Origin of the sequence: Niveibacterium sp. COAC-50 (assembly GCF_013184235.1) — a bacterium.
In the GTDB taxonomy this organism is placed as follows: Bacteria; Pseudomonadota; Gammaproteobacteria; order Burkholderiales; family Rhodocyclaceae; genus Niveibacterium; species Niveibacterium microcysteis.
Map to the genome: position 1 here is coordinate 1,077,077 of NZ_JABCJM010000002.1, position 111,882 is coordinate 1,188,958.

The window sequence follows — 111,882 nt, forward strand, 5'->3', positions numbered from 1 at the left end:
CTGCGTTTCTCGGTGCCGGGCGTCGGCCTGATCTCGCCGCCGCCGCACCACGACATCTACTCGATCGAGGATCTGGCACAGCTGATCCACGACCTGAAGAACGTCAATCCGAAGGCCAGCATCTCGGTGAAGTTGGTGTCGGAAGTCGGTGTCGGCACGGTTGCCGCGGGCGTCTCGAAGTGCAAGGCCGATCACATCGTGATCGCCGGCCACGACGGTGGCACCGGCGCGTCGCCGCTGTCCTCGATCAAGCACGCGGGTTCGCCGTGGGAACTCGGCCTTGCCGAAACCCAGCAGACCCTGGTGCTCAACGGCCTGCGTGGCCGCGTGATCGTGCAGGCCGATGGTCAGATGAAGACCGGCCGTGACGTCGCAATCGCCGCGCTGCTGGGCGCCGACGAGTTCGGTTTCGCGACCGCGCCGCTGGTCGTCGAAGGCTGCATCATGATGCGCAAGTGCCACCTGAACACCTGCCCGGTGGGCGTGGCGACGCAGGATCCGGAGCTGCGCAAGAAGTTCTCGGGTCGCCCGGAGCACGTGGTCAACTTCTTCTTCTTCATCGCGGAAGAAGTGCGCGAGATCATGGCCCAGTTGGGCATCCGCAAGTTTGAAGACCTGATCGGCCGCGCCGACCTGCTCGACAAGAAGAAGGCGATTGACCATTGGAAGGCGAAGGGGCTGGACTTCAGCCGCATCTTCCATCTGCCGGAAGTGCCGGAGAGCGTGGCTCGCCGTGCCACCGACACGCAGGATCACCTGCTTGAGCGTGCCCTCGATCACAAGCTGATCGAACAGGCCAAGCCGGCGCTGGAAAAGGGCGAACGCGTTTCGTTCATCACCCCGATCCGCAACGTCAACCGCTCTGCCGGCGCGATGCTGTCGGGCGAGGTGGCGAAGCGCTACGGCCACGCCGGCCTGCCGGACGATACCATCCATATTCAGCTCGCCGGTACCGCCGGCCAGAGCTTCGGTGCCTTCCTCGCGCACGGCGTGACGCTGGATCTCGTTGGCGAAGGCAACGACTACGTTGGCAAGGGCCTCGCCGGTGGTCGTGTGATCGTGCGCAGCCCGAACGACTTCCGCGGTTTTGGCCCGGAACACATCATCGTCGGCAACACCGTGCTGTTCGGTGCCACCGGTGGTGAGGCCTTCTTCAACGGCGTCGGTGGCGAGCGCTTCGCGGTGCGTAACTCGGGTGCTGCTGCGGTCGTCGAAGGCGTGGGTGACCACGGCTGCGAGTACATGACCGGCGGCACCGTGATCGTGCTGGGCGACACCGGCCGCAACTTTGCGGCGGGCATGTCAGGCGGCGTTGCGTACATCTATGACCCGGATCGCACCTTTGCGCAGAAGTGCAACCTTGCGATGGTCGACGTCGAGCCGCTGCTCTCCACTGCCGAGCAAGAGGCGAAGGGCGAGCGCGCACTGTGGCATGCCGTCACCCGTGGCGGCCAGGGCGAGACCGACGAAGCGATCCTGAAGCGCCTGATCGAGCGTCACTTCCGTTACACCGGCAGCTTCCGTGCGAAGACGCTGATCGAGAAGTGGAACGAGTCGCGCGCTGCCTTCGTCAAGGTGATGCCGAAGGAATACCGCCGTGCGTTGAAGGAAATGGCTGCCGCGCGCGAAGCTGCCGCCACCACCACCGCCTGATCGAGAACCGGAGAAAACGAAAATGGGTAAGGTCACCGGATTCATGGAATTTGCGCGCGTTGAAGAAGGCTACGAAGCCGCCGACAAGCGCAAGCAGCATTACAAGGAGTTCGTGCTCACGCTGAGCGACGAACAGGCCAAGGTGCAGGGCGCACGCTGCATGGACTGCGGTATCCCGTTCTGCAACAACGGGTGCCCGGTCAACAACGTCATCCCGGACTTCAATGACCTGGTTTATCACCAGGACTGGAAGCAGGCGATCGATGTGCTGCACTCGACCAACAACTTCCCGGAGTTCACCGGGCGCATCTGCCCGGCGCCGTGCGAAGCCGCCTGTACGCTGGGTATCCACGAGCTGCCGGTCGGCATCAAGTCGATCGAACACGCGATCATCGACAAGGCCTGGGCGAACGGTTGGGTCGTGCCGCAGCCGCCGATCGCGAAGACCGGCAAGAAGGTCGCGGTCGTTGGTTCGGGCCCTGCCGGCCTCGCCGCTGCGCAACAGCTGGCGCGTGCCGGCCATGATGTGACGGTGTTCGAGAAGAGCTCGCGTGTCGGTGGCCTGCTGCGCTACGGCATTCCTGACTTCAAGCTCGACAAGGGTCACATTGACCGCCGCCTGGAGCAGATGAAGGCCGAAGGTGTCGTGTTCAAAACGGGCGTGTATGTCGGCAAGGGCGGCCTGCCCAAGGGCGTGGGTTCGGATGCCAAGCAGACGATCGACCCCGAGCAGCTCAAGGCCGAGTTTGACGCCGTGGTGCTGGCCGCGGGTTCGGAGATCCCGCGCGATCTGCCGGTGCCGGGCCGTGAGCTCGAAGGCGTGCATTTCGCGATGGAGTTCCTGCCGCAGCAAAACAAGGTGAACGCGGGCGACAAGCTCAAGGACCAGATCAAGGCGACCGGCAAGCATGTCGTCGTGATCGGCGGTGGCGATACCGGCTCCGACTGCGTCGGTACCTCGAATCGCCATGGTGCTAAGAGCGTCACGCAGTTCGAGCTGATGCCGATGCCGCCGGAGAAGGAGAACAAGATGCTGGTGTGGCCGTACTGGCCGACCAAGCTGCGTACTTCTTCATCGCACGACGAAGGCTGTGAGCGCGACTGGTCGATCACCACCAAGTCCTTCAAGGGTGAGAACGGCAAGCTGAAGGCCGTGGTCACGGCGCGCGTCGAGTGGACCAAGGACGAGAAGACCGGCCAGATGAAGATGACGGAAGTCGCGGGCTCCGAGAAGGAGATCCCGGCGGACCTCGTCTTCCTCGCGATGGGCTTCGTCAATCCGCTCGGCTCCATGCTCGAAGCCTTTGGCGTCGACAAGGATGGCCGTGGCAACGCCAAGGCCAGCACCGAGGGCGCTGGCGCCTACGCCACCAACGTGCCGAAGGTGTTTGCGGCGGGTGACGTACGCCGCGGGCAGTCGCTCGTGGTGTGGGCGATCCGCGAAGGCCGTCAGGCTGCGCGTGCGGTGGATGAGTTCCTGATGGGTACGTCGGTGCTGCCGCGCTGAGCGCTACGGACCTCAGGACATAAACAGGGCGACCTTCGGGTCGCCCTTTTCTTTTGCACTGCGATGGCGCGCGTGTCGTTTGCTCAGGCGGGGTCGGCGTTCGGCACCGCTTGCTTCGCCCATGCGCGCGGCGAGCAGCCCAGCGATTGCGCGAAGCGACGGGACAACGCGCTCGCGTTCGCGTAGCCAAGCTCGTTCGCGATGACCTTCAGCGGGCGACCGCGTCGTAGCTCCGCCTGCGCAATCGCAAGTCGCCACTGCGCCAGGTACTCCGCCGGCGTCTCGCCGACCACACTCCGGAAACACAGCGCAAACGCGGTGCGTGACATGCCGGCACACGCCGCCATCGACTCAAGGCTCCAGGCTGCGCCCGGCTGCTCGTGAATCGCAGTCAGCACCCGTGCGAGGCGCGGGTCGCCCAGGGCGGCCACCAACCCCAGCGATATGCCGCCCTCGCCGGGGTGATCCATCAGCCAACGCAGCACTTGTAGCAGCAGCACTTCGAACAAGCGGTCTGCCAGCAGGCGGTGCCCGCAGCGTACCCGCTCAGTTTCGCCAAACAGCAGCGCCAGCGTGTGCTCCAGCCCGGAAACCCGCGCGAGCGGCAAGACGATCACGGCGGGCAGCGCACGCGCGAGCGGGTGGGCATCACCGCCATCGAACGAAAGCGTGGCGCAGGTGAAGTCCGAACCCTCTGCGGGCGCGTTGTGAAACTCGTGCGCCATCGCACGCGGATAGAACAGCAGGCTCGGCTCGCTGACTTCGATGCGGCGCGCGGCGCCAGACCGTGGCCGATGCGTCACCACCATCGACCCGCTTCGCATCACATGCAGGAAGCCCCGCCCCGGTTCGGCGGCAAAGCGACTGACGCCACACAGCGGCCCGTTGTGGAAGAGATGCGCATGCACCCTGAATCGCTCCAGCAGCGCAGAAAGACGATCAAGGCCTTGCTCCATGGCGATCTCGGTGAACGGAATGGTTGATATCAAGAACGCAAGGATACCAATCGTACGCCGCGCTCGGTGAGACTGCAGCTGTGCTGATTGGCGCGGTATCTGTGGCGCCGGCCAGCTTCACGTCATCCACCGCAAGGAGTGCTTATGAAACACACCACACTGGCCTGCCTGGCCGCCACGTTGTTGCTGCAGTCACCGGCCTGGTCGGCGCCCGAGCCGACGATTCCGGGTTACAGCCTTGGCCAGCCGCAAGTCGCCCGGGCGCCGTATTCCGAGGCGGACCTGGCGGCCTTGAAGAAGGTGATGCTGTTTTCGGACGACGACGCGCTGGCGCTTCGCCAGAGCAAGCCGATCCTGGCAGATCAGGTCGACGCGATTCTTGATGTCTGGTACGGCTTCGTCGCCAGCACACCGGAGCTGCTTCGCTACTTCAGCGACGCCGCCGGCAAGCCGGACGCTGCCTATCTGGCCGCGGTGCGGAAGCGCTTCGGCCAGTGGATTCTCGACACCGCGGACGCGAACTATGACCAGCGCTGGCTCGATTACCAGTACGAAATCGGCCTGCGTCATTCGCGGCTGAAGAAGAACCGCACGGATAGCGCCAGGAGCGTTGCGCAAATCGACTTCCGCTACCTCTCCGCGCTGACGATTCCGGTCACCACCACCTTGAAACCGTTCCTGGCCAGCAAGGGCGCTTCGCCGAGCGAGGTCGAGCGGATGCACGCCGCCTGGGTCAAGGCGGTGCTGCTGCAAACCATTCTCTGGAGCCACCCCTATGTGCGCGATGGGCAGTTCTGAGCGCCAACGTTGCGCTGCGTTTTCCGACCCGACCTCACCTCGCAAGGAGCAAGACATGTCCCGCATTCCCCTCGTAGATCCGGCCGCCGCCGCACCCGCCAGCAAGGGGCTGCTCGATTCCATCACTCAGGCCTTCGGCAGCACGCCCAACATGTTCCGTGCCGTGGCCAACGCGCCAGCGGCCTTGCAGAGCATGTGGGGTGCCTTCGCTGCGCTGGGAGGTGGCGTGGTCGGTGCGCGCCTGGGTGAGCAGATCGCCGTCGCGGTGGCCGACCGCAATGGCTGCGACTACTGCCTCGCGGCCCACACGGCACTTGGGCGCAGCGCCGGCCTGAGCGCGGACGCCATGCGTGCGGCGCAGTCCGGCGAGTCGGACGATCCAGGCACCGCTGCGGCTTTGCGCTTTGCATTGAAGCTGGTCGATGCGCGTGGCCGCGCCGATGCGGCCGACCTCGCGGCGTTGCGCGAGGCGGGCTTCGATGACGAACACATCGTCGAGATCCTGGCCCATGTCGCGCTGAACCTCTTCACCAACTACGTGAACCTGGCGTTCGCCGTGCCGCTGGATTTTGCACCGGTGCGCCTGCGTCACGCCGCCTGATCGGTGGGCGGGCGGCGCAGATGCATGCCGCCGTCCGCCTGCATGGAGCACACCATGAACGCACCCCTTACCCTGGCAGCACCCCTGCACGTCAGCCGCTGGTTCAACGTGGCGTCGCCGCTTACGCTCGAATCGTTGCGCGGCCGGGTTGTCGTACTGCACGCCTTTCAAATGCTGTGCCCGGGCTGTGTCGCACACGGCTTGCCGCAAGCCCAGCGTATTGCCCAGAGCTTCCGTACGCGAGCCGTCAGCGTGATCGGCCTGCATAGCGTGTTCGAGCACCATGCGGTGATGACCGAGGCCGCGCTGGCGGCCTTCATTCATGAATACCGGTTGGATTTTCCGATCGCAGTGGATCAGCCCGCCGCCGATTCGCCGATCCCGCTCACGATGCAGGCCTACGGGCTGCGCGGCACACCGAGCCTGATCATCATCGATCGCGCCGGGCGGCTTCGTTCGATCCTGTTTGGCCATGCCGACGATCTGCAGGTTGGCGCGCTGATCGGTGCCTTGCTGGAAGCGCCGCACACGCTCGGCGTCACTGCGTCCGCCGGGGTGGCCGACGGCTGCCCGTCAGGTGTGTGCGCACACGATGCCGTGTCGGGCCAAGCTGGATGAGTGGGTCAGTTGGCGATCGGTGTGTCGGGCTCCCGGTACGCCTGATCGTGTCATCGGCCGTGGCGCTCGTTAAACTCACGCCTTCGAGTGAGCTCGCAAGTCCGCGTGCCATGCGGCACATCGGATCGCGGCCAGAGTGACTACGCGCACGGAAGGCGCCATGCAAAAGAAACTGTTCGCTGCAATGTGTTCGGCGGTCGTGCTGACCGCCTGTGTCGGAATGCCCAGCACCGAGGTTGATCGGCAGATGGGGCAGCAGGCGGCCCAGTCGGTCGCGAACGACATGGGGCTGGTCGACGACCCCGCGCTGACCGCTTACGTGGATAGCGTGGGCCAGCGTGTTGCTGCGGCGCTGCCGAATCGCCAGTTCAACTACCGATTCGCAGTGGTGGACCAGGTGGAGCCGAACGCGTTTGCGGTGCCCGGCGGCTACATCTATGTGTCGCGCGGTTTGCTGTCGCTGCTGCGTTCGGAGGATGAACTCGCTGGCGTGCTCGGGCATGAGATCCAGCACGTCGAGCGTCGCCATTCGGTGCGGCAGATGAAGAAGGAGCGGCGGCTCGGTCTGCTCGCGCTGCCGGGCGAGCTGGTCGGCGGCATCATCAGCGATGACCTCGCCACGCTGGCCGGCAAGCCCTTCGAAGCGGTTGCCGCCGGATACAGCCGCGACCAGGAGCGCGAAGCCGATGCGCTCGGCCAGCCGCTCGCCGCTGCTGCCGGCTACGACCCGCAGGCCATCGCATCCATTCTCGACCGCATGGAGCACTTCATCGAAACGATGACGGAAGAGAAGCGCGCGCCGACCTTCTTCGACAGTCATCCCTCGACACCGGAGCGCGTGGCCACGCTGAGCCGCAATGCGGCGAAACTGACGCCCACCGCGGCGCCTCATGTGGCGGCCGATGAAGCGGCTTTCATGAAGAAGCTCGATGGTCTGCTGATCGGCCCGGACCCGACCGAAGGGCTTGTGCATGACCAAACCTTCGTGCATCCGGCGCTGGGCTTCCGGCTGGTGTTTCCGAAGGGCTGGCTGGTCGAGAACACGCGCAAGACGGTGAACGCGATGGCGCCGACGAAGGATGGCATCGCCGCGTTCGGCCTCGCCGGCGACGGCACGGCCGAAGATCTGCCGAAGATCGCGAAGGCGTTTTCCGAGAAGCTGGCACGCAAGTACCGCAGCACGCCGCAGCAGATCGAGGGCAAAACAGCGGGCGGCTTGCCGGCGCAGGCGCTCTACCTCACCGACAAGAGCGGCAAGGAGCCGGTGCACCTGTACTTCCTGTGGCTGGTGATGGATCACAAGATCTATCAGATGATCGGCCTCGCGCCCGATAGCCAGCGTGCCCTGGTGCGCAGCATTGCAGACAGCCTGCGGCCGCTGAGCGACAACGAGCGCGCGTCGATCTCGGAGCTGCGCCTGCGCGTGCTGGGCGCACGCAGCGGCGAAACCCTGCCCGCGGTGTCGAAGCGGGCGGGAGGCTCGGTGGCGGCCGCCGTGCTCGCCGCCATGAACGGCGTGACCGAGAGCGTTCAGTTCAAGGGTGGCGAATGGGTCAAGGTGCCGGTGCGCTCCGCATATCGCGCGCCGCGCTGAGCTTGCCCGCTACGGCAGCGGCACGACCCCGCGCGTGAGCAGCGCGTCGAGTGCCGCGGCGGGCTCGGGGCGGCCGAACAGGTAGCCCTGCGCCTGATCGCAGCCGGCCGCGCGCAGGAAGCCAAGCTGTGCGCTGGTCTCGACGCCCTCGGCAATCACTTCGAGATCGAGCGCGTGGCCGAGCTGGATCATGGCCTTCACGATCGACTCGCCGTCGGCGCCGCTGAGCATGTCGCGCACGAAGGACTGATCGATCTTCAGCTTGTCCACCGCCAGCTGCTTCAGATAGGCAAGGCTCGAGTAGCCGGTGCCGAAGTCGTCGATCGAGAGCTTCACGCCAAGCCCCTTGAGCACATGCAGGGTCGTCATCGTGGCTTCCATATCCTGCAGCAACAGGGACTCGGTGAGTTCCACCTCAAGGAACTCCGCCGGCAGGCCGGACTCCGCCAGCGCGCCGGTCACGCAGTCGACCACGCTGCCGCGGCTGAACTGCAGCGCCGAGAAATTCACCGCGACGATCGGCGCATGTTCATGCCGGGCCCGCCACGCATTGGCCTGCCGGCACGCTTCGCGCAGGATCCATTCGCCAAGCTGCACGATGTAGCCGCTGCGTTCGGCGAGCGGGATGAAGCGGCCCGGCGCGATCAAGCCCTCGACCGGGTGCTGCCAGCGCACCAGCGCCTCGACGCCGACAATGCGCCCGCTGTGGAGATCGACCTGCGGCTGGTAGTGCAGCAGGAATTCGCGGTTCTTCAAGGCGCCCGGGAGTGCGCCGGTGATGCGCATCTGTGCCAGCAGATCCGGGTTCATGTCGCGCTTGAAGAAGCGGTAGGTGTTGCGCCCGGCTTCCTTCGCGCAGTCGACCGCGGTGTCGGCGCGCTTGAGCAGCGTGTCGAAGTCCTGCCCGTCATTCGGGTACAGGCTCACGCCGATCGAGAAGCTGACGGTCAGCGGGTTGCCGTCGATCGTTACCGGCTCGGCGAACATGTCGTGGATCGCATTCGCGAGGGTGCCGACATCGGTGGCGTCATGCAGCGTCGGCAAGAGAATCACGAATTCGTCGCCGCCCAACCGGCTGATCGTTGCCGCAGCGGGCACGCAATGCCGCAGACGCTCGACGGCCACACCGAGCACCTTGTCGCCGGCCTCATGGCCGAGGCTGTCGTTGATCTGCTGGAAGTGATCGAGATCGAGGTACAGCATCGCGAGCGCCGTGCCGTCCCGCTCGGCGAGCTGCGCGGCCTGCTCGAAGCGATCGCGCAGCAGCATGCGATTGGGCAGCTGGGTCAGCGGATCGAAGTTCGCGAGGAATTCGACCTGCTCTTTGGCTGCGGCGTGATCTGCGCGGGTGCGCAGTGTCACGATGCCGTACGCAAGATCGGTGGCGAGCTCTTCCAGCAGCGATACCTCTTCCTTGTCGAAGGCGTCTCGCTCGCGGGAGTAGATCGTCAGCGCGCCAAGCAGGTGCGTGTTGCCGATCAGTGGCAGGGCGATGCTGGAGCGGTAGCCGCGCTGGATCGCGGCTTCGCGCCAGGGCGCAAGACCGGGATTTGTGAGCACGTCCTGATTGACGCAGGTCTTGCCGGAGCGGATCGCGGTGCCGGTCGGCCCGCGGCCGCGCTCGTTGTCCGCCCAGCTGATGTTCACGCCGTCGAGGTAGCCGTCTTCGTAGCCGGACTGTGCGATCGGTCGCACGCTCTTCGCGTCGTCATGCTCGGCATAGCCGACCCAGGCCATCAGATAGCCGCCGCGATCGACACACAGGCGGCAGACCTCGGCCAGCAGCTTGTACTCGTCGTCGGCGTGCACCAGCGTCGTGTTGCAATCGCTCAGCAGGCGCAGCGCACGGTTGAGCCGGATCTGTGCAAGGTTGCTCGCGCGCAGTTCGTCGGTCATGTTGCCGGCAAGGGTCAGTGCGCGCACGCGCCCGCTTGCCAGCAACCACACGACGAGGGCCAGCAGTGTGCTGCCGCAAGTGCCCGCAATCGCAAGGATGTTGGCGGCCTCGCTCGCCAGCCGGGCCTCAAAGGCGGGCAGCGAACTGACCTGTATTGTCCAGGGCTGACCGAATAGCGGGATCGTCTTCGTCGAGCGAAAGAGTGGTGCAGCCACCGAAGCGGCGTGATGGTCCGAGTCGTACATCAGCGCGGGGGCGTCGACGCGATCGCCGTCATAGATTTCGAGATCCAGCAGCTTGCTGACTTCGCCCTGTTCGGTGCCGAGAATGCCAGCCATCAGGTCGTACATGCGGAACGGCGCGTAGACCCAGCCAAGGTGATTTGCGCGGCGCTCGTCGAGCGTCTGGTGCGGGGCATTCGGGCGATAGACCGGCAGGTACATCAGGAAGCCTGGCTGCACCTGATCCTTGGTTTCCTGTACCAGCGTGACGCGGCCGGAGATCCGCGTGCGTTCCTCGTCTCGTGCGGCGGCCATGGCGGCCCGGCGCACCGGCTCTGCGTACATGTCGTAGCCGATCGCGCGCTGGTTGCGCCAGTTCGCGGGCTCCAGATAGACGATGGCGGTGTAGAGTTCGCGCTCGCCGGCGGGTCGGATGTCGTAGTCCGCAATGCCCGAGGCGCGCACCGCCGCGACATGCCGCGCTTTGTCCTGCGGCGCAATCAGTTGCGCAAAGCCGACGCCCTGGATGCCCGGATATTTGCCTTCGGGCTTCAGCGCGCGGACGTAGGTGATGAACTGCTCGCGCTCGACCTGCGGTGATACGGCAAACAAACCGCTGGCGCCTTCCAGCACCTGCTCGTAGGTGCGCATGCGTCGCTGGATATCGTCGACGATGCCTGCGGCGCGCAATTCGAACTCATCGTGCAGCTCATGCCGGCTCGCTTCCCTGGCGTTGTGCTGCAGCGCATAAGTCAGCGCCAGCCCGAGGACAAGAATGATCCACGGCACGAAGAGCAGGCTGCGGGGCGATCGGTGTTGATCCGACATGTCTCCAATCTAGCAAACCCGGTTTTGCGCAATGCGTCGTGCATCAAGAAAGGCGCCGGGGCTGCGCGGCGTGAGGTGCCGGCGCCCGCGGCTCAACCGTCAGGCGCTTCCGCCAGCAGCGCCCCCTTTTCGGCCAGTAGTTCGCGCAGCACCGAGCGATGGCAGTGGGCTTCGTCCTCGCAATAACAGCCGACCGAGAAGTCGCTCTGGCGCGAGAGCGCGGCGAGCAGGGCGAGCGCGTGGCTCGCTTCGGGCGTATTCATTTCGGCGCGATACTTCTTGATGAAGGCCGCCCATTCGGCCGGCGTCGAGGCTTGCTGGCCGAGCTTCATGGTTTCGACGCTGGGTGCCAGATTGGGGAACCACACGTCGTACCAGTTCTGCGACGCGAATTCAGTCTTCGGCACGCCGCGTGGCGGGCGACGCACGGTGCCGATGCGGATGCCTTCGTTGGCGCCGCGCGGGCTGCCGAGTCTGACGATGCGTACGGCCATGATGCGGCGCTCCCTGGGTTGGCGATAAGCGATCGACGGCATTCTGCGCTGCACTCGCCAGCAAAGTGAAGGTGGCCCGCGCGGGCTTTTGATCCGACAATCCAGCTTCAACGCGAAGACGCGTCGGCTACGCTTGCGATGGCGCGCAACGCAAAACCGATGGCCCCGAAGGGGCTGGTTCGCCAGCCGCATCGTGACAGCATGCAGCGCTCGTTAACAAAATCAGAGCGGGCGACGGTGCCCGCCTTGCGAAAGGAGTCAACGATGTCTTCGACACACGGAAAGGTTCATCTCGGCGCATGTCTGGCGCTGCTGGGTCTCGTTGCAGCGGGCAACGCTACGGCGGCGCAGGGGCCGTCGTTCCCGTGCACGAACGTCAAGGCGGGCAGTATCGAAGCCATGGTGTGCGCAGACACGGGCTTGTCCGCGCTGGATCGAAAGCTGGCTTCGGTCTATGCCGCCGCCACGGCCAAGGCGAAGAACCAGAAGCCGAACACCCTCAAGGCTGAGCAACGCGGCTGGGTGAAGGGGCGCGACGACTGCTGGAAGAGCGACAACGCGCATGCCTGTGTGGAGAACGAGTATCAGCGGCGCATCGCCGAACTGCAGGCGCGCTACCGCCTGGTCGACAGCATCGGGCCGCTGCGCTTCGCCTGTGACGGGAACCCCGCCAACGAGCTGGTCGTGACCTACTTCAAGACCGAACCGTCGACGCTGATCGCAGAGCGCGGTGACAGCAGCTCACTGATGTTCCAGCAAGTCAGCGGCAGCGGCCCCCGCTACCAGGGACGCAATGAAACGCTCGCCGAGCATCAGGGCGAGGTGCGCGTGGTCTGGGGCTACGAGGCGCCGGAGATGGTCTGCAAGAAAGCGAACTGATCCTCGGCGGCAGAACCCGCGGCCGCGCTGCAATCACTGACGGTGGCGGCGCCTAGACGAAGCGTTGCTCGATCTCCGCGGCGCCCTCGGCGTAGCGCACTTCGGCCAGCGCGCCGTTCACCAGCAGCCACTGCGGCGGCATGTGGCCGATGTCGCAGCCGATGATCACCGGGCAAGGCAGATCCGCCAGCCCGGCAACCAGTGCTTCGCGCTGGTTCAGCCATTCCGCGGTGCGTACGTCGCCGGCGCTGCTGCGGCCGACCAGCACGCCCGCAAGCCCGTCGAACCAGCCGGCGAGCTTGAGCCCTTGCAGCACGCACAGAAACTCGCTCGGGCGCAGGTTGCAGTTCTCGAAATACAGGATTGCGCCGGCATCGCCAGCATCCCGCACGAAACGCGGTACATCGCCGCAGGGGCTGCCGGCAAGGTTGCGGACGGTGTCCAGGCAACCGCCGATCAGGCGCCCGGAAAAACGCACCGCACGGCCGGGGTTTACATCCAGCAGCGCGAGCCGGGTGGGGATCTGCGGTGCGAATACACGCTCCGGGTGGATCGTGTAGTCACCCCAGTCGGCTTGCCACGCAGTGGAGCTGCGTTGCGTGAAGCGCCCGCCCGGCGCGGTGGCCAGCGCCGGCAGCAAGCCGCCGATCAGCGGATCATGCTGGCCCGGCACCAGATCCATCAGGCAGGCACCGTGTGCGGTAGCCCAACGCAGCCTGAGGGTCAGGGCCATTAGCAGGGTCGATGTATCGGAGTAGCCAAGCAGCCAGGTTGGCGCTGCGGCATCGAGCGCAGTCCAATCGAGGCGGGGCAGCACTTCGATCGCGAGCTCGCCGCCCCAGGGCGGCATCACGGCGGCAATCTCCGTCGCGAGCAGGCAATGCATCAGCTCGGCGGCGCGATGTGGTGCAGGCGCACTTGCCTGCTTGTGCTGGGTGCGCAGGCAGTGGCCTTCGACCGGCACGAGGCCCTGCTGTCGCAACCAGGCGAGCGCGAGATCAAGCCGGCGATGGCAGTCAGCGCCAACGCCGGACGAGGGAGCGGTCACCGCGACACGCGCGCCGGCGCGCAAGGGGGAGGGATAGCGAATCATGGGCGCCACTCTGCCATGCGAGCGGCGCGGCCGACATGTGCCAAGTCAGGTGAACAGTGCCACCCGTCCTTGCCGCAATCCGCTATAAACGAAGAAGAGGCGGAGCGCATCGGTCGGCCAAACAAAGGGGGAAGGATGTTCTCAACGGGCAAGCTGCTGGAGATCATCGCGATCCAGACCGAAATCGCCCGCCTTGGCGCCGACTTGGGCAGCGTCATGCAACATGCGGTCGAGCGCACGTTGAGTCTGATCGGCGCTGATGGCGCGGCCATCGAACTCGCCGAGGGTGACGACATGGTCTATCGGGCGAGTGCGGGGATTGCTCAGCGCTTTCTCGGGCTGCACCTGGCGCGTGGGCAGAGCCTGTCGGGTGCGTGTGTGGCGCTCGGGCAAGCGGTGCGCTGTGACGACACCGAGCTCGATTCGCGGGCCGACCAGGCCGCCTGCCAGCGCATTGGCCTGCGCTCGATGATCGTGTTGCCGCTGCGATACGGCGACAGCACGGTGGGCGTTCTCAAGGCGATGTCAGCCCGCGTAGCGGGGTTCACGGAATCCGATCAGCGCTTGCTCGACCTGCTTGCCGAACATGTGGCGGCGGCGATGTTTCATGCCGCGAAGTACGACACCGACGCGCTGTTCTACCGCGCCACCCACGATGCGATGACCGACCTCGCCAATCGGTCGCTGTTCATGGACCGCCTGCGAGGGATCGGCGTGCTCGCAGGTCGCGAGGGCATGCGCGCCGGCGTACTGGTGGCAGACCTCAACGGCCTCAAGCAGATCAATGATGGCTTGGGCCACCGCGCGGGCGATGCGCTGATCGTCGAGTTCGCGCGTCGCCTGAAAGCCTGCGCACGCCAGTCGGATCTGGCGGCGCGGCTGGGGGGGGACGAATTTGCGTTGATCCTCGATCCGGTCGATTCGCCCGAGGGCGCAAAGGCCGCCGTCGCGCGGCTCGAGTCCGCGCTCGGCTCGCCGCTGATGTTCGAAGGGCGCGTCATCGAAGTGGGCGCGAGCATCGGCCATGCACTGATGCCGGACGATGGTTGCGACGTCGATGCATTGGTCGACCTTGCCGATCGCCGGATGTATGTCGCGAAGCGCCAGCAGCGTGGTGCGGCGCATTCGGGCCGGACCAACTGACGCCGACGCGCTCAGTCGCCGCGCGTGGCGACTTCCAGGCGGGTCAGATACTGCAGCGCGTGGGCGCGGTCGTCGCCACACATTTCGCCAGAAGGCTGTAGTCCGCCACAGACGGCCGGGCGGCGCGGGTCACCGAAGAGTTTGCACCGCAGCTGCGCATCGAGCTGCACGCAGGGTACGCCGGCCGGCTTGCCCGAAGGCATGCCGGGGATTGCCGACGAGATCGACGGCGCGATGCAACACGCGGCGCAGCCTGCGCGGCAGTCCATCAGTCGGCCTCCGGCTGGTGGCTGACCCAGCCCACCAGATGGTGCTGGCCAGGGCGCAAGACCCAGCCAACACAGCGGAAGGAGTCGCCGCCTGCCAGCGTGAGGCTGCCGTGGTCGCTGACCGTCAGCGTGCCACCGCGCCAGAATCGGCCGAGCAGGGCGTCGAACCCGGTATGCGCGGGAACGAGTTGTTCGTCGGGCGCGTCGATCGCCCGCGCTGACGACGCGATGTCGTGCCAGCTGGCCCATGCGAGTGGTGCCAGCGTGGCGCGCAGCTCGGCGCACCAGGCCGCGCTTTCTTCGTCCGGAGCGAGCTGGCCGAGCACGTTGCAGAACAGGATCGCATGGTCGGCGTAGCGCTCACGCAGCGCGGCAAGCCCGCCCGGCGCAAACGCATCCAGCGTGTCGAAGTGCGGCCTGCTCGCTGCGAGGCGCCGCGCCAGCAGCAGGCGTGCAAGCGGGTCGGGTTCGAGTACGCGGACTTCACGAAAGCGCTGCACGAACGCTTCGGGCAGTGTCCAGCCGGCGCTGGGGCCGACCAGCAACAGCTTGTCCCGCGCCGGCTGCCAGCCGGCCAGCCAACGCGACACACACTCACAGAACGGCTGCCAGGCGCGGCGTCGATGGCGCAGCGCTGTCAGGTGCCAGCGCAGGCCGCCGCTGGCGTGCAGCAGCTGGTTGGCCAGGCGTGGCGCGGCTACGCCGGCCGGCAACTCGTCCGAGGGGCAGATCACGCCGCGTCGTCGGGCGATTCGCCCAGCTTCTCGTACAGGCGTGCGAGCTGCTTGCGCAGCGTTGCCACTTCGTCTTCAAGGCGGGCGACGCGGTCGGCCAGCAAGGGGTCGCGTGCGGCGCCACCGCTCGCGGGGGTCGCGCTTGTCGTGGGCATTGCTGGCGTGCCGGAGAGCAGGTGCGCCCAGCGGTTCTCGCGAGCGCCGGGTGCGCGTGGCAACTCCACGACCAAGGCGCCAGCCGGGCGTTCAGCGAGTTCGGCGAGGAAGGCCTCGACCGACGACACATCGGCGAAGCGGTGCAGGCGTTCGCAGTTGGCACGCAGCTCGGCGGCCGTCTGTGGCCCGCGCAGCATCAGCGCGGTGAGCAGCGCCACCGCTTGCGACGGCACTTGCAGCACGCGGGCGATGTTGTGGCTGTAGCGGCTGACGCGGCCGCCGGAGTTTTCCATGATCAGCGTGTGGCTGCGCAGGCTGTCGAGCGCTTCGAGCACATCGGCGTCGCTGGCGTCGATCACCGGGTCACGGCTGGTCTTCTGGTTACAGCCTGCGACCAGCGCGTTGAGCGAAAGCGGGTAGGTGTCGGGAACCGTATGTTCCTTTTCGACCAGCACGCCGAGGATGCGCGTTTCGAGCAGGGACAAGGGGGGTAGCGGGTGCGACATGCGAACCATCCTGACGGTTAGGGATTCGGATTGTGCCATCGCGCGCAGCGGTGTTCGTTTCTGCCGCTAAAGTTGTTGCAGCATCTGCCGTGAAAGGGCGTAAGCGGTCTGGGAAGGGGGTGGGTGCGCCCGGGCTGTTCGCGTGTCGCCACAGGCGGCGCGCCTTGAGGGCTTTGTCGCGCGGGTGGGGGCCCGGGCGGCAAGCACATGCCTGCCCTGCATCGCTTGATTCCACGACGGACCAAAACATGTCGATTACAAAACGGCTGATGCTGATGCTCGCCATCGCGGTGGCGTCGCTGCTGACGATCGGGGGGATTTCCTTTGCATCGTTCGCGAAGATCCGCGGCGAGGTCAACCTGCTGACGACCAATGCGGCGCCGAGTCTGATGCTGATCGGCGACATCGGAAACAACTACCGCGACCTGCGCTCGCAACTGCTCTCGCTGCTGATGGAGCAGGACGCAGACCTGAAAAAGGCCTTCGCCGAAAAGGCAAAGCTGACCGAAGACGAAGGCGCGAAGCTGATCGCCAAATACGAGCCGCTGGTCAGCGATGAGCAGGATCGAAAGCTCTACGACAAGCTCAAGGCAGACTTCAAGGCGTACATCGATGCCTACCACGCAACCGCAGAGGCGTCGGTGGGCGGCAAGGCAGACGAAGCCACCACGCTGATGTTCAGCAAGGTGATGCCGACGGCGGCGGAGCTGGAGGCGACGCTGGCGAAGATCACAAAGTACAACGGCGACAGCTTCCGCGAATCTGAAGCACGGGTGAACAGCACGCAGCAGACCGCGCAGATGGTGAGCATCGGCGTGAACCTGGCGGCAATCGTGGTGCTGCTGGCCTTCGGCGTGTTCGTGATCCGCGCGGTGAAGATTCCGCTGGCCTCGATGGAGCGAACCGTGGAGGCCATCGAGCGCGAACTCGATTTCACCCGCCGCGTGCCGGTGCGCAGCCACGACGAGATCGGGCTGACCGTGCAGGCCTTCAACCGCCTGCTGGACAAGCTTCAGGCGAGCTTCCGCGAGATTCTTTCCGCCTCGGAGGGCGTGACGCGGCAGGCTGGCGACGTCGCCCACGCGGCGCAGGAAATGCTGGATGGTGCGCGGGTTGCGAGCGATGCGTCGAGCGCGATGGCGGCGACGGTCGAGCAGGTGACGGTGAGCATCAACCATGTGGCGGATCGCGCCAACGATGCGGCGGTCGAATCGCGCCAATCCGGCGAGCGTGCGCAGCAAGGCGAAGGCGTGATCAACGGCACCGTCGGCGAGATCAACGGCATCGCGGATCGGGTGCACGAAGCTGCGCAGAAGATCGAGGTGCTCGCGTCCGAGGCACTGAGCATCAATGCGGTCGTCACGGTGATCAAGGAAGTGGCCGATCAGACCAACCTGCTGGCCTTGAACGCGGCCATCGAGGCTGCCCGCGCCGGCGAGCAGGGCCGGGGGTTTGCCGTGGTGGCAGACGAAGTGCGCAAGCTCGCCGAACGCACCGCGCATTCGACGCAGGAGATCAGCACCTTGATCGGGCGGATCCAGAGCAGCGCCGAGGGCGCGGTGGATCAGATGCGTGGTGTCGTGGATCGCGTCGAGGTCGGAGTCAAGCAAGCGACTGAAGCCGGCACTGCGATTCAGGAGATCCGCAGCAGTTCGGCGCAGGTGGTGAATATGGTGGGCGACATTTCCCACGCCATCCGCGAGCAGAGCGCGGCGTCGACCAACATCGCGCAGCAGGTGGAGCGGATTGCCCAGGTGTCCGAAGAAACCAACGCGTCGGCAGCGCAGACATCGGAAGCAGCCCATGCGTTGAAGTCGCTCGCCAACCAGATGCAGGAGGCGGTCGCGAAGTACCGCATCTGAAACGGTGTCGTCCGAGGGGCCCAGTGCCGGCCCCCGAAAAAGGGAAGGCCCGCAATCTGCGGGCCTTCTTCTTTGTGCTTCGCGACGCTGCTTACGGGAACACAGCCTTCAGCGAACCGTCCATCTGACCCTTCTCAAGGTAGATCAGCACCGAGGGGTCGTCCGCCGCCATCTTCTTGGCTTCCGCCAGCGAGCCGACTTCCTTCGGGGCGCCACCGAGGCCGGTGAACTGGAGCTTGGCGTAGTGGGCCTTGAGCTGGTCCGGTGTCTTGCCAATGATGCCGTTGGCGAACTCATCCTTTGGCGAACCGTTGTAGTCGATGGGCTTGGCGGGGTTGCCGCCAACGCTTTTCGCCTTGCCCATGAAGACATCCGCTACCTGTGCCTTGCTCAGGCCAGCAAGCGGCGACTTCGCGCCAGCGGCGACAACCACCTCGGCATTGGCGACCCACGGCAGACCGGCCAGCAAGGCGGCGATACAGAGCTTTCGCATGCTTGTCATGGTCGGCCTCCTAGAACACGAAATCGAGCGTGGCGGTGTAGAGGTTCACCTTGCCGTCGTAGGTTGTCCCTGCGACACGCGGCCATGAACCACCCATTGCCTTGTTCTCGTACTCGTGCTGCACGAATTCGGCCTGCAGCTTCAATGCCACGTTGCGATAGAAGTCCCAGCGGGTACCGATGGTGATCACCGAGCGATCGGTCGCGAAGCTATCGTAGATGCCGTTCACCGCCGCCGCGAGGCCTTTGACTGACACGGGCGATGCGCTCGCCACGGTGAGCTGTTGGCCCTCGGGCGCCGAGGTGGTGTAGTACGAATAGCCGATGTAGGGCGTCAGCGTCTTCCAGCGGTAAGCGCCGAGCAGCATCAGGCCGGAGGTGTCCGGGATCACCGCGCTGCCGTTGCGGATGCCGTACTCGGCCTGCGCGAACCAGTCGCCCTCGTCGTAGGTCGCGGCCAGGCCAAAGAAGCTGCCGCCCGAGCCCTCGACGATGTCCTTGAACTTCTGCGATTCCTCGGCGCAATTCGCGCAGAGTGCTGACGGTACCGCCGCGAGGCCGTTGGCCACCGCGGTGAGGTTGTCGGCACCTTGCCCGGTGACCTTCAGATTGACGCCGGTGCCGCTGGCACGGAAAGTCCATGGGCCGATGCTGTAGGTGGCGGCTGCGCCGTAGATCGCGTCGGCCTTGAAGTCGAACGCGGCGGTGCTGTACTTCGTGACCCCGCCAAAGGCCTGGACTTGCAGGCGCCCAGCACCGACTTCGCGGCCGTAGATGACCTCGGCACCGTCATGGCGGCTCAGCGGGTAGTTGCCCAGCATCTCTTGCGTATAGCGGGCGGGGATCATCGAGTAGCCGACGTTCTGCGAATCGGACTGCAGGAACACCGGTGTCACCATACGACCAGCGCGTACGCGCCAGTTCTCGTTGATGGTCCACATCACGTTGGCCCATTCAACTTCTGCCTCGTACTTGCCCTCGTTGCGTTGCGCGCCGATCACCTGCAGCACGCCGCTGATGGTGCCGCCGCGGTTGAAATCAAGCTGCACACCGAGTTTGGAATCGATGTCGGTGGCCCATTCATCGGCTTCGACGTTCTTCTGGGTCGGCAGCCGGAATCCGACAGCCTTGTCGTCGGTCATCGAGGCGCCCAAGGTGCCGAAGCCCGAGAACGATAGCCAGTCGAACTGGCCATCTGCGGCGCAGGCCGGCCCGGCGAGCGCCAGCGCGACCGCCGTTGCGATGCGTTTTTTCATGTTTCCCCCTAGATTGATACCGGGCAGCCCCCGCTACCCACTTTGTCCGGCAAGTCCCGCCGGTTAAAGATCCCGAGCTCGCGCCGCTGTGCGGCTTTGCTTGCCGTAACGATTAGCGGCAAGCGCCTGCAAGACTTGAGCGTCGTCCAGGGAGGAAATTTCAGCGGTTGTGCGCGACGCGCCGGCCACCCGCGTTCTTGGCCACGTACATCGCGCGGTCGGCAGCTCTCAGCAAGGGTTCCACGCTGGTGGCGTCATCTGGCGCGAGCGCCACGCCGATGCTGGCGGAAAGGGGAACGCTGACCTCCCCGAGGGCGAGCGGTTGCCCCAATGCGTCGAGCAAGCGTGCGCCAAGGGCGTCCAGTTCGGCGCGGTCGTCCAGATCGCAGAAGACACAGACAAACTCGTCGCCACCCAGGCGGGCCACGGTGTCACCTGCGCGCGCGCAGGCCGCCAGACGCTGCGCCACGGCTTGCAACACGCTGTCGCCCACCGCATGGCCGTAGCGGTCGTTGATCGGTTTGAAGCCGTCGAGATCGACCATGGCGACGCCGACCTTGTGTTTGGCGCGTTGCGTTTGCGCCAGGGCAATCTGCAGCCGGTCGTCCAGCATGCGCCGGTTGGGCAGGCCGGTCAGCGCATCGTGCAGCGCGAGCTGACGCAGCCGGTCTTCGGCGCTGACACGTTCGCTCATATCCAGCAGGGTGACCAGCGGAATCCGCCCCTGCTCGGTGCTCACCTCGCCGTAGCTGAGCGCGACGTGAAAGGGCGTGCCGTCCGCACGTTCGCCGCGCCAGAGGTCGGCATCCTCGTGCAGCGTGTGGTCGACCCGGCGCCCGACGATCTCGTCCGCGTGGCGGCCTAGTATGGTCGTGGCCGCTGCATTGGTTGCGGTGACGTGTTGCCGTGCGTCGAGCAGGCATACGCCTGCTGCGATCTGGTCGATCATTGCCTGCAACTGCTCGCCGCGCAGGCTGGCGGCGCGATAGCGTGCGATCAGCAGCACGATCACCAGCACGAAGTTGCACAGCGCGAGAACGAAGGCGCCGGTCTGGATGCCGCGCAAGACCCGTGTGCGCTCCAGCGATACCGTCTCGATCCGCGTCGTGAGCCGGTTCATCAGGTTGAGCAGTTCGCCCTCGTGGTCGGTCAGCGCCTGCGCGATCCGCTCCCGCGCCGGCGCTGCGCCTTCGAGGCCGAGGCTGCGGATCGTCTGCATGATCGGGCGCCACAGCGTTCGGGCCTGGGTCACCAGTTCGGTCGCAACCGGATCCTCCATGGCCTGCATGCGGATGCGGCGGCCGTCGCCGGCGGTCAGCTCGCCGCCGTCGGCAAAGGTTTGCAGGGTCTCGTCGAACAGCACGGCGGCATCGAGCAATTCGACTTCGCTTGCCGCAATGCGTGAGCCGTCAGGCGCTGAGACGTTCTTCAAGGCCGCCTTGGTCATGCGCTGCGACAGCATCCGCTGGCGCCCGGCGAGGTTGATCTCGATCGAGGTCTGGTCGAGCTCGTGGGCGATCCACAGGTTGATCGCCAGTACGCTGATATCCAGCACGACGAACAGCGCCACGGCGGCGGCGATCGCGGACATTGGATTTCGGCGCAGGGCGAGCAGCAGCATCGGCGGCCTCGCAAGGCAGGGGTAGCCCATGCTACCGCGATCGGCCGGGGCTAGACAGTATTCGCGGCTCTCGGTGTGGCTATTCGGCCCGCAGTGCGTCGAGCGGATCGAGCCGTGCCGCGTGGATCGCCGGTGCCACGCCGGCCGCCAGCCCCACGCTCACCGCCACGCCCTCGGCCAGCAGCGCATACAGCCACGGCACGCTCACCGGCAGCGCCGGCACCGCCAGTTTCAGCAACGCAGCGATGCCGCCGCCCAGCACCAGCCCGGCGACGCCGCCGATCGCCGCGAGCAGCGCCGCTTCGGCGAGGAACAGCCACAGGATGCGCCGCCGTGTGGCGCCGATCGCGCGCAAGAGGCCGATCTCCGCCGTGCGTTCGGACACCGCGATGGTCAGGATCGTGAGGATGCCGACGCCGCCCACCAGCAGCGAGATGCCGCCGATCGCGGCCACGGCGAAGGTCAGCGTGTCGAGGATGGTGCCGAACACGTCCAGCATCTGTTGCTGCGTGATGATCGTGAAGTCCTCTCCGCCGTGCCGGGTCGTCAGCAACTGCTTGATGCTCGCCACGACGTCGTCCACCGGTGCAGTCGGCTCATACACGACGTGGATCTCCATCAGCCCGTCGCGGTTGAACATGTCCAGCGCGCGGCCGACCGGGATGTAGGCGGTGTCGTCCAGATCGAAGCCGAGCATCTGGCCCTTGGGCGCCATGACGCCGACCACGATGTAGCGCTCGCTGCCAACGCGGATACGCGCGCCCAGCGGCTGCTGGCCGGGGAAAAGTTCGCGAGCCACTTTGGCGCCCAGCACCGCGAAAGCGCGTGCGTTGCGCGGATCGTCATCCGGCAGGAACTGGCCGCTCGCCACCTTCATCTGCAGTGCATCGGGGAACCGGTGGCCGACGCCGTACAAGGCCACGCGGCGCGTGCGCTTGCCGAACTCCAGTTCCGCGTTGCCCTGCACCAGCGGATCGGTGACCCGCACCCAAGCTGCGCGGCGCAGCGCGATCGCATCGTCGATCGACAGCGGGCGGGTCGTGTTGATGCCGCCGAGCGGCGCCCCGTGCGTCTGGCTCTTGCCCGGCTGCACTGTCAGCAGGTTGGTGCCGAATTGCGTGAATTCGGCGATGACGAAGTGATGCAGCCCCTCGCCGATTGCCGTGAGCAGAATCACCGCAGCAATGCCGACGGCCACCCCGAGCGCCGACAGCGCGGTGCGCATCCGGTGCGAAGTGAGCGAGCTGAGCGTGAAGCGGGTGAGATCGGCGGTACGCATGCTCAGGCCTGCCTCATCGCCTCGACAGGGCTTGCACCGGATCGAGCATCGCTGCGCGGCGCGCGGGCATCACGGTGAACACGACGGCCGTGACGACAGCTGTGACGGGCGCGGCAATCAGCGCCCACCAGGGTGCCGAGAAAGGAATGTTCGGGAAGGCGGCCACCAGCGCTTGCTGACCCAGCAGCCCCACCGCCACGCCCGCTGCCGCGCCGCCCAGCGCGAACAGCACCGCTTCGCTGAAGAAGATGTGGCGGATCTCCGCTGCGGTGGCGCCGAGCGCTTTCAGCAGCCCGATCTCGCTGCGCCGCTGCGCCACCGAAATCAGCATCACGTTCATCACCAGGATGCCCGCTACCGCGAGGCTGATCGCCGCGAGGCCGCCGATCGCCAGCGTCAGCGTGCCGAGGATGCGGTCGAAGGTCGCCAGCACCGCATCCTGCGTGATCACCGTGACATCGCGCTCGCCTTCGTGCCGCTGCATCAGGATCGCCTCGGCGTCGGCCTTGGCTTGCGGCACCTGATCGCGATGTTTGGCTTCGACCAGCACGCGGAACAGGCCCTCGGTGTTGAACAGCGCCTGCGCGGCCGCCACCGGCACGATCACCACTTCGTCGGTGTTGAACCCCAGCGAGGTGCCTTGTTTGCCGAGCACGCCAATCACGCGGAACCGCCGGTCGCCGATGCGCAGCCATAGGCCCAGCGCGCTGCGGGTGTCGAATAGCTCCTTGGCAAGATCGCGCCCGATCACGCAAACCGGCTGCGCATGGTGCGGGTCGCCCGCGGGAAGGAACACGCCCTGCGCGAGCGTCATGTTGCGCACCGCGAGGAAGTCCGAGGTCGATCCAAGCACCGGCCCTTCGCGCACGCGGGCATCGGCGCCGTCGGCCGCCCGCACCGCGCCAAGGCCGACGATCAGCGGCGCAAGGCGGCGTACCGCGAGGCTGCGCGAGAGCGCCAGCGCGTCGTCCAGCGTGATGTCGCGGGTCGTTTCGCCGCTCGCGATCGCAGGCCCGGCGCCGGCGGTTTCCGAGCGTCCCGGCAGCACGATCACCAGATTCGTGCCGAGTGCGCCGAACTGGTCGGCCACATAACGCCGCGCGCCCTCGCCGAGCGCGCTGACCAGCACCACCGCCGCCACGCCGATGCCCATCGCCAGCAGCACCAGCGTGGTCCGCACCACACCACCGCGCACCACGCGCGCGGCGTACTGCAGCAGATCGCCGTTGCGCATCTCAGCGCCGCCCGGCCGCCCGAAGGCGCTGAGGCGCCCCCTTGGGGGGGTGGAGCGAGGACTTCGCGAAGCACTGCTTCGCGCTCGCGGAACGGGTCGGCTGTGCAAAGCCGGCGCTGGTGCGGTGAAGTGAGCGTGGGGGCTGTTTCATCTCAGTTCCCGTCCTGAACGATCTCGCCATCGACCATGTGTAGCTGCCGATGCGCGCGGCGGCCGAGTTCCGGGTCGTGGGTGACAACGATCAGCGTGGCGCCCGCAGCCTGCAGGCCTTCGAGCAGGGCGATGACATCCTGCCCTGTGTGCCGGTCGAGGTTGCCGGTGGGTTCATCGGCGAGGATCAGCGAGGGCCGCATCGCCATCGCGCGCGCAATCGCCACCCGCTGGCACTGCCCGCCAGAGAGCTGGTTCGGCCGGTGGTCGGCGCGCGGCGTAAGGCCGTAGTCGCGCAGCAGCACCTCGACGCGCCCGGCCCGCTCCGCCGGATCGATGCCGGCCAGCACCATTGGCAATTCGATGTTCTCGCGCGCCGACAGCCTCGGCACGAGGTGGAAGGACTGGAACACGAAGCCGATCTTCTCGCGCCGCGCCAGCGCCAGCGCGTCGTCATCCAACCCTGTCACGTCACGGCCATCGAGCAGGTAGTGTCCGCTGTCGGGTCGGTCGAGCAGGCCCAGCACGTTCAGCAGCGTCGACTTGCCCGAGCCCGACGGGCCCATGATCGCGATGTACTCGCCCTGCGCGATGCTCAGGTCCAGCCCCCGCAGCGCTTGCACCGTCTCGTCACCGACGGTGAAGCGGCGGGTGATGGCAGAGAGGCTGATCAGCGGGGTGCGTGGCGACTGCATGGTGTGGGCTTTCGGGCCTAGAGATCGTCGACGGGCGTGAAGCCGTGGCGCCAGTTCAACTCGCTGTCCTGCATGAACTGCATCGGCCACGGTTGCGCCGCTTGCGGCCAGTCGCGGAAGGCTTTGATCGTTGTGTAGAACGTATCGACAGCGGCAGCGCCGGGCGAAGTGAACAGCGCATCGAAGTACTCGATCAGGCGATCCGGCTTGTCCTCGCAAATTTCGAGTTCGCGACGGAGCCACTTGTGGAACGGAAACAGGCGCTGCTGTTCATTGAGGATCAGGCGTGCGCCAAACAATGCGAGCTTGCTGCCAGCAAGCGCGCAGAGGTAAGGGTTTTGCTGCGCCAGCGCCTCGTGCGCGTACCAATGCCACGCCTCGAACTGGGCCAGAAAGCGGTCGCGGCGTGCGCCGGCGAGCTCGACCGGGAAGCGCGCTGCTGCCGCCAGCAGCGCAGGAAGACCCTCGACGCGGCTGTGGAGGATCTGCGCGTCCTTGAACGCATAGCGTGCGGCGTCGCTGCCGCGCGCCGCAACGTCGCGGATGAAAGCTACGTCGACAAATTTGCCGTCGACATAGCCGCCCTCGTAGGTGCTGAGTGCCGGTTCGTACAGCGTGAGCTCGCTCCGTGCCACACGCTCGGCATAGTGGGCCGAGTCGACGACCAGCAGGATGTCGACGTCAGACTGCGGGCGGGCGAAACCGTGGGCAATCGAACCAGCGAGCAGGATGGCCTCGACTTCAGGGAGAGGCGCGAAGTGAGCGATGACCTTATCGATTGTGGCAGCGTGGTGAGGTAGATATTCCATGGCAGGCATTCGGGGATGAAGATGCCGAGGATTATCGATTCGCCGGATGTTGCGTCTGCGCGTGTGGCGCAACTGCGCAATCGGAGCATGGCTTCGCACGGCAGTTCCTGTCGCGTGGGACGGGCAGCGGGAGGCTCGATGTCGGTCCGTCACGTCGTGAGGACGCCGCATCATTTCTTCCCCACCTCAACTTCCGCCTTCGCGCCCGCCTTCACGCCGGCCCGATCCAGCGAGGTCACGATGCGATCCCCCTTCGCGAGTCCGCTCGCGACTTCGGTGAACTCCCAGTTCGATAGACCGGGGCTGAAGCTCACTTCCTTCAGCACGCCGTCTGCGCCGAGCGCCAGCACCCGGTTGCCGGGCATCACCGCGACGGTCGGTACGCGCAGAACGGGGTCGTGGGTGGTGACAATGATGTCGACATCGGCGCTGTAGCCGATGAGCAGCGCCTGCGCGTCGGCGGTGTCGGTGAAATGCACTTCGACTTCCGCAGTGCGGGCCTGTTTTTCAAGTGCGAGCACATAAGGTGCGATGCGCTTCACGGTGCCATTGAAGTGGCGCTCGCGGAAGGCGTCCAGCGTGATGCGCGCGCTCATGCCGAGCTTGAGACGCGCGGCATCCACTTCATCGATCGGCGCGCTGACGTAAAGGCAGCTGTCGTCGATCAGGTCGACTGCTGGCAGTGTCGGGATGCCGGGCGGCGAGGGCGTGAGGTACTCGCCGACTTCGCCGTTGAGTTCAGCGACGATGCCGTCGAAGGGTGCGCGCAGCACGGTCCGTTCGGTATCGGCGCGTGAGGCACTGATGCGCGCTTCGGCCTCGGCAATCTGTGCGGTGGCGGCGCCGCAGGCGGCGGCGGTGGATTGCGCTTCGGACTGGCTGCGCTGGATGCCCTCGGGTGACAGGAAGCCCTGGTCCCGCAGCTGTTGGGCGCGATGTGCATTGGCGGCGGCGGTATTGGCGACAGTGCAAGCCTCGCGCGCATGGGCGCGGGCGCTCTGCAGCTGCTCGCGCGCGACCCGTTCGCGGGCGACGAAGTCGTCGTTCCACAGTTCCAGCAGCAACTGGCCGGCCTTCACCCGCTGCCCCTTCTTCACCGCCAGCGTGCCGATGCGCCCGCCCGCGGGCGGCGCGAGTTTGGCGCGGCGGCAGGCGGTGACCGACCCGGCGCGCGTGTTGGAGACAGTCGCCTCGACGCGACCGGCTTGCACCTCGGCAACGGTGACCGCGATCGGCTTGGGCCGGTTAAGCAGCACGGTCATAACCGCCCCAGCGACGATGATCGCAAGCACAATTGCAGCGGTGCGTCGGCGTGTGCCGTTCGGTTTCCGGCCAGCGGATTGGGGCGAGTCCATCAGGGCCTCGTAGGCAGGGTTGGCGTGTTAGTGACACTACACCCCTCGCGGGCGCCTCAGGTGTTGCGGAAGGTCAGCGCTTGTCCGGAATCTTGCCCGATTGGCATGCGCCGGTTCGCGGTGGCGGGGCGGGACGAAGCTGCAACGCGACGAAGCGCGCGTCGCAGTCGGCGAACGATCTGATCAGAGCGTTCGACCTATGGGCTGGTGGGTGCGAGACGGAGCCATCAGCCCTCAAGGCTTGCTGCGAACCTGGCTCAGCGTTCAATCCGAACCAGTTGCCCGCCGTCGGTCAGCAGGTAGAGCCAGCCGTCCGGGCCTTGTTTGACACAACGGATGCGCTGGCCGAGCGTTTCGAAGAGCTTCTCCCGTGAGGTTTCCTGGCCGCCGGTCAGGGCGACGCGCCACAGTGCGGTGCCGGCCAGTGCGCCGAAGAAGGCGTTGCCGCGCCATTCCGGGAAGCGGTTGCCGGTGTAGAACATCAGGCCGGCGGGGGCGATCGACGTGGGCACCCAGTAGCTGACCGGTTCGGTGTAATCCGGCGCATGGGTGCCCCCGCCGATGCGGCAGGTGTCGCCGATCGGGTCGCCGTAGTTGCAGCCGTAGCTGCGGATTGGCCAGCCGTAGTTGTTACCCGCGCGGATGATGTTCAGCTCGTCGCCGCCTTGGGGGCCGTGCTCGGTTTCCCACAGTTCGCCGGTGTCCGGGTGGATCGCCGCGCCCTGCGGATTGCGGTGGCCGTAGCTCCAGATCTCGGGGCGTGCGCCGGCGACGCCAAGGTTCGGGTTGTTGCCGGGAATGCTGCCGTCCCGGTTGATGCGGATGACTTTGCCGAGGCTGGTGGTCAGATCCTGCGCCGGGCTGCCCTTCTGGCGTTCGCCGAGCGTGACAAACAACGTCTTGTCGCTGCGGAACGCCAGGCGTGAGCCGAAGTGGCCGCTGCCACTGACCTTGGGCACCTGACGGTAGATCACCGTGATGTCCTGCAGGACATCGCCGACCAGGCGGCCGCGCGCCACGGCGGTGCCGGCAAGGCCGGCTTCGGTGCCGCTGCCGGGCTCCGAGTACGTCCAGTAGATCCAGGGGGTGCTGGCGAAATCCGGGTCGAGTGCAACGTCGAGCAAGCCACCCTGGCCTGCGTTCGCCACGGCGGGCAGGTTGTTGAGCGTGGCCTGCACGGTGGCGCCGTCTGCGCTGAGAATCACCATCGACCCCGCCTTCTGCGTGACCAGCATGCGGCCATCGGGCAGAAAGGCGAGTCCCCACGGCGCACTCAGTGCGTCGTTCAATACGACGGCCTTGGGCGCCGTCGTTGGCGGTGGTTCCGGTGGTGTTGGGGGCGTAGGGGCGGGCGCATCGCTGCCGCCGCCCCCGCAGGCGAGCAGCAGGATGCTGACGGCGAACGCAGCGACGTAGCCGCGGCGTGCGGACGACACGGCAGACGAGTCGATCAATGTGTTCATGGCAGCCCCCCGGCAGCCCCGGCCCCGAGCGGAGCGGGTACACCATGATGCGGCGCCGGGCCGGCAGCCGCAATATGCCGGTTACATCTGCTTGAACAGATGGCCGAAGCTGCGGCTGACTTCGAGCTTCTCCGGATTACCGCGTACCGACACCATCAGATGACCACGCTCGTCGCGCGTTACCGCTGCGATGGCATCCACCTTCACCAGTGTCGCGCGATGGATCTGCCAGAACTCGTCCGGGTCCAGTTCGGCCACCAGTTCGCGGATCGGCTTGCGGATCAGCGCCTCGAACTCGCAGGTCTGCACCCGGGTGTACTTTTCGTCAGCGGTGAAGAACAGGATTTCGCGCGTGGCGATCATGCGGATCGCGTTGCCGACGCTGGCCTGAATCCACTTCAGGTAGCTCTTCTGCGTGCCGCCGTTCATGCTGCCGGCGAGCTTCATCAGCATCTGGTTCAGATCCGGCGGAGGCTCGACCAGGCGAGCTTTCAGGCGCTCGACGGTGCGCGCCAGCCGATCCTGCTCGACCGGCTTCATCAAGTAATCGACGGCGCCGCGCTCGAAGGCCTCTACCGCGTACTGGTCGTAGGCGGTGACGAACACCACATGGGCGTGCTGGCACACCTCGCGTGCCGCCTCCAGGCCGGTACGGCCGGGCATGCGGATGTCGAGAAACGCAATGTCCGGCTTCAGGTTCTCGGCCATCTCCACGGCTTCGTCGCCGTTCTTGGCTTCACCAACAATCTGAAGCTCCGGCCAAGCCTCGGCCAGCGCGAGGCGGATCTGGTCGCGCATCAGGCGTTCGTCGTCGGCGATCAGGGCGGTGGGCATGGTTGGACTCTCGTCGGTGAGGCAGTCGGGAATGGTCAGAATTATCGCGGAGAGCGCTCACACCTTAAAGCGGAACAGGACACAGGCTTCGCCATGGATCGTCCTGGCAGAAGATTCCAGTCGATCCACCGCACAGGCCGCCAGCACGCGTTGCCAGAAGGCGCCGGCAGCGTGGTTGGCCGCGAGGTGATAGATCTCCCAGTTGCCCCGGTGCAGGCGCAACAGTTGGCGCACGGCGGCGCTGCCGTACCCGCGGCCGCGGAAGCGCCGAGCGATGAAGAAGTAACCGAGGTTGCGGTCGCTGTCTGCATGTTCGCATTCCGCATCGACGATGGCGAAGCCGGCAAGCTCGCCGTCAACCCGCATCAGGTAAGCACTGGTGCCGGGCTGCGCAAGGTAATCGCGCTTCGGGCGGATCGCGTAGCTGCCCGCCTCGCTGAAGCGGACTTCGCAGGTTTCGCTCAGATCGTAGTTGTAGAACTGCATTAACGCTTCGATGCGTTCAACGTCGTCGGGGCCTGCGGCGACGAGTTCGAGTTGGGGCGCTGTGGGCATCGTGGCCTGATGTGTGGGGCCCACCCTTTCGGGTGGGCCGGTGGTGTCAGCAAACCTTCGTCTGCTGCGCGTCGTCGTCGCGGTAGGGCAATTCGATCGTGGCGACGGTGCCGCCGCCTTCGTTCGGTGTGAGCGTCAGCGATGCGGTGTTGCCGTAGAGCAGGCGCAGGCGCTCGCGGATGTTGGCGAGGCCGACGCCGTCCTTGGCATCCGCGGTGAAGCCGACACCGGTGTCGCTGACTTTCACGCGCAGCTTGCCGCGGGCGACTTCCGCCTTCACGTCGATACGGCCACCTTCGGGTTTCGGTTCAAGGCCGTGCTTGATGCAGTTCTCGATCAGCGTCTGCAGCATCATCGACGGAAACTCCGCGCAGCTGAGGCCTTCCGGCGCATCAAAGCTGAACGCGAGCCGCTCTTCCATGCGCACCTGCATGATCTCCAGATAGGCCTGCGACATCTTCACCTGGCGGCCGAGCGTGCTGCGTTGGGCGTCGTCGCGCATCTGCGGAATCGCCGCGCGCAGGTACTGGATCAGCGTCTTCTGCACCTGCGAGGCGCGTTGCGGATCGGTGCGGATCAGCTGATCGACCGAGGCGAGGGTGTTGAACAGGAAGTGCGGTTCGATCTGCGCCTGCATCGCGTGCAGCTTGGCGTCGGCCGCTTCGCGCTCAAGCCGCGCCATATCGGCGGCGACGCGGGCGCTGCCGGCATCGAGCTCCGCACGGCGCTTGCCGCCGGCGAGCAGTTTCATGATGGCAAGGCTTACCACCACCAGAAAGGCGATCGGCGCGAAGTCGATTGTGCGCTGCGTGTCTTGTGCGCGCTCGGAGGCCGCTTCAACCTCGTTGCGGATGCGGTCCTCGATCTCCTTCGCCTTCTCCGGCGTCAGGCCCGGAATGCTGCGCAGCTCCGGCACGCTGATGTCCACGTCGGTGTTATCCCCGCCGTCGGTGACCTTGATGCCATCGATGCCGATCTTCACGTGCTGTGACACCTTGCCGTCGGCATCGCGTTCGATCACCTCGATGCCGCGCGGCCCGATCTTCACATCCTGCGAGTCCTTGTTGCGATGGGCTTTCGGCGTGGATTGCCCGGCCACCGGGGCGCTTGCGTCGGCGGCGTCGGCAACTGCGTCTGCGGCGTCCGCAGCTGCGTCGGCGGCTTCGGCCATGGCATCGGCGCGGGCCTCCGGCGCGTTGGGAGCCATCGGCGCCTTGGGGGCAACGGGCGCTTTGGGCGGGACCGGCATGCTGGCGCTACTATCAGCGTTGTCACTGCGGATGATTTTGACGACCGAGTGCTTTTCCGGCTTGATCAGGCTGTTGGCAATGCCGGCGGCGATCAGCAGTAGCAGGCCGATCAGCATCAGGCGGCCCCAGGTCAGGCGCTGCAACCAGCTGCGCGTGCTGTCCTCCGTTTCGGCGGCGCCAATGTCTGCGCCATAGGCTGACGCGCTTGCTGGGCCGGCGCCGCGCTGCACCGAGACGCCTTCTACGCCAATCTTGACCTGCTTGGCGATGCTGCCGTCCGGATGGCGTTTGACGACGTCGATGCCGTGCGGGCCGATCTCGACCGACTTCGCCTCGTCGCCGGCGCGCAGCACGCCGGCTCCATTGCGCGGCTGGGCGCCACGCGCAATCTTGGTGGCGATCAGTACCAGGATGGCGGCGAAAACCAGCCCGATGAACTCGCCGTGGCCGGACAGTGCATCCGAAGCAATGCCCGCCGCAATGAAGCCAAACAGGCTGACAAAGATCAGCCGCCACCAGCCGACTACGGCGAGCCAGTCAGACAGCCGCTGCCAGCGCTCGCGGAACTCGGTCTTGAGGCTGTCCGGGCCAACCAGCCAGAGCTTCCATCCGAACAGGGCCATCGTGATGGCGACGGCGGTGATCACCGATACCCAGGCGCGCATGCCCAGCGTGGCACCGATCAGGCGGTGGGCAATCAACACGCCGAAGCCTGTCAGCAGCAGCGAGCTCCAGTTGGTCCGGCGGATCCAGCCCTCCACCCGTTTGTGGGCGTCAGTGCTGCGGGTGTCCTTGGCTTCTTCAGTCATGTTCTGTTCCGTACGTGTTTCAGCAGGCCTTTTGGGCCAGGCTCGGCGCGGCCGAGACCACGACGATACCGGAGAGCGTTCCGGGGAAGGGGGGCAGTTCGCCGCCGAAGGCGACTGCCGCGAACAGCAGGATCGCGCCGGCGGTAAGCAGGGCAATCAGGGTGGAGCCTTTCATTTTGTGGCCTCGCGCTTGGGGCGGCCGGGGTGTTGGCCGTTGCGGCGCACTGTAGGGTGCGGCGAGGCAGGCTGCAGCCGGGCTGCGATGAACTGCAGCCCGCTCGGCGTGGAATGCAGAAACGGGGGATGATCGGTTGGCGCCGAACGCGTTCCTCGTCGGGCTGGCATCATGGCGTGAGGGAAGCAAGATGCTGCGCCCAGCCATTCGTTTGTGGAGTTCCGATGTCTTCGTTTCGCCTGTCGTCCTCAGTTCTTCTTGTTTTGATGCTGGCCGGCGTCGCCGGCTGTGACCGCGTCGATCCCAATTCTCCTGTGGCGCAGCGGCGCAAGGTCTTCAAGGAGATGACCAAGGCGCGCGAACATCTGCTCGCCTATGTGAAAGAGAAGCAGGACTATGACGCCGATGCGGCGATACGCGATGCCGAGGCGCTGCAGCGCCTCTCACGCCAACCCTGGCCGCTGTTCCCGGAGATGAAGCAGGCGAGCGAGGTCGGGCGCGCGAAGGACGCCGTGTGGCAACAGCCCGAGGCCTTCCATCAACTGGCCAAGCAGGTTCAGGATGATGCCGATGCCTTGCTCGAGGCGTCGCGCAAGCGCTCACTCGACGCCATCAAACCGGCGGCGAGCCGGCTTGAGCAAACATGCACCCGCTGCCACGATCAGTTCCGTCAGTCCTGATCGTTGCGCGAGCGCGCTGACGGAGGCCGCACCATGACAGGCAACCCGCCGCTTGACGCCGTGACACTGCGGCCCCACGGCCCGCATGCAGCGCTATACCGCTACGGCAGCGTGCTGGCGGACTTGTCCGCCAGCGGCACGACCCAGCGTATCGAACTGGTCGAGGCCGGCGACACGCGTACTCATGCCGCTGCCGTGCTGGCCGTGTCCGAAGGTGGATCCTGGCGACTCCACTTGCCGGCCGGCGCGACACTGAGCATCGAGATCCCTGCCCATGCCCACTGGTACGGGCAAGGCAGCTTCGTCCGCCAGGTGTTTCCGCTCGACCGCATGAGCTTGGCGCCGTCGCCGTTGATGAGCTGGGACAACGGCCCGGCCGGACACGGCTGCATCCAGGAAGCGCTGTGGCTGACGTCGAGCGGCATCGCGGTGCAGTCCGAAGTGCTCAGCGAGGCGTTGCACGCCGGCATCAACCCGATGGGCGATGCTGCTGCGGGCGATGCCGGGCGCGGCTGGGTGTCCGTGTTCGAGGCCGACGGCGTGCGACCGACGCTCAGCGCCGATCCGACCGCGCGCCGGCTTGTGTTGCACGCCACGCAGCCGACAAGCCTGCGCCTGATCTGCGCGGGCGACCTGCCCGGCGCCTATCGCGAGGCGCTCGGTGTGTTCGGTCACCCCAAGGCGATCCCGGCCGAACCCTTGCTCGCTGCGCCGATCTGGACCACCTGGGCGAAGTACAAGGCCGATATCAACGCCGAGCGGGTGCTCGAATTCGCGCATGCGATCCGCGCTCACGCCTACCCCGGCGCGACGCTGGAAATCGACGACCGCTGGCAGGCCGCGTACGGCGCCACTGAGTTCGACCCGCAACGCTTTCCCGACGCCGCCGGGTTGGTCGCCACGTTGCAAGAGCTGGGCTTTGCCACGACGCTGTGGATCACGCCCTTCCTTGCCGACGGCGCCACGAACACCGCCGAAGCGCAGGCGCTGGGCCATGTGGTACGCCATGCCGACGGTTCGCCCTACCCAGCGCGCTGGTGGCAGGGCGAAGCCTGCCTGCTCGATCTGACGAGCCCTGCCGCACGAGACTGGTGGGCGGCGAAGCTCAAGGCGCTGCAGGCGGCCACCGGCATCGCCGGCTACAAGTTCGATGCCGGCGAAGCCAACTTCCTGCCCGCCGACGCGGTGACGCACACACCGATCGAGCGCAGCGAATACAGCCGGCTGTGGGCGGATTTCGCCGCCGAACATTTCCCCTACGGCGAAGCCCGCTGCGGCTGGCGCGGCCAGCGCAACGCGATCCTCTACCGCCAGTGGGACAAGTTCAGCACCTGGGGCGAGGACAACGGCCTGGCGTCCGTCGTCACGCAGGCACTTGCACTGGGTCTGGTCGGCTACCCCTTCGTATTGCCCGACATGGTCGGCGGCAATGCCTACGGCAACACCGTGTCGCCCGAGCTGATGATCCGCTGGACCCAGGCCTGCGCACCAATGCTCGCAATCCAGTTCTCGATCCCGCCGTGGGAATTGGGCGAGGCCGTCGACACAATCGGCCGGCGCTATGCCGACCTGCATGTCGCGCTCGCCCCGCGGCGGCTCGCCGCTGCACGGCAGGCGACGGTGGATGGCACGCCGCCGATCCGGCCGATGATCTGGGCCGCGCCGGATCGCGCCGAAGCCGCCGCGATTGCCGACCAGTACCTGCTCGGCGACGACCTGCTCGTCGCGCCGGTGCTGGTCGAGGGCCAGACCGCGCGCGACATCTGGCTGCCGCCGGGCCGCTGGCGCGACTACTGGAGCGAAGCCGAGTTCGCTGGCGGCTGGCTGCGCGCCCACCCCGCGCCACTCGAGGTGTTGCCGATGTTCCTGAGGCTTGCGTGAGCACGCGCGGTCGGTGCCTCGCGTTGCTGTGTGCAGCGCTGGGCCTGGCCGGCTGCCATACCTGGGCGACGTATCCGCAGCTCGACCGGCCGCGCGACGAGATCGCCAGCCTTGAAGGCTACTTCCGCGAGTACCTGATCTACAGCGGCGAGATCTTCATCTCGGCGGTGGATGGCGAGCGCATGGCCGGCTTCCCTTGGGCCGCCCGCCGTGCCGAGCTTGCGCCCGGCGATCACTGGATCGAGTTCACCGATGCACGCGCGGTGGCCTACTCGGCGCCGCAGTCGGTGTGCGTGCTGCAATACCGGTTCGAGGCCGGCCACGCGTACCGCTTCAAGGCTCACTCGCGCGCTACCGATGTGCCCTGGTTCGATCGGCGCTCCCCGTATCGCGGCACCGTCGTGCTGGTGGACGAGTCCGCCGGGGAGCCCAGTGACGTCGTCGTCACCACGCTGTGCGCCGATGGTGGCGGTTCATTCTGCTATCGCAAGGAGCATTGCAGCCCGCATCCCGATCTACGCTGCTTGCCGACAGCGGATTTCGATATCGGCATGTGCGGCTTCCCGCCCGACTGAGCTTCGCCACGGCCAAGGTCGTCCGCGCGGATTGGCTTACCATGCCGGCTTGCCGCTGCAAGGCGGAAACCCCTGGTTACCCGATGCGCCACACGCCAACCCCTTCCACGCCCCTGCCGGCTAGCAAGAGCGGCCTGCACCCGCGCAACCGCCAGCGCGGCCGTTACGACTTTGCGCAGCTGATCGGGTGCAGCCCGGATCTAGCCCGTTTCGTGGCCCGCAACGCGTATGGCGACGATTCGATCGACTTCGCCGACCCGGCCGCGGTGCGCGCGCTGAATCGTGCGCTGCTCAAGCTCAACTACGGCATCGCCGGCTGGGATCTGCCGCCGCAGTACCTGTGCCCGCCGATCCCCGGCCGTGCCGATTACCTGCACTACCTCGCAGACCTGCTCGCCGAACGACACGGTGGCGAGATTCCCACTGGCGGCGCGGTGCGGGTGCTCGATGTCGGTGTCGGTGCGAACTGTATCTACCCGCTGATCGGGCATGGCGAATACGGCTGGCACTTTGTCGGCTTCGATATCGACCGTGATGCGCTGGCTTGCGCGCAGGCCACGCTGGACGCGAACTCGGCCTTCGCCGACGCGATTGAGCTGCGCTTTCAACCGACCGCGCGCGCGATCTTCCGCGGCATGATCGGCGAGCGCGAACGCTTCCACCTGACGCTCTGCAACCCGCCTTTCCATGCCTCGCTGGCCGAAGCGCGTGCGGGCAGCGAACGCAAGTGGCGCAACCTCGGCAAGGCCGATCCGCAGGGCGCTGCGCCACGACTCAACTTCGGCGGGCACGGCGCGGAATTGCACTGCCCCGGCGGCGAAGAAGGCTTCATCCGCCGCATGATCGCGGAGAGCGCTGATTACAGCGAACAGTGCCTTTGGTTCAGCTCGCTCGTCTCGAAGGCGACGACCATCCCGGTGGCGCAACGGGCGCTGCGCGCGGTCGGTGCGCGCGAGCACCGCGTGATCGAGATGGCGCAAGGGCAGAAGCGCAGCCGCATCCTCGCCTGGACCTACTTCGACGAGGACGAGCGGCGCGCCTGAGCGGGTCGCTCAGTCCGCGGCCAGCAGGCGTTCGACAAAGGGCGCCAGGCGGTCGAGGTCGAAGTCCGTTGCCGGCGCCCAGCAGTGGATCTCGGTGCGGGCGAGGCCGGGCACCACGGTGGGCGATAGCGCGTGAAACAGGAAGATGCCGGTTTCCTTCGCCAGCGCGTGGTGTCGCTCGGTGAGTGCGGCGGCGTCGCCACGGATATAGAGCTGGAAGAAGTTCACCTGCGGCACGGTCGGGTTGATCGTGATCGCATCGAAGCGCGAGAGGATCTCCGCCGCCGCTTGCGCGCGGGCCACCCACTGGTCGATCTGCGGCAGCGTCCGCTGTAGGCCGGTGCGCGCCGCCGCCACGAATGGCCCCTGCGTGCGCAGCCGACCGCCGTGTCGTACCTGCCACACCCGCGCCTCGCGGATGAAATCCGCGCTGCCCAGCAGCATCGCGCCGCTGAGGCCGCCGAGATCCTTGTAGAAGGAGACGTACACGCTGTCGAACTGCGCCGCGATCTCGGCGTAGGTTTTGCCGTAGAACGGGCGGCAGGACCAGATCCGTGCGCCATCCAGATGCAGCGGCACCCCGCGCGCCTGCGCCCAGTCGCGGGTGGCGACGAGGTCGTCCCACGGCGGCAGCTGACCCCCGAGCGGCCGGCAGGGCAGTTCCAGCAAGGCACAACCGGGCGTTTGGCCGAGGGCTTCGAAATCCTTGGCGGTGGGCATGCGCTCGGCAGGGAACTCCGGCGCGCCGAACTGCAAGCGGTGCATGCCGTGCAGGAAGTGATAGCCACCGTGCTCGGCGAACTCCGGATGCGCGCTCGGGTGCATCGCCACGCTGAAGTTGCCGCGCCGCCCGCACCACACCCGTAGCGCGATCAATTGCGCCAGCGTGCCGGAGGGCAGGAAGACGGCCGCCTCCTTGCCGAACATCTGGGCGACTTCCGCTTCGAAAGCGGCGAGGTATTCGCCCTCGCCGTAGTTGTCGAGGTAGGCGCTGTCATCGAGTGAATCGGCGAGTTCGCGCAACACCTCGCGCATCGGCCGCCGCGGGCCTGCGCCGGAGAGGACGTCGGTGAAGTTGGGGGGCGCGGAAGACATTGGGGTCCCTCTTGTTGGGTGTTGTGCGGCGTGGCTCGCAAGGGCGTTGTCCGATTACGCGAGCCCGGTGTGCAGCAGTGCGTCGAGAAAGGCCTGCGCGGGCAAAGACAGGAGTTTGCTGCGAAGGTGGACCACCGTCCATGGTCGCTTGAGCACAAAGTCCGTAACGTCGAGTACCGCAATTCCGGCCTCGGCGGGTTGCCCGCCGAGCGCGTGGCGCGACAGGATCGCCAGGCCCATGCCACTGGCGACCAGTTCGCGGATTGCCTCGTTGCTGGCCAGCGATAGCCGCACCTTGAGCGCGATGCCGGTCTCCCGCAGATGCTGGTCCACCGCGAGTCTGGAGCCCGAGCCGGTCTCGCGCAGCAGGAAAGGCTCGTCCGCCAGATCCCGCAGCGTCACGCTTTGGCCAACGGCGCGGTGATTGAGTGGCGCGATCACGACGTATTCGTTATCGAGGAACGGGTAGCTGACGATATCGATATCGGCCGGCGGATGCGACATCACGTAAAGGTCATCCTGGTTGCCGCGCAGGCGCTCGACAATCTTGTCGCGGCTGGCGATCTCGAGCTCGATGTCGATCTCCGGGTAGCGCTTGCAGAACGCGCCGAGCATCCGTGGCAGAAAGTACTTGGCCGTGGTGACCAGGGCCACTCGCAGTTTGCCGCGCCGCAGGCCCTTGATGTCGTCGATGGCCGATTCAAACCGGTTCCACACATCGTCCAGGCTGCGCACCGTCTCCAACAGCTCTTCGCCGGCGCTGGTCAGCAGCACTTCACGCCCGTGCTGTTCGAACAGCGGCAGGCCGATCGCATCCGCGATCTGGCGGATCTGGATCGACACGGCCGGTTGCGTCAGGTGCAGCGCATCGGCTGCACGCGTGAAGCTCTGCAGGCGGGCGACGGCGGCAAACGTTTCGAGCTGGCGGAAGGTAATGCGGCGGCGCGGCATGGATTAGTCGGAGCAAATGCGAGATAACAATTAGTTTAATTGGTGCTAATGCGCTGCGCTTGGCAATCTTGCACCCAAGACGCTGCGATGGTTGGCAGCGAACCCAAGCCGATTCACGCGAACAGGAGAACACCATGCGCCACTACCCCTCTGATAGCCCCGAAGCAAAGGCCCGCGTTGTCGCCCTTGCACTGCTGGCCGACGGCGCGATCGATCTCAACGAGATCGAGGCGCTCGAGCGTCATGAAGTCGTTTCGCGCCTCGGTCTGGATCACCCTCGCTTCGATCGCGTGGTGCGCGAGTTCTGCGAGGACATGCTGGTCTCCGCAAACCGTGGCGAGTCGGGTCAGATCGAGCTGGACGAAGACACGATCGACGCGCTGCTCGCGGATATCCAGGACCCGCTGACGCGCAAGCGCATGCTGCGTGCGGTACTCGACATCGTGAATGCCGACGGGCGGCTTGCCGACGGCGAGGCGGTACTGGTGAACCAGGCGATGAAGGCCTGGAACCTCGATCTGTACGACGTGGCGAACGGCGCGCGCCTGCGGCGAAGTGAGCGCAGGCCGCTGGGTATGCCGAGCGCGGACTGCTGAACGCAGCAGAGCGGAGTACATGCCGTGTTTGCGCAAGACCGCTCGACCGGCGTTGCGGCCACCAGCCTGGCGCGTTCGCCCTGGCTGCGGGATCTGGCGGTGCGCCGCGATCGCGTGCCTGTCGATGAGCGGGCCGACATGCCCGAGGTGGAGGAGTCGGCTCGCGTCAGCTTCAGCGATGCGGTGCGCGGCGGGGCCGTCGCCGCTGGGCGTGATGCTGCGCAGAGGGGCGAGCCGGTGGATACGCGCTTGCAGCGCTATCGCGAGATCGCCCGCCTGTAAGGCTGCGGATTAGCCCGTGAGCGGCCCGAACGGCGCGGTGGCCGCGCTGCCTGTCATGCGCTCTATCGTGGCGCGCACGATGTCGACGCTGTTGTCGAAGCACCCGTGCGCAGTGGCGATCTGGCGCGCACCATTGCTGACCTGCGCAGCATCGAGCAGATGCAGGCGTCCGTCTGCCAACTTCGCAGGGTCGTCGGCGAACCCGCTTGGTGCGGTTGTGCCCCACCAGAACGCCTGCCACGCAGTGACGCTCCCGAGCGCATCGCGATGCCAGTACTCGCCGCTGTTGCAGGCAGGGTCGAAGGCGCTCGCCATGCCCAGCAGCGGCGTCTTGTGCCAGCGCTCCAGCGCGCGGCTCACCAGGTAGAGCAACGATTTGCGATACGGGCCGACGCTGTCGTCCAGTTCGCGCCGATCGGACAAAGCATGGATATCAAAACGCGCCGCCGGTAGCTGGCCGCTGTCGATCGCCGCCTTGTAGTGCGTCAGTGCGAAATCCAGATCGCAAGCGGGCGCGTAGAGCGTGCAGCTTGCTGCACTGACCGAATGCTTGGCCAGTTCGCTCAGCAATCGACCGCAGACGAAAGACCCTGCCGAGTGGCCGACCAGGTGGAGTTCGAAACCCTTGCCGGCATCCTTCGCCAGCGCGGCGATCTGAGTAGCCAGCGCGTCGAGGCCCTGGCCGTCGTACTCTGCACGGGCGACGTTTTCCTTCATCTCACTCCACATCGCGCGCACCAGCAGCTGGCGACACAACGCCTCCAGTGCCCGGTCCGTCGCGTCGACAATGCGGTCGCCAAGCCCGCGTGCGGGTTCATCCTCGCCGGGGAAGTTCTTGCGGAAGCCGTCCGCGAGCATTTGGCCGATCACCTCCGCCCAACCGCTCTTCCAGGTCACGAAAAGCGGATGCAGGCCGTTGTCATCGAAGGCGGGGCCAAGACTGCGGATGCGCTTGATCGAATCGGCTTCACTGTTGAGCCCGCCATGCGCGTACACCACCAGCCGCCGCGGGCTGCCCTTGGCCTGCGCCTTGAAGCGTGCGAGCGGTTGTTCGTAGGCGACGAAGCGTGCGTTGTCGGCACCGTCCGCAACCTGCGGCAGCCGGCGCAGCACGGTGCCATCGTTGCCGGTGACCAGGGTGTGCCAGTAAGCGGCCTCTTCACTCCACGTGTTTGCGGCAGTGGCCTGTGCATCGTTCGACGACGACAGCAAGCCGCTTCCACCGCTGCGTGAAGCCACGAAGAACTGGCGGCTTTTCGCCGGTGCGCCGCGCCCACCATTGGCGCCGCCGATCGCCAGGGGCACGCCCAGCCCGGCGACCCATGCATCGAGCCCGTTGTCGGCCCAGTCCTCGTAAGGCAGCAGTGCGAAACCGCCAGCGCCCCAATCCTCACCCCAGGAGTTCTGCACGACGAAGCCGTTCTCGTTGTAGCCGACCAATGCGAAGGCATGGCCGCCCATGCCCGGCTGGCGTGTGATCGCCGGCAGGCTGGCATGTGACACACGGGCGCTGCCCTTGCGTGGTTTGAGATGCCAGCCGGCATGGACGTTCGCCGCGACATACACTGCACCTGCCTGCGAGATCGCTGCTTGCAGGTCGACCACCGACTGCCGATCGACCCGGTAGTACACACCGAGCGGCCGCGTGACCGCATCCTCGGCCCACTTCGAATTCGGCCGTCGCCCGCGTGCGCCCCACAGCGTCTCGAGGCACACCCCGTGACGGTGCCAACCCTTCAGCGCGCCGCGTGCCGATGAGCCTTCGTAGCGCTCGCCGGGCCACTCATCGTAGAAGCGGGCGAGTTGGTAGAACATCCAGGGGCTCACGCGCTGCGAGGCGTCCAGGGTAAAGCCGCTGGCACGCCAGCGCAGGAAGTTCACCACCGCCGCCAGGCCAAAGCCGGTGCAGGCGCCATCCTTCTTCTGATCCAGTACCAGCCCGGCCTTGCGATACGCCGGCAAGAGCTTTGCCACCGCTGCGTCATCCGGCCAGCGCTGCGGCAAGCTTGTCACCGGCGGGCGGTAGGGCAGGTCGCGCAGATCGAGCCGATCAGGCCGCGCATCCAGCAGGATCAGGCGACTGCCAAGTTTGAGCGTGCGTTCGGGCATGGCGGTGGGCTCCTGAAAGTATGTCGCTAGCCTTCAGGCTAGCAGGCGAGCGTGCCTCGCGGGAGATGAACCGCGCGAGCGCGCTTGCGTCGGCGCTCTGTACGCTCGGGCGCTTTCGGCTCCGCTCCTCTTGATTGATCCATCTCAATCGTCATGCGGAGCGGAAAATCCACTACGTAGAACTACGCTCCAGCGGACAGTGCGCCGACCGTAATGCCCATCGTGAGTGCTTGCCCCCAACTCGGGCAGGCACGTACTTGACTGGGAAACAGCAATGCTCGACGCACTTAAACTCAAGACAAAGATTCTCGTCATGCTCGGCAGCGCCTGTGCTGCCGTGTTCCTGCTCTTGATCGCCTCGGCGATGGAGCAGCGCAGCACGATGATCGAGGGCCGCAAGGCGACGATTCGCGCCGTCGTGGAATCCGCCCACCATGTATTGGCGTTCTACGCGGCCAAGGAAGCGGAAGGTATGCCGCGAGAGGCTGCGCAAAAGGCGGCGCTGGAAGCGATTGCACTGATCCGCTACGGCGGCGATGACCACAAGACCGAGTACCTCTACGTCTATCAGATGGACGGGGTGAACGTCTATCACGTTCGCAAGGAGTTGATCGGTACAAACGTGGCGCAAACGCTGCGCGATGGTCGCGGGCGCTACCCTGTCCAGGACTTGATTGATGCCCTCAGTGGTCGCGCGGATGCATTCGTCGACTCGATGTTCCCCCGCAAGGCAGGGGCTGAGCCTGTTCCGAAGCTGCAGTACGTGATGCGGTTTGATGGCTGGAACTGGTTCGTCGGAACCGGCGCATGGATGGACGATGTAGAACGGCAGATGCGCGACGAGTTGATTGCCGGCGTGGCGTTGTTCGTCGCTGTCTTATGTGTGGTTGGCGGTATCGGATGGGCGGTCTCACGCAGTGTGCTGCGTCAGATTGGCGGCGAACCGGCGAGTGCCATCCAGGTCATGGCGCGAGCCGCTCAAGGTGATCTCACGGCAAGTGTCGGCAAAGCGGCGAGCGGAAGTGTCCTTGCTTCCTTTGACGTGGCGCGTACCGCGATCCGCGACGTGCTGGCGCAGATTCGCGGCGAGTCCGCACGTATGCGCGACGGCGCGTCGAACATCGCGGCGGTGTCGGGCGAGGTTGCGGAACTGGCGCAACAGCAGGTGGACGCCACGTCCAGCATGGCCGCCGCAGTCGAAGAGATGACGGTGAGCATCGGGCATATCTCGGATTCGGCTCATGACACGCAGACCTACTCGGCGGAGGCTGCGCGGCTGGCACAGGAAGGCCAGAACCAGGTGGAGCGCGCACGCGAAGGCATCCAGGCGCTATCCGGCACGGTGGCGAACGCGGCGACGCGGATCGAAGTGCTCGCACAACGTGCCGGCCAAATCGGCGGAATCGCGTCGGTGATCAAGGACATTGCAGGGCAGACCAATCTCCTCGCGCTTAACGCAGCGATCGAAGCCGCGCGTGCCGGGGAACAGGGGCGCGGTTTCGCCGTGGTTGCGGATGAGGTGCGCAAGCTCGCCGAACGTACCGCTGCGGCGACCGTTGAAATCGAGACGATGATCCAGTCGATCCAGAGCGAGACCGGTGCGGTGACCGATGTCATGCAGGCCGCGATGCCACAGGCCGACGAAGGCGTGCGGCTGGCGAGTGGTGCCGCTGAGGTGCTGCGTGCGATTCGCGACGGTGCGACCCACACGCTTGAGCGCATCCGTGACGTCGCCGACGCGACCCGTGAGCAGAGCGAGGCCTCGACCAGCATTGCTCAGCGGGTTGAAGAGATTGCGCGGATGATCGAGCAGACCAACGGCCGCATGCAGGACACCGCGGGCACCGCACGGATGCTGTCGGCCATTGCCGACGCGCTGGATGCGCAAGTGGCCTACTTCAAGACCTGACGCGAACTCGCGGTGGCTTCGGCGCTGGTGGCGCGTGGCGGCTAGTCCGTCAGCAACACCGGCCCGCCCTTGGCGAGTGCGCGTTGATAGGCGGGGCGGGCTGCGACTCGCTCCCGGAACGCCTTCAGCTTGGGATAGCGGTTGGCGTTGCCGGTTCGCGCGAGCGCGGCTTCGACCGGGAAACACATCTGAAAGTCCGCAATGCTCAGTTGTTCGCCGGCGAACCAGTGGTTCTTGGCGAGATGCGCTTCCATGAAGTCGAGCCCGGTGCGCAGGTTCGGGTCCACCAGTTTTTTCAGTACCTGATCGCAGATCGCGCGCGCGATGGGGCGTACGAAAAAGGGCATCGGCTGCGTCGGGATCTTCATGAACACCAGCTTCATGACCAGCCAGTTCATCAGCGAACCTTCTGCGTAGTGCATCCAGAAGCGGCACTGACGGTGCGCCTCCGAGCCCGGGGCAGGTTGTAGCTCGGCGAGGTCGCCGGCCTGCGCGGGCCCGTAGCACTCAGCCAGGTATTCAAGAATGGCGCCGGATTCGGCGATCGTCAGTTCGCCATCTGTGATGACCGGCGACTTGCCGAGCGGATGCACGGCCTTGAGTGCCGGCGGCGCGAGCCGGGTCTTCGGGTCGCGTTTGTACAGCACGAGTTCGTATGGCAGGCCAAGTTCTTCGAGCAGCCAGAGGATGCGCTGCGAGCGCGACATTTCAAGGTGATGTACGGTGATCATGTGCTTGGGCGCTCGCGTTTAGATGGTGTGGGTCGTGGCTACTTCTGATAGCACTGCGGGGTAACGGATCCCGTGGTGCAGGCGCTGTTGCGTGGATCGAGGTGGTAGCCGCGTTCGCTCATGCAGGCAGCGATGCGCTGTTCGCGTTCGGCGATATCCGTGGCCGAGCGGCCGGCGTTGTCTTTCTGCACGGCGAACTGGCAGTCCCACAGATCCGCGTCCGGGTTGCGCGCGCAAGCGCCGGCCGCTAGCGCGCAGAGGGCGGCGAAGATGCTGATCGGGCGTCGCATCGGTGCGCCAGTCCGTGTGCTCAGCGGCCCATGCGCCGTTCGTAGGCTTGCGAGAAACGATCCGGCAGTTGCGGGTCGTTCTTTGTTTCGCCCTTGCTGTCGAACTGCACTTTCACCGCGCCATCGGGCAGGCGCGTGACGGTCACCGTTACGTCGATCCCGTTCTTCGTGCCGCGGATCAGTCCGCTGTTTGGTTCTGCGTGCATGATCGTCACGCCGGCATCCTGCACGCCGCCCAACGCGGCATTCCAGGCGCGCTCGTACTTCGACGGCGCTGGCGGTGCCGGGTAGCTCACGCATGCGGCCGCGAGGCACAGTGTGGCGAGTATGGCGATCCAGGTGCGAAGGGCGAGGCGCATGGCGATGCTTCCTGTAGCGAAGAGGTCGCTGCATTCTAGGGCCGTGGGGCAAGGGGCGCGAGCGCTGGATTTGGGTTGGCGCAAGGCGGGCCCACTCGCGCTCGCCAGCAATGCGATTCACACGGCAGAATCCGGCTGCGGAATGGCCGCGCTGACAGGCAACATCATGAAGACCAGACTCTCCTGCATCCTGCCGCTGGCTATGCTCGCCCTGGCAGCCCCTGCTCATGCGACCGACAGTGCCATCACCGCGTATGGCGCGTTCCGAAGCGGCGGCGATTTCCAGAACGCCACCACCGGCGAGAACTTGAAAGTGGAAAGCTCCGGCACAGGTGCGATCGCGCTGGACTTGCCGTATGACGGCAGCCGGCAGCTGCAGCTCTTCCTGTCGCACCAGCGCTCCCAACTCGACTACACGCAAAGCGCAGCGCCGAAGACCACCGCGACGATGCCGCTGTCTGTCACCTACTTCCATCTTGGCGGCACCTACTTCTTCGAAGGCCCCGTTGGCAGCGGGCCCTATGTGGTCGGCGGTATCGGCGGCACGCTGCTGGCGCTGGACGGCGAGGGCTATGGCAACGAACTGCGGCCCTCGATGAACCTGGGCCTGGGCTACCAGTTCATGCTCGGCAAGCACGCCGCGCTGCGCCTTGAAGGCCGCTTCTATTCCACGCTGATCAACAGCAGTGGCGGCTTGTTTTGCTCAGGGGGCTGCATGCTGCAGATTCAGGGGGATCTCTTCTCGCAGGGCGAGGGCATGGTCGGGGTGTCGGTGCCGTTCTGATCTGTCGTGAGACACGGGAAGTGGTCGCTGCGCGGGGCGCTGTTCATCGCCTGCCTGGGTTTCGCCAACATCGCGTCACCTGAACGCTACGCCCAGCACGATGGCATCGTGACTGACCCGCGCAGCGGTTTGGCGTGGAGCCAGAGTGACAACGGCACCGAGATTTCCTGGCCCGATGCTGTGAACGAGTGTGCTGCGCGTGGCGATGGATGGCGGCTTCCGTCCATCGACGAACTCGAAGCGCTGTACGACCCTGCCGAGTCCGTCGCATGCGGCGGAAACTTCTGCCACGCCGCGTCAGTCTTCGTGCTCAGCGGTGGCTGGTTCTGGAGCCGGGAGGGTAGCGGCACGTCGCAGGCTTGGGGCTACAACCTCGACATCGGTCGGCGCGACCTGAGCGCGACGACGGGTGGCAGTTACGGCCGCGCGCTGTGCGTGAGGGGAGGGTGACGGTCGTTCGTGGCCTGCAGGTGTGCAGCGCGCAGGAAGGCGCCGATCGGTCGGGCGACGATGATTGTCGAAGCGCAAATAATGCTGAATCTGCACCCCGCAGGCGGCTGCGTGCTGCCGATTCAGGGGGATCTCTTCTCGCAGGGCGAGGGCATGCCCGGGCTGTCAGTGCCGTTCCGAGCTCACTTCAGCTCAGGCGCTCCTGACGACTGTGGACGTGAAGCGTCTAGCTGAGCCACCTGGTTGAGCCACCAGTCCAGATGTCGGTCTCGCCAGCGCGCCGAGGGCAGGCTGGCGAGTAGTGTGCGGATGTCCGAGACCGCAAGGTAGTCCTTTGGTGACATTGTCTGCGCGCGCTCCCACGCGAGCTGCCTGCAAACCTCGGCCTCCAGGTCGGCTGAGGCCCAAGGCAGCGCCTCGAATGCGGCCCGAAGCAAGCGCGCATCAAAAAGGGCGTGATGCAGTTTCAGGTCGCCCGCATTCTCCATTGCCGCGGCTGTTTGCTCGCGTTGAGCGCGGCATGCCGGGTGCGAGGCGTCGTCGGCAATATCGTCGGCTCTGAGTTTGGCGCTCACGCGTGGCCAAACGCCGGCCCACTGCAGCGCCTCTTCGAGCAGCCGCCAGTCGGTTTTGTAGTCATAGCAGAGGATCACAGGCGAAGCGGGCAGGCGATCGAGCCACTCGCCCAGGCGCGTGCCCAGATCGGCAAGGTTCGGAACCGACGCACCGGGCACCCGGCCAAACTGCGACAAGACGTGCGCGCGGACAAAAGCGTTCGATGCCGCCTCAAGCGCCGCACTGCTGATCTCGCAGTAGAACTCGCTCCCGTTCTGCGCTACGGCGCCGATCGACAGCAGTTGTCCGTCGCGCAGCTGGGTGAATTCGGTATCGAAGAAGACTCTGAATGCAGTTGCGCGGTCGTAGCCGGGGGCGCTCAGATGCAAGGGCGGGCAGTAGGGCGCCAACGCCGGCGCCAGGCTGCTGTCCGGGCCCAGAGGCGCTGGTTTTTGCCCCGAGAGCGCAGCTTCCTGCCGCCTAAGGGGGCCCAGCAGGCGGTCAAGCATCGAACGCATGATCGGGGCCTCGACTTATGCGGCCGGACCGCATGGGCATGCAAGCGGTGCGTCGTGGTGGCGGGCTGTGTTCATGGCGTGCAGTTTAACGTGGCGGCAGGGGCGCTCACGCTCCGTTACGGTGGCGTCAGCCGGTCGCGGAGTCGCAGCATGGGCCCTTGAGCTCGATGCGATTGCCGTCGGGGTCGTCCAAGTAAAGCGAGAGCCCGTCGCCCTCCGCACCGAAATTCATCTCGGCCGGGCCGTGCGGTGTGATGCCGTGGGCCGCCAGATGCGTGCGCAAGGCGGCCTCGTCGAACGGCTCCACCCGCAGGCACAGATGATCGACGTTGCGGCCTTCTGCCCCGGCTGCCGCGCCGCCAAGGCGCCCGAGTGGGCCGTCGAGGGCGACTAGATCGATCATCGACGCGCCCGCCCGCAGATGGAAGAGACCCAGGTCGTCGCGGCGCCGGACCAGGCGGCAGCCCAGAACGCCCTGGTAGAACGCCACCGCCTGCGCGGGGTCGCGGACACGCAGGACCACATGGTCGATGCGTTGCACAGTAAAGCCTGACATGTCGACGGTCTCCGGTGTGGCGCGGTTCCCGGGTCGATGCGGGTCCGGTCTGCGCCGGTGCAAGGGTAGCGCATGCCGCCACCTGCGCCGTATGGGGGCTCAGAACGGCAGCGTCGCCATCAGATATGCGTTGCCGCGATCCGGTAGTTGGCGGTAGAGCGAATCGGCGGGGCCAAGGTAGGTGCGCAGGCCGGCTTCGATGCGCAGGCGGTCGCCCTGCCAGGCGAGTGCCGCGCTCAGCACGCTGCCGCCGTCAGCAGGCGTGAGCAGCCAGTCGATCTCCGGTTGCCAGGTGTCACCGCCGTACGCGGCACGTAGCAGCAGGTTGGCGCACTGCAGGTTAACCTGGCCGAGTGCCTGGGCGTTCCACGCGAGATTGCCGGCGCGGGCGATTTCAGGCGCGTAGGTAAAGCCGCCGATCGCGGCGTTGCGTGCGCGCCAGGCGTCCCACTCGGACTCGGTGGGGGCGGTGCCGTCGTACCAGGCTTCGGCGAGCACCGAGATCTTGTTCTCACCGGTCCATTGCGCGCCGATCAGGGCTTGCCAGAAAGCCCCGCCCACCTCGTCGCGCCACGGCGACGCGGTGGCGAGCGGGATGGCCGAGGGCCAGGTTCCGACCAGGCGCGTCGCGCGCTGGCCCCAGCGGGCTGAACCGTGCACTTCGAGCGAATCGAGCGGCACCGCCGAGAAGCCGGCGCCGAGGCTCGCGCGCTCCTGCGCACCCCAACGGGCGAGCAGATGCAGGTCTGCCATCGACGTCTGTGCGAAGCCGCGCCAGGCGAGCGCCTGCTCGTCGCGCCGCAGGGCTTCGTCACTTTGGCCGGGGTTGGCGAAGACCAGGGTCGAGGCCAGGTGCGAGCTGAAGTGTTCCAGCATCACGACCGGCACGCCTTCAAGCTGCTGGTCGATCAGCGCGCGGCGATTCTCGCGCTGCACCACGTCGAGCGGGCGAAAGCCGAAGCCGACGTCCCAGCTCACCACCTTCTTTCCCAGAGTGAAGTGCAGCGGGCCGGCCTCGCCCTCCCAGAACAGCTCGTCGACGCGGCCGTCGCGGTCGACGCCACCCGGGTCGCAGCTTGCCGCCCAGGCCTGCCCGGCAAAGCCCACTTGCCCGACGCGGCCACGCAGCCGCACTTCGCCGGCGCCACAGTCCCGGCCTGCGCCGAGCATGTGCGCGGCGGGCGCGAGCGACGAATCCGGGTTGGCGCTGCGTGCCTCGGCCTGCGCCCGCAGTGTCCAGTCCAGCGTGGTCTCCGGCCAGTCGGCGGCGCTCACGCCACCGCTCAGCAAAGCAGCGGACAAGGCGAACAAGAGCTTCATGGCGTGACCGTGTTGCGCGTCAGGTACATCGGGTTGAACCACGCTTCCGGCGCTTCGTACGCGGTGCGGCTGCGGTAATGCAGCACGGTACGGCGATTGGTGAGGATCTCGTCGTCGATGGTCATGCTGGTCACCTGCGGCTTGCCGGACACCGTGCCGACTTCGAAGCTCGCGCGCTTCGCGAGTTTTTCGGACACGACGAACAGATCGGCCTTCAGCGGTTGCGCGGTCTTCGTGTCGACCCAAAGCTCGATACGCGCGTAGGTCACCGACGCCTGCTTTGCCTTCAGCGTGAGATGGGTGCAGGCGCCGCTGTCGCACTTCTCGGCTTCGGCCTGCGCCGGCGTGTAGTCCTCGGACCACGACAGCGTCGCCACGTCGCCGGCCGCCGCATCGCCGATCAGCTTCTGCGTCGGCGTGATGCGGATCGGGCGCTGGCTGCCGGGCAGGATCATCCAGAAGTCGTCGGCCTTCATCAGCACCTTCTGGCCCTTCTCGGCCGGCGATTGCATCAGCACCAGCGACTCGCGGCCGGGGCGCAGGAAGACGAGGTAGTCGCGTTCCTTCTCCAGCGCGCCGTTCTTCATCACCTCGATGCGGGTTTCCACCTTCATGTTGTCGGCCGACAAGCGCCAGGCATCGGCGCGCTTGAGCAGGGCCTCTGGCGATTCGGCGTATGCCGCGCTGGCGCAAAGGGCCACTGCGCCCAGTGCCAGACCGCGTTGGATGAGGTTCAGATCAAACATGGCCCAGTGCCTCCACAATCGGCTTCTTCACTGCGATGCGTGCGACCACCGCGGCCGAGATCATCGCCAGCACGCTGACGGCTGCGAGCGTGATCAACGCAAGCTCGGGCGAGAAGGTGATGAACAACGGATAACCGACCGAGCGCCCCGGCGGTGGTGGCATCTGCAGGCCGGCGAACATCAGCGCGATGGTGACGCCGCCCGCGACCAGCGCGCCCAGCAACCCCCCCGCTGCGCCGAGTGCTGCACCTTCGATCGCGAAGGCCCGTACGAGCTGCCACGGCGAGGTGCCCATTGCCCGCAAGGTGCCGATCTCGCGTGTGCGCTCAACGATTGCCATCGCCATCGCACCGGCCACGACCCCTACGACGATCAGCCCGATAACGAGGCCGAGCCCGCCGAAAATGCGGTCGTACAAGCCGCGCACCGCTTTGTAGAAGAAAGCCTCCTCTTCCCAGGTGCGCATTGCGAGCGGCGCGATCTGCGGCGTGAGCTTGGCGCGCAGGGTGGCGGTCTGTTCCATATCGGCGAGATACACGCCGACGCTGCTGACCTTATCGGTTGCGAGCAGGCCTTGCGCGGTCGCGAGGCTGGTCAGCACGAGACGCTTGTCGATGTCCGGCACGCCGCTGCTGACCACACCGCGTACCTTCACATCCACCGCATTGAGTGCGCCGGCGGTGGTCGAGCCGAGCAACGTCAGTGCGCTGCCGGGGCCAGCCTTGAGGCTCTTCGCGAGATCTGCGCCAATCAGCACATCCGGCCCCTTGGCGGCATCCTCGTTGAGCAGCTTGCCCGCCTTCAGCTGCAGGAAGGGGCCGCGCACCGAGAACTCGGCCTGCGGGTCGACGCCGCTGCCGATCATCACAACCGACTTGTCGCCGTTGCTGATGAGGCCAGAGAAGTGCAGCCGCGGCAGCACGTAGCGCACTTCACGATGCGCCAGCAGGGTGTCGCGCAGTTGATCGAAGTGTTCGATGCCGAACTGCATCGGCGTGTCTTCCTCGCGATCGAAGAAATCCTTCGTGGCGACGATCAGGTGGCCGGTGTCTCGCGCGGCGGCTTGCTGCAAGGATTCATAGGTGTAGAGCGCGAAGCCGCCGCCGACCAGAATCGCCGCGCTGCCGAGCGCGGTGAGGGTGACGGTGGCGAGCGAACGGCGCCGGTTGCGCAGCGTGTTGCGCAGCGCGAAGCGGATCCAGCGGATGAGCGATGTGGTCATTGCAGCACTCCGTCACGCAGCGCGAGCACACGGTCGCAATGCGCGGTGAGGCGGTCGTCATGGGTAGCGATCAGGCAGGCGGTGCCGGCTTCGTGGCACAGCGCGCGGATCACCGCGATCACCTCGTCCGCGGTGTGCGAATCGAGGTTGGCGGTCGGCTCGTCGGCGATCAACAAACGCGGCTGCTTGACCAGCGCGCGTGCAATCGCCACACGTTGGCGCTGGCCGCCGGATAGTTCGTCGGGCCGGTGCTTGGCGCGGTCGGCCAGTCCGACACGTTCGAGCATCGCGGCGACGCGCTCGCGCGCCTCGCGCCGCGCTACCCCGTCAAGGAATAGCGGGTATTCGACGTTCTCCGCCACCGTCATCACCGGCACCAGGTTGAAGCTCTGGAACACAAAGCCAATGGCGTTGCGGCGCAACTGCGTGCGGCGCGCTTCGTTGAGCTGCGTGGTGGCCGTGCCAGCGAGGGCGTAGTCGCCGGTATCGGCGGTGTCGATCAACCCGGCGATGTGCAGCAGGGTGCTCTTGCCGCTACCGGAGGGGCCGGTGAGCGCGACCATCTCGCCGCTGCTCACATCGAGGTCCGCCGCATGCAGCGCGGGGACCTGCACTTCACCGAGCCGGTAGGCCTTGCTCACACCACGCATGGCGACCACCGGGGTGCTGTCGCGCAGGGCGGTGTTCATTGCTTGGCCTGCGCGGTGAGTTTGAGCACGGCGTTGCGATAGCGCTCCGGCATCGTCGCGAAGCCCGGCTGGTTGGCCAGTTCATGCGCGAGTTTGGCGCCGGCCTCGGCGCGGTTGAAGAAGCCGGGCAGGCCGAGGAAGGTGCTCGCGGCGGTGACCTTGACCTCGTTGGCAATCGAGACGCCGCCGGCCGGTGCCTGGGCATGTTCGGGCTTGAGCAGGGCGAGTGCGCGGTCAAGGTCGGCGATGCCGGCCTCGGCGAACTTCATCTTCTTCCACGGGAAAGTCGCGTCGCGCCCCTGCATCGATTCGGCGGAGCCGAGATAGGCAAGCAGCAGCGGGTTACCCGGTTCGGCGGCGACGAGCTTGGCGAACTTCTCGGCGGCCTCGGCTGCAGCCCCCGATTCACCGGCGTTGGCGCGCTGGAAGTCTGCCTGTGCGGCCTGCCAGGCGCTGGCGTCGTACGCATGAGCCTGTGGCATGGCGAGGCAGCCGACGAACGTGAAGGCGACGAGAATCGAGCGAAGCGGGGTCTTCATGGCGCATCTCCTGGGGTGTGAGGGAATGGCGCCAGTGTCGTGAGCCGCCGCGCCGCGCGCAGCACGCGAGCGACGAATCGACAGTGAAGGGGGGCGAAATGCGGCTGTGCTGCGCGAGTCGCGGTGTCAGCGCATGCGCTGCGGTGGCACAAGCGCGACGCGACGTCGCCGTAGGAATCCGCGTGCGCCGCGACCTACGGCGAAATGCCGCGCGCGCCTGACCGTGGTGGCCAGCAGGCGGACGCGGTCGCCACCGTGTCCGCCCGGCCGCCCTAGCCGCGCCGCCGGCGCAGCGCCAGCACCCCGAGCCCGGTCAGCAGCATCAGTGCGGCGGTGGGTTCCGGTACGGCGCTGATCTGCACCTTGTCCAGCGCGGTCGTCTCGACGATGCCGTTGATGGTTTCGCCGCGCACGTAAAGCGCGGAGACCTTGCCGAGTGCAGCGGCGAAGGCGGTGTCCGACACCGCCGGGCCGCCGAGGCCGCCAATGGTCCAGCCCGCGGCACGCAGCGTGACCTGCTCGGTGCTCCAGTCCGCACCCGGGTTGGCCGGCCCACGCCAGACGTAGGACTGGCCGCCCGAGACGATCACGACGTCAGGGTCGTCCCGCCATTGCACCGAGCCCTCCGGCGCAGTGACCTTGCGTGCGAAGCCGAGCGTGCCGCCGAGGTAGGCCGAGAGGTCGCCGTTGAAGGCGCTGGATGCGGCGAAGTAGAACGACCCGCTCGACGGGTCGGCGAAATCGATGTAACCGCCGGGTGCGCCGCCGGCGGCGTGCCAGTTCGCCGCGAAAATCGTTGATGGCGTGACGTAGTCGGTGCTGCAACAACCGAAGTCGACGACGCTCCAGCCTTCCGCGCCGGAGTCGAAATGCGCGGCTGGGGCGGCGATTGACAGGATCGGGGCGGCGGCGACCAGCGCGACGAAGGCGCGGCGCATCGCTGTGGCAAGGGGCATGGCTCTCTCCGTTGGTGTTGTGGGCGACAGGACGTCGCGCAACGGAGTATGTCGCCGGCATGGTGCCGACGGCAAGGCGATTCATGTAAACGTCATGTATCCGAATCGGCTATTCGGCTCGCCGCCACGCGCGCACGTAGTCGATCGCGAACTCGGTCGGGTAGTCGGGCGCGGCGTCCGGTCGGTCGTCCGTCGGCGGCAGTTCGTAGAGGTTCAGCATCAACTGCATCGGGTACGCGGGTGACTGCGACGTGCGATGAATCAGCTGGTTGTCGAGATAGAACGCGACGCCTTCCGGAGACCAATCCACGGCGTAGAGGTGGAACTCGGTGGCGTCGATCGGGAATTCGCGCTCGAAGAACTCGTCGCGAATCGTCGGGTCCCCGAAGGGGTGCAGGCCGAAGCCGAGCGTCGCACGCTCGCTGCCCGCATTCCAGCCTTTCAGCTCGAAGGGGCAGATTTCGGCGGAGCGTTCCGGCGTGTCTTCGAAGCCGATCATCCAGAAGCCGAACACGTTGCGCAGCCCGCGCCCGCCGCGGCAGCGGATCTCGATGTAGCCGTACTGCGGGCAGAACAGCTGCTGCGGCGTTTGTTCTTCGCGCACCCGGCAATCGGCGGAGAAGCGGTGCTGGCCTTGCGCGCTGCCGAGCAGCCCGGCATGCACGCCGGTCTGCAGATTGCTGACCTTCACGCCGCCGTTGAATTCGGGGCACCACGGCTGCTGGTCTGCAGTGATTTGAAGCACCAGCTGGCTGTCTGCGATGCGGTAGTTCGGCCGCGAGCGCGCGCGCGAACTCCATTGCGGCAGGTAGAGCGGTAGCCAATGCGTGGTGTTCAGCGTGGCGGCGTCGAAGTCGTCGCTGAAGACGAGTTCGTAGCCGGGTTTGTCGAGTGGGTTGCGCGGGGTGTCGGCCATGGGGTCAGTCGATGCGTCCGGTATTTCGGGTAAGCCGCAGGCTCGCGAGGGCGAGCAAGGCGACAATCAGGAACAGCAGCACGGAGATCGCCGCAGCGAGTCCGAAGTTGCTGCCCCCGGTGAAGGCCATTCGAAACGCCGCAGAGGCGAGCAGATCGGTCATGCCGATCGGATCGCGCGTATCGAGGTACGAGGGGTCGCCGCCGGTCAGGTAGCTAATGAGTCCTGCGTTGTTGAACGTGCTCGCGAAGCTGGCAACCAGCACCGGCAGGATCGGCCGCGCAATCAGCGGCAGCGTGATGTGCGTGAAGTTCGTCAGTGGCCCGGCACCGGCGAGCGCCGAGGCTTCGTACAGCTCGGCGGGGATCGCTCGGATCAGGCCCAGGCACAGCATCATCATGTAGGGGAAGTAGAGCCATACGCTGACGATCACGACCATCGTGCGGGCGAGCATCGGCGACTGGAACCACTCGGGCCGGATGCCGAACACGGCGTCCAGCACGGCATTCACTTCGCCGGTGTTGGTGAAGAACATCATCTTCACGATCAACACCGCAATCATCATCGGCACCGCGCTGGGCAGGTAGAACAGCAGCTTGTAGGTTTCGCGCCAGCGCAGTTCCTGCCAGCTCAATACCGTCGCGATTGCGAGGCCCGCCGCGAAGGACAGCAGCACAGTCAGTGCGCTGTAGGCGAGGGTCCAGCCGAATACCTTCAGGAAAGGCTCGCTCATGCCCTCATCGGCCAACAGTTTCATGAATTGCGCCGCGCCCACGGAAACGGTGAAACCCGGTGCCACTTTCTCGCCCCTCGCGGTTTCGTAGTAGCCGCTGACGTGGTTGGGGCGCAGTACCGTGTGGTCCTGCTGGTTGATCAGCGCGCCGTCGGCACGCCGTATGTACAGCGGTTTGCTGGTGTCGAAGCTGCGCAGCGATGACATCTGCGCCACGCTGCCGTCGGGCAGTTGCAGCACCAGGGCCTTGAGCACCGCCACGCTGCGCACCAGCGTTGCGGTGTCGGCTTGCGCATCGAGCGGGGCGTCGACGACCTGCTTCATGGCCAGCGGTTTGCCGGCCTTGCCCGGCGTAAAGGCCTCGCTGAGGAAGACCTCGCCGGCTTCGCTCTCCAGGCGCGCGCGGTAGCGTTTGCCATCCGGCAGCAGCGCGAACGCGTATCGTTGCGCGCCCTCCGGCATGTACCGCGTCGTCAGCAGGTACTCGGTCGCACGGCTGAAGGTCAGCAAGTTTTGTGATGAATAGTTCGACGTACTGAGCGACACGGTGTAGCCGATCGGCAGCAGCACGAACAGCAGCGCCGCGAGCAGGCCCGGAAAGAGGAATCGCCATGCACTGCTGCGCGCCTGCAGATACACGAAGCATCCGGCGCAGACCGTCACCAGCACGATTACGCCAAACAGCCACTGGCCGCTGACGTAGAGCTTAAGCACCACGGCCAGCCCGACGAGCAGCGCTGCGATGCCGATGGCGCGTGGCCCCCAAAGCGCGGCATGCGCCCGCCAACGCGAATGCCTGACCCGTGTGCGTGGGGCCGGTGCGGCGGTGAGTACTGCCTGTGATGCGTTGTTCATCGCATCATCCCTTCACCGAGCCGGCGGTCGATTGATCCATCCAGCGTTGTGCGAAGACGAATACGACCACGCCCGGTAGCGACGCGAGCAGGGCCGCGGCCGCGAATTCATGCAGCGCGACGGCGCTGCCATTGCCGGCACTGCCCGCAGCGATCGTGAAGCGGTTGAGCCCGATCGGCAGCGTCGCGGTGTCCGATCCGGTCAGCAGCGCGGCACTCAGTATCGGCTCGTACATCAAGCTGGTGACCAGCAACAGCACCATCACCACGATCATCGGGCGCGCCAGTGGCAGCGCGATCGCGCGAAACGTTTGCCAATCCGTCGCGCCATCAATGCGCGCGGCCTCTTCGATCTCCAGCGGCAACTGTTCGAAGTAGCCCTTGAAGGCCCATACCATGCCCAAGGTGGCCTGCCCCGTCAGCGCCAATACCAGGCCACCATGCGTGTCGACACCGATGACCGGAAAGGTGTCGCCGATGCGGTCGAAGATGCTCCAGTACGCCACCGCGAGCAAAAAGCCGGGGAAGAAGTGGCTCATGTAGAGCAGCTTGTCGAGCGACGCACGACCACCGAAGCGCAAGCGTGCAAAGGCGTAGGCGGTGGTCAGCGCGAGGGATGTGGCGATCGCGGTCGTGATCACCGCGACTTTCACCGAGTTCCACATCCACAGCCAGAACTCGACCCGCGCCGCCAAGCGGCCGCCGTACTCATCCAGTTGATCACGCCATCCGAGCACCATCAGCAAATGATCGGCCGTGAACTGCGGCCACCAGTGCTGGCCGTCGGCCGCGCTGGCATGCGCCGTGACGGCCTGCCACAACATGTTCGCGAACGGGTACAGGATCAGGGCCAGCGCGAGCCAGATCCCCACATGCGCCACGCGCCTGCGCCAAACCACTTCCCGCCCGACCACCATGCCCATGTGCACCCGCCCTCAGTTCAGAACCCCGCCGCGGGCTGGCCCCGAGGCGGCGTCATTCTAGTGGCCGCCACGGGGCGCTGCATTGATGGTTTCTGCGCTCGACGGATACGAAGGCGGAATGACGCCGGCACAACCGCGGTGGATTGCGACGCGGTCGCGTTTGGCGGAGTGCGGTGATGGGCTACCGCTGGCTCAGTGCCCCAGCAGCTTGCCCATCGTCACCAGCGGCATCTCGCTGAATCCGAGCTTGGCGAAAAAACTATGCGCGGGGGCGTCGAGGCCGGTTTGCAGGTTGATCGAGCTGATGCCTTCTTCCAGCAGGTCGGCGCACATTGCGTCGATCAGGCGGCGGCCGACGCCTTCGCGCTGTCGGTTGCGGGCGACGCAGAGTTCGCGCAGCGAGAAGAACCAGCCGTCGTTCCAGCGTTCGCGTGCGCCGAGCGCGAAGCCCAGCGGCTGATCCTGCTCCCAGATTGCGAAGCCACGCGAATGCGGATTGGCGGCGAGGGCTTCCAGCCGCTCGATGGCGGTCTCGAGCGTCCAGCCGTCTTGCCACGGCGGAGCGTTGAACACCTCGACGAAGATCGCGGCGAGCCGCGGGATGTCGGCAGGCGTGATGGGGCGGGTCTGCATGGTGGCGGCCTGTACCGGCGTGGCCGGCAGTGTTGGGGGGAGCGTCGAGTATCGGCGGCTCAGGCGGATGGCTGCCTGATTCGCATCAATGCTCGGTGCCCTGGATCACCCGCAGGGCGCTGACCAGCACACCAACCGCGATACCCAAGGTGAGGTTGCCGCAGATTGCTTCGAGTGGGCCGAGGATGCGCCACGGCGCCTGCATCACGATGTCGCCATAGCCGAGCGTCGCGAAGTTCACCGCGGAGTGGTAGACCGCGGTTTCCATGTCGTCGAACTGGTGCAGGGCGCGGAAGATGCCGGCCCAGATCGCGATCTGGATGAAGAAGGTCAGCAGCAACGAGAAGCTCACCGCCGACAGCGTCTTGATCGCGCCGCTCAGACGTTTGCGAGCCAGCCAGCGGGTGCCGGGGCCATTGACCATGCGGACAATCAGCACCCCGGCAGCGATCTGGATCGCAAAGTTCGACACGAAGCCGCCGCCGGCGACAAGCAGGAGTTTGAACATGGCGCTTAGCCCAGGAACATCTTGTAGGCGGGGTTGCTGGTTTCGTCGACGTACTCGTAGCCGAGCTTGTCGAGGAAGGCCGAGAACTCCGCGTCGTCCTGTGGCGGTACCTGGATGCCGACCAGTACGCGGCCGTAATCCGCGCCGTGGTTACGGTAGTGGAACAGCGAGATGTTCCAGTCCGAACGCATGTGGTTCAGGAAGGTCATCAGCGCGCCCGGCCGCTCCGGGAAGATGAAGCGCAGCACGCGTTCGTGATCCGCGGCCGGCGCGTGGCCGCCAACCATGTGGCGCACATGCAGCTTGGCCATCTCGTCGTCGGTCAGATCAAGCGTGTCGAGATCGTGGCGGCGAAGGGTTTCGACGAGCTTCAGGGATTCGGCGCGCGAATGCACCTGCACCCCGACGAAGACGTGCGCGGTATCGCTGTCGCCGTAGCGGTAGTTGAATTCGGTGATGTTGCGGTTGCCGAGCAGGGTGCAGAACTTGCGGAAGCTGCCGGCCTTCTCGGGAATTGTCACCGCCAGCACGGCTTCACGCTGCTCGCCGATCTCGGCGCGCTCGGCGACGAAGCGCAGGCGGTCGAAATTGGTGTTGGCGCCTGATGCCACCGCCACTAGCGTCTTGTCGCGCAGCTTGTGCTGCGCGGCGTAAGCCTTGGCGCCGGCGATCGCGAGCGCGCCGGAGGGTTCCAGGATCGAGCGGGTGTCTTCGAACACATCCTTGATCGCCGCGCAGATCGCGTCGGTGTCGACCAGGATCACCTCGTCGACCAGATCCTTGCAGAGGCGGAAGGTCTCTTCGCCAACCAGCTTCACCGCGGTGCCGTCAGCGAAGAGGCCGACGTGGTCGAGCCGGACCCGCTCACCGGCAGCCAAAGAGCGCGCCATCGCGTCGGCATCATAGGTTTCGACGCCGATGATCTTCGTCTCCGGACGCAGGCGCTTGATGTAGGCCGCTACGCCGGCGATCAGCCCGCCGCCGCCGATCGCGCAGAACACCGCGTGGATCGGCTTCGGGTGCTGACGCAGGATCTCCATGCCGATCGTGCCCTGGCCGGCGATCACGTCCGGATCGTCGAACGGATGCACGAAGGTCAGCTTCTCCGCTTGCTCCAGCTCTTTCGCGTGGCCGTAGGCTTCGTCGTACGAGGTGCCGTGCAGCACCACCTCACCGCCGCGCGCGCGCACTGCATCGACCTTGATCGCCGGTGTCGTGGCCGGCATCACGATTACGGCGCGGATGCCCATCTTGGCGGCCGACAACGCAACGCCCTGCGCGTGGTTGCCCGCCGAAGCGCAGATCACGCCGCGCTCACGCGCCTTGGCCGAAAGCTTCGCAATCTTGTTGTAGGCGCCGCGAATCTTGAACGAAAACACCGGTTGCATGTCTTCGCGCTTGAGCAGCACACGGTTGTGTGCGCGGGCCGAAATGTTCGGCGCATGCTCGAGCGGCGTTTCGATGGCGACGTCGTAGACGTTGGCGTTCAGGATGCGTTCAAGATAGTCGGTCTGCATGGTGGATTCTGAGGATGTGCGCCCGTCGGGGGGTGACGGAACTGGTCAGGGTAGCAGGCGCTGCTGCAGTGCGCAAAGCCCGCGCCGTGGCCGACAGCCTTGCAAACAATGGCCAAATCAGTGGTCATCGGCCGCGGCGCGGCGCCAGGGCTCGCTATACTCGGCAAAGGGCTCGCCAACGCGCGTGGCGTCTGGGTGCGGGCCGGGAGCGTGATGAAGGTGCTGATCGGCAAGCGGTTCTGGGGACTCGTGCTCGCGGCATTGCTGTCGCAGCCGGTGCTCGCCCTCTCGTCGATCGCGTTTCACTACGGCGCCGATGCGCCACTCGATGAACTCAAGGCCTTCGACGTTGCCGTGGTCGATCCGGATCATGGCTTTGACCCGGTCGCCTACCGCGGCGCGGATGGCGCGCGCAGCGGCAGCGAGCTTTTCGCCTATGTCAGCGTCGGTGAAGTGCAGCCCTCGCGTGCGTTCGCGAAAGATATCCCCGCCAGCTGGCAGCTTGGCACCAACACGACCTGGGCTTCGATCCTGATCGATCAGCGCGCCGCGGGCTGGCCGACCTTCTTTGCCGATCGCATCGTTGCGCCGCTGTGGGCGAAGGGCTGGCGGGGCTTCTTCCTCGACACGATGGATTCCTACCAGCTCGGCGGCCCGCAGGCGGACCCGGTTGCCCAGCAGCGCGGCATCGTGAGCCTGATCCACACCCTGCGCAGCCGCTTTCCGGGTATCCGGTTGATCGCCAATCGCGGTTTCGAGCTGTTGCCGCAGATTGCAGGTGATCTGGAGGGCGTGGCGGCGGAGTCGCTGTTCCGCGGCTATGCGCACGACACGCGAAGCTACCGTGAGGTGGCGGAAGCCGACCGCGCCTGGCTGGGCGAGCAGTTGCGCGCGGTTCGCGACCGCTGGAAGCTCGCGGCGATCGCAATCGACTACGTTGCGCCAGCGGATCGCGAACTGGCGCGCGACACCGCGCGGCGAATCCGCGCCGCCGGCTTCATTCCCTGGGTGGCCGACGGTGCGTTGAGCACGCTCGGCATCAGTACGGTCGAAGTGATGCCGCGGCACATCGCGGTGATGATCGACGGGCGTGAGGCGCCCGCCTTGCACTACCGCTCGGCCCATCGTTTCGCCGAGATGCCGCTGAACTACTTTGGTTACGTCGCGGACTACTTCGATGTGAGCAAGCCGTTGCCGGTGCTGGACCGCGCGCGCTACGCCGGCATCGTCAGCTGGTTTGGCGGCCAGCTCGCGCCCGAGCTGCAGGCGCGCTATCGCAAGTGGCTGCTCGATCAGATCGCCGCAGGGTTGCGTATCGCCGTGTTTGAAGCGCCGGGGTTTGCCGCCGATGCGGCCTTTGCTCGCGCGACCGGCCTGCTCCGCTCGCCGCCGCCAGTCGGCCAGCTCACGCTGGAGCGCCGGCATGAGGCGATCGGTTTCGAGATTGAGCCGCCGATGAACCGGCGCCGGTTGGTCGGTGTTCGCATTGACGACAGCGTCGGCGAGCCCTGGGCGCGTCTGCGCGACGAGCAGGGGCACCGCTACGATGCGGTGGCGATCACGCGCTGGGGTGGGTTTGCGCTGGGTAGCTATGCGGTGGTCGAGATTTCGACCTCGCTGGAAGCTTCGCGCTGGGTCGTCGATCCCTTCCGCTTTCTCAAGGCCGCGCTCGCGCTGCCCGATCTGCCGATGCCGGAAACCAGCAGCGACGCGGGCCGGCGCATGCTGTTCGCGCATGTCGACGGCGACGGCTTTCCGTCGCGCGCAGAGTTCGCCGGCAGCCCCTACGCTGCACAGGTGATGCTCGACGAACTCGTGACCCGCTACCCGATACCGCACGCGCTGAGCGTGATCGAGGCCGAGGTTGCGCCGGACGGGCTTTACCCGAAGGAGAGCGCAGCGCTGGAGGCCATCGCGCGGCGCGGCTTCGCGCTGCCGAACGTCGAAATCGCGACCCACACCTACAGCCACCCGTTCAAGTGGCGCAAGGTGGAAGCGGGCGATGCAAGCACCGATGACGACGCGGACTATCACCTGGAGGTGCCGGGCTATACCCCTTCGCTCGCACGCGAGATCACCGCGTCGGCCGAGTACATCCGCAAGCGCCTCGCGCCGCCAGGCAAGCCCGTCGGCATCCTGCTGTGGTCGGGTGACGCGGTGCCCAGCGTTGCGGCGCTCGACGAGGCAGCGTCGGCAGGCCTGTTGAACATGAATGGCGGTAGCACGCGTGTTACTGCCGCAAACCCGACGATGACCGAGGTCTCAGCGCTCGGTGTGCGGCTCGCAGGGCGCTTTCAGGTTTACGCGCCGGTGATGAACGAGAACGTCTACACCAACCTTTGGCGTGGTCCGTTCTACGGTTTTCGCCGCGTCGTCGAAACCTTCCGCATGACCGGCGAGCCTCGCCGGATCAAGCCGATCGACATTTACTACCACACCTATGCAGCGAGCAAGCCGGCCTCGCTGCGTTCCTTGCGCGAGGCCTACGACTGGGCGATGACGCAGACGACACGGCCGGTGTTTCCATCCGAATTCATCCGAATCGCGACGGACTTCAACCGCGTTGCGCTGGCACGCGATGTCACCGATGGCAGCTACCTGTTGCGTGGGCTTGGGGTGCTGCGGTCGCTGCGCGCGCCGGCGACGCTTGGTGAGCCGAACCTGGCCGTCAGCAAAGGGCTTGCAGGTTGGGCTGAGGGCCCGGACGGGCGCTACCTGATCCTCGCCGATAGCCAGGCGCACATTACCTTCGGTGGCGGGCACAACGGCCCGCGCCTGGCCGGTGCGAATGGCGGCGTCAGCGCGCTCGAAACGACGCCCGCCAGCGTGCGCTTTGCGCTGCACGGCCATGGCCCGCTCGAGTTCGACCTCGCCGGCGCCGAGGCGTGTCGCGTCAGCACGGCGCGGCGCACCCTGACCCCGCGCCAGGTTGGCACCTACCAACGCTTCCACCTCGACGATGCTGCGGCAACGATCGACCTTAGCTGTCGCGCGCCATAAGCGCCCGCACCTGCTGCCGCGCGGCGTACTGCCGCTGTTCGTGCTGCTGGTACTGGTCGCGCTGACGCTGATGTATCCCTACTCCGCGCTGCTCGACCGCATCCTGCGCGATACCCGCGGTGACGAGCTCACGGTCAGCTACCTCAACGCGATGCTGCGCACGGACCCCGCCAATCCCGAGTTGCGCCTGCGGCTTGCGCGGCAATGGCTCAGCCGCAACGATTTTGCCGCTGCCCGCCGGGTGCTGATGCCGTTGCTGGCAGACGACGTGCCGCGGCGCATTGAGGCACGCATGCTGCTGTGGGAAGTGGCCGAGCAGGAGTGGCGCCGGCTTGCGACGGACGACACCCGGCGCGATGCGGTGCGACGCGCACTGCTGCAGGAACTGCATGAGCTCGCACGCCTGCCAGTGACCGAAATGGATCGTTTCGAGCTGGCCCGCCGTGCGCTGGAGTTGGGCGACCGCGCCCTGGCGCTGACGATCTACCGCAACAGCGCAAGCGGCGCGTTGCCGGCGGCGTGGTTCGTCGAGCTGTCGCGCAGCTACCTCGCTGCGGGCGAATACGAAGCCGCGGCCGAAGTGCTGATGGTCGCGCGCCGGCGTGAAGCGCGGCCGCTGGCGGCGCGGCAGCTCTATTTCGATGCGGTCGACGTGATGCGTCAGAGTGGCCGCACGGCCGATGCGCTGGCGCTGGCGGAGCGCGAGTTGCGCGGTCTCGCCAGCGACCCGGAAGTGCTCGAATACCTCACGCGGCTGGCGCTCGCGGCCGGGCGGCCCGATATCGCGTCGAAGTACGCGCGGCAGATGCTGCGGCTCTCGCTGTTGCAGCAGATCGAGCGCGAGGAGTGGGCTCGCCTATGGGGCGATGTGGCGTTGCGCCGCGTTGTCGACGATGGCGAAACGCCCGGGAATGACGGCGCGAAAGGCGAACCGCGTCTGCCCTTCGACGACCGTCGTTACACCCTTGGCTACGAAGTCTTCCTCGCGAATCGCGAACTCGACGAAGCGTGGCGCGTCGCGGCGTCGGCGGTGCGGCAGGCGCCGGGCAACGCGGCGTGGCGGCTGCGTTTGGCGCAAGTGTCCGAATGGTCTGGCCGCCCACAGGAGGCGCTGCGCCACTGGCGCTGGCTTGCCGAACACGGCATGCAGGGCGAAGCTACCGATGCGCTGCTGCGCCTCGCCCCCGGCCTGTTCGACGACGAGGCGTTGATCATCGGCTTGCGTCAGCGCGTTGCGGAGCGGCCGGGCGACGACCGCGTGCTGGGCGCCCTGGTGGATGCCTACGAACGCATCGGCGATCCGGAAGCCGCCATCGCCTATCTGCGCGAGATCGCGCGCCGCCGTCCTGAGCGAGCCGTGCTGCAGGCACTGGCCGACATTGCCGAGCGCGCGGCCGATCTCCCGCTCGCAATCGCAACCCTGCGCGAGATGGATGCGCGATTCGGCGCCGACGTGGCGCGCGCCTTCAAACGCTCGGGTTTTCATCTGCTGCGCGGCGAGTTGCGCTTTGCCTATGAGGCGCTCGACTTTGCACGCGATCAGGCGCTGCCGAGCGATGTGACCTACTGGCGCCGCCTTGGCAACATCGCGCAGATGCTGCAACGCGACGACACCGCCGAAGCAGCCTATGCCCGCCTGATCAACGGCGGCACCGCGTCGGCCAACGATTACGACGTGCTGATCGATCTGCTGGCGGCCGAAGAGCCGGCACGCGCGGCGGATCTTGCGGTGCAGGCGTGGCGCCACTTTCCTGCGCCCGATCGATTGCTGAGGGCGCTTGATCTCTACGCCGCGGCCGGTGCCTGGAGCAGCTTCGGGCGCCTGCTCGGCGAACTGGACGCCGCGGCGCTGGCCAGCGCGCAGGCCGATCCGCGCTTCCTGCGCCTGCGCGCGCGCTATTTGCGCGAAACAGGCAAGGGCGCTGCGGCGCTGGCCGATCTGCGCCAGTTGCTGGTGCTCACGCCGCAAGATGCCGAAGCCCGAGAGGCCTACCTGTGGCAGTTGATCGACCGGCGCGATACGACCACGCTGCGGCGCGTGCTGGCGCGGAACGAGACGGTGTGGGCGCGCGATCCGGCCTTGCACGACGTGTTGGCCGCAGCATGGATGGCCTTGTCCTTGCCGCGCGTGGCGCTCGACCGCTATCTCTCGCCGCGGGTGGCCGCGCATCGCGGCGACTTCCTGTGGATGATGAATCTCGCCGATGCCTACGAACAGGACCAGCAGACCGATCGCGCGTGGCGGCTGCGTGCGGCGGCGTGGCGCAACCGGCGGACAAGTTCGGAGAATGCAGAGGCGGTGCCCGATGCGGCGCGCCGCGTCGCCTGGGTGCGTCTCGCCAATGCGCTGCGTCCGGGCGATCCGGCTCTTGCGGCGCTGCGCAGCTTGCTGCGGCTCGACCGCGACGCGGGCGCACCGCTCGACGCAGCCAGTCGCGAACTGGTGCTGGCCTGGTACCAGGATCAGGCCCTGCCCGAAGCGGTGCGCGGCTACCTGTGGTCGGCCTATGCGCGGCACGAGCAGTTGCCGCTGTGGGCGGACATGGCCGCCGCGATCAACGAAGGCGACATGACGCGCGCAGCCGCGCTGCAGGACCGCTGGGGTGGCGCTGCGGCACGCTACGATCAGATCACTGTCGCGCGCAATCGCGGTGATGACGCACTTGCGGCGACGGTAGCCTTTGAGGTGCAGAGCCTGCAACGCGATGATGAGGCCTTGCAGCTGCAGTTGGCTGAAGTACTGCCGACACAGGCCAGCCGGGTCGACGCCGACATCAGTGCAGCGGACTATGGCCGATTCGGTGAGGGCGGCAACTGGCGCGAGCATCAGGCTACGCTTGCGGTGGCAATGCAGCTGACGCCGGCCTTGCGCATCAGCGCCTCGATCGGGGAGACGCTGCGCAGCGTGCCGGACGCCGGCTTCGCGGTGCCCGATACCCGCGTGGGCACCCTCGGGCTTGCCTGGCGTACGAATGACGGAAGCCTGCGGTTCGAGGCCGGCAGCCATGCCGCCGCCGAGCGCTGGACCGGGCTGCGAGCGGAGCAGAACGTTCGTGTCTTCGCCAATGCCGACGTAGGCTGGAAGCTCGCATGGCGCGATCCGGCAACCGAAACGCTGGCGCTGCGCGCCTTGGGCTGGCGTGACCTGGCGGCGGTCGAGGCAGGGTGGGCCATTGATGCGCGCGATCGGGTATCGGTGCAGTTCGAGTGGTCGCGCTACGCGACTCAGGCGGCGCAGACCCTGGGCTACGGCCGGCTGCTGTCGCTCAACTACAGCCATGCGTTCCGCCAGCAGTCGCGTGATCTCTACGGCGAGGCCTTCGTGAGCCGTTACCGGACGAGCAGCTCCGGCGTGCCGCCAAGCGGGCCTGCGGCCGAGGTGCCGATCGCCTCGCTGTTACCGCAGGGCTATGATCTGGTGGGCTTGCGCTTGCGCAGCGACACGAAATTCGCGACCGACTACAGTCGCAGCTGGCGGCCATACGGCAGCCTTGGCATGACCTGGAACAGTACTGCGGGGCTCGGTTTTGATGCCTCGGCCGGGCTGGCGGGCAGTGTCTTCGGTGCTGACCACGCTGCGATCGACTTCCGGCGCGAGCAGGGGCAGACCGCGAGCATCTCCTCGACCACGGTGTTCGGCATGCGTTACTGGATTGATTTCTGATGGGGGCTTACATGAGGGCTACAGGTTTGTTCGGCCACTTTGCGCGTGTCGTGGCCTTGGGCGCCGCGCTGCTCGCGTCCGGATGCGCCACCCTGGATAACGCGCCCCCGGCCAATTTCGCCCGCGATGCACGCTGGGCGGTGCTGCCCTTCGCCAACGCCACCGAAACCCCGCTCGCCGGTCAGCGCGCCGCCAGCCTGGCGGCGGCACTGATGCCCAGCCTTGGCGTGGCCGATGTGCGCAGCTATCCGGAACGCCTGGAGGACGACAGCCTGCTCGAACCGGGGCAGGGTGCATCACGCGACAAGGCGCTCGAATGGGCGCGCGGGCAGGAAGCGCGCTACGCACTGAGCGGCACGGTGCATGAGTGGCGTTACAAGGTCGGGGTGGATGGCGAGCCGGTGGTGGGCGTGTCGGTGCAGGTGATCGACGTCGCCGACGGGCGTGTCGTGTGGTCGTCGGTCGGCGCAAAGAGTGGCTGGAGCCGTGAGTCCCTTGCCGGCGTGGCGCAAAAGCTCATGCGCGATCTGATCTCGCCGGCCCTGCGCGCACGCTGAATGCCCTTGCGCCCGTTGTTCGGCAGGTTCCGCAGACTGCTCGCCCCCTACCGGGTCGGCTATTCGGCCGCCGTCGAGATTCTGCTGCTGCCCGGGGTGGCCGTAGCACTTGGGGTATGGCTGAACCCTGCCGACCCCTTCTTCGCGCGTGAAGAGTTTCCGTGGATCTGGCTCGCGCCACTGGTGCTGGCGCTGCGTTACGGCCCGATGGTCGGTCTGCTCGGTGCCGCCATGGTGTTCCTGCTGTGGTTCGGGCTGATTGGCTACGGCACGGGCTGGAGCGCGCTGCCGAAATCGTATTTCCTCGGTGGACTGATTACGGTGATGCTGGCCGCCGAGTTCTCGTCTGTTTGGCGCGGCCGGGTGCGCCGCGCGGAGTCGATGCAGGACTACCTCGACGAACGGCTCGACGGGCTCACGCGCAACCACTATCTGCTGCGCCTCTCGCACGACCGGCTGGAGCAGGAACTGCTGTCGCGCCCGGTGTCGATGCGCGATGCGCTGACCGGGCTGCGTGCGCTGGTCGGGCAGGCGCAAGCAGGGCAGGCGCTGCCGGCCGCGAGTGAATTCCTGCGCCTGACTGCCCAGTATTGTCAGGTGGACCGCGCAGCGCTGGTGCCGCTGCGAAATGGCAAGCCGAGCGCAGCGGAAGCGGTGTTTCTCGGCGAGGCATTCGAGGTCGTCGTCGACGATCCGCTGGTGCGGCACGCCGAGCGGGTGCGCGTGCTGGTGCACGTCGCGATCGAAAGCCTGCCGGAGCGGCTCGACAGCCGCTACATCGCGGTGGCGCCGGTCAGCGATGCGCGCGGCGAGGTGCATGCGCTGATGTTGGTGCACGCGATGCCCTTCTTCGCGCTGCAGGAGGAAACCCTGCAGATGCTCAACCTGATGCTGGGTTTCTACGGTGACGACCTGTCCAGCACCCAGCTGGTGAGCGAACTCACGCGCATCTGGCCGGATTGCCCGCAGCCCTTTGCGCTAGAACTGCAACGCCTGATCCGCCTGCGGGTCGAATCGGCGGTGCCGAGCATGCTGGTGGCGCTGAGCTTTGCGCCCAACCCGGATCAGAGCGATCTGCCCGAGGCGGTGGCGCGGCAGCGCCGCGCGCTCGATGTGTCGTGGCTGGTGCGCGGTGCGCTGGATCAGCCGAGTGCGCTGCTGGTGGTGATGCCGCTCGCGGGTAGCGAGGCGGTGGACGGCTACCTCGCGCGGCTGTCGCGCTGGATCGAGAACGATCGTGGTATCGGCCTCGATGCGGCGGGTATCCGCAGCCGCTCGTGGCGGATCGGCGATGCGGCTGCGAGCGAACTGCTCGCCCATGTGCTGGAGGCCTGCGATGTCGCAGATCAAGCTCGCGATCTACGCCGTTCTGCTTGAACTCGGCGCCTGGGCGCAGATGTTCGAGGCCGGGCGGCAAACGGATCTCGCGTTCATCGGCTTCATGCTGACCCATTCCGGTGCCAGCGCAGTGCTGGCAAGCCTCGCACTGCTGATGGTGCCGGCGGACTTTGCGCGACCACGCGTGGCGGTGTGGTTGTTGTTCTTCGCGCTGAGTGCCTGCATCCCGGTGCTCGGCTTCGTCGGCATCGGTGTTGGTCTGTTCGCGCTGCCGTTGATGCCCGCGCTGCGGGCCCGGCGGCGCTTCAACAAGGTTGCGTTGCCGGCGCTCGACCCGCATGAGCGGCGCGATGCCACCGCCTTCCGCCAGGCTGGCCTGCGCCAGTTTCTCAACAACGACCGTGCGCCGGTCGACCAACGCCTGAAGGCACTGGTGGCGCTGCAGAACGCGCCGGCGCAGTTCTCCAGCCCGGTGCTGCGCGACCTGCTGGGCGACTCAAGCGAGGACTTGCGTCTGCTTGCCTACGGCATGCTGGAAACCCGCGAAAAGAAGCTCAACGCACAGATCCAGACCGCACGCGCCGAATACCTCGCCGCTGCGGACGACGCCGGCGCGAGGCAACGCGCTGCACAGCAGCTGTCCACGCTTTACTGGGAACTCGTCTATCAGGGGCTGGTGCAGGGCGACCTGCGACGCCACGCTGCCGGCGAAGCCCTGCGTTACCTTGAAGAGGCGCTGAGCGAAACCGCCGACGCCGGCCTGCATCTGCGCCACGGCCATCTGCTGCATGAGCTCAAACGCGCCGATGAGGCCGAGGCCGCCTACCGGCGCGCCGCCGAGCTGGGCATTCCGCCGCCGCGCGTGGTGCCTTACCTGGCGGAGCTTGCCTTCGAGCGACATGACTACCGCGAAGTGATCCGGCTGCTCGGCGGCTTGCGCGACTTCCGCAGCGTTGCGCGCCTCGAGCCGCTACTGCGCTTCTGGGGGGCGGCATGAGCGAGCCGGTGTTCCCGAAGGCCGACTCCGCCGACGTTGCCTTGCTGCTTGAAGGCACCTTTCCGTTTGTGTCAGGCGGCGTGTCGAGCTGGGTGAACCAGATCATCCGGGCCTTCCCCGAGATCCGCTTCGCGATCGTGTTTCTCGGCAGCCGCCGCAGTGACTACGGCGCGCCGAAGTACGCGCTGCCCGACAACGTCGTGCACGTCGAGACGCACTTCATGCACGACGATCTGGTGCGTCACGGCATCGAGGTCAAGCCCAGCAAGGGTGACCCGGCCGCGTTCGCGCGGGTGATGATGCTGCATGAGACCTTCCGCCAGCATGGCGCGCGCGACCTGTCCGCGTTTGCCGCACTGGCGCCGGAGCTGGCGCCCGGCGGCTGTTTGCCGCTCGACGACTTCCTGCACTCGGAACAGGCCTGGGGCGTCATCACGTCGAGCTACCGCCGCTTCTGCACCGACCCGAGCTTCGTCGACTACTTCTGGACGGTGCGGATCATGCATCAGCCGCTGTGGATGCTGGCTCGCGTCGCCAAGGACCTGATCCCGGTGCGCGCACTGCATTCGGTGTCCACCGGCTATGCGGGCTTTCTCGGCGCCTTGCTCGCGCGCTCGCGCGGGCTGCCCTTGATCCTTTCCGAACACGGCATCTATACGAAGGAACGCAAGATCGACCTGTATCAGAGCGAGTGGATTCAGGACAACCGCAATGTGTTCCAGCGCGATCCGTCGGAGCTGTCGTACTTCCGCACGATGTGGATCCGCTTCTTCGAATGGCTCGGGCGGCTGTGCTACGACGCCGCCGACCCGATCATCGCGCTGTACGAAACGAACCGGCTACGCCAGATTACCGATGGCGCCGAACCCGCACGCACGCGCAACATCCCGAACGGTGTCGCGGTGAAGCGCATGGCGGCGCTGCGCGAGAAGCGTGCGCCCGGCGTGCCGCCAGTGCTGTGCCTGATCGGCCGCGTGGTACCGATCAAGGACATCAAGACCTTCATCCGCGCCATGCGTATCGTCGCCAACCGCCTGCCGGAAGTGCAGGGCTGGATCGCCGGCCCGGAGGACGAAGATCCGGGCTATGCGCAGGAATGCCGTGATCTGGTGGCGAGCCTCGGGCTGGAGGACAACCTCAAGTTCCTTGGCTTCCAGAAGATCGATGAGCTGATGCCCAAGATCGGCCTCGTGGTGTTGTCCTCCATCTCCGAAGCGCTGCCGCTGGTGATCCTCGAAGGCTACGCCGCCGGCGTGCCGACGCTGGCGACCGATGTCGGATCCTGCCGCCAGCTGGTGTACGGGCTGGACGAGGACGACCGTGCGCTGGGCGCGGCGGGCCGGGTGGTCGGCATTGCTGATCCGCAGGCCCTGGCCGAGGCGGCAATCGAACTGCTGCAGCCGGAGGCATGGCAGTCGGCCCAGGCGGCGGGCATCGCGCGGGTCGAGCGCTACTACACCGATGAGCTGATGTTCGGCCGCTATCGCGAGGTCTATCTCGAGGCGCTGGCGCGCAGCCCGGTCGCGCCGGGGGTGGCAAGCTGACATGGCGGGGATCGGATTCGAGCTGCGCAAGCTGCTGCGCAAGGACAATCTGCTCGGCATCCTGCAGGCCTATGCCTATGCGGGGGTGATCGGCTCCGGTCCGTGGGTGCTGTCCATCGTCGGCATCCTGATCGTCGGCATGCTGTCTCATGCCGTGGTGGTGCCGAACTTCCTCGTCACGCAGTTCCAGGTCTCGGTGACCTACCTGATCTCCGCGTCGCTGATCTTCACCGGCGCCTTGCAGCTTGCCTTCACCCGCTTCGTGTCGGATCGCCTGTTCGAGCACAAGGACACGCTGGTCTTCTCCAACCTCAACGGTATCTTGCTCTTGACGCTGATGGCCGCTGGCGCCGTCGGCATGCTGCTGGCGCTCACGCTGTTTTCGGGCCTCGCGGTGGTGTACCGCGTGCTGATGCTGGCGGGCTTCGCGCTGATGTGCGGTATCTGGATCGCGACGATTCTGCTCAGCGGGCTGAAGATGTACCGCCAGATCGTTGCGCTGTACGCCGTGGGCTACGGCATCGTGGTGGCGTCTGCACTGCTCGCGCGGCCGTGGGGGCTCAATGGCTTGCTGGCGGGTTTCGTCTTCGGCCAGTTCGTCATGCTGGTGGGCATGTGGATGCTCACCGCGTGGGACTTTCGCTCGCCGCAGCTGGTGTCGTTCGAGTTCGCACGGCGCGAGTCGCGCTACCCCTCGCTGATGTGGATCGGGCTGCTCTACAACGTTGGCGTGTGGGCGGACAAGTTCATGTTCTGGTTCTTCCCCGACACCTCCGACGTGATCATCGGCCCGCTGCGTGCGTCGGTGATCTACGACCTGCCGGTGTTCATGGCCTACCTGTTCATCATCCCCGGCATGGCGGTATTCCTGGTCCGCATCGAGACGGATTTCGTCGAGTACTACGACCGCTTCTACGAGGCGGTGCGCAGCGGCGGTTCGCTGGAGTACATCGAAACGATGCGCGACGAGATGCTCTACGCGATCCGGCAGGGGCTGCTCGAGATCGCCAAGATCCAGACGATTGCGGTGCTGGTTGCGCTGGTCGCCGGCCCTGCCGCGTTGCGCGCACTGGGCATCTCCGAGCTCTACCTGTCGCTGTTCTACATCCAGACGGTCGGCGCGAGCCTGCAGGTGGGCTTGCTGGCGCTACTCAACGTGTTCTTCTACCTCGACCAGCGTCGCATCATCCTGTGGCTGTGCGGCGTGTTCCTCGTCAGCAACCTTGCCCTCACCGCGCTCACGCTGCGCCTGGGTGCGCCTTACTACGGCTACGGTTACGCGTTGGCAACACTGATCGCGCTGGCGGCAGGCCTGGTGATGCTCGATCGCCGGCTCGATCGGCTCGAATACGAAACCTTCATGCTGCAGTGAGCGGTGTCGGCGCGCGTGGCCGGGCGCGCTGGCTGCGCCAATCCTCCGCCGTGATCGCGTAGCGCAGATGGTCGCGCCAGCGGCCGCCGATCTTAAGGTAGCGCGGCGAGAAGCCTTCGCGCCGAAAGCCGCCGCCTTCCACCAACGCGATCGATACGAGGTTGCCCGGCTGGATGTTGGCTTCGATGCGGTGCAGCTTGAGCGCGCTGAATGCGCACTTGAGCAGCAGCGGCAGCGCCGCGCGCGTCCAGCCGTGGCCGATGTAGGGCGCGAGCGCGTAGTAGCCGAGGTAGGCGTTGCAGAACGGGCCGTAGAAGATCTGGCTGAGGTTGAAGATCGCCGCTGGCGCGCCGGTTTTGCGATCGAACGCGACGAAGCTCTGAAAGTCCGCATCCGCACTGCGCGCCACCCAGCGGGTCAGCGCGGTTTCGCGGGTATCCACGCGTACCCAGGGGTGGTGCAGGCGCCGGCTGCGCTTGAGCGCAAGCAACAGCGCGGGCAGATCGTCCGGCAGCGGGGGGCGCAGGCTGATCCAGCGGTTGTGCGCCTGCGGCATGTCAGAATCGGGGCATGTCATCTCTGCCATGGATGCCTCTGCTGATGCTGTTGGCGGCGCTCGCGTGCGGGCTGGCTCGGCGCCGACGGCGCTGCGCTGGCGCTGGCGGTGTCGGCCGTTGCATTGGCCGGCAGCGCGGCGATTCCGCTCGCCATCCGGCGCCTCGTCGCGCGCGACACGCCAGCGGATCAGTAAAAGCCCGCTTCGCCTTCCGGGCGCGTCTTGAAGCGCTTGTGCACCCAGTAGTACTGCGCCGGCATGGTCAGTACATGACGCTCCAGCTCCTGGTTCATGCGCAGCGTGTCGGCGTATTCGTCGTCGCTGGGAAAATCCTGCCACGGTGCGCCGATGGTCAGCTCGTAGCCCTTGCCCCAAGGGAGCATGCGGATGATGCCGCTGAGCACTTGCGCACGCGCCATCCGGGCGATGCGCGGCAGCCCCGGCACGGTGGCCGCCTGTACGCCGAAGAAGGGCACGAAGATCGAATCGCGCGGCCCGAAGTCCTGGTCAGGCAGATAGAAGAAGCCATAGCCGCCTTCGCGCAGCTTCTTGATCACCGGCCGTACGCCCTCCTGGCGCGAGAACAGCACCTGCTGGCCGAAGCGGGTGCGGCCATGCAGCAGCCAGTGCTCCAGCACCTTGTTCTTCTGCGCCGAATAGATGCTGACCCAGTTCACTTCCGTCGCCAGCCGGGTGCCGGCGGCGTCCAGCGCGCAGAAATGAGGCACCAGCAGGATTGCGGGCGTACCGCTGTCGATCACGCCTTTGAGGTGTTCGAGGCCTTCCACGCGCACCAGTCGGCGGATGCGCTCGGCGGGCGCAAACCAAAGCACGCCACGTTCGAGAAAGCTGCGTGCGACGTACATGAAGTGTGCGCGGGCAAGCCGCGAACGCTCCACCTGCGACATCTGCGGAAAGCACAGCCGCAGGTTGGTCTGCACCACGCGTCGGCGTGGCACGACGAGCCAGTAGAGCAGCCATCCGAGTACGTTTCCGCACGCCGCCTGCAGCGGTAACGGCAGCCAATGGAACAGCCACAGGAAAGCGACGACGAGTCGGCTCATCGGTTGGTCCCCCGGTCCTTCATGTTTGGCTCGCCGGCGGGGTTACACCGGGCGGGCATTTGTAGCGGTTGTAGCCCCAAAGGTACTGCGCAGGGCATGTCAGGATCGTGCGTTCGAGGGCCGCGTTGAGCGCTGCCACGCGCACTTCGGCGGGGCCTTCCGGCAGTTCGATCGGCGCGCAGTCGAGCTCGAAGCCTCGACCCCAGGGTAGCCGGCGGGCGAAGGCAAGGAAGGCCGGCGCACCGTTGCTGCCGATGAAGCGCGCGGCCAGCGTCATGGTGTAGGCCGGCCGGCCGAAGAAGGGCGCCCAGATGCCTTCGCCTTCGCGTGGCACCTGATCGGGCAGGATGCCGATCGCCTCGCCGGCGCGCAGCGACTTGAGCAGCTGGCGCACCCCCGCCGCATCGGCAGGTACTGCGCGCATGCGGCCGCGGTTGCGCCCGGCGTCCATCAGGGGTGCGAGCACCGCCTTGCGTGGGCGGCGGAAGAGCACGGTGATCGGCGCGGCCACGGCGGCGAAGTACTGCGCCGAAATCTCGAAGCAACCCAGATGCGGGGTCACGAACACGATGCCGCGGCCGGCCGCCTGCGCGTCGAGCACCGCCTGCCAGCGCGCCGTGGTGCGCACCGCGCGGGCCAGCGTGGTCTGCGGGCGGATCCAGACCCATGCGGTCTCGAATGCGCCTTTGCCGGCCTCGATCGCGTTGGCGAGGCACTCGCCAAGGCGCGGAGGGCGACTCAGGGCCTGGGCGAGGTTGGCGGCGAGCGTGCGGCGGTAACGGCCGGATACGGCCCACACGAGCAGGCCGACGCCGGCACCGAGCCAGTGCAGCAATAAGAGCGGAAGATGGCCGAGCAGGCGGAAGAAGGTGTTCATTGCGGAAGGTGGGAACCCGGTCGGCGTTTGACCGGGCTTTCGGGCCCGATGGATAATAGCCGATCCGCCGAGTTAAACCGACAACTTGCAGGGCGGGCCGGGGCCTGTCGCAGGCTTCGAAAATTCTGCTAAAGCGTCGCCCGCTCGAAACCCCGGAGCCGGCCGCGACGGCAGCAACGGGGTTTTTTCATTTGGAGCGCGCCATGAGCCAAGACTTCCTCTTCACTTCCGAGTCCGTCTCGGAAGGCCACCCGGACAAGGTGGCCGACCAGATCTCGGACGCCATCCTCGACGCGATCTTCACGCAGGACCGCTATGCGCGCGTTGCCGCCGAGACGCTGTGCAACACCGGCCTCGTGGTGCTGGCCGGCGAGATCACGACGCACGCGAACGTCGACTACATCCAGGTCGCGCGCGACACGATCAAGCGCATCGGCTACGACAACACCGAGTACGGCATCGACTACAAGGGTTGTGCGGTGCTGGTGGCCTACGACAAGCAGAGCCCGGACATCGCACAGGGCGTGGACCATGCGTCGGACGACCACCTGAATACCGGTGCCGGCGACCAGGGCCTGATGTTCGGCTACGCCTGCGACGAAACGCCGCAACTGATGCCGGCGCCGATCTTCTACGCACACCGCCTGGTGCAGCGCCAGTCTGAGCTACGCAAGGATGGCCGCCTGCCCTGGCTGCGTCCGGATGCGAAGAGCCAGGTCACGTTCCGCTACGTGGATGGCAAGCCGCACTCGATCGACACCGTGGTGCTGTCCACCCAGCACTCGCCCGACATCACGCAGGAGATGATCCGCGAGGCAGTGATCGAGGACATCATCAAGGCGGTGATCCCGGCCGAGCTGCTGAAGGACACCAAGTACCTGGTCAACCCGACCGGCCGTTTCGTCATCGGCGGCCCGCAGGGCGATTGCGGCCTCACCGGTCGCAAGATCATCGTCGATACCTACGGCGGCGCTTGCCCGCACGGTGGTGGCGCCTTCTCGGGCAAGGATCCGACCAAGGTTGACCGCTCGGCCGCCTACGCGGCGCGTTACGTCGCGAAGAACATCGTTGCCGCCGGCCTGGCACGTCAGTGCCAGGTTCAGCTGTCGTACGCGATCGGCGTCGCCAAGCCGATCAACGTGACGGTCTACACCGAAGGCACCGGCGTGATTCCGGACGACCAGATCGCCAAGCTGGTGCAGGAGCATTTCGACCTGCGCCCGAAAGGCATCATCCAGATGCTGGATCTGCTGCGCCCGATCTACCAGAAGACCGCCGCCTACGGCCATTTCGGCCGCGACGAGCCGGAATTCACCTGGGAAGCGACCGACAAGGCCGAGGCGCTTCGCGCCGAAGCGGGCCGCTAAGCCAAACGCCCAGCTTGTACCGCACGAGGCGGGCTGTCGAGAGACAGTCCGCCTTTTTGCATTGCAGCAACACTGGTGTGCATTAGTTGACGTGGATTTGGGTGTGCACACCTAGGTCTGAAATGTTGCAGCGCATACACTGAAAGCCTGCTGGGTAGCTCGATCGTGCCCGTGCAGGAAGGAGGCGATCATGGATGTAGCGATGCCTGTCAGTGGTGTGCTGCTACCGCCTGGAAGACATCACGGGATTGCCCAGACAATCCTTGGCGGATTGGGTGGTCTGTTCGTGCAGGCAACCGATGGCGAACGGGTTACCGGGTTCAAGGAGATCGACGACCCGAAGGGGCACCTGATTCAGCTGACGCCGCAGCGCGTCGGCAAGCGCTGGCGCGTCGTCAGTGTGGGCGACCCACTGCTGCACGCTTGTGTGCTGCCTGGGGAACTGGTGCTCTTCGGCAGCCGCGAAGAGCTCACGGCGCGCATCAGTGACGAACTGCCGAATATGGATCTGGATCCGCTGACCGCAGCGGAGCTCGACGCCTTCTGCGCCAGCCCGGCCTGAGCCGGCCGGCGCGCCTTCAGCGCGCGTCGATCAATGCGATGCCGTCCAGCGTCGCGGCGCAGCGTTCGCGGATGATCGCGAGCATGTCCTGCGCAAACGGGCGCTGCATCAGCGGTGCCAGCGCGGTGGCGTGCAGCTCCGACCACAATCCGTTCGGCCCGATCGGTTTTGCGGTGACGTACTGGTAATCAACGTAGTTCTTCACGCCCCAGTTCGGTAGCGCGGCGATACCTCGCCGACTCGCCACCAACTGCATGATCGCCACCGTCAGCTCGGTGGTGCGGCGTTCCAAGTGTACGCCGGCCGGCTGCAAGACCTGGCGGATCAGATCGATGCGTTCTTCGGGCACCGGGTAGGTAATCAACGTCTCGCCGACGAAGTCCTCGGCGCTCAAACGGCGCTTGCTGCGCAGGCGATGGTCGTTCGGCAGCACCGCGAGAATCTCGAAGCGGAACAGCGGTGCGGTGACGCGGCCGCGTCGCGGTGTGGGCGCCGCGCCGATCACCAGATCCGCCTGGTCCGCATCGAGCAGGCCCATCGGGTCGGCATGGAAACCCGCCACCAGATCGACTTCCACTTCCGGCCAACGGCGCCGGAATTCATCCATCACGGGCATCAGCCAGTCGAAGCAGGTGTGGCACTCGAGCACGATGCGCAATTGTCCGCGCTGATCGTCGCGCAGGCGCATCAGATCGCGCTCCGCTTCGCCCACTGCAGCGATGGTCTCGCGCGCCAGCCGCAGCAGGCGCTCGCCAGCCGCGGTAAAGCGCAAGCCGCCCGGCGTGCGCTGGAACAAGGCCATGCCGAAGTGTGCCTCGACGTTGCGGATCTGATGCGACAGCGCGGATTGGGTCAGATGCACGCGCTCGGCGGCGCTGGCCAGCTTGCCGCTGTCGGCAATCGCAATCAGGGAACGCAGATGGCGGAGCTCCAGCATGGTGCTCTCCGTATGAATTGCATTCAAGTCTATCGGAAAAACTTGCGATTGATGAATGTGCGGCCGCGCCCGAGACTGCATGACCCAACACGACATTGATGCGCCCGACCGATTCCGGCGGGCACGCAGCCCGGAGGCTCCGCATGACAACGATTCACACCCTTGGATATCCGCGCATTGGCGCACAGCGCGAGCTCAAGTTCGCGCTTGAGGCCTGCTGGCGCGGCGAAACCGATGTTGCCGCGCTCGAAGCCTGTGGCGCCCGCCTGCGCGCGGCGAACTGGCAGCGCCAACAGAACGCGGGCCTCGCTCGCGTCACCGTCGGCGACTTCAGCTTCTATGACCCGATGCTGGACCACGCACGCATGTTCGGCGCCACGCCGGCCCGTTTCGGTGAGCTGGGCAACGGCCTCAACGCCGTGTTTGCGCTGGCCCGCGGCACGCCATCGCAGCCCGCGCTCGACATGACCAAGTGGTTCGACACCAACTACCACTACCTCGTACCCGAGATTGAGGCCGATACGCCCTTCCGGCTCGAAGCATCGGTGCTGCTGGCCGCAGTGCGCGAAGCGCAGGCCCTCGGCCATGCGCCCAAGCCGGTGCTGATCGGGCCGCTGAGTTTTCTCTACCTCTCGCGCAGCGCCACGCCGGGCCATGGGCTGCTGGCCCGCGCCGCGGAGCTGGCCGAGTGTTACGCGAGCCTCCTGGCGGAACTGGCAGGGCTCGGCGTCGAGTGGGTGCAGATCGACGAACCGATCCTCGGGCTGGAGTTGCCGGCCGACTGGCTGGCGGCCTTCGCGCCGGTGTACGCACACCTTGCCGCGCAGGGGCCCAAGCGCCTGCTCGCCACCTACTTCGACAGCGTCAGCGCGCATGCTGACGTGATCCTCAAGCTGCCGATCGACGGCTTGCACCTCGACCTCGTGCGCGCCCCTGCGCAGGTGCTGGCTTTCCTGCCGCGACTGCCGGCCCACTGGGTGCTCTCCGCCGGCATCGTCGATGGCCGCAACGTCTGGCGCTGCGATCTCGATGCCGCGCTCGCCGTCTTGCTGCCGCTGCATGCGCGCTTGGGCGATCGGTTGTGGCTGGCGCCGTCCTGCTCGCTGCTGCATGTGCCGCTCACGCTGCAGCAGGAAACGCGGTTCGATGCGGAGCTGCGCAACTGGCTTGCCTTCGCCGACGAGAAGCTTGCCGAGCTCGCCGTGCTTGCACGCGCGCTGGACCACGGCGCTGACGCGGTCGCGGCTGAACTGGCTGTAGCACGTGCGGCGTGCCAGTCGCGCCAGCATTCGCCGCGGGTTCAGGTCAACGCGGTGCGCGAGCGTGTCGCCGCAATCCGCCCGGAGATGGCCCGGCGCGCGAGCCCCTACGCCAGACGCGCGCCGGCGCAGCGCAAACGCTTCCAGCTGCCCTTGCTGCCGACCACGACGATCGGCTCATTCCCGCAGACGCCAGCGATCCGTGCGCTGCGGGCGGCCTGGAAGCGGCGCGAGCTGGGCGAACTGGCTTACCTCGGTGGCGTGCGCGAGGCGATCGCCGATGCGATTGCGCGGCAGGAGGCGCTGGGGTTCGATGTGCTCGTCCACGGCGAAGCCGAGCGCAACGACATGGTCGAGTTCTTCGCCGACAAGCTGTGCGGCTTTGCCTTCACCGAGCATGCCTGGGTGCAGAGCTACGGCTCGCGTTGCGTGAAGCCGCCGCTGATCTTCGGCGATGTGTGGCGGCCGGAAGCGATGACTGTCGACACCGCGCGCTACGCACAATCGCTGACCGCGAAGCCGGTGAAGGGCATGCTGACCGGCCCAGTGACGATGCTGCAATGGTCATTCGTACGCGACGATCTGCCGCGCGAGGCGGTGCTCAAACAACTTGCGCTGGCGATTCGCGCCGAGGTGCTGGATCTCGAGGCCGCCGGAATCGGCATCATCCAGATCGACGAGCCGGCCTTCCGCGAAGGACTGCCGCTGAAGGAAAGCGCTTGGCGTGCGGCACTGGCGGCTGCGGTGCAGGCCTTCGGCCTTGCGGCCGGCGGGGTTGCCGACGAGACGCAGATCCACACCCACATGTGCTACTCGGAATTCAACACCGTGTTGCCCGCGATTGCCGCGATGGATGCGGACGTAATCACGATCGAGACCTCGCGCTCCAACATGGCCTTGCTCGATGCCTTCGGCGAGTTCGAGTATCCGAACGAAATCGGGCCGGGTGTCTACGACATCCACTCCCCGCGCATACCGTCGGAGGCTGACATGCTGCATCTGCTCGAGCGAGCGTGTTCAGTCGTACCGATCGGGCGGCTGTGGGTCAACCCGGATTGCGGTCTGAAGACGCGCGGCTGGCCCGAAACCGAAGCCGCGCTCGCTGCAATGGTGCGCGCTGCACACGCGATGCGTGCGCGGCTCGCTGAGCACATCAGCGCGCCAGCGAGCGAGCCGGTCTCAGCCTGAGGCTTCGGCGAAATGGCAGGCCACGCGGTGGCCGCCAAGCTCGCGTAGCTGCGGTGCTTCGTCGCGGCAGCGCGCCTGCGCCAACGGGCAACGGCTGGCGTAGGCGCAGCCGCGCGGCGGCGCGAGGGGTGATGGCGGCTCGCCGCGCACGATCGCGCGTTCGCCACGTTCCGCCGGATCAAGTCGCGGCGTGGCGGCGAGCAGCGCGCGGGTGTAGGGGTGTAGCGCGGTGTCGAACACCGCTCGCGCCGGCCCTTGTTCGACGACGCGGCCGAGGTACATCACCATCACTTCATCGGCGATGTGTTCGACCACCGCGAGGTTGTGTGAGATGAACACGTAGGCGACGTTCGTCTCTGCCTGCAGATCCATCAGTAGGTTCAGCACCTGCGCCTGGATCGACACATCGAGCGCGGAAACCGGTTCGTCGGCCACCACCAGCTTGGGCTGCGTCATCAGCGCACGCGCTATCGCCACACGCTGCCGTTGGCCGCCCGAGAACATGTGCGGATAGCGCTCGTAGTGCTCAGGCCGAAGCCCGACGCGGGCCATCATTGCCCGTGCGCGGTCGGCACGTTCGGCCGCATCGAACGTGGTGTGTATCTTCAGCGGCTCTTCCAGGATGCTGCCGATGCGTTTGCGCGGATTGAGGCTCGCATAGGGGTTCTGGAACACCATCTGCACCATCGGCCGCAGTTGCCGCAGCGTGGCCTTAGAGGCAGTAGCAAGGTCGTGGCCGTCGAGCACCAGCGTGCCGGCGGTCGGCGTTTCGAGCATCGTGATCTGGCGCGCCAGCGTGCTCTTGCCACAGCCGGACTCACCGACCACCGCCAGCGTGTGGCCGGCCATGACGCCAAAACTCACGCCATCGAGCGCACGTACCACCGCCTTGGCGCGGAACAGCCCCTGCGGCACTTGGTAGTGCCGGCTCAGATCGCGCGCTTCAAACAGGATTTCGCTCATCGCGCCGCCTCGGCCGTGTGGCCTTGCGATGCGCCCTGAGCGTCGAGCGGGAAATGGCAGCGCACCGTGCCGACGCCGCTGGTGACGAGGGCAGGGCGTTCGGCGGCGCAGCGTGCTTCGGCAAATCGGCAGCGCGGCGCGAGCAGGCAGCCGGCGGGGCGGTCGAACTGCCCAGGCACCACGCCGGGCAAGCTCTGCAGGCGCTCGCCACCGCGGTTGTGTTCCGGCAGGGCTTCGAGCAGCGCGCGCGTGTAGGGATGCTGCGGCGCTGTGAAGATCGCGGGCACCGGGCCGGTCTCCATCACTTGCCCGGCGTACATCACCACCACCCGTTGTGCCACTTCCGAGACCACGGCAAGGTCGTGCGTGATCAGCAGCAATGCCATGCCGCGTTCGCGTTGCAGGCGCAGCAGCAGTTGCAGTACCTGGGCCTGCACCGTCACATCCAGCGCGGTCGTTGGCTCATCGGCGATCAGCAGGCGCGGGTTGCAGGCGATCGCCATGGCGATCATCACGCGCTGGCTCATGCCGCCGGAGAGCTGGTGCGGATACGCATCGAGGCGCTGCGCCGCATCGGGAATCTCGACTTGCTGCAGCAGTTCCAGCGCGCGGGCGCGCAGGCTGCGCCGCGAACCGCCTTCGTGGACCGCGAGCGTTTCAATGATCTGCTCGCCGACGGTGAAGCAGGGGTTCAGGCTGGTACTCGGGTCCTGGAACACCATCGCAATGTCGCGGCCCAGCAGGCGGCGGCGTTCGGCCGCACGCATCGCGAGCAGGTCGCGGCCGTCGAAGGCCAGTCGCTCGGCGCTGACACGGCCCGGCGCGTCGACCAGCCCCATCAGCGCGAGCGACGCGACGCTCTTGCCGGAGCCCGATTCGCCGACGAGGCCCACGACTTCACCGGCCTCCAGCGTCAGGTCAAGCCCGTCGACCGCGTGCAGCGGCTGACGCGTCGCGCCGAACGCCGCACGCAACTGGCGCACTTCAAGCAGTGCCATCGCTCGCCTCATCGTGCGCCGGCTGCAGCAACGGCCTCGCGAACACCAGCTGTGCCTTGGTCTCGACGAAGCCGCGCGATTTGTAGAAGGCATGGGCGCGGCCGCGCTTGATGTTCGATCGCACCCGAACTTCCGCCACCCCTTGGGTCCGCGCCCATCCCGCAATCGCCTCCACCAGCTTGCTGCCGACACCTTGCCCCCGCGCGGCCTCACCGACGACGAGCCCGCCGATCTCAACGAAGGCATCGCTCTCGACGAACTGGCACACGAAGGCGTGCCCCCAACCAAGGATCGCGTCGCCGCGGGTTGCCACGAATGCGGCATGGTCTTCGCGATCAAGAATTGCAGCGAGGCGCGCGATCATGCGGGCGGTCTCAGTCGGATAGCCCAGCTCGCCGGAGAGTGCAGAGACCGCCGGTGCATCAAGCAGCACCATGCGGCGGAGACGGATGCGCTCGGCTTGTGGCACGTCAGTCGTCGCCATGCTCATCAACGTGTTCCATGTTCAAAGGGTTGGGGCGGGACGAAGCCGCTGCGGTCTTCTCGAACGTGTAGCCCGTCTTCATGTTCTGCCACCCATTGCGTTCGTAGAAGCGATGGGCATCGACGCGGGTTGTATTGGAGCGCAACAGCATGCGCGGCTTGCCCCGCGCCGTCGCCCAGTGTTCCGCGGCGTCGAGTAAGCGCGTTCCGACGCCATGCCCGCGGGCACTATCGGAAACGATCAGCGCAGTGACCTCGATGTAGCCGTTGCTTGCCAGAAGTGCGACGTCCTGCGCATGCAGCGCACCGACCACGCGACCGCTCGCACCCAACGCGACCAGTACTTGGTTCGAATTGTCTGCGTGCAGCTTGCGGATGCGCGATGTCACGGTGCCGCTGTCGGTCGGGTAGCCAAGTTCACCAAGCAGTTCTGCAAGTGCAGCGGCATCGCTTGGCGAAGCTGGGCGAATCTGCACGCCGCTCATCGTTTCAGCTTCGGGTCGAGCGCGTCGCGCAACCCGTCTCCCATCAGGTTGAAGGCCAGCACTGCGACGAAGATCGCGATGCCGGGCAGGGTGACGACCCACCATGCGGACTGGATGAACTCCATCGCGCCGGCGAGCATCGCGCCCCATTCGGAGGCTGGCGGCTGCGCGCCGAGGCCGAGGAAGCCGAGTGCTGCGGCGTCGAGGATCGCGGTCGAGAAACCCAGCGTCGCCTGCACGATCAGCGGCGCAAGGCAGTTCGGCAGCACCGTGATGAACATCAGCCGCAGCGTGCCGGCGCCCGCGATGCGCGAGGCCTGCACGTATTCCTTGTCGCGTTCGCTCACCACCGCGGCGCGCGTGAGGCGAACGTAGTGTGGCAGCAGCACGATGGCGATGGCGTACATCGCGTTGATGAGGCCTGGCCCCAGTACCGCGACGACCGCGACGGCGAGCAGCAGTGAGGGGAGCGCCAGCAGGATGTCCATCAGCCGCATCACCGCGGTACCGACCCAGCCGCGCGAGAAGCCTGCGACGAGGCCCAGCAGGATGCCGAAACCGAGCGACAGCGACACCGACACGAGGCCGATACCGAGCGACAGGCGCGCCCCGAAGATCAGGCGTGAGAGCAGATCGCGGCCGACCGGGTCGGTGCCGAGCAGGAACTCGGCTCGCCCGCCCTCGGCCCATGCGGGCGGCGTGAGGATCGCGTCGCGGTATTGCTCAATTGGCGAGTGTGGCGTCAGCACTTCGGCGAACAGTGCGCAGAACACCAGCGCGAGCACGACGACGAGGCCGCCCACGGCGCCGGGGTTGCGCGCGAAGTCGCGCCAGAGTTCAAGAAGCGGATGCGTCGGGCGATTCATCGCGGATGCCTGATGCGCGGGTTGATCACGCCGTAGAGCAGGTCGACGACGAGGTTCACGACGATCACCAGGGTGGCCGTGAGCAGGATGCCGCCTTGCACCACCGGGTAGTCGCGGCGGTGGATGGCTTCGATCAGCCACTTGCCGATGCCCGGCCAGGCGAAGATGGTTTCGGTCAGCACGGCGCCGCCCATCAGCACGCCGACCTGCAGACCCAGCACCGTGACGACCGGGATCAGTGCGTTGCGCAGCGCATGCTTTACGACCACCCTGAGGGGCGAGAGCCCCTTCGCACGCGCCGCGCGAATGTAGTCTTCGCGCAGAACCTCCAGCATCGCGCTGCGTGTCATGCGCGCGAGCGTGGCGAGCGGGATCGTGCCGAGCGCGATGGTCGGCAGGATCAGGTGCGAGGCAGCTGAGCGGAACGCTCCTTCCTCGCCCGAGAGCCACGCGTCGATCAGCATCAGCCCGGTGACCTTGGGTGGATCGAACAGGATGTCGAGGCGGCCGGACACCGGCGTCCAGCCCAGATGCACCGAGAAGAACAGGATCAGCAGCAGCGCCCACCAGAAGATCGGCATCGAGTAACCGGCCAGCGACACCCCCATCACGCCATAGTCCACCGGCGTGTTGCGCTTCACCGCGGCGAGCATGCCGGCCGGGATGCCGATCAGCATCGCGAACAGGATCGCGCATAACGCCAGTTCGAAGGTGGCGGGGAAACGATCGAGGAACTCTCGCAACACCGGCTCATGGCTGACGATCGAGAACCCGAGATCACCGTGCAACGCACGCCATACGAATTCGCCGTACTGCACCGGCAGCGGCCGATCCAGCCCGAACTCATGCATCAGCCGCGCATAGCGCTCCGGCTCCATGCCGCGCTCGCCCGACAGCGCCTCGACCGGATCGCCGGGGATCATGCGGATCAGTGAGAAGACAAGCAGCGTGATCCCGAGGAAGGTCGGGATCACGACGGCGAGGCGTTTGAACAGGAAGGCGAGCATCGGCGTCAGAGGGTGATGACCTTCTCCGCTGCGCCTTGCGCCTCGATCACGTTCAGCATGTTGCCGATTTCGCCGACGGCGACGCGGTCCATCAGCTTGAAGTATTCGAGGCAGGTGCGGCAGATGATCAGCGGTACGCCGGCATCAGAGAGCGCCTTCAGTTCGGAGAGGCAGGGCGAGTCGTCCGCCGAGAGCAGCACGCCGCGGGTGTAGAACAGGATCGCCTGGGGCAGGTTGCCGCTCTCGAACAGCGTGCGGAAGTAGGTGGCGATGACCTTGCGGCGCAGTGTGTCGTCGCCATGGCCGAGGCCGTCGTTACCGACGACGATGACGGTGTTGGCGTAGGCGTTGCTGGACATGTTCCGAAGCTCCTGTGGAAGGGTGCGCGCAGCAGGCGGGTGGCGCCGCTGCGCGTTGGCTATTTCGCGAGGTCGACTTTGGAGAGGAAGTGGCTGACCGGCACCGCCGCCATTTTGTAGTTCTTCACTTCCTTGCGCACGGGTTCGAAGCGGACCGAGTGGGCGATCGGCACCCAGGGCGCTTCGTCCTTCACGATCTCCTGCGCCTTCTCGTAGAGCTTCGCACGCTCCTTGCGATCGGCGGTGCGGGTGGCCTTGGCGATCAGATCGTCGAATTCCTTGTTGCACCACTTGGCGTTGTTGCCGCCCCCCTTCACCGCGTCGCAGGAGAGCAGCGGGGTGAAGAAGTTGTCCGGGTCACCATTGTCGCCGGACCAGCCAAACATGATGGCCTGGTGTTCGCCGGCCTTGCTGCGCTTGCGGTACTCGCCCCATTCGTAAGTGATGAGCTTGACCCGCACGCCGACCTTGGCGAGATCCGCCTGGATCAGCTCGCCCATGCGCTTGCCGTCCGGGTTGTAGGGGCGCTGAACCGGCAGATACCACAGTTCCATCTCGAAGCCGTCCTTCAGGCCGGCCTTGGCGAGCAGTTCCTTGGCCTTGTCGACGGCGTAGTCGTAGTCCTTCACCCGGTCGTTGTAGCCCCACATGATCGGCGGGATCGGGTTTTTCGCCATCTGGCCGGCGCCCTGGTAAATCGTGTCGAGGATCGCCTTCTTGTTGATCGCCATGTTGATGGCCTGGCGCACGCGCTTGTCGTCGAAGGGTTTCTTCTCGGTGTTGAGCGCGAGGTAACCGACGTTGAGCCCTTCCTTGGTCATCAGGTTGATCGCCGGGTCGGCCTTCATCTGCGCGAGGTCGGCAGGCTTGGGGAAGGCCATCAGGTGGCACTCGCCGGCCTTGATCTTGGCGTAGCGCACCGAGGCATCCGGCGTGATCGCGAAGATCAGGTTGTCGATCGCCGGTTTGCCGTCCCAGTACTGTTCATGCGCCTTGTAGCGGATCACCGCGTCCTTCTGATAGCTGACCAGCGCGAAGGGGCCGGTACCAACCGGCTCGCGGTCGATCAGTTCGGGCGTGCCGGCAGCCTTCATCTTCTCGGCATGCTCGGCCGAGAGGATGGACATGAAGTCCATCGCCATGTTGGCGAGGAAGGGCGCTTCGGGCTGGCGCAGCTTGAAACGCACGGTGTTGTCGTCGAGCTTTTCGAGTTTTTCGACGATCTTGCCCATGCCCATATCGTCGAAGTAGGCGTAGGTCTGGCCGGGGCTGTTCTTGTGGAAGGGATGGTTCGGGTCCGCCATGCGGTACCACGAGTACATCACGTCGTCGGCGTTGAAGTCGCGCGTCGGTTTGAACTTTGGCGTGGTGTGGAACTTCACGCCGCGGCGAAGGTGGAAGGTGTAGGCGAGGCCATCGGGCGAGATCTCCCAGCTGGTCGCGAGCCCAGGCACGATGTTGGTGGTGCCGACCTCGAACTCGACCAGGCGGTTCATCAGCTGGGCAGAGGCCGCGTCATGCGTGGTGTTGGTGGTGAAGAACTGCGAATTGAAACCTTCGGGGCTGCCCTCAGAGCAGTACACGAGGGTCTTCGCGGCGAGGGCGGGCAGCGTGAGCGCGGCAGCGAGCGCGGCCGTGGCGAGGCGCAACATGAACATCGATCTCTCCTGGGGGCTGTGGACAAGCTCCGCGCCGGAGCGCGTTGCCCTCATTGGCTTCGCGGGCAAGGCGCGCGACGCAGCGAAGGGTGGCGCCCTTCGCAAGAAGCGCAACGCAGCACGCGGGGCCAATGAGGGCAACCCTCCGGGCTCGGGTCATTCGCGCACGCTACCGCGTTGCGGCTCGTTGCAAGGGCACCCCCCTTGCTTCCTCGCCACGCCTTGTAGCGCACGCGAATGACCGCGAGCGCGCCCGGCGCGGAGCTTGTCCACAGCCCCATGGTTTTCCGAACCTGGGGCGATGCATGCCGGCCGCCGTGTGGGCGGTCGGTCTCTTGTTTGCCGGATCATAGCCGCGCGGCTTCGCCGCGTTCAATCGCGCGCCGCGCGATCAGCGCAAATCGCCGGCCCAGATCTCCACCTGCACACCGGGCAAGGGCGGGTATTCGCGATGAGTTTCGAGCCTGAATCCCAGCTTCTGCACGACGCGCTTCGATGCATGGTTGTCGGGGTGGATCACCGAGATCACCCGTGCGAGGCCCAGCGTGTTCTTTGCGAACTGAAGCGAAGCGAGCCCCGCCTCGGTGGCAAGCCCTTGCCCCCAGTAGCGGGTGAGAAAGCGATAGCCGAGTTCGGTTTCATTGAATTCCGGCAGGTACTTGAGGCCGCTGAATCCGATCAGCTCGCCGCTGGCTTTCCACTCGCAGGCAAAGCGGCCATAGCCATAGCGTGCATAGTCGGCAAGCGGCGCGGATCTCAGGATCTCGCGCACGCCTTCCAGCGTATCCGGCCCGGGGCCGCCGGCGTAGCGCACCACATCCGGGTCGGTCACCAGCGGCATGTAGGCCGCGGCATCGGCTTCGACGAAAGGGCGCAGGCGCAGGCGTTCGGTCTCGATGATCGTGTGCATGGGCTCAGCGTGCCAGATCGACGTTCTGGAAGTTCAGGCCGTAGGTCGGTTCCAGCACAAAGCCGGTGACTTCCTTGCGCGTAACGCCGAAGCGGTTGCCGTGCGCGATCAGGAGTTGCGGTACGGCCTCGCGCAGCGCTTCCTGCGCCTTCGCGTAGAGCTTCGTTCGCTCGGCGCGGTCGCTGGTGCGGCGGGCGCGCTGCAGTAGATCCTCGAATGCCGGGTCGCACCAGCGTGCGAGGTTGCCACCGCTCTTGGCTGCGTCGCAGGAGAGCAGCGGCTCGAAGTAATTGTCCGGCTCACCATTGCCCGAGAGCCAGCCGAACATCAGGGCCTGGTGTTCGCCCGCGCGGCTGCGCTTGAGGTATTCACCCCACTCGAAGGTGGCGAGTTTCACGCGCACGCCGATCTTGGCGAGATCCGCCTGGATCATTTCGGCCATGCGCTTGCCGTCCGGGTTGTGCGGGCGCACGACCGGCAGGTACCACAGCTCCATGTCGAAGCCTTGCGGGTAACCGGCACTGGCGAGCAGCGTTTTCGCCTTGTCGGGGGCGTAGGCGAGGGCCGGCAGTTTGGCGTCGGCGGCCCAGTAGGCGGGCGGCAGCAGGCTCTTCGCGAGCGTGGCGCGCCCCTGATACACCGCGCCGAGGATCGCGGCGCGGTCGATTGCCAGATCCAGCGCTTGCCGAACGCGGGCGTCGGTGAAGGGCTTCTTCTGCGTGTTGAGCGCGATGTAGCCGGTGTTCAGGCCGGGCTGCTGGACCAGGTTCAGGCCGGGCGTCTTCTCGATCTGTGCAACGTCGGCCGGCTTCACCGAGGTGGACACATGGCACTCGCCGGTCTTCAGCTTTGCAAACTGCACAGCGGCATCCGGAACGATGCTGAATACCAGTGCGTCGATCTTCGGCCGCCCGCGCCAATGCTGATCGAATGCCTTGTAGCGGATCGCGGTGTCCTTCTGGTAGCCAGCAAACTGGAACGGGCCGGTGCCGATCGGCTCGCGGTCCAGTTTGTCCGGCGTGCCGGTGGCGCTGAGCTTCGCGGCGTATTCGGCAGACTGGATGCCGAGCATGTCGAAGCTCATGCGCGTGAGGAACGGCGCCTCGGGCTTCTTCAGTACGAAGCGGATCGTGTAGTCGTCCAGCTTCTCGAGTCGCGCCACGTTCTCGTCCATGCGCAGGTTGTTGAACTGCACAAAGGCGAGGTTGCCGGCGAGCGTGTGGTACGGGTGGCTTTTGTCTGCCTGGCGGTTCCAGGTGAACAGCACATCGTCGGCGTTGAAGTCGCGGCTCGGTGTGAAGCTCGCGCTGCGGTGGAACTTCACGCCGCGGCGCAGCTTGAAGGTGTAGCTCAGGCCGTCGGGCGAGATCGTCCACGACTCGGCCAGCGCCGGCTGCAGTTCGGCGGTGCCGGGCTTGAAATCGAGCAGTGTGTCGGCGATCTGTGCGCCGGCGTCGGCGGTGTTCTGCCCGTTGGCGAACAGCCGGGTCAGTGATTCGGGGCTGCCCTCGGCGCAGTAGACCAGCGTCTTGGCGGCGTGGGCGGGCGCCAGCGCAAGCAGGCCGGCGATCAGGAGGGTGAGGTGCGTGCGTCGCATGCGTCGTCTCTCGGTCGGGCCATGCATGATGGCAGAGCGGGCGGGGCGGGTCGATCGACTCTCGGCGCCGGCAGAAAAAAAGGGCGCCCATGGGCGCCCCTACTCTTGCGGCTGAGTGCGGCTTACTGTTGCTTGAGCGACTCGACCGGGATCTTGATCGTGACTTCGTCGCTGACGTAGGGCACGTACTTGTTCAGGCCCCAGTCCGAGCGCTTGATCGTGGTGCTGATGTCGCCGGCACAGGCTTGCACCTTCAGCATCGGGTGCGGCACGCACTTGAAGTTGCTGACCGCGAGCTTGACCGGCTTGGTCACGCCCAGCATCGTCAGCGTGCCGTCGGCGCCGACCAGCTTGTCGCCGTCGAACGTGAGGTTGTCCGACTTGAAGGTCATGGTCGGGAATTTGGCGGCGTTGAAGAAGTCTTCCGACTTCAGGTGGTCGTTCCACTTCTCGAAGCCCATGTTGATCGAGCCGGTCTCGATCACGGCCTCGACGCTGCCCTTCTTGGCGGCGAAGTCGATTACCGCCTTGCCGGTGGTCTTGTCGAAACGGCCGCGCTGTGTCGACAGGCCGAAGTGGTTGATCTCGAAGCTCGGCCAGGTGTGGGTCGGGTCGAAGTTGTAGGTTTCTGCGGCGGCTGCGGCGGCGCCCGACAGGGCGGCGAGCGTGACAGCGATGATCAGTTTCTTCATTTGGGTGACTCCTGTTGCGGGGTGAGTGGTGTCGCCGGCCCCGGTGGGTGCCGGCGATCGGTGATCCGGATTACTTGCGCGCAGCGGCGACGAGGCGGAACTTGATCTGCACATCGTCGGCGACCGTGGAGGTGTCCCCCCATGGGCCTTCGCCGATGCCGAACTGCAGACGCTTGATCGTGAAGGCCCCTTCGAACACGCCGTTGGCGCCGTCAGCCTTGTAGGTAAACGGCGCCGTCACGTTCTGCGTGCGGCCCTTGATCGTCAAAGGGCCGGTCACTTCGAAGCGATTGCCGCCGAGTGCCTTGACGCTGGTGGACTTGAACACCGCGGTCGGGAATTGCTTCGCGTTGAACCAATCCTTGCCCACCACCTCGTCGTTGGCTTCCTTGCTGCCGGCGTCGATGCTGGCGAGCTCCAGCTCAAACCCTGCGCTGGCCTTCTGTACGGCCGCCGGGTCGAAGCTCAGCGCAACCTTGAACTTGTTGAACTTGCCGTCGACCGGCACGCCCATCTGCTTGGACGTGAAGGCGAGGCTGCTCTTGGCCGGATCCAGCGTGCCGTATTCGACGGCGGCAGCGGGCAAAGCGAGGGCGGCGGCCGCGAGGGCCGTGACGAGAATCTTCATGTTGGGACTCCGCTTACTTCAGGAAGGGCAGCATGCGGGCAAGGACGCCGTCGCGTGCTGCGAAGTGGTGCTTCACTGCCGCCGCTGCGTGCGCAACGACGATCAGTGCCATCAACCAGGCGAGGATTTCGTGTGCTTCCTCGAAGAACTCGGCGAGCGGTTCACTCTTGCCGATCAGATCGGGCAGCGGCAGTACTCCGAACCAGACCACCGGAAAGCCCTTGGCCGAGCTCATCAGCCAGCCGGCCATCGGTACCGCGATCATCAGCAGGTAGAGCAGGTGATGTGCGCCATGCGCGGCGAGCTTTTCGATGCCGCTCATGGAATCCGGCAAGGCGGGCGGGCGATGTGTGGCGCGCCACAGGATGCGCACCAGCACCAGCGCGAGCACCGTGATGCCGGCCCACTTGTGCCAGCTGATGATCTTGAGTTTCTGCGGGGAGAGGGGAAGGTCGACCATGTAAAGGCCGACCGGGAAGGCGATGAAGATCAGCAGCGCGATCAGCCAGTGCAGTGCGATCGCGGTGCGGGTGTATTGCGTTGGGGCTGTTGTCATGTCTGTGGGCTCTCTGCATGCAGTCCGCAATCGTTCGATGCGGTTCAGTATTTACTGCATGCTAGAGCCACAGACTCCGTCATTCCAGCGAAAGTTTCTGGCGAATCAGATGAAACTGATTCACTTATTTTCGTTGCCGGCCTTGCTGCGGGCGAGTTCGGCTTCCAGCTCGATGACGCGGGCTTCCAGTCGCACCAATTGTTCACGTGCGCGCGCAAGCACCTCGCGCTGAACGTCGAATTCCTCGCGCGTCACCAGATCCATCTTGCCCAGCACCGATGCAAACGCTGCCTTCGCGTTGCGTTCGATGTCCCGCGCGGGGCTGCTCTCGAGCAGTTCCGCTACTTTCTTCTGGATCTCATCGACGAACTTGGGCGGCTCCATGGCGGCTCTCCGTAAGGGTTTCAAGGGCTTGCAGCCAGTTTAGCACGCGCCATTTCATGCACCGGGACAGTGCGGCATGCGGGGAAACCCGGAATCGCACCGTCGTGGTGCGAATTGCTTCCGGATGCGGGGCAAAACGGTGCGGCGATGCGGGCGGGGACATCGCAAGGCGCGATCAAACGGTGCGCGGACGGGGTTTTCGAGTCTGTGGCACGGATTCTGCATTAGGCCCGTCACCACGATTCTCATCCCATGACGGAGATTGAAATGCGCAAGACCCTGATCGCTACCGCCCTGATCGCTGGCTTTGCCGCTTCCGGTTCGGCCATGGCCGAAGAAGCCAAGGCGCCCTACACGCTGACCGGAAACTTCACGCTGGCCTCGGAATACATCTATCGCGGGATCACGCAGACCAACCACAAGCCTGCCATTCAGGGCGGCATCGACTTTGCGCACGAGAGCGGCATCTACCTCGGCACCTGGGCGTCGAACATCAGCTGGCTGTCCGATGCAGGCGGTATCAGCGCCCCGATCGAGATGGACTTCTACGGTGGCTACAAGGGCACGGCCGGTGACTTCGGTTACGACGTCGGCCTGCTGCAGTACTACTACCCGGGCACCTATCCGGATGGCTTCACCAGCCCGAACACGCTGGAAGGCTACGTGGCCGGCAGCTACAAGTGGATCACGCTGAAGGGCTCGTACTCCTTCACCAACCTGTTTGGCGCCAAGGCCCCGAACGGTGACAAGACCAGCGGCAGCTACTACCTTGATGCAACGGGCACCTTCCCGGTTGCCGAGGGTGTGAACCTGGTTGCCCACGTGGGCTACCAGAGCGTCAAGGGCTTCGATGACGCGTCCTACACCGATTACAAGCTGGGCGGTACCGCCGATGCGCTGGGCCTGACCTTCGGCCTCTTCTACAGCGGCACCAACGCCAAGGGCGACGCGGGCGAGTTCTATCACAACGCGTTTGACAAGGACATGGGCGCTGGCCGCGTCCTCTTCACCGTAGGCAAGACTCTCTAATTCCGGTTTAGCACACGGCATCCCTCCCCCGGGATGCCGCGTTCCACCCAAGGAGCCAACATGAAATTCGTCACCGCCATCATCAAGCCGTTCAAGCTTGACGAGGTGCGCGAGGCCCTCAGCGCGATCGGCGTGCAGGGCATCACCGTCACCGAGGTCAAGGGCTTCGGCCGTCAGAAGGGTCACACCGAGCTGTATCGCGGCGCAGAGTACGTCGTCGACTTTCTGCCCAAGGTGAAGATCGAAATCGCAATCGCCGACGATCTGCTCGACCAGGTCATCGAAGCGGTCGAGAAGGCCGCCAGCACCGGCAAGATCGGTGACGGAAAGATCTTCGTCTTCGATCTCGAACAGGCTATCCGCATCCGCACCGGCGAGACCGGCGCTGAAGCGCTCTAAGGCAGACAAGGAGATTTCGACATGAAGAAGATGCTCGCGATCCTGCTGACGGCGCTGTCCGTCGGTATCGCAGCCCCGGCCTGGTCCTCGGATCAGAGCAATGAGGCGACCGGCGCGGTTGCCACCACCGAAGCGGCCAAGCCGGCTGCCGAAGCCCCCGCCGCTGACGCCAAACCGGCCGACGCTGCGCCGGCTGCCACCGCCGAAGCGCCCGCTGCTGCGCCCGCCGCCGCGGAAGCTGCACCGGCTGCTGCCGCACCGGCCGCAACCCCCGCCCCGAACAAGGGTGATACCTCCTGGATGATCGTTGCCACGCTGCTCGTGACGCTGATGACGATTCCGGGCCTCGCGCTGTTCTACGGCGGCCTCGTGCGCTCGAAGAACATGCTGTCGATCCTGATGCAGGTGTTCGTGATCTTCGCGCTCTGCGTCGTGCTGTGGACGGTGTTCGGCTACTCGCTCGCCTTTACTGAGGGCAACGCGTTCATCGGCGGCTTCGACAAACTGTTCCTGAAGGGCATCACCCCGGATTCGGGCGCAGCGACCTTCTCGAAGGGCGTCTATATCCCCGAGCTGATCTACGTGATGTTCCAGGCGACCTTCGCTGCAATCACGCCGGCCCTGATCGTCGGTGCCTTTGCTGAGCGCATGAAGTTCTCCGCGGTGCTGCTGTTCATCGTGCTGTGGTTCACCTTCTCGTACCTGCCGATCGCTCACATGGTCTGGTACTGGGCGGGCCCGGATGCCTACACCGACGCTGCTGCTGCCGACAAGGCCGCCGCGACCGCTGGCTTCCTGTTCCAGAAGGGCGCGCTCGACTTCGCTGGTGGCACGGTGGTGCACATCAACGCTGCGATGGCCGGCCTGGTCGGTGCCTTCATGGTTGGCAAGCGTATCGGTTACGGCCGTGAGGCGATGGCGCCGCACAGCCTGACGATGACGATGATCGGTGCTTCGCTGCTGTGGGTGGGCTGGTTCGGTTTCAACGCCGGTTCCAACCTGGAAGCCAACGGTGCTGCCGCGCTGGCCTTCGCCAACACCATGGTCGCTACCGCGATGGCTGCGCTGGCTTGGCTGTTCGCTGAATGGCTGATCAAGGGCAAGCCCTCGATGCTGGGTGCTGCGTCGGGTGCTGTTGCTGGCCTCGTTGCAATCACCCCGGCTTGTGGCTTTGTCGGCATCATGGGCGCACTGATCATCGGCCTCGCTGCCGGCCTGATCTGCCTGTGGGGCGTCAATGGCCTGAAGAAGCTGCTTGGTGCGGATGACGCGCTTGATGTGTTCGGCGTGCATGGCGTCGGCGGCATCCTGGGTGCCATCCTGACCGGCGTGTTCGCGGATCCGGCCCTCGGTGGCGCAGGCGTCATCGACTATGTGGCCAACAAGGTTGGCGACTACAGCATCTCGGCGCAGGTCACGAGCCAGCTGTGGGCCGTTGGCACCACGGTCATCTGGTCGGGTGTTGTGTCCTTGGTTGCGTACAAGCTGGTCGACCTCTTCATCGGCCTGCGTGTCGCGGAAGACGAAGAGCGCGAGGGCCTGGACATTGCCTCGCACGGCGAATCGGCCTATCACAACTGATCTGTCGTACAGGGCCGGCGGCATGCCGCCGGAACAAAGCAAAACGGGCGCCCTCGGGCGCCCGTTTTTGTTTGCATGGCGCGACCAGCGCTTACGCGGCCGCGCTCTCGCCTGGCACGCCGACCGCGGCGACGGCAAGGGCCTGTTCGATATCGGCGAGCAGGTCTTCCGCATCCTCAAGGCCGGCCGACACACGCACCAGACCTTCCGGGATGCCGTGTGCCGCGCGCTCCTCCGGCGTGTAAGTCGAATGCGTCATGCTGGCCGGGTGCTGTGCCAGCGTCTCCGGATCGCCGAGGCTCACGGCGCGCGTCACAAGTTGCAGCGCGTTCATGAAGCGGCGCCCGGTTTCGATGCCGCCCTTGAGTTCGAACGCGATCATGCCGCCGGCGCGCTTCATCTGGCGTAGCGCCAGCATGCGTTGCGGGTTGTCCGGCAGGTCCGGGTAATGCACCCGCTCGACCAGCGGGTGGTGCGCAAGCAGGCGCACGATCGCCTTGGCGTTATCGCAGTGGCGCTCCATGCGCAGCGCCAGGGTCTTGATGCCGCGCAGCACCAGGTTGGCGTCGAGCGGCGACAGCACGGCGCCGGTCATGTCCTTCAGCCCGACGAGCCGGATCCGCTCTGCAGTGGCGGCATCGCACACCACCAGCCCGGCGGTTACGTCGCCATGGCCGCTCAGATACTTGGTGGCCGAATGCACCACGATGTCTGCGCCCAGTTCCAGCGGCCGTTGCAGGTATGGTGTGCAGTAGGTGTTGTCGACCACCGTGATCGCGCCGTTTGCCCGTGCGAGCATCGCAACCTGGCGGATGTCCACCAGGCGCATATTCGGGTTGGCAGGCGTCTCGAAATACACCACCTTGGTCTGCGCCGTCAGCGCGCGCTGCACCGCGACGGTGCTGGTCATGTCGCAGTGGCGAACGCTCACGCCAAACTTCGCCAGCCCATGATGCAGGAACGAGAAGGTGCAGCCGTATAGCGTGGTGTCGACCAGGATTTCGTCACCCGGTGAGAGCAGGGTCCACAGCGTGGAGGTGATCGCCCCCATGCCGGATGCGAAGGCCACGCCCGCCTCGCCGCCTTCCAGCGCCGCAATGCGTGCTTCGAGCAGCGCCAGGGTCGGGTTTGAGATGCGGGTGTAGATGTAGCCCTGCGCTTCGCCAGCAAAGCAGGCGGCACCGTGTTCGACGCTCGGGAAAGCAAATGTGCTGCTGTGGTACACCGGCGGCACCAGTGCGCCCTGATGGCTCATCGGATCGTAGCCGTGGTGGATTGCGCGTGTGGCAAAGCCGCGCGCCCGGTTGTCGTGAGTCATGCTGCACCCCGCCTCAGATCGCCATTTCGATGCGGCAATCCTATCGAGTTCGACCGGCCGAATTTTTGCAAACCATGCCGATACGGCGATAGAGTGCGCATGACTAATGCGCAAACGGTGGTGTGAGTGGATAAAACGATCGTCGAAAATCTGGACGCTACGGACCGGCGGATTCTGGTCGCGCTGCAGGACAACGCCCGCCTCACCACTGCCGAACTTGGCGAGCGCGTGTACCTCAGCCAATCCCCCTGTTGGCGACGAGTGAGGCGTCTGGAAGACGACGGTTACATTCAGGCCTATCGTGCAGTGCTGGATGCGAAGAAGCTCGGCTACGGCGTCACCGCGTTCGTCAGCATCATGCTTGAGAGCCATGCCCAGCCCTTGAGCCGCGATTTCGAGGCGCGCATCGCCGAGATCCCGGAAGTCATCGCCTGTCACAATGTGTCGGGCCGCTACGATTTTCTGCTTGAAGTGGTGGCTCGCGATCTGGAAGGTTTCGGCGTGTTCGCGCGCGACGTGTTGCGCGCGCTGCCCGGCGTGAAGGAGATCTATTCGAGCTTCTCGCTCAAGGAGATCAAATCCACACGGGCCTTGCCGATTGCCGGATGAATCCGCCGGCCTTGCGGTCGGCGCGGTGCCTCGATCGCGGCCCGGCGCCACGGTTGGCCCTTGAGTTGCAGCAAAAGCCGCGCAACTTATCGGCCACCTGTTGAGTGCGCACTTTTAGACTTGGCTTTTCTGCAGCTTCCGAGGCGTGCCCCCGAATGCCCGTGACGCTCTACCTGCTGGTCCTGCTGATTGCTGCAAGCGGCACGCTGATGCTTGCCGAATCAGCGTGCGCGATGAACGATTGCGGCGCGATCGAAACCCTGCACGGCTTCGCGGCGCTTGGGCTGCCGGTGCTCGTGTTCTACGCATTGCTGACGCTCGGGCTACTGTACCGGCTCGCGGTGGCGCTTGAAGCACGCCATGGTCGCCTGCGTGCGGCGCTTTACCCTTCCGCGCTGTTGTCCACACTGATCGTGCTGGGCGCGACCGACCCGCAGCGCTCCGATCTGCATCAGACGCTGGTCCTGCTCGGCAGCCTCGCGATCCCATGGTTTGTTGCCGCGCTGGCGGGCCTCGTGATGCGCGCGGGTGCTGACGCGTAGGCGCTTCGATCGCGCGAGGTCTTTTCCGCATCCCTTGGCCGCACGCTGCGTTACGCTTGCGCGCCTGACGCATCGAGCCCGGCGGGATACGCTCCGCCGCCTGCCACGCACCTCCGGTAGATCAACCCCATGACCCAGATTTCCACGCGGCTTGCGACGGCCAATGATGTTGACGCGCTGGCCGTGCTGTTCGATGCCTATCGCCAGTTCTACCAGCAGGCGGCCGACCTGCCGCTTGCTGCGGCATTCATCCGGGAACGGCTGGTGCGGCATCAGTCCTTCGTCTTCGTCGCGGAGTCCGCTGCCGGCGAGATGCAGGGCTTCTGCCAGCTCTACCCGAGCTTCTGTTCCCTGGTGGCCGCGCCGATCGTGATTCTCAACGATCTGTTCGTGCTGCCTGCAGCGCGCAATGCGGGTGCCGGGGCAGCGCTGCTGCAGGCCGCCGAGGCGTTCGCCCGCGCCCAGCGCTTCGCACGCATGGAACTCACGACGGCAAAGACCAACCTCACTGCGCAATCGCTTTACGCATCACAAGGCTGGCAGCGCGATGAGGTCTACTACGCCTACAACAAGGTGTTGTAGGGCTGAGGGGGCGCCCGCTGGGGCGCATTGGCTCAGGGCACTTCGGAGAAGCGCATCCGCCGCTCGACGCTTGCGGCGTGGGCTGCCAGGCGTGGGCCGAAGCTCTTTTCGTACTTGCGCGGGTTCGGCAGCATCACGGCGAGGCGCGCCGCCTGCCCGGCGCCCAGTTGCGCGGCCGGAATATTGAAGTAGCGCCGTGCAGCCGCCTCGGCACCGAAGACGCCGTTGCCCCATTCGACGACGTTCAGATACACCTCCAGGATGCGGCGCTTGTCCCAAAGGTGTTCGATCATCACGGTGATCAGCGCTTCCTCGGCCTTGCGTACATAGCTGCGCGTAGGGGTCAGGAACAGGTTCTTCGCCAGTTGCTGGCTGATCGTCGAGCCGCCACGGATCGGCTTGCCGCGCTTGGCCAGCTTTTCGTTCTTCTCCAGCGCTTTCTCGATCGCATCCCAATCGAAGCCCTCGTGGTCGACGAAGCCGTCGTCCTCTGCCGCGATCACGGCGCGCTTGAGGTTGGGCGAAATGCGCTCGTACGGCACCCATTGATACTTGAGTTGCGCATCAGGCGTCTTCTCGCGCAGTTCGGCGAGGCGCAGCGACATGAAGCTCGTCTGCTGCGGCGGGTTCCATTTCCACCACAGCACGAGTCCGAACACCCACAGTTGGTACGCAAGAAACAACAGCAGCAGCGCGAGCAGCGCACGCTTGAACCACTTCAGCATCATCAGGATTGGGCAATCGCCTCGCGCAGCGCTGCGCGTACAGGCAGGGTGTCGGGGCGCACGCCGCGCCACAGGAAGAAACTTTCAGCCGCTTGTTCGACGAGCATGCCGAGCCCGTCCGACACGCGGGCCGCACCGAGCGCGCGGGCCGCGGCGATGAAGCTCGTCTCATCGCGGCCGTACATCATGTCGTACGCCAGCGCACCAGGTGCGTAGATGCCTTGCGGCAGAGGGGGCACATCGTCGGATAGCGACGACGATGTGGCGTTGATCACTACATCGAACGTGCCGCCGGCAAGGCCGTCGAAACCACAACCGGCAAGCGCACAGGCGCGGCCTTCGGGCTGGAACTGCTGCGCCAGCGCGAGCGCCTTTTCCGGCGTGCGATTGGCGATGGTCAGCGACGACGGCGCTTCGGCCAGCAAGGGCAACAACGCGCCGCGCGCCGCACCGCCTGCGCCCAACAGCAGTACGCGTGCGCCATCGAGTACGCAGCCGAGCTGCGCGAGGTCGCGCACCAGGCCGACGCCATCAGTGTTGTCGGCAAGAATGCCGCGCTCGTCGAACAGCAGCGTGTTGGCGGCGCCGGCTGCTTCGGCACGCGCCGAACGGCGGTCGGCCAGTGCGAACGCATCGAGCTTGAAGGGCACGGTTACGTTGGCGCCGCGGCCACCTTCCGCACGGAAGGCGGCAACCGCCTCGGCAAAGCCGCCCAGTGGCGCGAGGCGCGCCTCATAGCGCAAGGCCTGCCCGGTCTGCTCGGCGAAGCGGGCATGAATGAAGGGCGATTTGCTGTGGGCAATCGGATTGCCGAAGACGGCGTAGCGGTCCATCGCTGGCTCCTGTGGTGGCTTGCGCTCAGCGCCGTGCATCCAGCGCGTCGCCTTCCTTCGAGAAGTTCCAGGTACGTGCGATCACCAGCACGTCGACATCCTTGCGGATGTTCGCCGGGAACGGGGCAAACGGCGAGGCAAGCTGCAGGATCCGCATCGCGGCGTCATCCAGCACCTGATTGCCGGACGAGCGGCGCACCTCGGCGCTGGCGATCGAGCCGTCGGACTTGATCTCGACGGCGATCAGCAGGCTGCCGTAGATCTTGCCGTTGCGGTCGCGCGGGAAGTTCAGCGTGCCGACACGCTCGATCTTCTGGCGCCAGTCTTCGACGTACTGCGCGAAGCGGTATTCGGTGGTGCGGGCGCCGACAAAGGCCTTGCGCGGCCGCTGCGCGTATTCCTGCAGGTTCTTGTCGATCACCGCTTCCTGGCGGGCGATCGCGCGTGCGTGCTCCACCAGCTCGAAGCCAGCCACTTTCGGGGGCTCGGGATTCTGCTGCGGTTTCGCGAGATCGATCTGCGACTGCTTGAGGCTCTTGCTCTGTTTGAGCAGCTCGCGCTGCTGTGCTTCGAGCTGCTCGATGCGTCGCTGTGCATCCATCAGCGACTCGCCGTCGCGTGTCTGGTCCTGTGGCGGCAGCGGCGTGGTCGGCAGCGCCTTGGTCTTGCTGTTGCCGCCCCCATCCAGGTTGGCTTGCGCCAGTGCCTGGGCGTCTTTCGGTGCGCGGGCGTGCTTGGCGTTGACCAGCACGATGTCGAGGCCCTTGTCGCGTTGGCGATTGGCCTTGTTGTCCGGCATCGAGAACTGCAGGGCAAGCAGCACCGCATGCAGCACGATCGACACGGCCACCGCGCCCCAGAAGATGTTCTCGCTGCCGATGCGGCGCGTCGCTGGCGGCAGGCGCAGGCGGCGGCGCTTGGCGGTAGCCGGCTTGGCCGGAGCGGCCTTCGCTGCGGCAGCCGGGGCGGGCTTAGCGGCCTCGGCGGCGGCGCCCGATGGCGCCCGTGCACCGCTTGTGCGGGCAGCGGGGGCGGCCGTCGTGGGTTTGCGTGGAGTCTGGGCGTTGGGCATCGGGACGCGAGTGTAACGCGCAGATTACAGGCCGTCTTCCTCGTCCGTCGTCAGGACATCGGCATCAGGCGCAAGCGTCTCCACATAGCGGGCCACAAGGTCGGGCGCGAGGTCGTCGTAGCGTTCGATCGCGAGGCGGATATGCGTGCCGGCATCAAGGTTGGGCAGCGACGGCACCTTGACGACCAGCGGGATGTCGTTGAAGCGCACGAGGTTCTCGCGCCAGACATGTCCTTCCGGCTGGTAATCCGGGCCTTTCTGACGCAGCCAGCGCAGGCACCAGTAGCGTTCCATCTGGCGCTGGTAGTCCGCATAGGCCGCGTAGGCGAGCTCAAAGTCGTTCATCGCGGCGGCGAGTTCGGCCGAGCCTTTGCCGAAGGGGGCGGGCTCGTTCGATAGCAGTGCGATCAGCTGGCGCTGGTTGACCAGATCGACGTAGCGACGCAGCGGCGAGCTCGACCACGCATAGCAATCGACGCCCAGGCCATCGTGCGGCGCGGCGGCGGTGGTCATGCGCACGCGGCCGCCGGTCTGCGCACGGTAGATCGCGGGGATGCCGGCATCGGCCAGCACGCGGCCCCAGGTGCTGTTGGCAAGGATCATCAGCTCGGCAACCAGCTTGTCGAGCGGGGAGCCGCGCTTGCGGCGCTGGATATCGACGAGGCCGGGGCCGTCAGCCGTTTCCACATCCCAGTCGACGTAGAAATTGAAGTCGAAGGCGTTCTGGTTCGCCGAAGGCTTGCCGCGGCCGGCTTCAAGCACGGTGGCGAACTCCCACAGCAGTTTCAGTTCATCGCGCCACGGTGCGTCCGGCAGTTCGGCGGCGAGTGTGGTCTCGTTGAACCAGGGTTCGATGTCGTGATGACGCAGGTTGGCGATGACCGGCACGATCTCGACCCGGCTCGAATGGCCCGCGATCGAGTAGTCGGCATTGACGTCCACATACAGCGACACGGCCGGGCAATCACGCCCCTCGGAGAGGGTGTAGGCCGACACCGCGTCGTCCGGCAGCATCGTGATCTTGTCGCCCGGCATGTACACCGTGGAGAGACGCTTGCGCGCCACGGCGTCGAGCGGCGCACCTTGCGGGATGCCAATCCCGGGTGCGGCGATATGGATGCCGATATGCCAGCCACCTGTGGCGCGCGGCGTGATCGAGAACGCATCGTCGATTTCGGTGGTGGTGGCGTCGTCGATCGAGAAGGCGCGCACGTCGGCGCGCGACAGCGCGTGCACCGGCGCAGGCACTTCGTGCGGCGGAAACTCGATGCCGTCGGGGAAGTGCTCCGACAGGAAGCGTGCGCGGTGGTAGGCGTGGGCGTTCGGGAAGGCGGCGCAGGCGAGCAGCAGTTGCGGCAGGGTGCGGCCGCTGCGTTCGCAGGCGAGTTCCACGCCCTTGGTCTCGAGCCGGTTGCGATCCGGTTTGACCAGCAGTTGCGTGACGATCGCGGCGACTTCCGGCGGCAAACGACCCGCTTCGAGTTCGCTGGCGTAGCGTTCCACGGTTTCCTGCTGCAGGCGCTTCTTCTCGAGCCCGGCCAGCGCGGCTTGAAGAATTTCGGGCGGCGCCTTGCGGAAGCGGCCCTTGCCCTTGCGATGGAAGTGGATCGGCGAGGCCTGGAGTTTGAGCAGCAGCGCGACCGACTCCACCGCATTCGGCACATGGCCGAAGTAATCCTGCGCCAGATCGGTGAAGGCGAACTCGTCGTCGCCACACACTTCGTACAGGAATTCGGTTTCCAGCCCTTCGGCTTCGCGTTCCGCGGCGGCCATCAGGTCGCCCGCCGCCGGCCGGTCGAAACGCATCAGCACGTTGGCGGTCTTGAGCTTCACCCGCTTGCCATGCGGTGTTTCCACCTGAAGCGAGGTATCGGTTTGGGTGAGGATCGTGGCGGGCTTGAAGGCCCCATCCTCTTCGAACAGCACGTGCATGGCAGCCCAAGATCAAGCAAACCGCAAAGTATAGCGGAGCGCTCGATGCGCCCGGCGGCTTCAGTGTGTGGCGGGCTTGCCGGCGCGCAGCGCGTCGGCCGAGTACAGCGCCAGCGCAGCCCAGATCAGCCCGAATGCCGCGAGGTCGCCGCCCCGGAAGGCTTCGCCGAAGACCCAGACTGCGATCAGGAAGTTCAGCGTGGGCGACAGGTACTGCACCAGGCCTACCGTCGATAGCGGCAAGCGGCGTGCCGCTTCGGCAAAGAGCGCGAGCGGAATTGTGGTCATGACGCCGGCGAACGGAAGCAGCGCGGTGACGGCAGACGTCGCGCCCAAATGCAGATCGCCCTGGGCCGCCAGCCAGCCGAGGTAGCCGATCGCGATTGGCGCGACGAGCAGGGTTTCGATGAAAAGGCCGTTCTGCGCATCAATCGGTGCCCGCTTGCGCAGCAGCCCGTATGTGCCGAAGGTGCCGGCGAGGAACAGTGCGATCCACGGCAGCTGGCCGGTCTGCCAGACTTTAAGCGCAACGCCGGCTGTGGCGACCGCTACGGCGATGCGCTGCAGCGGGCGCAGCCGCTCGCCGAGGAAGAGACGCCCGAACAGCACATTGACCAGCGGGTTGATGAAGTAGCCAAGGCTGGACTCGACCAGCCGGCCGGCCCCGACCGACCATACGAAGACCAGCCAGTTCAGGCTCGTCAGGCTTGCGGTGAGGGCGAGCAGTGCGATCAGGCGCGGCTGGCCGACCACGCTGCGCAACGTGCCGTAACCCTGTCGCCAGCCGATCCATGCGGCCAGCAGCAGCACGGACCACAGCACGCGGTGCGCGACGATCTCGCCCGCGGGAATCGAACCGACGGCGTGGAAATAAAGCGGCGACAGGCCCCAGACGCTGAAAGCACCGAGCGCGCAGGCGAGCCCGGTGCGCGCGGCCTTGCCGCTCACGGTGCGGACGCGAAATCGATGATCGCGTCGATGTAGTCGTGCCAGCGCGTGAAGCTGTGGTCGCCGCCCGGCAGCACGGTCTGTCTGGCCCCAGCGAAGCGCGCTACCGATACGCGAGTGTCGAGCACTTCATCGGCTTCCTCCGCCAGCAGCCAGAATCGTTCCGGGTGCGCGATGCGGGGCAGGCGCAAGGCATCGATCTGGGCGACATGCGCCCAGGTGAACTCGAACACTTCGCCGGTGTAGAGGTTCGAATGCGTACCGACGAAGGGTGTGGCGTCGAAACCTTCCGGGAACACGGCCGGGTTGATCAGCACCGCTCGTAGGTCGTGCTTCTCGGCGAGCCAGGTCGCGTAGAAGCCCCCCAGCGAGCTGCCGACCAATGTGGGCCGCACCGGGGACGCTGCAATGGCGGCCTCGGCCTGCGCGATCGCCCGCGCCGGTTCGTGTGACAAGGCTTCACACCAGAAGGCGTCGCCGCGCCCGAGTTCAGTCAGGCGCGCATGCAGATCCTGCGCCTTCGAAGAGGCGGGCGAGGAACAGAAACCGTGGAGATAAATGATCACGGCCCGGAGCTTATCGCATCCGGGCCGTGCTGCCTCTCGGCGAAAATACGTACGGCTTAGGCGCGGCGACGCAGCGCCGCGGCTGCAAGCCCAAGGCCAATGAGCGCCAGCGTGCCAGGTTCGGGCACTTCGGCGCCGCGCGTGTTTGTGAAAGAGAAGCTCAGATCGTTGTAACCGGCAGGGTATTCCGGCGTGTTGAACAGATCCTCAAAGCTCACCAGGGCTTCGTGCGGCATCCATTCCGACTGCACCCGAGCGTGCGCCTTGCCGTCGGCGTTACGCGTGCTGGGGCCGGTGTAGAAGTCATCGCCGGTGTTGTTCACATGAAGCCGGAAGATCAGTTCGGTGCCGACTGCAAAGCTGCCGAGCGCCACGGTGCTACCGACCGCCGACGCGTGGTTGTTGAACAGGAACAGGTCGTTGCTCAGGTCGCCGTCGTCGCCTGGCGCGCCGAGTCCATTGAGCGCAAGGTAAAGATCATTGCTGTATCCGGCCGAGTTGCCTTGGTAGGTAGCAACAATCGTGTCCGTCGAGGTGACCGTGACCTTGATGCCTTCGGTGCCCAACGGGGCGATCGGGAATGCGAACGACGCGGTTGCCGCGGCGCTTGCAAGGATTGCGACGATGAGTTTGCCGAGTTTCATGATGGTTGCCGGAGCCAATGAGGGGACGGCTAGCTCTAAAGCAAGGGCCGGACCTGCTGCTTGGCAGCCCAGGAAACACAAGGGCCGCCGTCTTGCGACCGCGGCCCCGCATGGCAGAAACGTAAATGCTGCCGACATCATCGTCGGCCGAAAACGGGATTAATGATCGACCCAGGCAACCCAGCCCATCTGCCAGGTGAGCAGGATCAGCAGGCCGAAGGCGATGCGGTACCAGGCGAAGAGGCGGAAGTCGTGCGTCATGATGTAACGCAGCAGCCAGCGCACGCACAGGTAGGCGGAGGCGAACGCGGCGAGGAAGCCGACTGCCCACATGCCGATATCATCCGCGGCGAGCAGTGCGCGCTCCTTGTAGAGCTGGTAGAGCGAGGCGAGGAACAGGGTCGGGATCGCGAGGAAGAACGAGAACTCCGTCGCCGCTCTGCGCGACAGCCCGAACAGCATGCCGCCGATGATCGTTGAGCCCGAACGCGAGGTGCCGGGGATCAGGGCGAAGGCCTGGGCGATGCCGAGCTTGAGCGCATCCAGATAGGTCATCTGGTCGACCGTCTCGACGCGGGTGAATTTCTGCCGCGATTCGGCCCACAGGATTACCAGGCCACCAAGGATGAAGGTGGACGCCACGACTGGCGCATTGAACAGGTGCGCCTTGATCTGCTTGCCGAATACCAGCCCGAGTACGGCAAGCGGCACGAACGCGATCGCCACGTTCACCAGGAAACGCAGGGCTTGCGCGTCGCTGCGGGCATGCATGAACGCGCCGACTAGGCGCTGGCGGTATTCGAGCACCACGGCGAAGATTGCGCCGGACTGGATCACGATTTCGAACAGCTTGCCGCGCTCGTCATTGAAATCGAGCAATTGCCCGGCGAGGATCAGGTGGCCGGTCGACGAGATCGGCAGGAATTCGGTAAGGCCTTCGACGACGCCGAGAATCAGCGCCTTCAACAGAATCAGCAGGTCCATGGGGAGCACGGGAGAAAGAGGGTGCGGCGATTATACGGTTGCACTGCAACAATCCCGTGTCGCCGCGGGGCGACTTTGGCGGCGTAGCGTGCAGCGTGGCACGCGGTGCAGCTACATCCGGCTCTGCGTTGCGGCGCTGCGCAGGGCGCGTTCGGCGGCCAGCACGCGGGCCGCATCGAGGCTCGCGATCGGGATGTCGTTGCCCTGCGGGATCGCGCCGAGCAACTGCAGCGAGAGGTAGCGCAGGCAGCTGACGCGCAGGAAGGATGTGAAATTGCCAAGGTCGCCATCGGTCTCGGCGAGTTCGTCGTACAGCTTGGCAATCAGCTGCGACAGGCTCAGTCCGTCGCGTGCGCCGATGTCTTCGAGCACGCGCCAGAACAGGTTTTCGAGCCGGATCGACGTGGATACGCCGCGCAAGCGCAGCGAGCGTGCTCGGGCCTGATAGAGCGCCGCGTCGGCGCCGATGAATACCTGACACATGAGAGCGATCCCCCCGGACGCAGCGTGGCAGGCCGGGCAGCCTGCCACGGGTGAGATCGTAGCCCCTGTGGGGTCGACTGCTCAGGCCTCGATCCGTGTACCAAGCACAGCGAGGAATTGCGCGATCCACGCGGGGTGGGCCGGCCACGCGGGCGCGGTGACGAGGTTGCCGTCCGTCACTGCGGCATCGATCGCGATCTCGGCGTACTTGCCATGCGCCAGTTCCACTTCTGCGCGGCAGGCCGGATAGGCGGAGCAGGTGCGGCCCTCCAGCACGCGGGCGGCTGCCAGCAATTGCGCGCCATGGCAGATTGCGGCGACCGGCTTGCCTGCATCGAAGAAGTGCCGCACTGCGGCGATCACCGCCGGATTGAGGCGCAGGTACTCGGGTGCGCGGCCGCCGGGGATTACCAGCGCGTCGTAATTCTCGGCGCGGATTTCGGCGAAGCTGGCGTTGAGGGTGAAGTTGTGGCCGCGCTTTTCCGAGTAGGTCTGCTGGCCTTCGAAATCGTGGATCGCGGTGGCGATCGCGTCGCCGGCATTCTTGTCAGGGCAGGCGGCGTGCACAGTGTGGCCGACCGCGAGTAGCGCCTGGAACGGCACCATGATTTCGTAGTCTTCACCGAAATCGCCCACCAGCATCAGGATCTTCTTACCCATGGCTGTCTCCTCTGTTGAGTTTCGGCCGACTGCGCGACCGTGAGGAGATTCTTCGCCTGGGTTCACCTGAGCGGGTGTTAACCGGTTACCGCGTGGGCTGCCAATGCAGCCTCACAGTGATACCGGTTTCTTGTGAGCCAGCAATTGCGCAATCGCGCAGGAGATTGAACGGCTCTGAGCCGTATCGGCCCGGCTGGTGAGTACGATCGGTACCCGTGCGCCGAGCACCACACCCGCGAGCAGCGCGCCGGCAAGGTAGTGCAGTTGCTTGGCCAGCATGTTGCCGGCTTCCATGTCCGGAACCAGCAGGATGTCGGCCCGCCCGGCCACTTCCGATTCGATGCCTTTGGCCTTTGCGGCGAGCATCGAGATGGCGTTGTCGAAGGCGAGCGGCCCATCGAGCAGCGCGCCGCGGATCTGCCCGCGGTCGCCCATCTTGCACAGCGCGGCGGCCTCGAAGGTGGAGCGAATCTTGGTCGTAACCATCTCCACCGCAGAGAGAATCGCCACCCGCGGTGTCGTGATGCCCATCGCCTGCGCCAGCTCGATCGCGTTCTGCAGGATGTCGACCTTCTCTTCCAGGGTCGGCTCGATGTTGATTGCGGCGTCCGTGATCAGCAGCGGGCGCGGGTAGGTCGGCACATCGGCGACGAAAACGTGGCTGACACGCCTTCCGGTGCGCAGTCCCGCATCGCGCGACACCACCGCACCCATGAAGGTATCGGTGTGCAAGCTCCCCTTCATCAGCGCGTCGACACGGCCGTCGCGCGCGAGCGCCGCAGCCAGTTTTGCGGCGTCGGCCTCGAACTCCGCGTCGACGATTTCAACGCCATCAAGGCTTGCACCGTATTGCGCCGCGAGCCGCTCCATACGCGCGCGCGGACCGACGAGCACCGGTATCACCAGGCCTTCGTCGCGCGCCTGCAGCGGGCCGACCAGCGAATCTTCAGAGCAGGGCCATGCCACGCCAATGCGGATCGGGCTGAGCCCTTGTGTCAGCGCGATCAGGTTGCCGTAGCGGCGCTGGCTGTCGTTCACCGTGACCTCGGGCAGCTCTGGCACTGGTTTGCGTACCTTTACCGTCGGCGCGATGACCTCGGCTTCGCCTTCGAAGATGCGTTCGCCATCCTGGTTGACGCCCTCGCAGCTCATCGTCACACAGTGGGTTGCGGCGTGTTTGTCGCGGCAGGTCACGGTGACGGTCAGTGTGTCCCCCAGGCTAAGCGGTGCGAGAAAGCGCAGATTCTGGCTGCGATAGACGGTGCCAGGGCCAGGCAGGCTGCTGCCCAGCAGCGACGACACCAAGGTGCCACCCCACATGCTATGCGCGACGACACCTGCGAAGCCGACATCACGCGCGTAGTCGCTGTCGAGGTGCGTCGGGTTGAGGTCACCCGACGCCACCGCAAAGAGCTGGATGTCCTGCAGACGCAGTGTCCGAGTCAGCCGAGCGGACTGGCCTAGCTGGATCTCGTCGAAGGTGCGGTTTTCGATGTGTTCAGTGGCAACAGCAGACATCACGGCCTCTTGGTTTGCTGCACTGCGGAACGTCATCTTATGCCGGCTTCGCTCATGCGGCGAGGTGCGGAGCGCCGGATTTGATCCAAGTGAAACGCCGGCCGCACCGTCGTGACGCAGACCGCCGAGGGCGCGGGGGTTGGCGATGCTAAAATCCGCCGGATCTCGCATTCCGAAAGGCTTCCCATGCATGTCGTCGTTCTCGCTGCCGGCCAAGGCAAACGCATGCGCTCCGCTTTGCCGAAGGTGCTGCAGCCGCTCGCGGGGCGTCCGCTGTTGGGGCACGTGCTTGCAACGGCGCGCTCGCTGGGGGCGCAGAAGTTGTGCGTGGTTTACGGCCACGGCGGCGAACAGGTGCGGGCCGCGCTGGACGCGCCGGATCTCGCTTGGGCATTGCAGGCCGAGCAACTCGGTACTGGCCATGCTGTTGCACAGGCGCTGCCGCATTTGCCTGAATCGGGCCCGGTGCTGATTCTTTACGGCGATGTGCCGCTGACACGCCGCGAGACCCTGGCCGAGCTGGTTGTTGCTGCGGGGGAGGAGGGCTTTGCGCTGCTGACCGTCGATATGGCGGACCCAAGCGGCTATGGCCGCATCGTGCGTGATGGCGAGCATCGCGTGGTGCGCATCGTCGAGCACAAGGATGCCAGCGAAGCGGAACGCACGATTCGCGAAGTGAATACCGGCATCATCTGCTGCCAGGCGCAGCACCTGCGCGGCTGGCTCGGCAAGATCCGCAACGACAATGCGCAGGGCGAGTACTACCTGCCGGACATCATCGCGATGGCCGTGGCGGACGGCATCGAAGTGAAGACCTCGCGACCGCTGGCGGTGTGGGAAACGCTGGGCGTCAACGACAAGGCGCAGCTTGCCGAGCTCGAGCGCCTGCATCAGCGCAATCAGGCGCAGGCTTTGTTGGTGGCCGGAGTCACGCTGATCGATCCGGCGCGTATCGACATCCGCGGCACGCTGGAGACCGGCCGCGATGTTGAGATCGACGTGAACTGCGTTTTCGAAGGGCGCGTGGCGCTTGGCGATGGCGTGAAGATCGGCGCCAACTGTGTCCTGAAGGACGTGACGGTTGCAGCCGGCGCGGTGATCCATCCGTTCAGTCACCTCGATGGTGCTGAGGTCGGCGCCAAGAGTCTTATTGGCCCCTTTGCGCGCCTGCGGCCGGGTACGAAGCTGGCTGAGGATGTGCACATCGGCAACTTCACTGAAGTGAAGAACAGCACCATCGCGGCACACTCGAAGGCTAATCACCTGGCCTATGTCGGCGATGCGGATGTCGGCAGCAAGGTGAACATTGGTGCCGGCACGATCACCTGCAACTACGACGGCGCGAACAAGTTCCGCACGGTCATCGAAGATGAGGTGTTCATCGGGTCCGACACTCAACTCGTGGCGCCGGTGCGCGTTGGCAAGGGCGCTACGCTTGGCGCGGGTACGACGCTGACCAAGGATGCGCCGGCGGGTGACTTGACCCTTTCGCGTGCGAAACAACTGACCGTTCCCGGCTGGAAGCGGCCGGTCAAAATCACCAAGTGAGCTCCATGTGCTTGCGCCTGGCAGGGCTGTTGCTGGGCGGGCTCGTCTGCTTGCCCACGGGGCTGGCCCATGCTGCGGGCTGCAAGGCGAGCTACACGGTGCCGGTTGCCCTCATCGGCGATGTGGCACGTCGCGCATCCGATAACAGCGTCGAGGGCTACGTACCAGATCTTGTCGCGGAGCTCGCGCGACGTTCCGGTTGCGACCTGAAGATTGAGGAAGTGCCGGCTGCGCGGATCAGCGCCATGCGCCAGCACGGCGAGGTGGCGATCCTCGCTTATTCGACGCAACGGCCGTCAGCGCCGGGCTATGCGTTCATTCCCACCGAGCGGTTTGCGCACGATCTGCTGGTGAATACGGCGCACGCTGCGTCGCCGCTGACGGTGAAATCGGTTCTCGCCGATTCGCGCTTGGTGTTCGGGCGTGTGCGCGGCATGAATTACGGGCCCGAGATCGAGGGCTTGCTTGCCCAACTCGGGCCGAGCCGCGTCGACGAATCGAGCTCGATTGACGATCTCTACCGCAAGTTGGTGGCTGGCCGCGTCGATGCGGCGTTCCAGTTCCCGCTGGTGTATCGCGGCAAGCTTGCTGCGCTGAGCGCCGAACAGCGCGTCGCGGTGTTGCCCTTTGATGGCGCGGCACCGCAAGTTGGCGGTTGGGCGTTTCATACGCCGCCGATGGATGGCGATGATGCCGAACGGCTTGCCACGGCGGTACGGATGATGCGCGACGACGGCACGACAACCCGCATCCTCGCCCGCTTTGTTGGCGATGCGGCAGCGCGCCGTGCCCGCTACGCCGGTGCTGGCCAGAAAGCGGGCAAGTCTTGATGCGTCGGCTTGGGTCGTTCCGGCGCGGTGTGAGCGAGCCGACGCTCTGATGGACATGCGCGCAGCATGGCCGCCGCTGCACGCCGGCGGCGCGCCGACGTTCGAGCGGGCCAGCGAGGCCGATTTTGAGGTGCTGCTCCAGATCCGTCTTGTTGCCATGCGAAGCAGCCTTGAGCAGATCGGCCGCTTTGATCCATTGCGCGCTCGTCAGCGCCTTGCTGCGAGTTGGGATCCGTCGATGACCCAGCACATCCTGTGCGATGGACAGCGTGTTGGCTTCTTCATGCTGCGCCGGACTGACCATGCGCTGGTGCTGCAGCATCTGTACCTGATGCCTTTCGCGCAGGGCCGTGGCGTAGGGAGCGCGGTGATGCGGACGCTGATCGACGAGAGCAACTGGGCGGGCCTGCCCTTGCGGGTGACGGCGCTGCGCGGCAGCCCCGCGAATGCGTTTTATCTAAAGCATGGCTTCGTTCGCTGCAGCGCCGATGAATACGATCTTGGCTACGTTCGTGCGCCGGATCGGGACGCGGGTGCGCGTGCCGCGACGACATCACCCAAGGGCTGATGGCAGGCGAATTGCCGGCGAGAACTTGCTGCGTTTTACCGAGAAGAAGGTGCGTACGTTGCGTACGTTGGCGTCACCCGCGAATAGGCGGTGCGCCAGCGCTTGGTAGGCCGCCATGTCGGCTACCTGCAGAATCAGCACGAAATCCGGGCCACTGGAGACCCGATAGCACTGCTGCACCTCGGCCGCAGCCTCGGTTCGGGTCTCAAATGCAAGCATGTGCTCGGCGGACTGCGAATCCAGTGTGACTTCGACGATCGCGGTAAGGCCCGCGCCAAGATGCTCGGTCGACAGGATCGCGACCTGGCGTTCGATTACGCCAGCATCAATCAGCTTTCGCACCCGGCGCAGACAGGTTGCCGGTGATACGTGCACATGTGCGGCAAGGGCGTGGTTCGTCAGGCTTGAATCACGTTGAAGTTGATCGAGGATGCGCAGATCGGTCGCATCCAGTGCGGCGGGGGTGTGCTTTTCGATCATGAGGCCGTATTAAATGAAATATTATTTCGCGCGCGTAGTGCGGTGCAATAATGTTGCGCAAGTGTGAAAACTTAGCAAGCCTGTTGCAAGCGGGAGTGCCTATAGTGCCGCCATCTTCTTCCTTCAAACGTGGAGTGCTCCATGTGCGGCATCGTCGGCGCAGTGTCCCAGCGCAATATCGTTCCCATTCTGGTCGAGGGCCTCAAACGGCTTGAATATCGCGGCTACGACTCCTGTGGCGTGGCGGTACATCAGAACGGTGCCCTGCGCCGCGCCCGCAGCACCTCGCGTGTCGCCGAGCTTGATGCGCAAGTTCACGCCGAGAACGTTGAAGGCTTCACCGGCATTGCCCATACGCGTTGGGCGACGCACGGCGCCCCGGCGGTGCACAACGCACACCCACACTTCTCGCGTGACCGCATCGCGCTGGTTCATAACGGCATCATCGAAAACCACGACGAGCTGCGCGCCGAACTCAAGACCAAGGGCTATGTGTTCGATAGCCAGACCGATACCGAGGTCATCGCTCACCTGGTTGATTCGCTGTACGACGGCGACCTGTTCGACGCCGTCAAGCGCGCCACGCTGCGCCTGAAGGGCGCCTACGGTATCGCGGTGTTCTGCCGCGACGAACCGCACCGCGTGGTGGGTGCCCGCGAGGGCTCGCCGATGGTGCTGGGCGTTGGCCAGGGTGAGAACTTCGTTGCCTCCGACGCAATGGCGCTCGCAGGCGTGACTGATCAGATCATCTATCTGGAAGAGGGCGACGTCGTCGACCTGCAGCTCGGCAAGTACTGGGTCGAGACACGCGCAGGCACCGATGGTTTCGTGCGTGTCGAACGCCCGGTGCGCACCGTTCATGCGCACACCGGCGCAGCAGAGCTCGGCCCCTATCGTCACTTCATGCAGAAAGAGATTTTCGAGCAGCCGCGTGCTGTGGGTGACACGCTGCAAGGCGTCGAGGCGATCACGCCGACATTGTTTGGCGAGAGCGCCGAAGCAGTGTTCAAGGGCATCGATTCAGTGCTGATCCTCGCCTGCGGCACCAGCTACTACGCGGGCTCGACGGCGAAGTACTGGCTCGAATCAATTGCCAAGATCCCGACGAGCGTCGAGATCGCCAGCGAATACCGCTACCGCGACAGCGTGCCGAATCCGAAGAGTCTGGTCGTGACGATCAGCCAGTCGGGTGAGACGGCAGACACCATCGCGGCGCTCAAGCACGCCCGCGGCCTGGGCATGGAACACACGCTGACCATATGCAACGTGTCGACCTCGGCAATGGTGCGCGAGTGCAAGCTGGCCTACATCACCCGCGCCGGCGTCGAGATCGGTGTGGCGTCGACCAAGGCCTTCACCACCCAACTTGCAGGCTTGTTCCTGCTGACGCTGGCACTCGCCAAAGTGCGCGGCAACCTGTCGCCGGAATCCGAGGCCGCGCACCTCAA

At 66.0% G+C, this 111,882-nt stretch carries 108 protein-coding genes and 2 pseudogenes (2 of these 110 only partly in view); 38 read left to right on the plus strand and 72 right to left on the minus strand.

Features of this window, described 5'->3' with window-relative positions:
* Nucleotides 1-1,653, plus strand: the 3' portion of a protein-coding gene (locus HH302_RS12405; protein WP_172202462.1) for a glutamate synthase-related protein. Its footprint begins 3,030 nt before the window's first position; the window shows 1,653 of its 4,683 coding nt (coding positions 3,031-4,683); its start codon lies beyond the left edge, outside the window; its stop codon occupies nt 1,651-1,653.
* A 22-nt stretch (nt 1,654-1,675) separates the two neighbouring features.
* Entirely contained in the window at nt 1,676-3,160 is a 1,485-nt protein-coding gene (locus HH302_RS12410; protein WP_172202463.1) for a glutamate synthase subunit beta, read from the plus strand.
* Nucleotides 3,161-3,243: 83 nt separating this feature from the next.
* Here the strand turns inward: HH302_RS12410 and HH302_RS12415 are convergent, their stop codons facing one another.
* The gene (locus HH302_RS12415; RefSeq protein WP_172202464.1) at nt 3,244-4,116 is read right to left on the minus strand and encodes an AraC family transcriptional regulator; all 873 of its coding nucleotides are present in this window, start codon (nt 4,114-4,116) and stop codon (nt 3,244-3,246) included.
* 144 nt (nt 4,117-4,260) lie between these two features.
* Between HH302_RS12415 and HH302_RS12420 the strand changes: the two genes are divergently transcribed.
* From HH302_RS12420 to HH302_RS12435, 4 genes are all read left to right on the plus strand, one after another.
* The gene (locus HH302_RS12420) at nt 4,261-4,914 is read left to right on the plus strand and encodes a protoglobin domain-containing protein (protein WP_172202465.1); all 654 of its coding nucleotides are present in this window, start codon (nt 4,261-4,263) and stop codon (nt 4,912-4,914) included.
* A gap of 55 nt (nt 4,915-4,969) precedes the next feature.
* Nucleotides 4,970-5,515, plus strand: a complete 546-nt coding sequence (locus HH302_RS12425; protein ID WP_172202466.1) for a carboxymuconolactone decarboxylase family protein — start codon at nt 4,970-4,972, stop codon at nt 5,513-5,515.
* 54 nt (nt 5,516-5,569) lie between these two features.
* Nucleotides 5,570-6,133 (plus strand): peroxiredoxin, encoded by a 564-nt coding sequence (locus HH302_RS12430; protein WP_172202467.1) that lies wholly within the window; start codon nt 5,570-5,572, stop codon nt 6,131-6,133.
* 160 nt (nt 6,134-6,293) lie between these two features.
* The gene (locus HH302_RS12435; protein ID WP_172202468.1) at nt 6,294-7,727 is read left to right on the plus strand and encodes a M48 family metalloprotease; all 1,434 of its coding nucleotides are present in this window, start codon (nt 6,294-6,296) and stop codon (nt 7,725-7,727) included.
* 9 nt (nt 7,728-7,736) lie between these two features.
* Here HH302_RS12435 and HH302_RS12440 read toward each other — a convergent pair whose 3' ends face one another.
* Together HH302_RS12440 and HH302_RS12445 are read right to left on the minus strand one after the other, a co-directional pair.
* Nucleotides 7,737-10,673 (minus strand): EAL domain-containing protein, encoded by a 2,937-nt coding sequence (locus HH302_RS12440; RefSeq protein ID WP_172202469.1) that lies wholly within the window; start codon nt 10,671-10,673, stop codon nt 7,737-7,739.
* Between the two features lie 92 nt (nt 10,674-10,765).
* Nucleotides 10,766-11,167: a DUF488 domain-containing protein gene (locus tag HH302_RS12445; protein WP_172202470.1), complete on the minus strand. Its 402-nt coding sequence runs from the start codon at nt 11,165-11,167 to the stop codon at nt 10,766-10,768.
* Nucleotides 11,168-11,431: 264 nt separating this feature from the next.
* Here HH302_RS12445 and HH302_RS12450 point away from each other — a divergent pair, with 264 nt between their 5' ends.
* Nucleotides 11,432-12,046, plus strand: coding sequence for an MliC family protein (locus HH302_RS12450; RefSeq protein ID WP_172202471.1), 615 nt, complete (start codon nt 11,432-11,434; stop codon nt 12,044-12,046).
* A gap of 52 nt (nt 12,047-12,098) precedes the next feature.
* Here the strand turns inward: HH302_RS12450 and HH302_RS12455 are convergent, their stop codons facing one another.
* Complete coding sequence (locus HH302_RS12455) at nt 12,099-13,139, minus strand: S66 peptidase family protein (protein WP_172202472.1); 1,041 nt, start codon at nt 13,137-13,139, stop codon at nt 12,099-12,101.
* A 135-nt stretch (nt 13,140-13,274) separates the two neighbouring features.
* Here HH302_RS12455 and HH302_RS12460 point away from each other — a divergent pair, with 135 nt between their 5' ends.
* The gene (locus HH302_RS12460) at nt 13,275-14,282 is read left to right on the plus strand and encodes a sensor domain-containing diguanylate cyclase (RefSeq protein ID WP_172202473.1); all 1,008 of its coding nucleotides are present in this window, start codon (nt 13,275-13,277) and stop codon (nt 14,280-14,282) included.
* 11 nt (nt 14,283-14,293) lie between these two features.
* Here the strand turns inward: HH302_RS12460 and HH302_RS12465 are convergent, their stop codons facing one another.
* The 3 genes from HH302_RS12465 to HH302_RS12475 are packed head-to-tail and all read right to left on the minus strand — an operon-like array spanning nt 14,294 to nt 15,947.
* Nucleotides 14,294-14,551: a YkgJ family cysteine cluster protein gene (locus HH302_RS12465; RefSeq protein WP_172202474.1), complete on the minus strand. Its 258-nt coding sequence runs from the start codon at nt 14,549-14,551 to the stop codon at nt 14,294-14,296.
* The gene (locus tag HH302_RS12470) at nt 14,551-15,285 is read right to left on the minus strand and encodes a hypothetical protein (protein WP_172202475.1); all 735 of its coding nucleotides are present in this window, start codon (nt 15,283-15,285) and stop codon (nt 14,551-14,553) included. The genes HH302_RS12465 and HH302_RS12470 overlap by 1 nt, the downstream gene beginning before the upstream one ends.
* Complete coding sequence (locus HH302_RS12475) at nt 15,282-15,947, minus strand: YceH family protein (protein ID WP_172202476.1); 666 nt, start codon at nt 15,945-15,947, stop codon at nt 15,282-15,284. The genes HH302_RS12470 and HH302_RS12475 overlap by 4 nt, the downstream gene beginning before the upstream one ends.
* A 248-nt stretch (nt 15,948-16,195) precedes the next feature.
* On the opposite strand from HH302_RS12475, the gene HH302_RS12480 reads away from it, so the two are divergent.
* Nucleotides 16,196-17,809 (plus strand): methyl-accepting chemotaxis protein, encoded by a 1,614-nt coding sequence (locus HH302_RS12480; protein WP_172202477.1) that lies wholly within the window; start codon nt 16,196-16,198, stop codon nt 17,807-17,809.
* 91 nt (nt 17,810-17,900) lie between these two features.
* Here the strand turns inward: HH302_RS12480 and HH302_RS12485 are convergent, their stop codons facing one another.
* From HH302_RS12485 to HH302_RS12545, 13 genes are all read right to left on the minus strand, one after another.
* Nucleotides 17,901-18,311 (minus strand): phosphate ABC transporter substrate-binding protein, encoded by a 411-nt coding sequence (locus HH302_RS12485; protein WP_172202478.1) that lies wholly within the window; start codon nt 18,309-18,311, stop codon nt 17,901-17,903.
* Nucleotides 18,312-18,321: 10 nt separating this feature from the next.
* Nucleotides 18,322-19,566 carry a hypothetical protein gene (locus HH302_RS12490; protein ID WP_172202479.1) on the minus strand — a complete coding sequence of 415 codons (1,245 nt, stop codon included), beginning with the start codon at nt 19,564-19,566 and terminating at the stop codon, nt 18,322-18,324.
* 160 nt (nt 19,567-19,726) lie between these two features.
* Nucleotides 19,727-21,157, minus strand: a complete 1,431-nt coding sequence (locus tag HH302_RS12495; protein WP_172202480.1) for a diguanylate cyclase domain-containing protein — start codon at nt 21,155-21,157, stop codon at nt 19,727-19,729.
* Nucleotides 21,158-21,266: 109 nt separating this feature from the next.
* Nucleotides 21,267-22,466 carry an ABC transporter permease gene (locus HH302_RS12500; protein ID WP_172202481.1) on the minus strand — a complete coding sequence of 400 codons (1,200 nt, stop codon included), beginning with the start codon at nt 22,464-22,466 and terminating at the stop codon, nt 21,267-21,269.
* A 13-nt stretch (nt 22,467-22,479) separates the two neighbouring features.
* Nucleotides 22,480-23,700, minus strand: coding sequence for an ABC transporter permease (locus tag HH302_RS12505; protein WP_172202482.1), 1,221 nt, complete (start codon nt 23,698-23,700; stop codon nt 22,480-22,482).
* A gap of 152 nt (nt 23,701-23,852) precedes the next feature.
* Entirely contained in the window at nt 23,853-24,545 is a 693-nt protein-coding gene (locus tag HH302_RS12510) for an ABC transporter ATP-binding protein (RefSeq protein WP_305847223.1), read from the minus strand.
* 17 nt (nt 24,546-24,562) lie between these two features.
* Nucleotides 24,563-25,354: a nucleotidyltransferase domain-containing protein gene (locus HH302_RS12515; protein WP_172202483.1), complete on the minus strand. Its 792-nt coding sequence runs from the start codon at nt 25,352-25,354 to the stop codon at nt 24,563-24,565.
* A gap of 170 nt (nt 25,355-25,524) precedes the next feature.
* Nucleotides 25,525-26,616, minus strand: a complete 1,092-nt coding sequence (locus HH302_RS12520) for an efflux RND transporter periplasmic adaptor subunit (RefSeq protein ID WP_253946092.1) — start codon at nt 26,614-26,616, stop codon at nt 25,525-25,527.
* 350 nt (nt 26,617-26,966) lie between these two features.
* On the minus strand, nt 26,967-28,172 hold the full coding sequence (locus tag HH302_RS12525; protein ID WP_172202485.1) for a PQQ-dependent sugar dehydrogenase: 1,206 nt from the start codon (nt 28,170-28,172) through the stop codon (nt 26,967-26,969).
* An 81-nt stretch (nt 28,173-28,253) separates the two neighbouring features.
* A complete protein-coding gene (locus tag HH302_RS12530; RefSeq protein ID WP_172202486.1) occupies nt 28,254-29,006 on the minus strand; it encodes a LytTR family DNA-binding domain-containing protein in 753 nt (250 codons plus the stop codon).
* 57 nt (nt 29,007-29,063) lie between these two features.
* Complete coding sequence (locus HH302_RS12535) at nt 29,064-29,561, minus strand: GNAT family N-acetyltransferase (protein ID WP_172202487.1); 498 nt, start codon at nt 29,559-29,561, stop codon at nt 29,064-29,066.
* Between the two features lie 46 nt (nt 29,562-29,607).
* On the minus strand, nt 29,608-31,620 hold the full coding sequence (locus HH302_RS12540) for a sensor histidine kinase (RefSeq protein WP_172202488.1): 2,013 nt from the start codon (nt 31,618-31,620) through the stop codon (nt 29,608-29,610).
* 19 nt (nt 31,621-31,639) lie between these two features.
* On the minus strand, nt 31,640-31,795 hold the full coding sequence (locus HH302_RS12545) for a hypothetical protein (protein WP_172202489.1): 156 nt from the start codon (nt 31,793-31,795) through the stop codon (nt 31,640-31,642).
* 224 nt (nt 31,796-32,019) lie between these two features.
* Here HH302_RS12545 and HH302_RS12550 point away from each other — a divergent pair, with 224 nt between their 5' ends.
* From HH302_RS12550 to rlmF, 4 genes are read left to right on the plus strand one after another with little or no spacing between them, the layout of a single operon-like run.
* Entirely contained in the window at nt 32,020-32,475 is a 456-nt protein-coding gene (locus HH302_RS12550) for a cytochrome c (RefSeq protein WP_172202490.1), read from the plus strand.
* Between the two features lie 33 nt (nt 32,476-32,508).
* On the plus strand, nt 32,509-34,356 hold the full coding sequence (locus HH302_RS12555; RefSeq protein WP_172202491.1) for a glycoside hydrolase family 31 protein: 1,848 nt from the start codon (nt 32,509-32,511) through the stop codon (nt 34,354-34,356).
* Nucleotides 34,353-34,931, plus strand: coding sequence for a hypothetical protein (locus tag HH302_RS12560; RefSeq protein ID WP_172202492.1), 579 nt, complete (start codon nt 34,353-34,355; stop codon nt 34,929-34,931). Before HH302_RS12555 ends, HH302_RS12560 begins: the two co-directional genes overlap by 4 nt.
* Nucleotides 34,932-34,972: 41 nt before the next feature.
* Nucleotides 34,973-35,974, plus strand: a complete 1,002-nt coding sequence (gene rlmF / locus HH302_RS12565) for a 23S rRNA (adenine(1618)-N(6))-methyltransferase RlmF (RefSeq protein WP_253946093.1) — start codon at nt 34,973-34,975, stop codon at nt 35,972-35,974.
* 9 nt (nt 35,975-35,983) lie between these two features.
* Here rlmF and HH302_RS12570 read toward each other — a convergent pair whose 3' ends face one another.
* Nucleotides 35,984-37,069, minus strand: a complete 1,086-nt coding sequence (locus tag HH302_RS12570; protein WP_172202493.1) for a low specificity L-threonine aldolase — start codon at nt 37,067-37,069, stop codon at nt 35,984-35,986.
* Nucleotides 37,070-37,123: 54 nt separating this feature from the next.
* Nucleotides 37,124-38,020, minus strand: a complete 897-nt coding sequence (locus HH302_RS12575; RefSeq protein WP_172202494.1) for a LysR family transcriptional regulator — start codon at nt 38,018-38,020, stop codon at nt 37,124-37,126.
* 134 nt (nt 38,021-38,154) lie between these two features.
* Between HH302_RS12575 and HH302_RS12580 the strand changes: the two genes are divergently transcribed.
* Together HH302_RS12580 and HH302_RS12585 are read left to right on the plus strand one after the other, a co-directional pair.
* Nucleotides 38,155-38,616 carry a TerB family tellurite resistance protein gene (locus HH302_RS12580; protein ID WP_172202495.1) on the plus strand — a complete coding sequence of 154 codons (462 nt, stop codon included), beginning with the start codon at nt 38,155-38,157 and terminating at the stop codon, nt 38,614-38,616.
* A gap of 24 nt (nt 38,617-38,640) precedes the next feature.
* The gene (locus HH302_RS12585) at nt 38,641-38,898 is read left to right on the plus strand and encodes a hypothetical protein (protein ID WP_172202496.1); all 258 of its coding nucleotides are present in this window, start codon (nt 38,641-38,643) and stop codon (nt 38,896-38,898) included.
* Nucleotides 38,899-38,907: 9 nt separating this feature from the next.
* Here HH302_RS12585 and HH302_RS12590 read toward each other — a convergent pair whose 3' ends face one another.
* Nucleotides 38,908-41,007 carry a C1 family peptidase gene (locus tag HH302_RS12590; RefSeq protein WP_172202497.1) on the minus strand — a complete coding sequence of 700 codons (2,100 nt, stop codon included), beginning with the start codon at nt 41,005-41,007 and terminating at the stop codon, nt 38,908-38,910.
* A 274-nt stretch (nt 41,008-41,281) separates the two neighbouring features.
* Between HH302_RS12590 and HH302_RS12595 the strand changes: the two genes are divergently transcribed.
* A complete protein-coding gene (locus tag HH302_RS12595; protein WP_172202498.1) occupies nt 41,282-42,916 on the plus strand; it encodes a methyl-accepting chemotaxis protein in 1,635 nt (544 codons plus the stop codon).
* A gap of 41 nt (nt 42,917-42,957) precedes the next feature.
* Here the strand turns inward: HH302_RS12595 and HH302_RS22745 are convergent, their stop codons facing one another.
* The 4 genes and pseudogenes from HH302_RS22745 to HH302_RS12610 all read right to left on the minus strand — a co-directional run bounded on the left by HH302_RS22745 (nt 42,958) and on the right by HH302_RS12610 (nt 44,296).
* Nucleotides 42,958-43,338, minus strand: a complete 381-nt coding sequence (locus tag HH302_RS22745) for a glutathione binding-like protein (protein WP_371814717.1) — start codon at nt 43,336-43,338, stop codon at nt 42,958-42,960.
* Nucleotides 43,339-43,422: 84 nt separating this feature from the next.
* Nucleotides 43,423-43,647 (minus strand): annotated as a pseudogene (locus tag HH302_RS22750) (glutathione S-transferase N-terminal domain-containing protein); the annotation flags it as partial.
* 38 nt (nt 43,648-43,685) lie between these two features.
* Nucleotides 43,686-43,937, minus strand: coding sequence for a hypothetical protein (locus HH302_RS12605; protein WP_172202500.1), 252 nt, complete (start codon nt 43,935-43,937; stop codon nt 43,686-43,688).
* 20 nt (nt 43,938-43,957) lie between these two features.
* Nucleotides 43,958-44,296 carry a hypothetical protein gene (locus HH302_RS12610; protein ID WP_172202501.1) on the minus strand — a complete coding sequence of 113 codons (339 nt, stop codon included), beginning with the start codon at nt 44,294-44,296 and terminating at the stop codon, nt 43,958-43,960.
* A 166-nt stretch (nt 44,297-44,462) separates the two neighbouring features.
* Here HH302_RS12610 and HH302_RS12615 point away from each other — a divergent pair, with 166 nt between their 5' ends.
* On the plus strand, nt 44,463-45,080 hold the full coding sequence (locus HH302_RS12615) for an outer membrane beta-barrel protein (protein ID WP_172202502.1): 618 nt from the start codon (nt 44,463-44,465) through the stop codon (nt 45,078-45,080).
* Between the two features lie 6 nt (nt 45,081-45,086).
* Nucleotides 45,087-45,530 carry a DUF1566 domain-containing protein gene (locus HH302_RS12620; protein ID WP_172202503.1) on the plus strand — a complete coding sequence of 148 codons (444 nt, stop codon included), beginning with the start codon at nt 45,087-45,089 and terminating at the stop codon, nt 45,528-45,530.
* Between the two features lie 182 nt (nt 45,531-45,712).
* On the opposite strand, the gene HH302_RS12625 is transcribed toward HH302_RS12620, so the two are convergent.
* The 14 genes and pseudogenes from HH302_RS12625 to ilvA form a co-directional block, all read right to left on the minus strand.
* Nucleotides 45,713-46,603: a 3'-5' exoribonuclease gene (locus HH302_RS12625; protein WP_216661882.1), complete on the minus strand. Its 891-nt coding sequence runs from the start codon at nt 46,601-46,603 to the stop codon at nt 45,713-45,715.
* 127 nt (nt 46,604-46,730) lie between these two features.
* Complete coding sequence (locus HH302_RS12630; RefSeq protein WP_172202504.1) at nt 46,731-47,159, minus strand: VOC family protein; 429 nt, start codon at nt 47,157-47,159, stop codon at nt 46,731-46,733.
* Between the two features lie 99 nt (nt 47,160-47,258).
* Nucleotides 47,259-48,479, minus strand: a complete 1,221-nt coding sequence (locus tag HH302_RS12635) for a hypothetical protein (RefSeq protein ID WP_172202505.1) — start codon at nt 48,477-48,479, stop codon at nt 47,259-47,261.
* Nucleotides 48,476-49,225 carry an outer membrane lipoprotein-sorting protein gene (locus HH302_RS12640; RefSeq protein WP_172202506.1) on the minus strand — a complete coding sequence of 250 codons (750 nt, stop codon included), beginning with the start codon at nt 49,223-49,225 and terminating at the stop codon, nt 48,476-48,478. Before HH302_RS12640 ends, HH302_RS12635 begins: the two co-directional genes overlap by 4 nt.
* Nucleotides 49,218-50,447 (minus strand): FtsX-like permease family protein, encoded by a 1,230-nt coding sequence (locus tag HH302_RS12645; RefSeq protein WP_216661883.1) that lies wholly within the window; start codon nt 50,445-50,447, stop codon nt 49,218-49,220. Before HH302_RS12645 ends, HH302_RS12640 begins: the two co-directional genes overlap by 8 nt.
* Complete coding sequence (locus tag HH302_RS12650) at nt 50,444-51,136, minus strand: ABC transporter ATP-binding protein (RefSeq protein WP_172202507.1); 693 nt, start codon at nt 51,134-51,136, stop codon at nt 50,444-50,446. Before HH302_RS12650 ends, HH302_RS12645 begins: the two co-directional genes overlap by 4 nt.
* A complete protein-coding gene (locus HH302_RS12655) occupies nt 51,133-51,675 on the minus strand; it encodes a hypothetical protein (RefSeq protein WP_172202508.1) in 543 nt (180 codons plus the stop codon). Before HH302_RS12655 ends, HH302_RS12650 begins: the two co-directional genes overlap by 4 nt.
* 272 nt (nt 51,676-51,947) lie before the next feature.
* Nucleotides 51,948-52,631 (minus strand): laminin B domain-containing protein, encoded by a 684-nt coding sequence (locus HH302_RS12660; protein ID WP_172202509.1) that lies wholly within the window; start codon nt 52,629-52,631, stop codon nt 51,948-51,950.
* 109 nt (nt 52,632-52,740) lie between these two features.
* Nucleotides 52,741-53,547, minus strand: coding sequence for a glycoside hydrolase family 16 protein (locus HH302_RS12665; protein ID WP_172202510.1), 807 nt, complete (start codon nt 53,545-53,547; stop codon nt 52,741-52,743).
* A gap of 4 nt (nt 53,548-53,551) precedes the next feature.
* Nucleotides 53,552-55,135, minus strand: coding sequence for a maltose ABC transporter permease MalF (gene malF, locus HH302_RS12670; protein ID WP_172202511.1), 1,584 nt, complete (start codon nt 55,133-55,135; stop codon nt 53,552-53,554).
* 4 nt (nt 55,136-55,139) lie between these two features.
* Nucleotides 55,140-56,057 carry an ABC transporter permease subunit gene (locus HH302_RS12675; RefSeq protein ID WP_172202512.1) on the minus strand — a complete coding sequence of 306 codons (918 nt, stop codon included), beginning with the start codon at nt 56,055-56,057 and terminating at the stop codon, nt 55,140-55,142.
* A gap of 192 nt (nt 56,058-56,249) precedes the next feature.
* Nucleotides 56,250-56,690 carry a GNAT family N-acetyltransferase gene (locus tag HH302_RS12680; protein WP_172202513.1) on the minus strand — a complete coding sequence of 147 codons (441 nt, stop codon included), beginning with the start codon at nt 56,688-56,690 and terminating at the stop codon, nt 56,250-56,252.
* An 85-nt stretch (nt 56,691-56,775) separates the two neighbouring features.
* A complete protein-coding gene (locus HH302_RS12685; protein WP_172202514.1) occupies nt 56,776-57,198 on the minus strand; it encodes an ion channel in 423 nt (140 codons plus the stop codon).
* 5 nt (nt 57,199-57,203) lie between these two features.
* Nucleotides 57,204-58,718: pseudogene (gene ilvA, locus HH302_RS12690) on the minus strand (threonine ammonia-lyase, biosynthetic); the annotation flags it as partial.
* 105 nt (nt 58,719-58,823) lie between these two features.
* Between ilvA and HH302_RS12695 the strand changes: the two are divergent.
* Genes HH302_RS12695 through pelG form a run of 7 tightly spaced genes read left to right on the plus strand, consistent with a single transcriptional unit; the run spans nt 58,824 to nt 71,187 of the window.
* Nucleotides 58,824-61,715, plus strand: a complete 2,892-nt coding sequence (locus tag HH302_RS12695) for a bifunctional glycoside hydrolase 114/ polysaccharide deacetylase family protein (RefSeq protein WP_172202516.1) — start codon at nt 58,824-58,826, stop codon at nt 61,713-61,715.
* A complete protein-coding gene (locus HH302_RS12700; RefSeq protein WP_172202517.1) occupies nt 61,675-65,379 on the plus strand; it encodes a tetratricopeptide repeat protein in 3,705 nt (1,234 codons plus the stop codon). Before HH302_RS12695 ends, HH302_RS12700 begins: the two co-directional genes overlap by 41 nt.
* Before the next feature lie 11 nt (nt 65,380-65,390).
* Complete coding sequence (locus HH302_RS12705; RefSeq protein ID WP_172202518.1) at nt 65,391-65,936, plus strand: penicillin-binding protein activator LpoB; 546 nt, start codon at nt 65,391-65,393, stop codon at nt 65,934-65,936.
* Nucleotides 65,937-67,313 carry a PelD GGDEF domain-containing protein gene (locus HH302_RS12710; RefSeq protein WP_172202519.1) on the plus strand — a complete coding sequence of 459 codons (1,377 nt, stop codon included), beginning with the start codon at nt 65,937-65,939 and terminating at the stop codon, nt 67,311-67,313.
* Nucleotides 67,273-68,271, plus strand: coding sequence for a hypothetical protein (locus tag HH302_RS12715; protein ID WP_172202520.1), 999 nt, complete (start codon nt 67,273-67,275; stop codon nt 68,269-68,271). The genes HH302_RS12710 and HH302_RS12715 overlap by 41 nt, the downstream gene beginning before the upstream one ends.
* Nucleotides 68,268-69,815, plus strand: a complete 1,548-nt coding sequence (gene pelF, locus HH302_RS12720; RefSeq protein WP_172202521.1) for a GT4 family glycosyltransferase PelF — start codon at nt 68,268-68,270, stop codon at nt 69,813-69,815. Before HH302_RS12715 ends, pelF begins: the two co-directional genes overlap by 4 nt.
* Nucleotide 69,816: 1 nt before the next feature.
* Entirely contained in the window at nt 69,817-71,187 is a 1,371-nt protein-coding gene (pelG, locus tag HH302_RS12725) for an exopolysaccharide Pel transporter PelG (RefSeq protein WP_172202522.1), read from the plus strand.
* Here the strand turns inward: pelG and HH302_RS12730 are convergent.
* The 3 genes from HH302_RS12730 to HH302_RS12740 form a co-directional block, all read right to left on the minus strand.
* The gene (locus HH302_RS12730; RefSeq protein ID WP_172202523.1) at nt 71,174-71,773 is read right to left on the minus strand and encodes a GNAT family N-acetyltransferase; all 600 of its coding nucleotides are present in this window, start codon (nt 71,771-71,773) and stop codon (nt 71,174-71,176) included. The two genes, pelG and HH302_RS12730, sit on opposite strands and share 14 nt — an antisense overlap.
* Before the next feature lie 158 nt (nt 71,774-71,931).
* Nucleotides 71,932-72,807 (minus strand): lysophospholipid acyltransferase family protein, encoded by an 876-nt coding sequence (locus tag HH302_RS12735; protein WP_172202524.1) that lies wholly within the window; start codon nt 72,805-72,807, stop codon nt 71,932-71,934.
* Between the two features lie 19 nt (nt 72,808-72,826).
* Entirely contained in the window at nt 72,827-73,684 is an 858-nt protein-coding gene (locus tag HH302_RS12740; RefSeq protein WP_172202525.1) for a lysophospholipid acyltransferase family protein, read from the minus strand.
* A gap of 203 nt (nt 73,685-73,887) precedes the next feature.
* Between HH302_RS12740 and metK the strand changes: the two genes are divergently transcribed.
* Both metK and HH302_RS12750 read left to right on the plus strand, forming a co-directional pair.
* Entirely contained in the window at nt 73,888-75,051 is a 1,164-nt protein-coding gene (gene metK / locus HH302_RS12745) for a methionine adenosyltransferase (RefSeq protein ID WP_172202526.1), read from the plus strand.
* A 190-nt stretch (nt 75,052-75,241) separates the two neighbouring features.
* Nucleotides 75,242-75,613, plus strand: coding sequence for a hypothetical protein (locus HH302_RS12750; RefSeq protein WP_172202527.1), 372 nt, complete (start codon nt 75,242-75,244; stop codon nt 75,611-75,613).
* A 16-nt stretch (nt 75,614-75,629) separates the two neighbouring features.
* Here HH302_RS12750 and HH302_RS12755 read toward each other — a convergent pair whose 3' ends face one another.
* Nucleotides 75,630-76,550 (minus strand): LysR family transcriptional regulator, encoded by a 921-nt coding sequence (locus tag HH302_RS12755; protein WP_172202528.1) that lies wholly within the window; start codon nt 76,548-76,550, stop codon nt 75,630-75,632.
* Nucleotides 76,551-76,693: 143 nt separating this feature from the next.
* Here HH302_RS12755 and metE point away from each other — a divergent pair, with 143 nt between their 5' ends.
* Entirely contained in the window at nt 76,694-78,997 is a 2,304-nt protein-coding gene (gene metE / locus HH302_RS12760; protein ID WP_172202529.1) for a 5-methyltetrahydropteroyltriglutamate--homocysteine S-methyltransferase, read from the plus strand.
* Here metE and HH302_RS12765 read toward each other — a convergent pair.
* The 14 genes from HH302_RS12765 to HH302_RS12830 form a co-directional block, all read right to left on the minus strand.
* Nucleotides 78,989-79,960, minus strand: coding sequence for a dipeptide ABC transporter ATP-binding protein (locus HH302_RS12765; protein WP_172202530.1), 972 nt, complete (start codon nt 79,958-79,960; stop codon nt 78,989-78,991). The two genes, metE and HH302_RS12765, sit on opposite strands and share 9 nt — an antisense overlap.
* Nucleotides 79,957-80,958: an oligopeptide/dipeptide ABC transporter ATP-binding protein gene (locus HH302_RS12770; protein WP_172202531.1), complete on the minus strand. Its 1,002-nt coding sequence runs from the start codon at nt 80,956-80,958 to the stop codon at nt 79,957-79,959. Before HH302_RS12770 ends, HH302_RS12765 begins: the two co-directional genes overlap by 4 nt.
* Nucleotides 80,945-81,448 carry a GNAT family N-acetyltransferase gene (locus HH302_RS12775; RefSeq protein ID WP_172202532.1) on the minus strand — a complete coding sequence of 168 codons (504 nt, stop codon included), beginning with the start codon at nt 81,446-81,448 and terminating at the stop codon, nt 80,945-80,947. The genes HH302_RS12770 and HH302_RS12775 overlap by 14 nt, the downstream gene beginning before the upstream one ends.
* On the minus strand, nt 81,429-81,926 hold the full coding sequence (locus tag HH302_RS12780) for a GNAT family N-acetyltransferase (RefSeq protein WP_172202533.1): 498 nt from the start codon (nt 81,924-81,926) through the stop codon (nt 81,429-81,431). Before HH302_RS12780 ends, HH302_RS12775 begins: the two co-directional genes overlap by 20 nt.
* On the minus strand, nt 81,923-82,792 hold the full coding sequence (locus HH302_RS12785; protein WP_172202534.1) for an ABC transporter permease subunit: 870 nt from the start codon (nt 82,790-82,792) through the stop codon (nt 81,923-81,925). Before HH302_RS12785 ends, HH302_RS12780 begins: the two co-directional genes overlap by 4 nt.
* Nucleotides 82,789-83,799 carry an ABC transporter permease subunit gene (locus tag HH302_RS12790; protein WP_172202535.1) on the minus strand — a complete coding sequence of 337 codons (1,011 nt, stop codon included), beginning with the start codon at nt 83,797-83,799 and terminating at the stop codon, nt 82,789-82,791. The genes HH302_RS12785 and HH302_RS12790 overlap by 4 nt, the downstream gene beginning before the upstream one ends.
* A 5-nt stretch (nt 83,800-83,804) precedes the next feature.
* The gene (gene yedF / locus HH302_RS12795; protein WP_172202536.1) at nt 83,805-84,158 is read right to left on the minus strand and encodes a sulfurtransferase-like selenium metabolism protein YedF; all 354 of its coding nucleotides are present in this window, start codon (nt 84,156-84,158) and stop codon (nt 83,805-83,807) included.
* A 59-nt stretch (nt 84,159-84,217) separates the two neighbouring features.
* Nucleotides 84,218-85,816 (minus strand): ABC transporter substrate-binding protein, encoded by a 1,599-nt coding sequence (locus HH302_RS12800; protein ID WP_172202537.1) that lies wholly within the window; start codon nt 85,814-85,816, stop codon nt 84,218-84,220.
* A 391-nt stretch (nt 85,817-86,207) separates the two neighbouring features.
* The gene (locus HH302_RS12805; protein WP_172202538.1) at nt 86,208-86,726 is read right to left on the minus strand and encodes a GNAT family N-acetyltransferase; all 519 of its coding nucleotides are present in this window, start codon (nt 86,724-86,726) and stop codon (nt 86,208-86,210) included.
* Nucleotides 86,727-86,730: 4 nt separating this feature from the next.
* Nucleotides 86,731-88,323 carry an ABC transporter substrate-binding protein gene (locus tag HH302_RS12810; protein WP_172202539.1) on the minus strand — a complete coding sequence of 531 codons (1,593 nt, stop codon included), beginning with the start codon at nt 88,321-88,323 and terminating at the stop codon, nt 86,731-86,733.
* 122 nt (nt 88,324-88,445) lie between these two features.
* Nucleotides 88,446-89,015: a YceI family protein gene (locus HH302_RS12815; protein WP_172202540.1), complete on the minus strand. Its 570-nt coding sequence runs from the start codon at nt 89,013-89,015 to the stop codon at nt 88,446-88,448.
* A 70-nt stretch (nt 89,016-89,085) separates the two neighbouring features.
* Nucleotides 89,086-89,643, minus strand: coding sequence for a YceI family protein (locus HH302_RS12820; RefSeq protein ID WP_172202541.1), 558 nt, complete (start codon nt 89,641-89,643; stop codon nt 89,086-89,088).
* 13 nt (nt 89,644-89,656) lie between these two features.
* Complete coding sequence (locus HH302_RS12825; RefSeq protein WP_172202542.1) at nt 89,657-90,199, minus strand: cytochrome b; 543 nt, start codon at nt 90,197-90,199, stop codon at nt 89,657-89,659.
* A 120-nt stretch (nt 90,200-90,319) separates the two neighbouring features.
* Nucleotides 90,320-90,583: an accessory factor UbiK family protein gene (locus HH302_RS12830; RefSeq protein WP_172202543.1), complete on the minus strand. Its 264-nt coding sequence runs from the start codon at nt 90,581-90,583 to the stop codon at nt 90,320-90,322.
* Nucleotides 90,584-90,850: 267 nt separating this feature from the next.
* On the opposite strand from HH302_RS12830, the gene HH302_RS12835 reads away from it, so the two are divergent.
* From HH302_RS12835 to HH302_RS12845, 3 genes are read left to right on the plus strand one after another with little or no spacing between them, the layout of a single operon-like run.
* Entirely contained in the window at nt 90,851-91,612 is a 762-nt protein-coding gene (locus HH302_RS12835; RefSeq protein WP_172202544.1) for a TorF family putative porin, read from the plus strand.
* A gap of 60 nt (nt 91,613-91,672) precedes the next feature.
* Entirely contained in the window at nt 91,673-92,011 is a 339-nt protein-coding gene (gene glnK, locus HH302_RS12840) for a P-II family nitrogen regulator (RefSeq protein ID WP_172202545.1), read from the plus strand.
* Nucleotides 92,012-92,032: 21 nt separating this feature from the next.
* A complete protein-coding gene (locus tag HH302_RS12845; protein WP_172202546.1) occupies nt 92,033-93,592 on the plus strand; it encodes an ammonium transporter in 1,560 nt (519 codons plus the stop codon).
* Nucleotides 93,593-93,683: 91 nt separating this feature from the next.
* Here the strand turns inward: HH302_RS12845 and HH302_RS12850 are convergent, their stop codons facing one another.
* Nucleotides 93,684-94,910, minus strand: coding sequence for a methionine gamma-lyase (locus HH302_RS12850; protein WP_172202547.1), 1,227 nt, complete (start codon nt 94,908-94,910; stop codon nt 93,684-93,686).
* 126 nt (nt 94,911-95,036) lie between these two features.
* Here HH302_RS12850 and HH302_RS12855 point away from each other — a divergent pair, with 126 nt between their 5' ends.
* From HH302_RS12855 to HH302_RS12865, 3 genes are all read left to right on the plus strand, one after another.
* Complete coding sequence (locus HH302_RS12855) at nt 95,037-95,519, plus strand: Lrp/AsnC family transcriptional regulator (RefSeq protein WP_206254319.1); 483 nt, start codon at nt 95,037-95,039, stop codon at nt 95,517-95,519.
* 155 nt (nt 95,520-95,674) lie between these two features.
* The gene (locus HH302_RS12860) at nt 95,675-96,061 is read left to right on the plus strand and encodes a hypothetical protein (protein ID WP_172202548.1); all 387 of its coding nucleotides are present in this window, start codon (nt 95,675-95,677) and stop codon (nt 96,059-96,061) included.
* A 129-nt stretch (nt 96,062-96,190) separates the two neighbouring features.
* Complete coding sequence (locus HH302_RS12865) at nt 96,191-96,643, plus strand: GNAT family N-acetyltransferase (protein WP_172202549.1); 453 nt, start codon at nt 96,191-96,193, stop codon at nt 96,641-96,643.
* A gap of 32 nt (nt 96,644-96,675) precedes the next feature.
* On the opposite strand, the gene mtgA is transcribed toward HH302_RS12865, so the two are convergent.
* The 11 genes from mtgA to HH302_RS12920 all read right to left on the minus strand — a co-directional run bounded on the left by mtgA (nt 96,676) and on the right by HH302_RS12920 (nt 107,008).
* Nucleotides 96,676-97,371 (minus strand): monofunctional biosynthetic peptidoglycan transglycosylase, encoded by a 696-nt coding sequence (gene mtgA, locus HH302_RS12870; protein ID WP_172202550.1) that lies wholly within the window; start codon nt 97,369-97,371, stop codon nt 96,676-96,678.
* Nucleotides 97,371-98,201 carry a shikimate dehydrogenase gene (aroE, locus tag HH302_RS12875; RefSeq protein WP_172202551.1) on the minus strand — a complete coding sequence of 277 codons (831 nt, stop codon included), beginning with the start codon at nt 98,199-98,201 and terminating at the stop codon, nt 97,371-97,373. The genes mtgA and aroE overlap by 1 nt, the downstream gene beginning before the upstream one ends.
* 25 nt (nt 98,202-98,226) lie before the next feature.
* On the minus strand, nt 98,227-99,273 hold the full coding sequence (locus HH302_RS12880) for an energy transducer TonB (RefSeq protein ID WP_172202552.1): 1,047 nt from the start codon (nt 99,271-99,273) through the stop codon (nt 98,227-98,229).
* Nucleotides 99,274-99,297: 24 nt separating this feature from the next.
* Entirely contained in the window at nt 99,298-101,205 is a 1,908-nt protein-coding gene (locus HH302_RS12885; protein ID WP_172202553.1) for a ribonuclease catalytic domain-containing protein, read from the minus strand.
* 60 nt (nt 101,206-101,265) lie between these two features.
* Nucleotides 101,266-102,153: an EamA family transporter RarD gene (gene rarD, locus HH302_RS12890; RefSeq protein WP_172202554.1), complete on the minus strand. Its 888-nt coding sequence runs from the start codon at nt 102,151-102,153 to the stop codon at nt 101,266-101,268.
* On the minus strand, nt 102,150-102,719 hold the full coding sequence (locus tag HH302_RS12895; protein ID WP_172202555.1) for a YqiA/YcfP family alpha/beta fold hydrolase: 570 nt from the start codon (nt 102,717-102,719) through the stop codon (nt 102,150-102,152). The genes rarD and HH302_RS12895 overlap by 4 nt, the downstream gene beginning before the upstream one ends.
* Before the next feature lie 56 nt (nt 102,720-102,775).
* Entirely contained in the window at nt 102,776-103,363 is a 588-nt protein-coding gene (locus tag HH302_RS12900) for a PEP-CTERM sorting domain-containing protein (RefSeq protein WP_172202556.1), read from the minus strand.
* Between the two features lie 159 nt (nt 103,364-103,522).
* Entirely contained in the window at nt 103,523-104,347 is an 825-nt protein-coding gene (locus tag HH302_RS12905) for an undecaprenyl-diphosphate phosphatase (RefSeq protein ID WP_172202557.1), read from the minus strand.
* 111 nt (nt 104,348-104,458) lie between these two features.
* Complete coding sequence (locus HH302_RS12910) at nt 104,459-104,830, minus strand: ribbon-helix-helix domain-containing protein (RefSeq protein ID WP_172202558.1); 372 nt, start codon at nt 104,828-104,830, stop codon at nt 104,459-104,461.
* Between the two features lie 81 nt (nt 104,831-104,911).
* Nucleotides 104,912-105,490 carry a DJ-1/PfpI family protein gene (locus HH302_RS12915; protein ID WP_172202559.1) on the minus strand — a complete coding sequence of 193 codons (579 nt, stop codon included), beginning with the start codon at nt 105,488-105,490 and terminating at the stop codon, nt 104,912-104,914.
* 111 nt (nt 105,491-105,601) lie between these two features.
* Entirely contained in the window at nt 105,602-107,008 is a 1,407-nt protein-coding gene (locus HH302_RS12920) for a bifunctional enoyl-CoA hydratase/phosphate acetyltransferase (protein WP_172202560.1), read from the minus strand.
* A gap of 186 nt (nt 107,009-107,194) precedes the next feature.
* On the opposite strand from HH302_RS12920, the gene glmU reads away from it, so the two are divergent.
* The 3 genes from glmU to HH302_RS12935 are packed head-to-tail and all read left to right on the plus strand — an operon-like array spanning nt 107,195 to nt 109,954.
* On the plus strand, nt 107,195-108,556 hold the full coding sequence (gene glmU, locus HH302_RS12925; protein WP_172202561.1) for a bifunctional UDP-N-acetylglucosamine diphosphorylase/glucosamine-1-phosphate N-acetyltransferase GlmU: 1,362 nt from the start codon (nt 107,195-107,197) through the stop codon (nt 108,554-108,556).
* A 5-nt stretch (nt 108,557-108,561) separates the two neighbouring features.
* Nucleotides 108,562-109,386 (plus strand): ABC transporter substrate-binding protein, encoded by an 825-nt coding sequence (locus HH302_RS12930; RefSeq protein WP_172202562.1) that lies wholly within the window; start codon nt 108,562-108,564, stop codon nt 109,384-109,386.
* A gap of 49 nt (nt 109,387-109,435) precedes the next feature.
* Complete coding sequence (locus tag HH302_RS12935; RefSeq protein WP_172202563.1) at nt 109,436-109,954, plus strand: GNAT family N-acetyltransferase; 519 nt, start codon at nt 109,436-109,438, stop codon at nt 109,952-109,954.
* Here HH302_RS12935 and HH302_RS12940 read toward each other — a convergent pair.
* The gene (locus HH302_RS12940) at nt 109,940-110,434 is read right to left on the minus strand and encodes an Lrp/AsnC family transcriptional regulator (protein ID WP_172202564.1); all 495 of its coding nucleotides are present in this window, start codon (nt 110,432-110,434) and stop codon (nt 109,940-109,942) included. The genes HH302_RS12935 and HH302_RS12940 overlap by 15 nt on opposite strands.
* A gap of 141 nt (nt 110,435-110,575) precedes the next feature.
* Between HH302_RS12940 and glmS the strand changes: the two genes are divergently transcribed.
* A protein-coding gene (glmS, locus tag HH302_RS12945; RefSeq protein WP_172202565.1) for a glutamine--fructose-6-phosphate transaminase (isomerizing) crosses the window boundary here: on the plus strand, nt 110,576-111,882 show its 5' portion. The gene runs 523 nt beyond the window's last position; only the first 1,307 of its 1,830 coding nucleotides appear in the window; the start codon lies at nt 110,576-110,578; its stop codon lies beyond the right edge, outside the window.

Bases quoted from the DNA above. Each gene is read 5' to 3' on its own strand.
- metK (WP_172202526.1), top strand. From the start codon at position 73,888: ATGAGCCAAGACTTCCTCTTCACTTCCGAGTCCGTCTCGGAAGGCCAC.
- yedF (WP_172202536.1), bottom strand. From the start codon at position 84,158: ATGTCCAGCAACGCCTACGCCAACACCGTCATCGTCGTCGGTAACGAC.
- glnK (WP_172202545.1), top strand. From the start codon at position 91,673: ATGAAATTCGTCACCGCCATCATCAAGCCGTTCAAGCTTGACGAGGTG.
- HH302_RS12810 (WP_172202539.1), bottom strand. From the start codon at position 88,323: ATGCGACGCACGCACCTCACCCTCCTGATCGCCGGCCTGCTTGCGCTG.
- HH302_RS12550 (WP_172202490.1), top strand. From the start codon at position 32,020: ATGTCTTCGTTTCGCCTGTCGTCCTCAGTTCTTCTTGTTTTGATGCTG.
- HH302_RS12740 (WP_172202525.1), bottom strand. From the start codon at position 73,684: ATGAACACCTTCTTCCGCCTGCTCGGCCATCTTCCGCTCTTATTGCTG.
- HH302_RS12510 (WP_305847223.1), bottom strand. From the start codon at position 24,545: ATGCAGTCGCCACGCACCCCGCTGATCAGCCTCTCTGCCATCACCCGC.
- pelF (WP_172202521.1), top strand. From the start codon at position 68,268: ATGAGCGAGCCGGTGTTCCCGAAGGCCGACTCCGCCGACGTTGCCTTG.
- HH302_RS12710 (WP_172202519.1), top strand. From the start codon at position 65,937: ATGCCCTTGCGCCCGTTGTTCGGCAGGTTCCGCAGACTGCTCGCCCCC.
- HH302_RS12675 (WP_172202512.1), bottom strand. From the start codon at position 56,057: ATGGGCATGGTGGTCGGGCGGGAAGTGGTTTGGCGCAGGCGCGTGGCG.
- glmU (WP_172202561.1), top strand. From the start codon at position 107,195: ATGCATGTCGTCGTTCTCGCTGCCGGCCAAGGCAAACGCATGCGCTCC.
- HH302_RS12850 (WP_172202547.1), bottom strand. From the start codon at position 94,910: ATGACTCACGACAACCGGGCGCGCGGCTTTGCCACACGCGCAATCCAC.
- HH302_RS12780 (WP_172202533.1), bottom strand. From the start codon at position 81,926: ATGAGCGGCGTGCAGATTCGCCCAGCTTCGCCAAGCGATGCCGCTGCA.
- HH302_RS12645 (WP_216661883.1), bottom strand. From the start codon at position 50,447: ATGACCACATCGCTCATCCGCTGGATCCGCTTCGCGCTGCGCAACACG.
- HH302_RS12615 (WP_172202502.1), top strand. From the start codon at position 44,463: ATGAAGACCAGACTCTCCTGCATCCTGCCGCTGGCTATGCTCGCCCTG.
- HH302_RS12490 (WP_172202479.1), bottom strand. From the start codon at position 19,566: ATGAAAAAACGCATCGCAACGGCGGTCGCGCTGGCGCTCGCCGGGCCG.
- HH302_RS12905 (WP_172202557.1), bottom strand. From the start codon at position 104,347: ATGGACCTGCTGATTCTGTTGAAGGCGCTGATTCTCGGCGTCGTCGAA.
- HH302_RS12485 (WP_172202478.1), bottom strand. From the start codon at position 18,311: ATGACAAGCATGCGAAAGCTCTGTATCGCCGCCTTGCTGGCCGGTCTG.
- HH302_RS12785 (WP_172202534.1), bottom strand. From the start codon at position 82,792: ATGAATCGCCCGACGCATCCGCTTCTTGAACTCTGGCGCGACTTCGCG.
- HH302_RS12520 (WP_253946092.1), bottom strand. From the start codon at position 26,616: ATGACCGTGCTGCTTAACCGGCCCAAGCCGATCGCGGTCACCGTTGCC.
- HH302_RS12835 (WP_172202544.1), top strand. From the start codon at position 90,851: ATGCGCAAGACCCTGATCGCTACCGCCCTGATCGCTGGCTTTGCCGCT.
- HH302_RS12545 (WP_172202489.1), bottom strand. From the start codon at position 31,795: ATGAAAGGCTCCACCCTGATTGCCCTGCTTACCGCCGGCGCGATCCTG.
- HH302_RS12495 (WP_172202480.1), bottom strand. From the start codon at position 21,157: ATGTCCGCGATCGCCGCCGCCGTGGCGCTGTTCGTCGTGCTGGATATC.
- metE (WP_172202529.1), top strand. From the start codon at position 76,694: ATGACAACGATTCACACCCTTGGATATCCGCGCATTGGCGCACAGCGC.
- HH302_RS12595 (WP_172202498.1), top strand. From the start codon at position 41,282: ATGCTCGACGCACTTAAACTCAAGACAAAGATTCTCGTCATGCTCGGC.
- HH302_RS12650 (WP_172202507.1), bottom strand. From the start codon at position 51,136: ATGAACACCGCCCTGCGCGACAGCACCCCGGTGGTCGCCATGCGTGGT.
- HH302_RS12640 (WP_172202506.1), bottom strand. From the start codon at position 49,225: ATGTTTGATCTGAACCTCATCCAACGCGGTCTGGCACTGGGCGCAGTG.
- HH302_RS12920 (WP_172202560.1), bottom strand. From the start codon at position 107,008: ATGTCTGCTGTTGCCACTGAACACATCGAAAACCGCACCTTCGACGAG.
- HH302_RS12525 (WP_172202485.1), bottom strand. From the start codon at position 28,172: ATGAACACATTGATCGACTCGTCTGCCGTGTCGTCCGCACGCCGCGGC.
- pelG (WP_172202522.1), top strand. From the start codon at position 69,817: ATGGCGGGGATCGGATTCGAGCTGCGCAAGCTGCTGCGCAAGGACAAT.
- HH302_RS12445 (WP_172202470.1), bottom strand. From the start codon at position 11,167: ATGGCCGTACGCATCGTCAGACTCGGCAGCCCGCGCGGCGCCAACGAA.
- HH302_RS12865 (WP_172202549.1), top strand. From the start codon at position 96,191: ATGACCCAGATTTCCACGCGGCTTGCGACGGCCAATGATGTTGACGCG.
- HH302_RS12625 (WP_216661882.1), bottom strand. From the start codon at position 46,603: ATGCGTTCGATGCTTGACCGCCTGCTGGGCCCCCTTAGGCGGCAGGAA.
- HH302_RS12845 (WP_172202546.1), top strand. From the start codon at position 92,033: ATGAAGAAGATGCTCGCGATCCTGCTGACGGCGCTGTCCGTCGGTATC.
- HH302_RS12665 (WP_172202510.1), bottom strand. From the start codon at position 53,547: ATGGCCGACACCCCGCGCAACCCACTCGACAAACCCGGCTACGAACTC.
- HH302_RS12730 (WP_172202523.1), bottom strand. From the start codon at position 71,773: ATGGCAGAGATGACATGCCCCGATTCTGACATGCCGCAGGCGCACAAC.
- HH302_RS12765 (WP_172202530.1), bottom strand. From the start codon at position 79,960: ATGAGCGAAATCCTGTTTGAAGCGCGCGATCTGAGCCGGCACTACCAA.
- HH302_RS12885 (WP_172202553.1), bottom strand. From the start codon at position 101,205: ATGCACGTGCTGTTCGAAGAGGATGGGGCCTTCAAGCCCGCCACGATC.
- HH302_RS12530 (WP_172202486.1), bottom strand. From the start codon at position 29,006: ATGCCCACCGCCCTGATCGCCGACGACGAACGCCTGATGCGCGACCAG.
- HH302_RS12415 (WP_172202464.1), bottom strand. From the start codon at position 4,116: ATGGAGCAAGGCCTTGATCGTCTTTCTGCGCTGCTGGAGCGATTCAGG.
- HH302_RS12750 (WP_172202527.1), top strand. From the start codon at position 75,242: ATGGATGTAGCGATGCCTGTCAGTGGTGTGCTGCTACCGCCTGGAAGA.
- HH302_RS12930 (WP_172202562.1), top strand. From the start codon at position 108,562: ATGTGCTTGCGCCTGGCAGGGCTGTTGCTGGGCGGGCTCGTCTGCTTG.
- HH302_RS12480 (WP_172202477.1), top strand. From the start codon at position 16,196: ATGTCGATTACAAAACGGCTGATGCTGATGCTCGCCATCGCGGTGGCG.
- HH302_RS12660 (WP_172202509.1), bottom strand. From the start codon at position 52,631: ATGCCCCTTGCCACAGCGATGCGCCGCGCCTTCGTCGCGCTGGTCGCC.
- HH302_RS12605 (WP_172202500.1), bottom strand. From the start codon at position 43,937: ATGCGACGCCCGATCAGCATCTTCGCCGCCCTCTGCGCGCTAGCGGCC.
- HH302_RS12500 (WP_172202481.1), bottom strand. From the start codon at position 22,466: ATGCGTACCGCCGATCTCACCCGCTTCACGCTCAGCTCGCTCACTTCG.
- HH302_RS12430 (WP_172202467.1), top strand. From the start codon at position 5,570: ATGAACGCACCCCTTACCCTGGCAGCACCCCTGCACGTCAGCCGCTGG.
- HH302_RS12440 (WP_172202469.1), bottom strand. From the start codon at position 10,673: ATGTCGGATCAACACCGATCGCCCCGCAGCCTGCTCTTCGTGCCGTGG.
- HH302_RS12755 (WP_172202528.1), bottom strand. From the start codon at position 76,550: ATGCTGGAGCTCCGCCATCTGCGTTCCCTGATTGCGATTGCCGACAGC.
- HH302_RS12535 (WP_172202487.1), bottom strand. From the start codon at position 29,561: ATGCCCACAGCGCCCCAACTCGAACTCGTCGCCGCAGGCCCCGACGAC.
- HH302_RS12610 (WP_172202501.1), bottom strand. From the start codon at position 44,296: ATGCGCCTCGCCCTTCGCACCTGGATCGCCATACTCGCCACACTGTGC.
- HH302_RS12555 (WP_172202491.1), top strand. From the start codon at position 32,509: ATGACAGGCAACCCGCCGCTTGACGCCGTGACACTGCGGCCCCACGGC.
- HH302_RS12465 (WP_172202474.1), bottom strand. From the start codon at position 14,551: ATGGACTGCCGCGCAGGCTGCGCCGCGTGTTGCATCGCGCCGTCGATC.
- rlmF (WP_253946093.1), top strand. From the start codon at position 34,973: ATGCCGGCTTGCCGCTGCAAGGCGGAAACCCCTGGTTACCCGATGCGC.
- HH302_RS12705 (WP_172202518.1), top strand. From the start codon at position 65,391: ATGAGGGCTACAGGTTTGTTCGGCCACTTTGCGCGTGTCGTGGCCTTG.
- HH302_RS12735 (WP_172202524.1), bottom strand. From the start codon at position 72,807: ATGAGCCGACTCGTCGTCGCTTTCCTGTGGCTGTTCCATTGGCTGCCG.
- aroE (WP_172202551.1), bottom strand. From the start codon at position 98,201: ATGGACCGCTACGCCGTCTTCGGCAATCCGATTGCCCACAGCAAATCG.
- HH302_RS12700 (WP_172202517.1), top strand. From the start codon at position 61,675: ATGCTGCGGCAACGATCGACCTTAGCTGTCGCGCGCCATAAGCGCCCG.
- HH302_RS12515 (WP_172202483.1), bottom strand. From the start codon at position 25,354: ATGGAATATCTACCTCACCACGCTGCCACAATCGATAAGGTCATCGCT.
- HH302_RS12460 (WP_172202473.1), top strand. From the start codon at position 13,275: ATGTTCTCAACGGGCAAGCTGCTGGAGATCATCGCGATCCAGACCGAA.
- HH302_RS12915 (WP_172202559.1), bottom strand. From the start codon at position 105,490: ATGGGTAAGAAGATCCTGATGCTGGTGGGCGATTTCGGTGAAGACTAC.
- HH302_RS12575 (WP_172202494.1), bottom strand. From the start codon at position 38,020: ATGCCGCGCCGCCGCATTACCTTCCGCCAGCTCGAAACGTTTGCCGCC.
- mtgA (WP_172202550.1), bottom strand. From the start codon at position 97,371: ATGATGCTGAAGTGGTTCAAGCGTGCGCTGCTCGCGCTGCTGCTGTTG.
- HH302_RS12935 (WP_172202563.1), top strand. From the start codon at position 109,436: ATGGACATGCGCGCAGCATGGCCGCCGCTGCACGCCGGCGGCGCGCCG.
- HH302_RS12820 (WP_172202541.1), bottom strand. From the start codon at position 89,643: ATGAAGATTCTCGTCACGGCCCTCGCGGCCGCCGCCCTCGCTTTGCCC.
- HH302_RS12630 (WP_172202504.1), bottom strand. From the start codon at position 47,159: ATGTCAGGCTTTACTGTGCAACGCATCGACCATGTGGTCCTGCGTGTC.
- HH302_RS12475 (WP_172202476.1), bottom strand. From the start codon at position 15,947: ATGTCGCACCCGCTACCCCCCTTGTCCCTGCTCGAAACGCGCATCCTC.
- HH302_RS12790 (WP_172202535.1), bottom strand. From the start codon at position 83,799: ATGCTCGCCTTCCTGTTCAAACGCCTCGCCGTCGTGATCCCGACCTTC.
- HH302_RS12800 (WP_172202537.1), bottom strand. From the start codon at position 85,816: ATGTTCATGTTGCGCCTCGCCACGGCCGCGCTCGCTGCCGCGCTCACG.
- HH302_RS12770 (WP_172202531.1), bottom strand. From the start codon at position 80,958: ATGGCACTGCTTGAAGTGCGCCAGTTGCGTGCGGCGTTCGGCGCGACG.
- HH302_RS12570 (WP_172202493.1), bottom strand. From the start codon at position 37,069: ATGTCTTCCGCGCCCCCCAACTTCACCGACGTCCTCTCCGGCGCAGGC.
- malF (WP_172202511.1), bottom strand. From the start codon at position 55,135: ATGAACAACGCATCACAGGCAGTACTCACCGCCGCACCGGCCCCACGC.
- HH302_RS12940 (WP_172202564.1), bottom strand. From the start codon at position 110,434: ATGATCGAAAAGCACACCCCCGCCGCACTGGATGCGACCGATCTGCGC.
- HH302_RS12815 (WP_172202540.1), bottom strand. From the start codon at position 89,015: ATGAAGAAACTGATCATCGCTGTCACGCTCGCCGCCCTGTCGGGCGCC.
- HH302_RS12540 (WP_172202488.1), bottom strand. From the start codon at position 31,620: ATGACTGAAGAAGCCAAGGACACCCGCAGCACTGACGCCCACAAACGG.
- HH302_RS12830 (WP_172202543.1), bottom strand. From the start codon at position 90,583: ATGGAGCCGCCCAAGTTCGTCGATGAGATCCAGAAGAAAGTAGCGGAA.
- HH302_RS12715 (WP_172202520.1), top strand. From the start codon at position 67,273: ATGTCGCAGATCAAGCTCGCGATCTACGCCGTTCTGCTTGAACTCGGC.
- HH302_RS12450 (WP_172202471.1), top strand. From the start codon at position 11,432: ATGTCTTCGACACACGGAAAGGTTCATCTCGGCGCATGTCTGGCGCTG.
- HH302_RS12635 (WP_172202505.1), bottom strand. From the start codon at position 48,479: ATGAAGCTCTTGTTCGCCTTGTCCGCTGCTTTGCTGAGCGGTGGCGTG.
- HH302_RS12805 (WP_172202538.1), bottom strand. From the start codon at position 86,726: ATGCACACGATCATCGAGACCGAACGCCTGCGCCTGCGCCCTTTCGTC.
- HH302_RS12425 (WP_172202466.1), top strand. From the start codon at position 4,970: ATGTCCCGCATTCCCCTCGTAGATCCGGCCGCCGCCGCACCCGCCAGC.
- HH302_RS12505 (WP_172202482.1), bottom strand. From the start codon at position 23,700: ATGCGCAACGGCGATCTGCTGCAGTACGCCGCGCGCGTGGTGCGCGGT.
- HH302_RS12825 (WP_172202542.1), bottom strand. From the start codon at position 90,199: ATGACAACAGCCCCAACGCAATACACCCGCACCGCGATCGCACTGCAC.
- HH302_RS12900 (WP_172202556.1), bottom strand. From the start codon at position 103,363: ATGAAACTCGGCAAACTCATCGTCGCAATCCTTGCAAGCGCCGCGGCA.
- HH302_RS12685 (WP_172202514.1), bottom strand. From the start codon at position 57,198: ATGTTCAAACTCCTGCTTGTCGCCGGCGGCGGCTTCGTGTCGAACTTT.
- HH302_RS12680 (WP_172202513.1), bottom strand. From the start codon at position 56,690: ATGCAGACCCGCCCCATCACGCCTGCCGACATCCCGCGGCTCGCCGCG.
- HH302_RS12910 (WP_172202558.1), bottom strand. From the start codon at position 104,830: ATGTGTCAGGTATTCATCGGCGCCGACGCGGCGCTCTATCAGGCCCGA.
- HH302_RS12410 (WP_172202463.1), top strand. From the start codon at position 1,676: ATGGGTAAGGTCACCGGATTCATGGAATTTGCGCGCGTTGAAGAAGGC.
- HH302_RS12880 (WP_172202552.1), bottom strand. From the start codon at position 99,273: ATGCCCAACGCCCAGACTCCACGCAAACCCACGACGGCCGCCCCCGCT.
- HH302_RS12655 (WP_172202508.1), bottom strand. From the start codon at position 51,675: ATGAAGACCCCGCTTCGCTCGATTCTCGTCGCCTTCACGTTCGTCGGC.
- HH302_RS12695 (WP_172202516.1), top strand. From the start codon at position 58,824: ATGGCCAAATCAGTGGTCATCGGCCGCGGCGCGGCGCCAGGGCTCGCT.
- HH302_RS12860 (WP_172202548.1), top strand. From the start codon at position 95,675: ATGCCCGTGACGCTCTACCTGCTGGTCCTGCTGATTGCTGCAAGCGGC.
- HH302_RS12580 (WP_172202495.1), top strand. From the start codon at position 38,155: ATGCGCCACTACCCCTCTGATAGCCCCGAAGCAAAGGCCCGCGTTGTC.
- HH302_RS12420 (WP_172202465.1), top strand. From the start codon at position 4,261: ATGAAACACACCACACTGGCCTGCCTGGCCGCCACGTTGTTGCTGCAG.
- HH302_RS12455 (WP_172202472.1), bottom strand. From the start codon at position 13,139: ATGATTCGCTATCCCTCCCCCTTGCGCGCCGGCGCGCGTGTCGCGGTG.
- HH302_RS12435 (WP_172202468.1), top strand. From the start codon at position 6,294: ATGCAAAAGAAACTGTTCGCTGCAATGTGTTCGGCGGTCGTGCTGACC.
- HH302_RS12775 (WP_172202532.1), bottom strand. From the start codon at position 81,448: ATGAGCATGGCGACGACTGACGTGCCACAAGCCGAGCGCATCCGTCTC.
- HH302_RS22745 (WP_371814717.1), bottom strand. From the start codon at position 43,338: ATGCACTACGCAGAAGGTTCGCTGATGAACTGGCTGGTCATGAAGCTG.
- HH302_RS12590 (WP_172202497.1), bottom strand. From the start codon at position 41,007: ATGCCCGAACGCACGCTCAAACTTGGCAGTCGCCTGATCCTGCTGGAT.